The organism is Pseudomonas monteilii NBRC 103158 = DSM 14164, assembly GCF_000730605.1.
GTDB lineage: Bacteria > Pseudomonadota > Gammaproteobacteria > Pseudomonadales > Pseudomonadaceae > Aquipseudomonas > Aquipseudomonas monteilii.
On the sequence record NZ_BBIS01000018.1, the window covers coordinates 1 to 115343 of the forward strand.

Consider the following 115343-nt stretch of genomic DNA (forward strand, 5'->3'; position numbering starts at 1 on the left):
CCCCTTTTTCTTTGCCACCGGTATCTGCCGCTTGAGGGGCATCGCCCTCGGCAGTAAAGGCGTCCCAGAGGTTCGACGCCTTTCCGATCGCCCTCCCGACCACACCAACGGGCACACCAGTCGTCAACGTGATCGCTGCTTCACCACCGATTTGAACAAGGCGTAAAAAGTTGATGCGTTTCAAGAGATCCAGGGCTTTCTTTTGTAGCGATGCATTGCCCTGGGCGAGTTCGAGTACGTGGTCGCCCACGATTTGCAATATAGCACTTCGGGCGCTTTCGAAGTCTTGATACAGCCATGGGTTGAACGTGATCACGACATACCGATGCTCTGCTGGCGGCACGACACCAGCGGCTGGAGGCTGGTGGGTACCGCCAGTCTCAAGCCTGGCCGCAATCATCTTCACAAGGGATGACTTGCCCGCCCCCCAGCCACCAGAAACACCTATCGAAATCGGCTCGCCATGGCTCTGCCGGAGGAGGCTGGCGCAGGCGTCAGCGACCACGCCAAAATTGAGGTAGTCGACGGTTGTTTCGTTGTCATGCCACATGCTTTGAAGTCCGTTTCGCTCTACTTGGAAAACGTTTGGAGCGCCTCAACGCCATGATCTCTGCGTGCAGCAAAGCCTAAGCGGAGCCATGATGCGTCCATGCGTCTGAATGAAGTGTGACCAGCGTGAGCGACTCAATATCTACGTGCTCGCTTTTCGTATGCCGCTGGCGGGAGGTAGCTACTCCAAGATACTAAATCGCCTAGTGCCAATTTGCCATACTGCAAAACATACTAAGCAGTTACTTTTACGCACACTGCCGAGAATTAAATTGACGCCAACAATCCGGCATCCGTGCCTTTAGCGCGCCCTGGAAAGATAAGCCCGAGGCAACTCATGTAGTCCCCGAGCTCAGATCTAGTGCATGGCAGAGGCTTATCGAAATTTGGACTGATCAGCTCGAAGGTTGTTCAAAGTGAATATTCTTCGAGCCCAGCAGCGTCTGCAGATACACCACCTCTGCGGCATCAATCTTCAACAACCGCTCGTCAAAAACGGCCTTGAAGCCCTCACCGCGATCGGTGGCCACTTTTTGAATCTTCGTTCCCATCCAAAGCATCGCTAGGTTTTTGTCGCGCGTGAGCAACGCAGAACGATGTACAGGACTGTACAGTTGGAACTGCCTCAGCAAGAAAAGCAGGAAAATATCCCACATGGCGTTGTAGGCCTGCTGAGCCCCGTAGACGATTGCCGGCTTCAGTACTTTTTTGGCGGGGTTGAAGTTCTGCGAAGCTGTCAGGGCGCTAAGCGCCATTGTGACGCTAATGTGCTGAGGTGAAATGCCTGTGTCCCTCGCAGCCTGAATTAGCTTTTGCCAGGCAGCACGGCGCTTCGATCGCCCAGTGGTCGCCATCAGGGATGGTCCGACCTTTTGTAAGAATTCCATACCCTTAGAAAAGTAGGGGTGGTAGCTATTGAGAGTGGCTTGAGTTTCCTCTCGCTCGTAAGACTTCGGCCATACCTTGACGTGAGGGATGGAATCCGCAAGGTCAGCTAGAGCAACCCGAAGCTGCTCATGCACGAGATCGACATCCGGGAGGCCCTGTATATTGCCTTCAAGCCCGTAAGGCAGGGGGTTGAGCGAGCTGCTACAAGGTTGCTGAACCAGCAAATCGAGAAAGTCCTTTCCAGAAGCCGCACCTGGCTTGATCTTACCCCCTTCGAACCGCGCCTTAATTTCGGCCACAACATTCTTGTCTACGAAAATATTGGTGCCAGCCAAGCAATAGATCAACGGCAGCCAGCCACCATCAACTAAACAAATGCTCTCGTTCTTGATCGATGGGTCAATCTGCAGACTTCTGCTGATCCAAGTGCCTACCGGAGGTACACCAGGCTTAGAAGTTTTGCTTCCCACGTCGACACGCCCAGTGATCTCTACGGATAGAGGCTCATTTTTTTGATACTTGAACCAGTCGTCCAAGGTGAGGGGTTTAGCGGTGACCTCTGTCAATACAACGCCATCGGCATCTGGCGGCAAAACATCGTCGTGAGCTAAAAGCATGACCGAAACGGGCGAACCTGCTTGTTGCAATTCAAAGCCTCCCAAGTAGTTACTATCGCGTGAGTTCCGACCCTATGGAAAACTCATCCATCCGCAGGACTTAGGCACCTGAATCCATGGACATGTGAAAATGTACCTTGCATTCCTTCACGTGCAGGATTTTCTAACGCGCTTTCGAGTATGAGCAAGGCAGTAAGCTCAGCTCTGCGGTGGAAGCATCCACTTCGACTGTTAGCTGCCATAGGTGAAGACCTGATCTGGTGCAAAGCCAGCAGCATGGACGCCACTACGTCGCTTTCGTTAATGATAGGTACACCCGCTCGGAGAGCAGCCAATGAGCGCTGCACGTCCACCACAATCTACAGAAGACCAGAGGCATCCGAACGAAAAATGGGGGACCAGATGGGGGACCAAAAGTACTCAGGCACAAAAAAGCCCCGAAAAATCAGGGCTTTAATGAAAAATAGTGGCGGAAGCGTAGAGATTCGAACTCTAGGATAGTTGCCCATCGACGGTTTTCAAGACCGTTGCCTTAAACCACTCGGCCACGCTTCCAGCTCGTTTTGCGGCCGCCATAATACCGTAATGAAACACGCTGTCAAACTCTCTGTGTCGCGGGTTGCGGGAGCTCTGATAGACTCCTAGCATCTGAACGTTCGAAACCACAGGTTTTACCAAGGAGTGTCGCCATGCGCGAACAGGATTACGCCGTACACCACGGCCAGCAGGTCGAGCAGCAGGAGATCAGCAAGGTCCTGCGCAACACGTACAGCCTGCTGGCACTTACCCTCGCCTTCAGCGGTGTCATGGCCTTCGTCGCCCAGCAGATGCGCGTCGGCTACCCGAACGTGTTCGTGGTGCTGATCGGCTTCTACGGGCTGTTCTTCCTCACCAACAAACTGCGTGATTCGGCCTGGGGCCTGGTGTCTACCTTTGCCCTCACCGGCTTCATGGGCTTCATCCTCGGCCCGATCCTCAACCGCTACCTGGGCATGGCCGGTGGCGCTGAAGTGGTCAGCTCCGCGTTTGCCATGACTGCGCTTGTGTTTGGTGGTCTGTCGGCCTATGTGCTGATCACCCGCAAGGACATGAGCTTCCTCAGTGGCTTCATCACTGCTGGCTTCTTCGTTCTGCTGGGTGCTGTCGTGGCCAGCTTCTTCTTCCAGATCAGCGGCCTGCAACTGGCGATCAGCGCTGGCTTCGTGCTGTTCTCGTCGGTGTGCATCCTGTTCCAGACCAGCGCGATCATTCATGGTGGCGAGCGTAACTACATCATGGCAACCATCAGCCTGTATGTGTCGATCTACAACCTGTTTGTCAGCCTGCTGCAGCTGTTCGGCATCATGGGCCGTGATGACTGATTGATGAATGTGCGAGAAAGCCCGCTTCGGCGGGCTTTTTTGTGGGCGCTACCAAGCCCCGGAAAGCACAACCAATAACTGACCAAAAAGTCAGATAATTAGGCGCATGGTCGCCGATCATGCCGTCATCGTGCTTTTCTCTACCGCAATCCGCCATCACCCCGTAGAATGCGCTCCTTTTTTCTTCCGGGGCAGCTTCCAGCAATGAGCTCACACGAACACAGCCCAGGCGCGGCGGCGCCTGCCAACGAACTGGTGCTTGGCCTAGAAGACAAGCCACGGCTGGTGATCGGCCTGCTGGCGGCCCTGCAGCACCTGCTGGCGATCATTGTGCCAATCGTGACCCCTGGCCTGCTGATCTGCCAGGCGCTGGGTGTTTCGGCGCGTGATACCAACCTGATCGTTTCCATGTCGCTGGTGATCTCGGGGATTGCCACCTTCGTCCAGTGCAAACGCTTCGGGCCGTTCGGCGCCGGGCTGCTGATCGTCCAGGGCACTAGCTTCAACTTCGTCGGTCCGCTGATTGCTGGCGGTGCGCTGATGGTCAAGCAAGGCACGCCGGTAGAAGGCGTGATGGCGGCTATCTTCGGCGTGGTGATCGCAGGCTCGTTCGTGGAGATGGGCGTTTCGCGCATCCTGCCCTTCGTAAAGCGTCTTATCACCCCGCTGGTGACCGGCATCGTGGTGTTGATGATCGGCCTGACGCTGATCAAGGTCGGCCTGATCAGCATGGGTGGCGGCTTTGGCGCCATGGCCAACGGCACCTTCGCCAATGGCGATAATTTGCTGCTGTCGGGCGTGGTACTGGCGATAATCGTGATCCTCAACCGCGTCCCGGTGGTGTGGATGCGCAGCTGCGCCATCGTCATCGCCTTGGCGGTTGGTTATGCGTTGGCCGGTTACATGGGCCGCCTGGACTTCACTGGCATGCATGAAGCCGCGCTGTTCCAGGTGCCTACGCCACTGCACTTTGGTTTGGGCTTCTCGTGGGCGCTGTTCATTCCAATGCTGGTGATTTACCTGGTGACGTCGCTGGAAGCCATCGGTGACGTTACCGCCACCAGCAAGGTGTCGCGCCAGCCGGTCGAAGGGCCGGTGTGGATGCAGCGGATCAAGGGCGGCGTACTGGTCAACGGGGCCAACTCACTGCTGGCTGGCCTGTTCAACACCTTCCCCAGCTCGATCTTTGCGCAGAACAACGGCGTGATTCAGCTGACCGGTATTGCCAGCCGCCATATCGGTATCTGGATTGCCGTGATGCTGGTACTGCTGGGCCTGTTCCCGAGCGTTGCCGGGGTGATTCAGGCGGTGCCGGAGCCGGTGCTGGGTGGTGCGGCCATGGTGATGTTCGGTGCGGTTGCTGCTTCGGGGATCAATATTCTGGCTAGCACTCGGCTGGACCGCCGCGCACTGCTGATTATTGCGGTTTCGCTGGCCTTGGGCCTGGGTGTGGCACAGGTGCCGGAATTCCTGGCGCATATGCCGGCTGCGATTCGCAATGTGCTGGAGTCGGGTGTAGCAACGGGCGGTATCTGTGCCCTGGTATTGAACTGGTTCCTGCCGGAGAGCAAGGAAGACGCCTGAGCCTTTCAGGCCTGACAGAAAGCCCGCCCCGCCATGCACAAGCGGGCGCGGGCTTTTTTGCTTTATCATGGCACCATTCCTTTGCACGAGTTACCCATGAAATTCGCTATCGCGGTGTTCTCTCCGGCCCATGCGCCTTCCTCGCGGCGCGCCTTGCGCTATGCCGAGGCGGTACTGGCCGGCGGGCATGAGATTGCCCGGCTGTTCTTCTATCAGGACGGGGTACACAGTGCCTCGGCCAACGTGGTCGCCCCGCAGGACGAACTCGACGTGGCTGGCCAGTGGCGCGCCTTTATCGAAACCAACCAGCTGGACGCCGTGGTATGCATCGCCGCCGCCCTGCGCCGTGGCGTGCTCGACGAGGCCGAGGCCAGCCGCTACCAGCGCCCGGCCATAAACCTGCCCAAGCCCTGGGAACTTTCGGGCCTAGGCCAGTTGCATGAAGCGGCACAAGTTGCCGACCGCCTTGTCTGCTTCGGAGGCGACTGAAATGGCCAAGTCCTTGTTGATCATCAGCCGCCAGGCACCGTGGAACGGCCCATCTGCCCGTGAAGCACTGGACATCGCCCTGGCCGGCGGCGCGTTCGACCTGCCGCTGGGCATGCTGTTCCTGGACGATGGCGTGTTCCAACTTGCGCCCGACCAGCAACCCACCGCCGTGCAACAGAAGAACCTGGCCGCCAACCTGCAAGCACTACCAATGTTCGGTATTGAAGAGCTGTTTGCCTGTAGCCACAGCCTCACCCGCCGCGGCCTGGCAGCCGACACCCTGGCACTGCCGGTGCAAGTGCTCGATGACGCAGCGCTAACCGCGCTGATCGCCCGTTTCGACCAGGTGGTAACGCTCTGATGACGACCCTGCATGTAATTGCCCACTCCCCGTTCGGCGACGAGCGCCTGGCCAGCTGCCTGCGCCTGCTCGGTGCCGACGACGCGCTGCTGCTGTGCGGCGATGCGGTGTATGCCTTGCGCAGCGGCAGCGAGCCGCACCACCTGCTGCAAGCTGCCGGCCTGGCCCAGCGCCTGTACGCCCTGGAAGAAGACGTGCAGGCCCGCGCAGTCGGCAACGACCTGGCCAAGTCCGTGGACTACACCGGGTTCGTCGAACTGTCGCTGCACTACGACAAGGTCAACAGCTGGCTATGAATAACCTCATCATCGGCGATCAGGCGATCGCCCTGGACAAGGACGGTTTCCTGGTCGACCTGCAAGACTGGTCCCACGCTGCCGCCGAGGCCTTGGCCGAGCGCGAGGGCATCCCGTTGACCGCAGACCATTGGGAAATCCTCGAACTGCTGCGCCAGTTCTACCAGGAGTACCAGCTGTCTCCAGCCACACGCCCGCTGATCAAGTACACAGCCCTGAAGCTGGGCCCGGAAAAGGGCAACAGCCCCCACCTGAATCGCCTGTTCAACGGCACCCCCGCCAAACTTGCCGCCAAGCTGGCGGGCCTGCCCAAGCCGACCAACTGCATATGAACGAACCTCGCCCACTTACCCTGGAAACCCCGGCTGAACACCCGTTCGCCGAATTCGTGCGCATTCTCGGCAAAGGCAAACGCGGCGCGCGTGGCCTGACCCGTGAAGAGGCCCGCGCAGCCATGACCCTGCTGCTGGAAGGCAAGGTCGAAGACACCCAGCTGGGTGCCTTCCTGATGCTGCTGCGCCACAAGGAAGAAAGCGCCGAAGAGCTGGCGGGTTTCACCGAAGCGCTACGCGCCCACCTGCACGCGCCGAGCATTGCGGTAGACCTGGACTGGCCCACCTACGCCGGCAAAAAGCGCCACCTGCCCTGGTACCTGCTGGCGGCCAAATGCCTGGCCGGCAACGGCGTGCGCATCCTGATGCACGGTGGCGGCGCACACACCGCCGGGCGCATGTACTCCGAGCAACTGCTCGACCTGCTGCAAATCCCGCTGTGCCGCAACTGGGCCGCTGTCGGCAGCGCCCTCGACCAGCATCAGCTGGCTTTTTTTCCGCTGCACGACTGGGCGCCACAATTGCAGCGCATGATCGACCTGCGCAACACCCTGGGCCTGCGCTCACCCATCCACTCACTGGCGCGTGTGCTTAACCCGCTGGGCGCACGCTGTGGCCTGCAAAGTATCTTCCACCCCGGTTACCAGGCCGTGCACCGCGAGGCTAGCCGCCTGCTGGGCGACCATGCGGTGGTAATCAAGGGCGATGGCGGCGAGATCGAAGTAAACCCCGATGTCATCAGCCACCTGTACGGCACCACGGCAGGCGAAGCGTGGGACGAAGAGTGGCCAGCGCTGAGTGAGCGCCGTCATGTGAAACCAGCCAGCCTGCAAGCCGAACACTTGCTGGCGTTCTGGCGGGGCGAAGTTGAAGACAGCTATGGCGAGAAGGCCCTGATCGCCACCATGGCCCTGGCCCTGCGTGGCCTGGGGCAGGACCGCGAGCAGGCCTTCACAACCGCCCAAGGCTATTGGGACACACGCAACAAATCGATTTAACCGATCATAACCCCCGGTTATTTGCGCTATTTATTCGAACGATTTGGCCTAGACTGGGCTCCAACGACAAACAACTTTGTTCCGAGGAGCTCACTCATGGGCCTTTTGATCGACGGCCGCTGGCATGATCAGTGGTATGAAAACGGCAAGGACGGCACGTTCAAACGCGAAAACGCCCAACGCCGTAACCAACTGCCCGCCCCTGAGGCCGGCCGCTACCACCTGTACGTCTCGCTGGCCTGCCCATGGGCCCACCGCACCCTGATTGTCCGCGCCCTCAAAGGCCTGGAGCCCTTGATCGATGTGTCGGTAGTCAGTTGGCTGATGCAGGATCACGGCTGGACCTTCGATGTGCAGCAAGGCTCCACGGGCGACCACCTCGACGCCTTACAGTACCTGCACCAGCGCTACACCCAGGATGACCCGCACTACACCGGCCGCGTGACTGTACCCGTGCTGTGGGACAAGAAAGAGAAGCGCATCGTCAACAATGAATCGTCGGAAATCATTCGCATCTTCAACAGCGCCTTCAACGAGCTGACCGGCAATACACTGGACCTGTACCCCGAACCGCTGCGCCCCACCATCGAAGCACTAAACGAGCGCATCTACCCGGCCGTGAACAACGGCGTGTACCGTGCAGGCTTTGCCACCACGCAGGAGGCGTACGAAGCGGCGTTCGACGATGTGTTCAATGAGCTGGATTATCTGGAAGACGTGCTAAGCCGCAATCGCTACCTGGCAGGTGAATACCTGACCGAAGCCGATGTGCGCCTGTTTACCACGCTGGTGCGCTTCGATGCCGTGTACCACGGGCACTTCAAGTGCAACCTGCGCCGCCTGAGCGACTATCACAACCTGTCGAACTGGCTTCGCGAGCTGTATCAGTGGCCTGGGGTGGCGGGCACGGTGGATATGGAGCATATCCAGAAGCACTATTACATGAGCCACAAGACCATCAACCCGACCGGGATCGTGCCCAAAGGGCCGTTGCAAGACTTCAACCTGGCACATGATCGGGAGCGACTGGCAGGTAAAGGGATTTGGCAGGCTTGAGATAGCCGGGGCTGCTTTGCAGCCCCAACGATATCAGCTGTTTTGCGCCCCTTCGAACCAGGCCAGCTTTTCACGCAGTTGCACAACTTCCCCCACAATTACCAGGGTCGGCGCATGCACTTCATGCCGCGCCACCAGCTCCGGCAAATCCGCCAGGGTACCGGTGAACACCCGCTGATTACGCGTAGTGCCCTGCTGAACCAACGCAGCCGGCGTACTGGCCGCCCGCCCATGACGAATCAGCTCGGCACAGATGGTCGGCAACCCCACCAACCCCATGTAGAACACCAAGGTCTGTGCCGGCGCTACCAGATCATTCCACGGCAGGTTGCTGGTGCCATCCTTAAGGTGGCCGGTTACAAAGCGTACCGACTGAGCGTAGTCGCGGTGAGTCAGCGGAATCCCGCCATAGGCGGAGCAGCCACTGGCCGCAGTAATGCCCGGCACCACCTGGAACGGGATGCCATGCTCGGCCAGCTCTTCGATCTCTTCGCCACCCCGGCCGAAGATAAACGGATCGCCACCTTTCAGCCGCAGCACACGCTTGCCCTGCTGAGCCAAATCGACCAGCAGACGGTTGATCTGATCCTGCGGCACGGCATGGTCGGCGCGACGCTTGCCCACGTAGATACGCTCGGCATCACGCCGGCACATCTCGATGATCGCGGGGGCCACCAGGCGGTCGTAAAGCACCACGTCAGCCTGCTGCATCAGGCGCAAGGCACGGAAGGTAAGCAAGTCCGGATCACCCGGGCCCGCACCTACCAAGTACACCTCACCCCCCTGCTGCACCGGCGCGCCGTCGACCATCGCCTGCAACAGGCGTTCGGCCTCAGCGCCCTGCCCAGCCAGCTGGCGCTCGGCAATCGGCCCCTGGAACACGGTTTCCCAGAAGCCCCGGCGCTGGTTGACGTCCGGGTACAAGGATTTCACCTTGTGCCGGAAACGCGCTGCCAGCCCGGCCAGCTCACCATAGGCCGACGGAATCCAGGCCTCCAGCTTGGCGCGAATCAACCGCGCCAGCACCGGGGCGTCACCGCCACTGGAAACCGCAATCACCAAGGGTGAACGGTCGACAATCGCCGGGAAGATCACCGTGCACAGGGCCGGTGCGTCCACCACATTGACTGGTAGGCTAAGGGCCTGCGCATCCGCCGACACCTGGGCGTTCAGCCCAGGATCGTCGGTCGCCGCAATCACCAACCGGCAGCCGACCAGGTCGGCGGCCTGATAGCCACGCACCAGCACCTCACCGCCACCTTCCCGGGCCAACGCGGCCAACTGGCCGTCGACATCCGGCGCCACCACGCGCAGCACGCTACCGGCATCCGCCAGCAAGCGCGCCTTGCGCAAAGCGATCTCACCGCCACCGACGACCAGCACACGGCCGCCTTGCAGCTTGTGGAACAGCGGCAGGTAATCCATTTAGCGGATGACCTCGACGCCGCCCATGTACGGTTTCAGCACTTCCGGCACCCGGATCGAACCATCAGCCTGCTGGTAGTTTTCCAGCACGGCAACCAGGGTACGGCCGACGGCCAGGCCAGAACCGTTAAGGGTGTGCACCAACTCTGGCTTGCCGGTTTCCGGGTTGCGCCAGCGGGCCTGCATGCGGCGCGCCTGGAAGTCGCCGCAGTTGGAGCACGAGCTGATTTCGCGGTACTTGTCCTGGCTCGGTACCCACACTTCCAGGTCATAGGTTTTAACGGCGCCAAAGCCCATGTCGCCGGTGCACAGGGCCAGCACGCGGTATGGCAGCTCCAGCAACTGCAGTACGCGCTCGGCGTTGGCGGTCAGGCCTTCCAGGGCTTCCATCGACTTGGCCGGCTCTACCACCTGCACCATCTCGACCTTGTCGAACTGGTGCTGGCGAATCATGCCGCGGGTGTCACGGCCGGAAGCACCGGCTTCACTGCGGAAACACGGCGTGTGGGCAACCAGTTTCAGCGGCAGCTGCTTGGCGTCGAGGATTTCACCGGCCACCAGGTTAGTCAGCGACACTTCGGCGGTCGGGATCAGATAGAAGTCCGCCTCACCTTCGCGGGTGATCTTGAACAGGTCTTCCTCGAACTTCGGTAGCTGGCCGGTGCCTTGAAGGGCCGGGGCCTGCACCAGGTACGGGGTGTAGTGCTCCTCGTAGCCGTGCTCGCCGGTGTGCAGGTTGATCATGAACTGCGCCAGGGCGCGGTGCAGACGGGCGATAGGGCCACGCAGCACGGCAAAACGGGCGCCAGACAGCTTGGCAGCGGCTTCGAAGTCCAAGCCACCGCTGACTTCGCCCAGGGCGACGTGGTCCTTGATTTCGAAGTCGAAGGCCTTCGGCGTGCCCCAACGGCGCACTTCGACGTTGTCGTCTTCGCTGGCACCGACCGGCACGCTGGCGTCCGGCAGGTTGGGGATGGTCAGCAGGATACCGTCCAGTTCGGCCTGGATGGCGTCCAGTTCGGTCTTACCAGCAGCCAGTTCATTGGCCATGCGCTCGACGTCGGCCATCAATGGCGCGATGTCTTCGCCCTTGGCCTTGGCCTGTCCGATGGACTTGGAACGGGCGTTGCGCTCGGCTTGCAGCTGCTCGGTGCGAGTCTGCACTGCCTTGCGGCGCTCTTCCAGTGATTCGATGCGCGCGACATCCAGGCTGAAGCCACGGGAGGCCAGGCGATCCGCCACTTCCTGAAGTTGGCCGCGTAACAGTTTGGAATCGAGCATATCGTTCTCTCGTTATAAGTAGGTGTTGGTTCAGAATCGGGTCAGGGACAGGCCGGCCCAGGTCGCGAGCAGCCCGCCCACCACGCTGATACTGGTATAGCCCAAGGCAAGGGGCACCTGCCCGCTTTCCATCAGGCGCACGGTATCGAGCGAGAAGGAGGAAAAGGTTGTCAGGCCGCCGAGGAAGCCGACAATCAGGCCGGCGCGCAGCTCGACCGGCGCCAGCGGCTTGTGCAGGAACAGGCCGTAGAGCAGGCCGATCAGCAGGCAGCCAACCAGGTTGACCGCCAGCGTACCGGCATAGAAGTGCCGTGGCCAGTGGGCCGCTACCCAGTTGGCGGTAGCAAAGCGCAACAAGGTACCGGCGATACCGCCCGCGCTGACCGCAGCGATGAGTGCAATCACGGTTTTCTCCGTTGACGGGGGCTGTTGCGGTCGAGCTCGGCCAGGTGGCGTAGCTTCTCGCCAATCTTCAGTTCCAGGCCACGGGGCACTGGCTGGTAGTACTGACGCGGCTCCAGTTCATCAGGGAAGTAATCTTCACCGGCGGCATAAGCGTCGGGTTCATCATGGGCGTAGCGGTACTCGTCACCATAGCCCAGCTGTTTCATCAGCTTGGTCGGGGCGTTGCGCAAGTGCAGTGGCACCTCCAGCGAGCCATGTTCGGCCGCTTCACGCAGGGCGGTCTTGAAGCCCATGTACACCGCGTTGCTCTTCGGCGCACAGGCCAGGTAGGTGATGGCCTGGGCCACGGCCAGCTCGCCTTCGGGGCTGCCCAGGCGTTCCTGCACGTCCCACGCCGCCAGGCACAGGCTGAGCGCTCGCGGGTCGGCGTTACCGATATCCTCGCTGGCCATGCGCACCACGCGGCGGGCGATGTACAGCGGGTCGCAACCGCCGTCGAGCATGCGCGCAAACCAGTACAGGGCGCCATCGGGGTTGGAACCGCGCACCGACTTGTGCAGCGCGGAGATCTGGTCGTAGAACGCCTCACCCCCCTTGTCGAAACGACGGCGGCTATCGCCGAGCAGGCTTTGCAGCATCTCGACGTCAATCTCGCTGCCGTCTTCGGCCAGGTCCGAGGCGTTCTCAAGGAAGTTGAGCATGCGCCGCCCATCGCCATCGGCGGCAGCCATCAGCATCTTGAAGGCGTCGTCGCCCACCCGCAGGTTGCGCTTGCCCAGCCCGCGCTCCTCGGTCAGCGCACGGTTCACCAGCTTGCGCAATGCCGCCTCGTCCAGACTTTTGAGCACGTACACCCGCGCCCGCGACAGCAACGCGTTGTTCAGCTCGAAGGAGGGGTTTTCAGTGGTGGCACCGATGAACAGCAGCGTGCCGTCTTCCACGTAGGGCAAAAAGGCATCCTGCTGCGACTTGTTGAAGCGGTGTACTTCGTCGACGAACAGGATGGTGCGGCGGCCATACTGGCCGGCCTGCTGCTTGGCCACTTCAACGGCCTGGCGGATTTCTTTCACCCCGGCCAGTACCGCCGACACGGTTTCGAAATGCGCGTCACAAAACTGCGCCAGCAGCCGCGCAAGGGTGGTCTTGCCCACCCCCGGCGGCCCCCAGAAGATCATCGAGTGCAGCGCACCCTGCTCCAGCGCCTCGCGCAACGGCTTACCGCGCGCCAGCAGGTGCTCCTGGCCCACGTACTCGTCCAGGTTGGACGGGCGCAGGCGAGCGGCCAGGGGCTGGGCGACGGGTTCGCTTCGAAACAGGTCCATGACGGGCTCTGGTTACTCCTTGATCACGTCCGCGCCTTTGGGGATGTCGAACTTGAACTGGCTGTCCGGCACCGCCTGGTTGGCCTTGACGCCATTGAACAGGATGTTGGTGCGCTGGCCGACACTGTCGATCAGCTGCATGTCATTGATCAGGCCTTTGCGGAACGACACGCGCAGCGAGTCGAACAGGGTGTCCTTGGTCTTCGGCTTGAGGGTGAAGTCCATCACCTCGCCCTGCTCCTTGGAAGCAATGTCGAAACTCTGGCTGATCTTCGACACATCACCGGACAGCAGCAGCGCAGGGGTCTGGTTCAGTCGCACATCGAGCTTCTTGATGGTGGCCTGTTCCAGGTCCGGGTCCCACAGGGTGACGTTCTTTCCGTCCGAAACCACCACCTGCTCCTGCGGCGCATCAGTGTGCCAGTAGAACAGGCCCGGGCGCTTGACCGCCATCTTGCCCGAGGTTTCCTGCAGGCTGGTGCCATCGGCGCCGAGGGTCAGCTGGGAGAAGTTGGCCTCGATGGTCTGCGACTTTTCCAGCAGCTGGGTCAGGCGTTGTACGTCTTGCTCACCGGCATAAGCAGTAACCGAGCCCAGGGTCAGGGCAGAAACCAACAGCATGCGAATCGCGCGCATGGGAATCCTCATTGAGCATTGAAAAGGCCGGGCGCCACCGTTGGCGCCCGGCAAGGTGTTCTTCAGTCGCGCGGGCCGCCCGGGGCAATCACTTCCCGCGAGCCGTTGCTGTTCATGGGGGTGACCACACCGGCCATTTCCATGGCTTCGATCATGCGGGCGGCGCGGTTGTAACCAATTTTCAGCTTGCGCTGCACTGCCGAGATGGACGCGCGGCGGCTTTCCAGCACGAATTGCACGGCCTCATCATACAGGGCGTCGCTCTCCGAATCTTCACCATCACCGCCACCACCGCCGCCGCCATCGAAGCCACTGCCGGCTTCTTCCACACCGTTGAGGATGTCGTCGTTGTAATCCGGCGCGCCACGCAGCTTCCAGGCCTCGACCGTACGGTGCACTTCGTCGTCGGAAACGAACGCACCGTGGACGCGGATTGGCAGGCTGGTGCCCGGTGGCATGTACAGCATGTCACCATGACCCAACAGCTGCTCGGCACCACCCTGGTCGATGATGGTGCGTGAGTCGATCTTGCTCGACACCTGGAACGCCATGCGGGTCGGGATGTTGGCCTTGATCAGGCCGGTAATGACATCCACCGACGGGCGCTGGGTGGCGAGAATCAGGTGGATACCGGCTGCCCGCGCCTTCTGGGCGATACGGGCGATCAGCTCTTCGACCTTCTTGCCGACGATCATCATCATGTCGGCGAACTCGTCCACCACCACCACGATGGTCGGCAAGGTTTTCAGCGCTGGCGGCTCGTCGTCCATGCTCTCACGGCGGTACAGCGGGTCGTGGATGATTTCGCCGGCTTCCTGGGCGTCCTTGATCTTGCGGTTGAAGCCGGCCAGGTTACGCACGCCCATGGCCGCCATCAGCTTGTAGCGCCGCTCCATCTCGGCCACGCTCCAGCGCAGGGCGTTGGCGGCGTCCTTCATGTCGGTGACCACCGGGCACAGCAGGTGCGGGATGCCTTCGTAGATCGACAGTTCAAGCATTTTCGGGTCGATCATGATCAGCCGCGCATCTTCCGGGCTGGACTTGAACAGAATCGACAGAATCATCGCGTTCACACCTACCGACTTACCGGAGCCGGTAGTACCGGCCACCAGCAGGTGGGGCATCTTGGCCAGGTCGGTAATCACCGGCTTGCCGCCGATGTCGTGGCCCAGGGCCAGCGTGACCGGGGACTTCTGCTCGTCGTACTGCGGGGTGGCCAGCACCTCGGAGAAGCGCACCATCTGCCGGTTTTCGTTGGGGATCTCGATACCCACGGTGGTCTTGCCGGGGATCACCTCGACCACGCGCACGCTGGTCACGGCCAGCGAGCGCGCCAGGTCCTTGGCCAGGTTGGCGATGCGGCTGACCTTCACGCCAGCGGCCGGCTGGATTTCGTAACGGGTAATCACCGGGCCGGGGTGGATTGAGTCCACCGCCACTTCTACACCGAATTCCTTGAGTTTGATTTCCAGCAGTTGGCCGACACCGGCCAGGGACTCTGGCGAATACTCGATCTTCTTCTGCTCGGCAGGGTCGAGGATGGAAATCGACGGCAAGGTGCCTTCTACCGCGCTGTCGATGAACAGCGGTGTCTGCTTCTCCTTCATCACCCGCTTGCTCGGCTCCGGGGCCTTGGCGGCGGCGGGTGGCACGATGGTCGGGGCGGCGTGCTGCTCGCGCGGGACCACGGTTTCACGGGGCACTACGGGCTCACGGGCGGCCTCACGTGGTGGCACAACAGGCTCACGGCCAAGCGTCGGCTCACGGGGCTCAACGACTGGGGCCGGCGCTTCTTCACGTTTGAAAATGCGCTCACGCAACGCCGGCTTGGTCGGCTCACGCTTCTCGGCAGCCATCGGCGCGGGCTTGATCACCGGCTCATCCTCGCGCAGTTGCGCCTCCAGGCGTTTGCGCTCGTTGCGGGCTTCCCACCAACGGTTAGCGGCGCCCTGCACCAGCTCGAACAGGTCGAGGGTGATCTTGCCGGTCAGGTCCATCACCTTGAACCACGACAAGTCGGTGAACACCGTCAGGCCGAACAGGAACAGGGCAATGAACATCAGCGTGCTGCCCTGCACGTTCAGCAGGTTGCGCGCCAGGTCACCGAGGCTTTCGCCCAATGCGCCACCTGCAGAGAACGGCAAGCTCGCCGGCGGGTGGAAGTGGATATGCGCCAGCGCCGCCCCGGACAACACCAGAAACACCAGGCCGATCAACCGCCAGGAGAACAGCCAGCCACTCCAGTCCCACGGCTGGTGGCGTTCGCGGAAGATCTGCCAGGTCTTCACCGCCAGCAGCAGCGGGAAGATATAGGCGAAGTAACCCAGCACCATGAACAGGATATCGGCGAAGTAGGCGCCGGCACGCCCGGCGGCGTTCTGCACCTGGTCGACGGTGGCGGTGTGGCTGAAGCCCGGGTCCGAAGTGTCGTAGGTCAGCAGGGCCATCCACAGGTACAGGCACAGAGCGCCGACAGCGATCAACGCACCTTCCTTGAGGCGATAATGCAGCTGCTGCCGCCACAGGGGCACGGGCAAAGGAGCTGGGGTTGCGGTGGATTTCTTCAAAACGCGTCTATTCCTGCGCGTGCTGCGCGTCCAATAGTGATCGGCCGGCGGTGCGGCCAATGAACCACTACTTTTAACATTACTGCCCGACAGCCGCCATGGCGGCACGCCGTATGGGGGTTTGGCCGGGGGCGACTTTCATATACCTGCAATTTGAGCACGCATTTTCTTTTGTGACAAAGGCTTATGCTGTGTTTTTGCACAGGTGTGACAGCAAATGTAGCGGATGGTGCCTGCGGTTTCATGAATGTGTAGGAAATTGCCTGAATTCACCCCCCGCAAAGAAGCCACAACCATTGACCCTGCCATGCGCGCAGGCCATGCTGCCCTCTCCCCTCCCCCACCGCACGATAGACCATGCTCACCTGGCTGACCCGCGACTCGCTGACCTTCCCGCCCTTGGAAAAGGCCCTGCACGACCCCAACGGCCTGCTGGCCGCCGGCGGCGACCTTACCCCCGAGCGCCTGGTCCAGGCCTATCGTCACGGTTGCTTCCCGTGGTATCAGGATGGCCAGCCGATCCTGTGGTGGTCACCCGACCCGCGCACGGTGCTGTTGCCCGACCAACTGCACGTATCACGCTCACTGGCCAAGCTGATGCGCCAGGGCCGCTACCAGGTCAGCTTCGACACCGACTTCCCCGCCGTGATCGCCGCCTGCGCCGCGCCACGCGACTACGCCGACGGCACCTGGATCACCGACACCATGCGCAACGCCTACTGCGAACTGCACCGACGCGGCATTGCCCACTCGGTGGAAGTGCGCCAGGACGGCGAACTGGTCGGCGGCCTGTACGGCCTGGCCATGGGCCAGCTGTTCTTCGGTGAATCGATGTTCAGCCGCGCCGACAACGCCTCCAAGGTCGGCTTCGTGACCTTGGTCAACCACCTGCGCCAGGCCGGGTTCGTGCTGATCGACTGCCAGATGCCCACCAACCACCTGCACAGCCTGGGCGCCCACGCCATCAGCCGCGCCGAATTCGCCGGCTACCTGGCACGCCACCTCGACCAGCCCAACAGCGCCACGTGGGTTGCCTAGGCGAGTTCCCGTAGCTGGCTTACACTTAAAACAAAGTCTCACCGAGGGGGTTGATCATGACAGAGTTGGCGCGGTTGAAGTTTTATGCCACTCAGCCCCACTCCTGCAGCTACCTGCCCGAGGAGCAGGCCACCACGCTGTTCCTCGACCCCAGCCAGCCGATGGACGTGAACGTGTACGCCGACCTGTCGGAAATGGGCTTCCGCCGCAGTGGTGACCATCTGTACCGCCCGCACTGCCAGAACTGCAACGCCTGCGTGCCGGCACGCATCCCGGCGGCGCGCTTTATCCCCAACCGCCAGCAACGGCGCATCCTCAAGCGCAATGCCGACCTGACCGTGACGGCGGCGCGCCCAACGTTCAAGGAAGAGTACTTCGAGCTGTACCGGCGCTATATCGAAACACGCCACGCCGACGGTGACATGTACCCGCCCAGCCGCGACCAGTTTTCCACCTTTCTGGTGCGCGACCTGCCGTTCTGCTGGTTCTACGAGTTCCGCCTGGAAGGCCGCTTGATGGCAGTGGCCGTATGCGACCTGCTGCCCAACGGCCTGTCGGCGGTGTACACCTTCTACGAACCGGACGAAGAGCGACGCAGCCTGGGGCGCTTTGCCATCCTGTGGCAAATCACCGAAGCCCTGCGCCAGGACCTAGAGGCGGTATACCTGGGTTACTGGATCAAGAACTGCAAGAAAATGAACTACAAGACGCAGTATCGGCCCATCGAATTGCTGATAAACCAGCGCTGGGTCACCCTCAACTGAAAGCATTGGCTTGACACGCAGTTTTCGGGCATAATCCACGCCACTTTTTTGCCCGATGCGGATATGCGTCGGGCCAACACTGGATCCGAGGGCTCTACTGCATGTCGAAAGAAGACAGCTTCGAAATGGAAGGTACTGTCGTCGACACCCTGCCCAACACCATGTTCCGCGTGGAGTTGGAAAACGGGCACGTCGTAACCGCGCACATCTCCGGAAAGATGCGCAAGAACTACATCCGTATTCTCACTGGCGACAAGGTCCGCGTCGAACTGACCCCATACGACCTGAGCAAGGGCCGCATCACTTACCGTGCGCGCTAAGCTCAAGCCATGAAAAAGCCCGGCCATGTGCCGGGCTTTTTTGTCCCTGTCAGAACCGCGTCGCGGCCATCGCGAGCTGCGCTCGCTCCTACATGGGGTCGCGATACCCCCGTAGGAGCGAGCATAGCTCGCGATAGGCCGCAAAGCGGCCCCTGTATCACGCCACCTCAGCCGTGGTCTCGAAGTCGAACACCAGCTCGCCATCGCGCAGGTCGACGTGCACCACGCCACCATGCTCGGCCAGTTCGCCAAACAGGATCTCCTCGGCCAGCGGCCGCTTGATCTTGTCCTGGATCAGCCGCGCCATCGGCCGCGCCCCCATCTGCACGTCGTAGCCAGACACCGCCAGCCAGCCGCGTGCGGCATCGCTGACTTCCAGCAGCACACGCTTGTCTTCCAGCTGCGCCTGCAGTTCGATAAGGAACTTGTCGACGATGCTCTTGATCGTCTCGGTGCTCAGGCGGCCGAACTGGATAATGGTATCCAGACGGTTGCGGAACTCTGGCGTGAAGCTCTTACGGATCACTTCCATGGCATCGGACGCGTGGTCCTGATGGGTGAAGCCGATCGAGGCCCGCGCTGCCGTTTCCGCGCCAGCGTTGGTGGTCATGATCAGGATCACGTTACGGAAGTCGGCCTTGCGCCCATTGTTGTCGGTCAGGGTACCGTGGTCCATCACCTGCAGCAGCAGGTTGAAGACTTCCGGGTGGGCCTTCTCGATTTCGTCGAGCAGCAATACGCAGTGCGGTTGCTTGGTAATCGCCTCAGTCAGCAAGCCACCCTGGTCGAACCCTACATAACCAGGAGGCGCACCGATCAGACGCGACACGGTGTGGCGCTCCATGTACTCGGACATGTCGAACCGCACCAACTCAACGCCCAGGGCCTTGGCCAGCTGGCGCGCCGCTTCGGTCTTGCCGACGCCGGTAGGGCCAGCGAACAGGAACGAACCGACAGGCTTGTCTGGAGACTTCAGGCCAGCACGGGACAGCTTGATGGCAGTAGCCAGCGAGTCGATAGCCTGATCTTGGCCGAACACGGTCAGCTTCAGGTCACGTTCAAGGTTACGCAGCAGTTCCTTGTCGGAGCTGGTGACGTGCTTTGGCGGAATCCGCGCGATCTTGGCGACGATATCCTCGACTTGAGGCACATCGATGCGCTTGACGCGCATGGCCTCCGGCTGCAGGCGCTGGTAGGCACCGGCTTCGTCAATCACATCGATGGCCTTGTCCGGCATGTGCCGGTCATTGATGTAGCGCGAGGCCAGTTCCGCGGCGGCGCGCAGGGCTTCGTCGCTGTACTCGATGTTGTGATGGCTCTCGAAGCGCCCTTTCAGGCCGCGCAGAATGCCCACGGTGTCTTCGACCGACGGCTCGCTGACATCCACCTTCTGGAAGCGACGTGCCAGGGCACGGTCCTTCTCGAAGATGCCGCGGAATTCCTGGAAGGTGGTCGAGCCGATGCAACGGATCTCACCCGACGACAGCAGCGGCTTGAGCAGGTTGGAGGCATCCATCACCCCGCCCGATGCCGCACCGGCACCGATGATGGTGTGGATTTCGTCGATGAACAGGATCGCCTGCGGGCGCTTGCGCAGCTCGCCGAGCAGCGCCTTGAAGCGCTTCTCGAAGTCGCCACGGTATTTGGTACCGGCCAGCAGCGCGCCCAGGTCAAGGGAATACACCACGCTTTGTGCCAACAGGTCGGGCACCTGGCCATCGACAATGCGCTTGGCCAGGCCTTCGGCGATAGCCGTCTTGCCGACGCCTGCCTCACCCACCAGCAACGGGTTGTTCTTGCGCCGGCGTGCCAGGATTTGCGCCACGCGCTCCACTTCCTGCTCGCGGCCCACCAGCGGGTCGATACGGCCAGCACGGGCCAGCTCGTTCAGGTTGCTGGCATAGGCGTCCAGCGGGTTGCTCGAAGAGGAGGTTTCGCCACCCTCTTCGTCCTGCATGTCCTGGTCGCTTTCAGATTGCGAACCATGCCCCGGCACCTTGGAGATGCCATGGGCGATGTAGTTGACCACGTCGATGCGGGCCACGCTCTGCTGTTTCAGCAGGAACACAGCCTGGCTTTCCTGTTCGCTGAAGATCGCCACCAGCACGTTGGCGCCGGTAACTTCGCGCTTGCCAGAGCTTTGCACGTGGAACACGGCACGCTGCAGCACCCGCTGGAAGCCCAGAGTCGGCTGGGTTTCACGGTCTTCGTCGTTGACAGGAATCAGCGGCGTAGTGGAATCGATGAACTCTTGCAGGTCGTGCTTGAGCTTGTCGAGATTGGCGCCACAGGCGCGCAGAACGGTCGCGGCAGCCTCATTGTCAAGGAGTGCCAGCAGCAGATGCTCGACGGTCATGAACTCATGACGCTTCGAACGGGCCTCCTTGAAGGCAAGATTGAGGGTGACTTCGAGCTCGCGGTTTAACATAGCTTCACCTCATACCCAAGTGGTCGGCGATTAACCGTCCTTCTCGATTTCACAGAGTAGCGGATGCTGGCTTTCCCTGGCGTATTGGTTGACCTGCATAGCCTTTGTTTCGGCGATGTCACGGGTAAACAATCCGCACACTGCCCGCCCTTCGGTGTGGACGGTCAGCATGATCTTGGTCGCCAGCTCGCGGTTCAGATTGAAGAACGTCTCGAGCACTTCGACGACGAAATCCATCGGCGTGTAGTCATCGTTGAACAAAACCACCTTGTACATCGGTGGCGCCTGCAGGATCGGCTTGGCTTCCTGAACTGCAAGACCTGAGCCGTCGTCCTCATTCGATTGCGGGCGATCCTGATTGAATGTTAGTCGAATCTCACTAGGTGCATGCATGGAAAGAATTTCATCATGAGCGTCAGGTTAAGGTTGTGGGTTGACCGCACAGGCCACGAATGGCGCAGGCGCCGGGCGACCTTGACTATCGGTAAAACGGTGTTACAACCAATAAGAACCCACCGTGGTCGATAAAGATCCGCGCAGTCAACCAGATTTTTCGCAAGGTTCGTATGCGGATGAAGTGGATGATACTCCAGTGATGGAGTCCTTTGCAGAGGGACATAGGGATGGCAAGCGGTAAAGTCAAGTGGTTCAACAATGCCAAGGGCTACGGATTCATCAACGAGGAAGGTAAATCCGATGACCTTTTCGCTCATTACTCGGCCATCCAGATGGACGGATACAAGACACTGAAGGCGGGCCAGGCCGTGGAGTTCGAGATCATCCAGGGCCCCAAAGGCCTGCACGCGGTGAAGATAATGGACGCCGCTGCCGCTGCGGCTGCCAAAGCCCAAGGCCAGGCCGCAAGCGAAACCGTACGCGCCTGATCGCCGCCCCGTGTCGTAGTACGAAAAAACCGGTCGCCCTTTTACCCTGGCGACCGGTTTTCTCTTGCCTTACATGTGCTTGATCATTTCATCACCAAAGCCTGAGCTGCTCACCAGCGTCGCCCCGTCCATCAGCCGCTCGAAGTCGTAGGTCACGGTCTTGGCCGCAATCGCGCCATTGGTGCCCTTGATGATCAGGTCGGCCGCCTCGGTCCAGCCCATGTGCCGCAACATCATCTCTGCAGACAGGATCACCGACCCCGGGTTGACCTTGTCTTGCCCGGCATACTTGGGCGCAGTGCCGTGGGTGGCCTCGAACATGGCCACGGTGTCGGACAGGTTGGCGCCCGGCGCGATACCGATACCGCCTACCTCCGCCGCCAGCGCGTCGGACAGGTAGTCACCGTTGAGGTTGAGGGTGGCGATCACGTCGTACTCGGCCGGGCGCAGCAGAATCTGCTGCAGCATGGCGTCGGCGATGGCGTCCTTGACGATCACCTCGCGGCCGGTCTTGGGGTTCTTGAACTTCATCCACGGGCCGCCATCGAGCAGTTCGGCGCCAAACTCATCCCGGGCCACTTCGTACCCCCAGTCTTTGAAGGCACCTTCGGTGAACTTCATGATGTTGCCTTTGTGCACCAGGGTCAGCGACTCGCGGTCATTGTCCACCACGTATTGCAGGGCCTTGCGCACCAGGCGCTTGGTGCCTTCTTTCGAGACCGGCTTCACGCCAATGCCGCAGTCCTGGTCGAAGCGGATCTTGGTGACGCCCATTTCCTCCTTGAGGAACTTGATCACCTTGTTGGCCTCGGGCGAGCCGGCCTTCCACTCGATGCCGGCATAGATATCCTCGGAGTTCTCACGGAAGATCACCATGTCGACGTCGCCAGGCTTTTTCACCGGGCTCGGTACACCCTGGAACCACAGCACCGGGCGCAGGCACACGTACAGGTCCAGTTGCTGGCGCAGGGCCACGTTGAGCGAGCGGATGCCGCCACCCACAGGGGTTGTCAGCGGGCCCTTGATCGACACCACGTAATCACGCACGGCGTCGAGGGTTTCCTGAGGCAGCCAGGTGTCCTGGTCGTACACCTGGGTGGCCTTCTCGCCGGCGTACACTTCCATCCAGGCAATCTTGCGCTTGCCGCCGTAGGCCTTCTGCACGGCGGCATCGACCACCTTGATCATCACGGGCGAAACATCGACGCCGATCCCGTCACCTTCGATGTAAGGAATGATCGGGTGGTCAGGCACGTTAAGCGAATGGTCTGCATTGACGGTGATCTTGGTGCCGTCGGTCGGAACCTTGATTTTCTGGTATCCCATGCTTGCACTACTCCGCTGTCGGGTGTGGTTTGGACATCATGCGATGCAATGAGCCTAAACCACATCTGCCGACCTGCAAGGCATGCGACAACCCGCCACATTGCCGCTTAGTCTTTGGTCTTATAAATGGGCCGATATCACTTGGCCTTGCTGATTAGCCCGAATGGTTTGGTATACTGCGCCGCGACCGAAGGGTCATCGGGGCGAATCCCAGGAAAATGCGGACCGCCCTAGGCCATGAATGGCCGTAAAGCCTGGGCTGTTACCGCAGTTCAGCACTTGACGCTCGACTGATGCATCCACCATCACCGCTCGCAGCCTCTCGACTTTCCGCTCATGGCGTTGCCAGGGCGATGCGCCTACCCTGCGCACCACGAGACTCGAGCACGCTCAGCACACAGAGAGTTAACCCGCATGCCCACCCGTTCCAAGATCATCTATACCTTCACCGACGAAGCCCCCGCCCTCGCCACTTACTCGCTGCTGCCGATCGTCGAAGCCTTCACCGCTTCGGCTGACATCGCCGTCGAAACCCGCGACATCTCCCTGGCCGGCCGTATCCTCGCCGCCTTCCCGGAGCAACTGGGCGCAGAGAAGCGAGTAGGCGATCACCTGGCGGAACTGGGCCAGCTGGCTACCACCCCTGAAGCCAACATCATCAAGCTGCCGAACATCAGCGCCTCGGTACCGCAGCTCAAAGCCGCGATCAAGGAACTGCAAGGCAAGGGCTTCAACATTCCTGACTACGCCGACGAGCCGGCCACCGCGGACGAGAAAGAGTCCCGCGCCCGCTACGACCGCATCAAGGGTTCCGCCGTGAACCCGGTGCTGCGCGAAGGCAACTCCGACCGCCGCGCGCCGCTGTCGGTGAAGAACTACGCCCGCAAGCACCCACACAAGATGGGCGCCTGGGCCGCCGACTCCAAGTCGCACGTTGCCCACATGACCCAGGGCGACTTCTACGGCAGCGAAAAAGCTGCCCTGATCGAAGCTGACGACAGCCTGCGCATCGAGCTGGTCGGCAAAGACGGCAGCACCACCGTGCTGAAAGAAAAGACCGCCGTCAAAGCTGCTGAAGTGATCGACTGCGCCACCATGAGCCGCAAGGCCCTGAAAGCCTTCATCGCCGAGCAGATCGCCGATGCCAAGGCCTCCGGCGTACTGCTGTCGGTACACCTGAAAGCCACCATGATGAAGGTTTCCGACCCGATCATGTTTGGCGTCATCGTCGAAGAGTTCTACAACGACGTGCTGGCCAAGCACGCCGCCGCCCTGGCTGAAGTAGGCTTCAACGCCAACAACGGCATCGGCGACCTGTACGCCCGCATCAAGGACCTGCCAGCCGACAAGCAGGCCGAGATCGAAGCCGACATCCAGGCCCTGTACGCTCAGCGCCCAGCCCTGGCCATGGTCAACTCCGACAAAGGCATCACCAACCTGCACGTACCGAGCGACGTCATTGTCGACGCTTCGATGCCGGCCATGATCCGTGACTCGGGCAAGATGTGGAACACCGCTGGCGAACTGCAAGACACCAAGGCCGTGATCCCGGACCGTTGCTACGCCGGCATCTACCAGGCCACCATCGAAGACTGCAAGAAAAACGGCGCCTTCGACCCAACCACCATGGGCAGCGTGCCGAACGTTGGCCTGATGGCGCAAAAAGCCGAAGAGTACGGCTCCCACGACAAGACCTTCCAGATCAAGGCCGACGGCGTGGTCCGTGTGGTCGATGGCAAGGGCAACGTCGTACTTGAGCAGAACGTCGAAGCTGGCGACATCTTCCGCATGTGCCAGACCAAAGACGCGCCGATCCAGGACTGGGTCAAGCTGGCCGTCAACCGTGCCCGCCTGAGCAACACCCCTGCGGTGTTCTGGCTGGACCCGGCCCGTGCCCACGACGGCGTGATGATCGAGAAGGTGCAGAAGTACCTGAAAGATCACGACACCACCGGCCTGGACATCCGCGTTCTGGCTCCGGTCGACGCCATCAAGTTCTCCCTGGCCCGCATCCGCGAAGGCAAGGACACCATCTCGGTGACCGGCAACGTGCTGCGTGACTACCTGACCGACCTGTTCCCGATCATGGAACTGGGCACCAGCGCCAAGATGCTGTCGATCGTGCCACTGATGAACGGCGGTGGCCTGTTCGAAACCGGCGCCGGCGGTTCGGCTCCGAAGCACGTGCAGCAGCTGGTTGAAGAGAACTTCCTGCGTTGGGACTCGCTGGGTGAGTTCCTGGCCCTGGCCGCTTCCCTGGAGCACCTGGGCAACACCTACGACAACCCGCGTGCCAAGGTTCTGGCCAACACCCTGGACCAGGCTACCGGCAAGTTCCTCGACACCAACAAGTCGCCTTCGCGCAAAGTTGGCGGTATCGACAACCGCGGCAGCCACTTCTACCTGACCCTGTACTGGGCCCAGGCCCTGGCTGCCCAGACTGACGACGCTGCCCTGCAGGCACGCTTCGCCCCGCTGGCAAAAACCCTGACCGAGAACGAGGAGACTATCGTCGCCGAGCTCAACGCCGTTCAGGGCAAGCCAGCCGACATCGGTGGCTACTATGCCCCGGATGCCGAGCTGACCGCCAAGGTGATGCGCCCAAGCCAGACCCTGAACAGCGCCATTGCCGCCCTGTAAGGTTCGCTTGAAGTAACAGCACAAACCCCGGCCACGCACCGGGGTTTGTGCTTTCTGGGAAATGAGACCGCTTTGCGGCCCAATCATGCAAAAGGACTCACTAATGACCTGGCAACCCCACATCACCGTCGCCACTATCGTCGAACACGAAGGCAAGTTCCTTTTCGTCGAAGAATTCAAAGCCAACCAGCACGTCTTCAACCAACCCGCCGGCCACCTGGAACCCAACGAGACCCTGCCCCAGGCCGCCCTGCGCGAAACCCTGGAAGAAACCGCCTGGGAAGTCGAGCTCACCGGTGTAGTCGGCATCTACCTCTACACCGCCCCAAGCAACGGCGTGACGTACCAGCGCATCTGCTTTGCCGCCCGCCCCGTGCGCCACCATGCCGACCTGGCCCTAGACAGCGACATCGTCCGCGCCGTGTGGCTGAGCCAAGACGAACTGCTGGCCGACCCCACCCGCTGGCGCAGCGAGCTGGTGCCGCGCTGCCTCGACGACTACCTCAAGGGCCCCTTGCACAGCCTCGAACTGCTACGCGACTGACGCAACGTCGCGGGTTTGATAGAATCGGCGTTTTTCCCCTCTGATACACACCGGTACCCATGACCAGCCCAGCACTCAAAGACCCCGCCAAGACCCGCGTCATCGTCGGCATGTCCGGCGGCGTGGACTCTTCCGTCTCCGCCCTTCTGCTCATGGAGCAGGGATACCAGGTGGAAGGGCTGTTCATGAAGAACTGGGAAGAAGACGACGGCACCGAATACTGCACCGCCCGCGAAGACCTGGCCGACGCCCAGGCCGTGTGCGACCGCATCGGCATCAAGCTGCACACCGCCAACTTCGCCGCCGAATACTGGGACAACGTGTTCGAGCACTTCCTTGAAGAATACAAGGCTGGCCGCACGCCCAACCCAGACATCCTCTGCAACCGCGAAATCAAGTTCAAGGCGTTTCTCGACTACGCCCTGTCGCTGGGTGCCGACCTGATCGCCACCGGCCACTACGTACGCCGCCGCGACACCGGTGAGATCACCGAACTGCTCAAGGGCCTGGACCCGAACAAGGACCAGAGCTACTTCCTGCACGCCGTCGGCGGCAAGGAAATCGCCCGCACCCTGTTCCCGGTCGGCGAACTGGAAAAGCCCGAGGTGCGCGCCATCGCCGAAAAGCACGGCCTGGCCACCGCCAAGAAAAAGGACTCCACCGGCATCTGCTTCATTGGCGAGCGCCGTTTCAGCGACTTCCTCAAGCAGTATCTGCCGGCCCAGCCGGGCGATATCGAAACCACCGAAGGTGAAGTGATCGGCCGCCACCATGGCCTGATGTACCACACCATCGGCCAGCGCCAGGGCCTGGGGATTGGCGGCCTGAAAGACGCCGGTGACGAGCCGTGGTACGTGCTGCACAAGGACCTGACCCGCAACGTGCTGGTGGTCGGCCAGGGCAACGAACACCCATGGCTGTTCTCCCGCGCCCTGCTCGCCTCGGAAATTTTCTGGGTCAACCCGATCGACCTCAGCCGCCCACGCCAGCTGACTGCCAAGGTGCGTTACCGCCAGAGCGACCAGCAATGCACCCTTGAGCTGACCGAAACCGGCTACCGCGCCGTGTTCGACGAGCCGCAGCGCGCCGTCACCCCGGGCCAGTCGGTGGTGTTCTACGACGGCGAAGTGTGCCTGGGCGGTGGTGTGATCGAAGCCGCCGAGCCGTGGAGCCCGCGCGCATGAGCAACCTGCAGGAGCAATTGATTGCCCTGGGCGGTGTATTCCAGGCTGCCGTGCTGGTTGACCGTATCGCCCGCACCGGCCAGGCCAGCGAGGCCAACATTGGCTGCATGCTCGGCAGCTTGCTGGTGCGTGACCCCAAGGACACCCTGGAGGTGTTCGGCGGCGACGACCTGAACCTGCGCGACGGCTACCGTGCACTGGCAGGCGCCCTGGAGCGCGACCCCAGCAGCCTGCAGCGCGAGCCGCTGCGCTATGCCCTGTCGATGCTGGGCCTGGAGCGTCAGCTGAACAAGCGTGGCGACCTGCTCGACACCATCGGCAACCGCTTGCCGCAAATCCAGTCCCAGGCCGAGCATTTCGGCCTGGTTCATGAAAACGTCATTGCTTCCAGCGGAGCCTTGTACCAAGACACGCTCAGCACCTTGCGCCAGCGCATCCAGGTGCATGGCGACATGCGTTTCCTGCAGCAGGCCAGCAACGCTTCCAAGATCCGTGCCCTGCTGCTGGCCGGCATCCGCGCCGCGCGCCTGTGGCGCCAGCTGGGCGGGCACCGCTGGCAGCTGGTGTTCAGCCGACGCAAGTTGCTGAACGAACTGTACGACATGATGCGTTCGCCTTCCTGAAGACGCTTTTATAGGCCCGACCTTTGGTCAGCCACCCGACTCGGGCGCGATTTTCATGTATGATATGCGCCCTTCCAAAAGCCTGACTGTCCGAGAACACCCCATGCAGCTTTCTTCGCTCACTGCGGTTTCCCCTGTAGACGGCCGTTATGCCGGCAAAACCCAGGCCTTGCGCCCCATTTTCAGCGAATTCGGCCTGATCCGTTTCCGCGCCCTGGTCGAAGTGCGCTGGCTGCAGCGCCTGGCCGCCCACCCGCAAATCGGCGAAGTGCCGGCGTTCTCCGCCGAAGCCAACGCCCTGCTGGACAGCCTGGCCACCGATTTCAAGCTGGAACACGCCGAGCGCGTCAAGGAAATCGAGCGCACCACCAACCACGACGTCAAGGCGATCGAATACCTCCTCAAGGAGCAGGCCGCCAAGCTGCCTGAGCTGGCCAAGGTCAGCGAATTCATCCACTTCGCCTGCACCAGCGAGGACATCAACAACCTGTCCCACGCCCTGATGCTGCGCGCCGGCCGTGACGACGTGCTGCTGCCGCTGATGCGCCAGATCGCCGACGCCATCCGTGCCCTGGCCCACGCCCACGCCGACGTGCCGATGCTGTCGCGCACCCACGGCCAGCCAGCCTCGCCAACCACCCTGGGCAAAGAACTGGCCAACGTGGTGTACCGCCTGGAGCGTCAGATCGCCCAGGTTGCCGCCGTGCCGCTGCTGGGCAAGATCAACGGCGCCGTGGGCAACTACAACGCCCACCTGTCGGCCTACTCGCAGATCGACTGGGAGCAGAACGCCCGCGCCTTCATCGAAGACGAACTGGGCCTGCAGTTCAACCCGTACACCACCCAGATCGAGCCGCACGACTACATCGCCGAGCTGTTCGACGCCATTGCCCGCTTCAACACCATCCTGATCGACTTCGACCGTGATGTGTGGGGCTACATCTCGCTGGGCTACTTCAAGCAGAAGACCGTCGCTGGCGAAATCGGCTCGTCGACCATGCCGCACAAGGTCAACCCGATCGACTTCGAAAACTCCGAAGGCAACCTGGGTATCGCCAACGCGCTGTTCCAGCACCTGGCCAGCAAGCTGCCGATCTCGCGCTGGCAGCGTGACCTGACCGACTCCACCGTGCTGCGTAACCTGGGCGTGGGCTTTGCCCACAGCGTCATCGCCTACGAAGCCAGCCTGAAAGGCATCGGCAAGCTGGAAGTGAACGAAGCCCGCATCGCCGCCGACCTGGACGCCTGCTGGGAAGTGCTGGCCGAGCCGATCCAGACCGTGATGCGCCGCTTCAACATCGAAAACCCCTACGAGAAGCTCAAAGAGCTGACCCGTGGCAAGGGCATCACCCCGGACGCGCTGCTGACCTTCATCGACGGCCTGGACATGCCAGCCGACGCCAAGGCCGAGCTCAAGCTGCTGACCCCCGCTACCTACATCGGTAACGCGGCAGCGCAGGCCAAACGCATCTAAGCTGACCGTCGCGTACAACGCCCGGCCTGGCCGGGCGTTTTTATTCCCGTACGAAAATTACGTTTTTTCAATAGGTTGAACATGAATCCTGATACTCCACTGCAGCTGCTCGGCGGCATCTCGGCCCGCGAATTCATGCGCGACTACTGGCAGAAGAAGCCGCTGCTGGTGCGCCAGGCCTTCCCGGACTTCATCAGCCCCATCGACCCCGACGAACTGGCCGGCCTGGCCCTGGAAGACGAAGTCGAGTCGCGTATCGTGCTGGAGCACGGCGCCCACCCGTGGGAGCTGCGCCGCGGCCCGTTCAACGAAGACACCTTCGCCGAGCTGCCAGAAAAAGACTGGACCCTGCTGGTACAGGCCGTGGACCAGTTCGTCCCGGAAGTGGCCGAACTGCTGGAAAACTTCCGCTTCCTGCCCAGCTGGCGTATCGATGACGTGATGATCAGCTTCGCCGCCCCGGGTGGCAGCGTTGGCCCGCATTTCGACAACTACGACGTCTTCCTGCTGCAAGGCCACGGCCAGCGCAACTGGAAGATCGGCCAGATGTGCAGCAGCGACAGCCCGCTGCTGGAGCACGCCGACCTGCGTATCCTGGCCGAGTTCGAGCAGAGCGAAGAATGGACCCTGGAGCCAGGCGACATGCTCTACCTGCCACCGCGCCTGGCCCACTACGGCGTGGCCGTGGACGACTGCCTGACCTACTCGGTCGGCTTCCGCGCCCCAAGCGCCGCCGAAGTGCTGACCCACTTCACCGACTTCCTGGGCCAGTTCCTGCCTGACGAAGAGCGCTACAGCGATGCCGACGCCCAGCCGGCCAGCGACCCGCACCAGATCCAGCACGACGCCCTCGACCGCCTCAAGGCGCTGCTCGACAAGCACATGAACGACAAGGACCTGCTGCTGACCTGGTTCGGTCAGTTCATGACCGAGCCGCGTTACCCCGAGCAGATCGTTGGCGAAGAGCTGAGCGAAGAAGAGCTGATCGATGCCCTGGAACAAGGCGCCATCCTGATCCGCAACCCAAGCGCACGCCTGGCCTGGTCGGAATTCGAAGACGACCTGCTGCTGTTCGCCAGCGGCCGCAGCTGCCCGCTGCCAGGCAAACTGCGCGAGCTGCTGAAGCTGGTGTGCGCGGCCGATGCCCTGCATATCGACAACCTGGCAGACTGGCTGCAAGACGAAGATGGCCTTATGCTGGTACAGCAGCTGGTCAAACAAGGAAGCCTGGGATTCGCCAATGAATAAGATCAGCGTTCGCCTCGCCGACTGGCACAAAGACAACGCCGACATTCGCCGTATCCGTGAGGCGGTGTTCATTGCCGAACAGCATGTACCGCCGGAGCTGGAGTGGGACTCGGATGACCCGACCGCTGCACACTTCCTGGCCCTGGAAGGCGACTACCCGATCGGCACTGCCCGCCTGCTGCCAGACGGGACTATCGGCCGGGTATCGGTGCTGAAGGACTGGCGCGGCTTGAAAGTGGGTGACGCGCTCATGAACGCAGTCATCGTCGAAGCGCAGAACCGCGACCTGAAGCAGCAGATGCTCAGCGCTCAGGTGCATGCCACGCCGTTCTACGAGCGCTTGGGCTTTCGCGTAGTCAGCGAGGAATTCCTCGAAGCCGGCATCCCGCACGTGGACATGGTGCGCGACTCGCGCGCCTGACCCACAACGGCACCGGCCTCTGCGCGGGCAAGCCCGCGCAGAGGCCGGCACAGGTCAATGACACGCTCACTGACAAAAACCTGTACATCCATCCAGATAAAACTTGCCTCCGCGCCCCCGCTTGCGCATCCTAGTGCCCATCACCCCCGATGAAGCGTTCCCGGCCATGCGCCTGTTCCTCTGCGAAAAACCCTCCCAGGCAAAAGACATCGCCAAAGTGCTCGGCGCCAACCGTAAGGGCGACGGCTGCTGGCAAGGCACCGACGTCTGCGTCACCTGGTGCATCGGCCACCTGCTGGAAACCGCCCCGCCCGACAGCTACGACGAACGCTACAAGCGCTGGAACCTGGCCGACCTGCCGATCATCCCGGACAAGTGGAAGATGCTGGTCAAGCCCAAGACCGCCAGCCAGTTCAAAGCGGTCAAACGCCTGCTTGGCGAAGCGCGGGAACTGGTGATCGCCACCGACGCCGACCGCGAAGGCGAAATGATCGCCCGCGAACTGGTCGAACATTGCCGCTATCGCGGCCCGGTGCAACGCCTGTGGCTGTCGGCACTGGACGACGCGTCCATCCGCAAGGCCTTGGCCCGCCTGCTGCCCGGCCACGAAACCTTCAACCTGTACCACTCGGCGCTGGGCCGCTCGCGCGCCGACTGGCTGATTGGCATGAACATGAGCCGGCTGTTCACCCTGCTAGGCCGCCAATCCGGCTACCAGGGCGTGTTGCCGGTGGGTCGGGTGCAAACGCCCACCTTGCGCCTGGTGGTCGACCGCGACCGCAGCATCGCCGACTTCGTGCCCGTGCCGTTCTGGGCCATCGATGTGCAACTGGAACACGCCGGCCAACACTTCAATGCCCAATGGCGCGCCCCCGAGGACGCCTGCGACGACCAAGGCCGCTGCCTGAAGCAAGCCTTGGCACAACAAGCGGCCACCGACATCGGTAACGCCGGCACGGCCCGCGCCGTCAAGGTTGCCACCGAGCGCGTGCGTGAAGCCGCACCACTCCCCTTCGACCTCGGCACCCTGCAGGAGCTGTGCTCGAAAAAGTTCGGCCTCGGCGCCCAGGAAACCCTCGACATCGCCCAGGCCCTGTACGAAACCCACAAGCTGATCACCTACCCGCGCAGCGACTGCGGCTACCTGCCGCAAAGCCAGCACGCCGAAGCGCCGGCCATCCTCGCTGCCTTGCAACGGGCCGATGCCAGCCTGGCGCCTTTACAGCCCTACCTGGAGCCGCAGCGCCGCTCGCGGGCATGGAACGACGCCAAGGTCAGCGCCCACCACGGCATCATCCCCACCGCCGCCGCCAGCGACCCGTCGCGCCTGCCGGCCAAGCACAAGGCGGTGTATACCCTGATCCGCGCCCGCTACCTGGCACAGTTCCTGCCCAACCATGAGTATGACCGCACCCAGGCCGACTTCGACTGTGCCGGCCATGCCCTGCGCGCGGTGGGCAAGCAGATTGTCGAGCCGGGTTGGCGCCGCGCCCTGCCCGAGGCGTTGACCCCGGCCAAGGGCCGCGAAGCGCCACCCGCCCAAGTACTGCCAGCACTGCGCGAAGGCCAGGATTGCAATGTACAAGGCCTGCAACTGAAAGACCTGTGGACCCAGCCGCCCAAGCCGTTCACAGAAGGCGACCTGATCAAGGCGATGAAGAACGTGGCCAAGCTGGTGGATGATCCGCGCCTGAAGCAGAAGCTCAAGGAAACCACCGGCATCGGCACCGAGGCCACCCGCGCCAGTATCATCCAGGGCCTGCTTGACCGAGGCTACCTGGTGAAGAATGGCAAGGCACTGGCCGCAACGCCTGCGGCCTTCAGCCTGATCGATGCCGTGCCCCGCGCCATCGCCGACCCTGGTACCACGGCGATCTGGGAGCAGGCGCTGGACATGGTGCAGAGTGGTGAGATGAGCCTGGAAGAGTTCGTCGCCCGGCAGTCGGCGTGGATGGGCAAGCTGGTCGAGCGGTGCAGCGGCATGCGCATGACCATCAGCGGGCCGGCTGCCGGTGCGGCGCCGCCTTGGAAGAAGAAGCGGCGCGGTGGCGGGAAAAGCAAAACGGCTGGCAGCAAGTCGGCCGCCAGCAAGCCGCGTCAGCCTCGGAGAAAAGCGACAACCTGAGGTTTATGCCATTTCAGGACTGGCCGCTTCGCGGGTAAACCACAAACTGGACTGACAGATTGGCACCATGAATTTTACCTGCTAAGTTTTCATGAAAATAATCACAATAATTTTCATGAGGTCTATGCATGTTCAAGCAGTCCGCCCAGCACGTCGCCAGCTACTACGCCCAGACCTACCCCGCCAGTATCCCCCTGCGCCCGACCCTGCAAGGCCCTCACGACACCGATGTGCTGATCATCGGCGCCGGTTTCAGCGGCCTGCATACCGCCCTGCGCCTGACCCAGGCCGGCAAGCGCGTCACGCTGTTGGAAGCCAGCCGCGTGGCCTGGGCCGCCTCCGGGCGCAACGGCGGCCAGGCGCTGCTGGGCTGGTCGTGCGACATGCCGCCGCTGGAGAAGGCCTTGGGCACCGAACGCACCCAACGGCTGTGGGCCAGCATGTGCTGGGCCGCTGACGAAATGCGCGACCTCCCCCAGCGCCACGGCTTCGATATCGATTACCGGCTGGGCAGCCTATGGACCGCCGTGCTACCGCGCCGGGTGAAACTGCTTGAAGAAGCCCTACACGAGGCTCAACACAAATGGGGTTACGACGCCCTGCGCCTGATCGGCCGAGAAGAGCTGCCGCAATGGATCGACAGCCCGCGCTATCAGGCCGCGCTGTACGACGCCAAAGGTGCCCACCTCAACCCGCTGAAGCTGGCTCAGGGCCTGGCCAGCACCATCGAAGCCGCTGGCGGCCATATCTACGAACAAAGCCAGGTACTCAGCTACCAGCAGGCCGGCGATGGCTACATTGCTCGAACCGACAAAGGCGAAGTGCGCTGCAACGTGTTGGTGCTGGCCTGCAACGCCTACATCGACCGCCTCGACCGCGGCCTGTCGCGCCGCCTGTTACCTGTCGGTTCCTACCAGGTGGCCACCCCACCACTGGACCCCGGCTTCGCTCGTTCGCTGCTACCGCGCAACAGCTGCGTGATCGACAACCAGTTCGTACCCGACTACTTCCGCCTTACGCCGGACCACCGCCTGCTGTTTGGTGGCGGCTGCACCTACCTGGGCGGCATTCCCAAGGACGTCGCCAGCGCCACCCGGCCCTACCTGGAGCGCGTCTTCCCGCAACTGGCCGGGGTGGCCATCGACTATGCCTGGGGCGGCCATATCGACTGCAGCATCCAGCGTACCCCAGACGTCGGCCACGAGGGCCAACGCTACTGGCTGCAGGGTTTCTCCGGCCACGGCGTACTGCCAACCCTGGCGGCAGCGCGGGCGGTCAGTGATGCCATTCTCGGCAACGAGGACCTGCTGGCGCTGTACCAAGGCATCGACAACGGTAGCTTTCCAGGCGGCGACCTGCTGGCCGCACCGCTGGAAGCTGCCGCCAAGGCCTGGTACCGGTTGCGCGACCGCGCGTGAAGACGACTGGCGCTTGCTGCGTCTGAATCCCTCCTATTCTCAATAGCTCCCTTCGGTTCCTACACACAGGAGACACGACCATGAGCTATGTAACCGCGAAGGACGGGGTGCAGATTTTCTACAAGGATTGGGGCCCACGCGACGCACCGGTGATCCACTTCCACCACGGCTGGCCGCTCAGCGCCGATGACTGGGACGCGCAGATGCTGTTCTTCCTCGCCCACGGTTTCCGTGTGGTCGCCCACGACCGCCGTGGCCATGGCCGGTCCAGCCAGGTATGGGATGGCCACGACATGGACCATTATGCCGACGACGTGGCAGCCGTGGTCACCCACCTTGGTACTCAAGGCGCCGTGCATGTTGGCCACTCGACCGGGGGTGGCGAGGTGGTGCGTTACATAGCCCGGCACCCTGAAGACAAGGTGGCGAAGGCAGTGCTGATCGCTGCCGTACCGCCACTGATGGTGCAAACCCCCGGCAACCCCGGCGGCCTGCCCAAGTCAGTGTTCGACGGCTTCCAGGCCCAGGTGGCCAGCAACCGGGCGCAGTTTTACCAGGATGTGCCGGCCGGGCCGTTCTATGGCTACAACCGCCCCGGCGTCAAAGCCAGCGAAGGCATCATCGCCAATTGGTGGCGCCAGGGCATGATCGGCAGTGCGAAGGCCCACTACGATGGCATCGTGGCGTTTTCCCAGACGGACTTCACAGAGGACCTGAAAAGCATCCAGCAGCCGGTGCTGGTGATGCATGGCGACGACGACCAGATCGTGCCATATGAAAATTCCGGGGTGTTGTCGGCGAAGCTGCTGCCCAACGGCACGCTGAAGACCTACAAGGGCTACCCGCATGGCATGCCGACTACCCATGCCGATGTGATCAATGCGGATTTGCTGGCGTTTATTCGCAGCTGACGTGATTTTCTGTACCGGCCCTTTCGCGGGCGAGCCTGCGAAAGGGCTGGCGCAGACAAAACTCGGTCAGCGTCCATAAAAACTGGTGCTGGCAACCCTGGCCCGTGAGGATTACCATCCCGGGCTTTCAGAGCGGCCATTCCCGCTCCGGCCTTCTTCCCTGTACCTGCCAAAAACCCATGCCCTTCGAACTCACCGTAGAACCCCTCACCCTGCTGATCCTGGCCCTGGTCGCCTTCGTCGCCGGTTTCATCGATGCCATCGCCGGCGGCGGTGGCCTGCTGACCACCCCGGCCCTGCTCACCGCCGGCATGCCACCCCACCTGGTACTGGGCACCAACAAGCTCAGTTCCACGTTCGGCTCGGCCACCGCCGGTTTCACCTACTACAAGCGCAAACTCTTCCACCCGGCGCAGTGGCGCCCGGCATTGTTCGCCACCCTGACCGGGGCGTTGCTCGGCGCCGTCATCGCCCACTACATGCCCGCCGAATGGCTGAACAAAATGTTGCCGGTGATCGTCTTCGCCTGTGGCATCTACCTGTTGTTCGGTGGCACGCCCAAAGCACCGCTGGATGCCGATGCGCCGATCAAGAAAAAGTGGCAAGTACCACAAGGCTTCACCCTGGGCTTCTACGATGGCGTAGCCGGCCCAGGTACCGGGGCGTTCTGGACGGTCAGTACCCTGCTGCTTTATCCCATCGACCTGGTCCGCGCCAGTGGCGTGGCGCGCAGCATGAACTTCGTCAGCAACATCGCGGCGCTGACGGTGTTCATCATTTCCGGGCAGGTGGACTACATCGTCGGCCTGTGCATGGGCCTGTCGGTGATGGTCGGTGCCTTCTTCGGCGCACGCACGGCGATCAGCGGCGGCAGCAAGTTCATCCGCCCGGTGTTCATCACCGTGGTGCTGGCGTTGACCGTGCGCCTAGCGTGGCAGCACTGGTTCGGGCAGGCCTAAGCGACGCGCAACGTACAAATCGATCAGATAACGGGCGATGGAGCGCCCGGCCGGCAGCGGCGGCAGGTCGTGGACGCTGAACCACTTGGCATCCTCGATCTCGTCCGGCTGCATCACAATGTCGCCCCCGGCATATTCGGCATGGAAGCCGAGCATCATCGAATGCGGGAACGGCCAGCACTGGCTGCCGACGTACTGAATGTTCTGTACCTCCACCGCCACTTCTTCACGCACTTCGCGTACCAGGCAGTCTTCGGCCGACTCACCCGGCTCTGCAAAACCGGCCAAGGTGCTGTACACCCCGGTGACGAAGCGTGGCGAGCGCGCCAGCAGGATTTCATCGCCACGGGTCACCAACACGATCATGCTGGGTGAAATACGCGGGTAGCTGCGCAGGTCGCACGGCTGGCAATACATCGCCCGCTCCCAGCGAATTTGCGTCATGGCCTGACCGCAGCTGCCGCAAAAGCGGTGCTCGCGGGCCCAGGTGCCGATCTGCGCGGCATAACCCAGTACTTTGTAGGTGTCGAAGTCGCCTTCGAGCATGAATGCCCGCAGGCCACGCCAGTGGCAACCGGGCACGTCGGCGGCGCTGCGCAGCTCCAGCAGGAACACCGGCTGGCCGTCGAAATGACCGATGCCGTGCTCGCACAGCACGTCGAGGTCCTGGCGCTTGAGCCAGTCGCGGGGGAACAGCGCGCCGTTGTCGTCCACCAAAAACCCTTCCGGGCTGCGGGCCACGGCCACCCCCCCGGTGATCTGCGGGTCGAGTACTGCGGTAGTCCAGCGTGCTGACATATCGGGGGTTCCTTTACTGCACGTCCCCCGGCCCGATCAGTCGGCGAACGTCGGTTTCTGTTTGCTCATGTGTGCCGTCACGGCCACACGCAGGTCTTCGGACTGCAACATCGCGGCGTTCCAGGTGGCGATGTAGTCCAGGCCATCGTCAATGCGATGGTCACGCATGTAGCTGAGCATTTCCTTGGTGCCGGCCACGGCGATCGGCGATTTTGCGGCAATCTCGCGGGCGATGGCAAAGACCCCGTCAAGCAATGCGGCCTGATCATCATAGACCCGGTTTACCAAGCCGATGCGCAGGGCTTCGTCCGCCGCAACGTTGCGCCCGGTGAAGGCCAGCTCACGCATGATGCCGTCACCGATGATACGTGGCAAACGTTGCAGTGTGCCGACATCGGCGGCCATGCCCATGTCGATTTCCTTGATCGAGAACTGGGCATCGTTGCTGCAGTAGCGCATGTCGCAGGCCGAGATGAGGTCGATGGCACCACCGATGCAGTAGCCGTGCACGGCAGCCAGCACCGGCTTGCGGCACTTGTCCACGGCAGTGAACGAGGCCTGCAGGCGCTGGATGGTCTTGCGCAGGAAGCGCGCATTGCGGCCCACATCCTTGCCCATCTGCCCGGCCAGCGACGCCAGCATCATCAGGTCGATACCGGCGGAGAAATGCTTGCCGGCACCGCTGATCACCACCGCGCGCACCGCATCGGTGTCGTCGATCCACTGGAAGATTTCAATGATCTCCTCCCAGAAGGCGGCGTTCATCGCGTTGACCTTTTCCGGGCGGTTGATCTGAACGTGGGCGATGTTGTCGGTCAGTTCGACCTTGAATGCGCTGTACTCGGTCACGGGCGGCACTCCTGCGGGTGAAGGGTTCATGGCTCGGATGGTAACCCAGCCCGATGACCGCACTTGTGCCAAAAACGGGACTGCACGCCTTGCCTAAGACGCGCCGATCCGGCACCGTGCGCCATCGCCGAATTATAAGGATACAAATACATGTCACGCTCCCCGACCGGCGCCCTCGCCCACAGTTTTCTGGGCCAGTCGCCGCTTTGGTACAAGGCGGTCATCTGCCTGTTCCTGGTGCTCAACCCACTGCTGTTGGTCACCCTTGGTCCGGTTGCCGCCGGCTGGGCGCTGGTGCTCGAGTTCATTTTCACCTTGGGCATGGCGCTGAAGTGCTACCCGCTGATGCCCGGTGGCCTGTTGCTGATCGAAGCCCTGTTGTTGCAGATGACCACGCCACAGGCGCTGTACGAGGAACTGCAGCACAACTTCCCGGTGATTCTGCTGCTGATGTTCATGGTTGCCGGTATCCACTTCATGAAGGAACTGCTGCTGTTCCTGTTCTCACGCATCCTGCTGGGCGTTCGCTCGAAAGCGGTCCTGTCGCTGCTGTTCTGCGTGCTGTCGGCATTCCTCTCGGCGTTTCTCGATGCGCTGACCGTGACGGCGGTGATCATCAGCGCTGCGGTTGGCTTTTACGCCGTTTACCACCGTGTCGCCTCCGGGGCCAACCCGCGTGAAGACAGCGCGCTCGATAGCGATCAGCAAGTGGCACAATTGCACCGCGAAGACCTCGACCAGTTCCGCGCCTTCCTGCGTAGCCTGCTGATGCACGGCGCGGTGGGTACTGCCCTGGGCGGTGTTTGCACGCTGGTGGGCGAGCCGCAGAACCTGCTGATCGGCCATGAAATGGGCTGGCACTTCGCCGATTTCTTCTTCAAGGTGGCGCCCGTGTCGCTGCCGGTACTGGGTGCCGGCCTGCTCACTTGCGTGCTGCTGGAGAAGCTTCGCCTGTTCGGCTACGGCACGCTGATGCCTGAACCCGTGCGTCAGGTGCTGGCCACCTATGCGGCCGAAGACGACGCGGCGCGCACCCAGGCCCAGCGCCTGGCGCTGTGGGTGCAAGGGTTGGCTGCGCTGATCCTGATCGTATGCCTGGGGCTGCACGTGGCCGAAGTTGGTCTGATCGGCCTGATGGTGATTGTGCTGATCACGGCCTTTACCGGCATCACCGATGAGCACCGCCTGGGCCGTGCCTTCCAGGACGCCATGCCGTTCACGTCCTTGCTGGTGGTATTCTTCGCCGTGGTGGCAGTGATTCATCAGCAGCAACTGTTCAGTCCCTTGATTAGCTGGGTGCTGACGCTGCCTGCCGAGCAACAGCCAGGTATGCTGTACCTGGCCAACGGCCTGCTGTCGGCAATCAGCGACAACGTGTTCGTTGCCACCATCTACATCACCGAAGTGAAGCAGGCGTTTCTCAATGGCGGCATGAGCCGCGAGCATTTCGAGACGCTGGCGGTGGCGATCAATACCGGTACCAACCTGCCCAGCGTGGCGACACCGAATGGCCAGGCTGCGTTCCTCTTCCTGCTGACCTCGGCGATTGCGCCGTTGATACGGCTGTCGTATGGGAGGATGGTGTGGATGGCTTTGCCTTACACAGTGGTCATGGGTGGGCTGGGGTGGTGGGCGGTGACCTACTGGTTGTAATCGTTCGACGGGGACTTATGTACACCCTCCGCCACAATCCCGTACAACTTTTGCCCCGCGCCCGCATCGAAGCACAGGTAAGCCCCCATCCGTTCCAAGGAGTTTCGCCATGGCACTACGCACCCCATTGCTGCTGTCCTGCATCACCCTGGCCCTGCTCGGTTGCGCCGGTAACGATCACCCGGCGCCGCCGCGTACCCAGCAGGTCGACCTGCAACGCTACCAGGGCACCTGGTACGAACTGGCGCGGCTCCCGATGTTCTTCCAGCGCAACTGCGTGCAGTCCGAGGCGCACTATGGGCTGCGTGCCGATGGCCGCATCGACGTGACCAACCGTTGCCAGGAAAAGGACGGCCAGTGGAATGAAGCCAAAGGTGTCGCCGAGGCCCAGCAACCGGGCAGCACCGACAAGCTGTGGGTACGCTTCGACAACTGGTTCAGCCGGCTGGCCCCGGGCCTGACCAAGGGCGAATACTGGGTGCTGTACCACGACAAGGACTACCGCGTGGCGTTGGTCGGCCACCCCAACCGTGAGTACCTGTGGCTGCTGTCGCGCACGCCGGCGGTCACCGACCAGCAACGCGAGCAACTGCTGAGCATCGCGCGGGAGCAAGGCTATGACACCAGCAAGCTCATCTGGCGGCAGGCAGACTAGCTCACCATCGACGGCCTGCGGCAATCCGGTTAAGGTGTGCGCCCTTTATCGACTCGAAGGATGCGCGCTTCGATGACGCCAGCCTGTACGAGCAAGGAGCCCTGAGCATGGACCTGCTGTTCCTGGGCACCTCTGCCGGGGTGCCGACCAAGGCGCGCAACGTCACCGCCACTGCCGTGATCGAAGCCAGTGGCAGCCACTGGTACCTGGTCGACTGTGGCGAAGGCACCCAGCATCAACTGCTGCACACGCCACTGTCGATCCGTGACTTGCGTGCCATTTTCATCACCCATGTGCACGGCGACCATTGCTTTGGCCTGCCAGGCTTGCTGGCCAGTGCCGGGATGAGCGGGCGCACCCGGCCGCTGGAGCTGATTTTGCCCGCCGCACTGCATGACTGGGTACGTCAGGGCCTGTTGGCCAGCGACACCTTCCTGCCCTTCGAACTGCGCCTGCTGGCCGTGGAGGACGTAGCCGAATGGCGCAGCGAGACCCTGCAAGTGACCACCGTGCAGTTGTCACACCGGGTACCGAGCGTCGCTTTCGTGTTCACCGAACTCAACCCCGAGCCGCGCCTGGACATCCAACGCCTGGAAGCCGAAGGCATTCCACGCGGTCCACTGTGGGGCGAGCTGGCCAAAGGCCTGAAGACGCAGCATGGCGGGCAGTGGCTCGACGGTAACGACTACTTGCGCCCTTCGCGCCCGCCGCGCCGGGTGATCGTGTGCGGGGACAACGACAACCCCGAATTGCTGGCCGATGCCGCCAAAGGCGCGGATGTGCTGGTGCACGAAGCCACGTTCACCCAGGCAGTGGTCGAGCGCACCGGGGTTACCTTCGGCCACAGCACCGCAGCAGCGGTAGCGCGCTTTGCCGAAGCGGCAGGCGTGCGCAACCTGGTGCTGACGCACTTCAGCGCCCGCTACCAGAGCGCTCCCAGACGCAGCCCGAATATCGATAACGTGCGTGACGAAGCCCTCGCCCACTACCACGGGCAACTGACCCTGGCGCAGGACCTGCAGCGCTATCACATAGGCCGCGATGGCTGTCTTGTAGCTGTTGGGTGATTTATGCCAAGGGATAGGCCTGGTGCTGACTGGTGCCAGCCTTGAATTTTGAGGTGGCGCGTAAACCGAGCGCCGCGCGGCCGGCGCTCGATCTCAAAGACGCCACATAACCCACGCCAGGCTAGGCCGCCAAGCGCCCGCTGGCAATGGCCTCCGATGCCGCCAGCATCGCCCGCAGCAATACCGCACACCCTGCCGCCAGGTCACCCGGCGTGGCGTTCTCGATCTCGTTGTGGCTGATGCCGTTTTCGCACGGCACGAAAATCATCCCCGCCGGCCCTAGCTCGGCCAGGAAGATCGCGTCATGCCCCGCACCGCTGACGATGTCCATATGCGGCAGGCCCAATGCCTTGGCCGACTCGCGCACCGCATCGACACAGCCCTTGTCGAAGTACAGCGCCGGGAAATCAGCCGTGGGGACCAGTTCATGGCTCAGGCCATGCTTGGCACAGGTGGCTTCGATCACCCCGCGCACCTCGGCAATCATCGCATTCAATTGCTCGCCCTCCAGGTGGCGGAAGTCCAGGGTCATGCGCACTTCACCCGGAATCACGTTACGCGACCCGGGGTATGCCTGCAGGCATCCTACGGTGCCGCAGGCATGGGGCTGATGGCCGAGGGCGGTGCGGTTGACCGCTTCCACTACCGCAGCGGCACCGACCAATGCATCCTTGCGCAGGTGCATGGGCGTCGGGCCGGCATGGGCCTCGACACCACGCAGTGTCAGATCGAACCACTTCTGGCCGAGGGCACCCAGCACCACGCCGATGGTCTTGGCCTGATCTTCGAGGATTGGCCCCTGCTCGATATGCGCTTCGAAATACGCCCCCACCGGGTGGCCCAGCACTGCACGAGGGCCCGCATAACCGATGGCATTCAAGGCCTCGCCAACGCTCACACCCTGGGCATCGCGCTTGGCCAGGGTTTCTTCCAGTGTGAATTTGCCGGCAAACACCCCCGAGCCCATCATGCACGGCGCAAAACGTGAGCCTTCTTCGTTGGTCCACACCACGACTTCCAGCGGTGCTTCGGTTTCCAACCCCAGGTCGTTGAGGGTGCGGATCACCTCCAGCCCGGCCATCACCCCGAAGCAGCCATCGAACTTGCCGCCCGTAGGCTGAGTGTCGATATGGCTGCCGGTCATCACCGGGGGCAGCTTGGGGTTACGCCCGGGGCGGCGGGCAAAGATGTTGCCGACGGCGTCGATGCTGACCGTGCAACCGGCGGCCTCGCACCACTGCACGAACAGGTCGCGGGCCTGGCGGTCGAGGTCGGTCAGGGCCAGGCGGCAAACGCCCCCTTTCGCGGTGGCGCCGAGGCGAGCCAGGTCCATCAGCGATTGCCACAGACGGGTGCTGTCGACATGGTGAGCGGTGGTCTTCAGGATGTCTTGAACTGGATTCACAGGTTTCTCCTTCAGGCTTTATTGTTTTCTGCTCTGGCCTCTTCGCGGTCTTACGGCAGGGGCTTGGCCACCCGCGCCGGATTGCGCGCCACCACGCCAGCGAAGACGTAGTACAGCCCCCCGCCCAGCAGCGAGCCGGTAAACCAGCCGTAGTCGTAGAACCAGCTGAAACTGCTGTTGCCAATGGCCATCACCGTAAGCGCCACCGGCAACGCAAAGGCAGCGAACCCGGCCCAGTTCCACGCGGGATACACGTCATCCCGGTACAGCCCGGGCAGGTCCAGCTGCTGCCGACGGATCAGGAAGTAGTCCACCACCATGATCCCGGCAATCGGCCCGAGCAGGCTGGAATAGCCAAGCAACCAGTTGGAATACACGCTCTCCAGGCTCAGGTCGGACACGATCCAGCCCAGCTTTTTCAGCAGCTCATGCCCCATCAGCGCCAAACCGATGAAGCCGGTCAGCCATACCGCACGGCTGCGCCCGATCAGGCGAGGGGCAATGTTCTGGAAGTCGTTGGTCGGTGACACAATGTTGGCGGCGGTGTTGGTCGACAGCGTGGCAATCACGATCAGTGCCATGGCCAGGGCCACCCAGAACGGGCTGTGGATTTTGCCGATCAGGCTGACCGGGTCGGACACCGTTTCGCCCACCAGCGATGCCGAGGCAGCGGTCAGCACCACACCCAGTGAAGCGAACAGGAACATGGTCAGCGGCAGGCCGAAGATCTGCCCCAGAATCTGGTCTTTCTGGCTGCGGGCGTAGCGGCTGAAGTCGGGAATGTTCAGCGACAACGTGGCCCAGAAGCCGACCATGGCGGTAAGCCCGGCGCAGAAGTAACTGACCACGCTCGCCCCTTCCGGACGCTTGGGTGGCTGGGCCAGCAGTTCGGTCATCGACATATGCGGCAACGCCCAGAACAGCAGCCCGACGCCCACCGCCACCAGCAGTGGTGCCGACAGTGTTTCCAGCCACTTGATCGACTCGGCGCCGCGCAGCACCACCCACAGGTTCAGGCACCAGAAGATCATGAAGCCGATCACCTCGCCGGTGCCGCCCAGTGCTTTCCAGTCATCGAACACCGACCCGAGGAACAGGTGAATGGCCAGCCCGCCAAACATCGTCTGGATACCAAACCAGCCGCACGCGACCACCGCGCGGATCAGGCACGGGACGTTGGAGCCGAGGATGCCGAAGGACGAGCGCAACAGCACCGGAAACGGGATGCCGTACTTGGTGCCGGGAAACGCGTTGAGGGTAAGCGGAATCAGCACGATCACGTTGGCCAGCAGGATAGCCAGCAACGCCTCGCCCACGCTGAGGCCGAAGTAAGCCGTGAGCACGCCGCCCAAAGTGTAGGTGGGTACGCAGATGGACATGCCTACCCACAGGGCAGTGATGTGCCATTTGTTCCAGGTGCGCTGGTGCACTTTGGTGGGCGCGATGTCGTGGTTGTAACGCGGGCTGTCGAGGACATCACTGCCCTCGGACAGTTCGAACAGGCCATCTTGCTCGACCACTTCCGATCTGCTCTGTTGCATGGGCCCTTCTCCAGATTTTCTTTTAGTTGTTTGCTCATCGGGCTAACTCGATGGCCGGAGTACGCACGCGTAATCGTGCTTAAAAATCTCGACCAGATTTTCATCTTGTCAAGTAAGTCAAAAACCTCCGAAAGCCCCGAAACCAGCGCTAATTAAATAATTAATCGTTAAATATCAGTCACTTAAAAACCACAAAAATAATAGGAAAATTTCCTTGATGAATCACCAATCAGCATCTAGCCTCGAATCTTGTCAGGACTGACAGGATTAACCGCCCTGCCCGCCCTGCACCCGTGACAATTCCAAGAACCGGCCCAGACCGGTCAGCCTGCGAGGAAAACGGCATGTCCCTGTTGATCCGTGGCGCCACCGTGGTTACCCACGAAGAAAGTTACCCCGCCGATGTCCTGTGTGCCGATGGCCTGATCCGCGCCATCGGGCAAAACCTCGAACCCCCGACCGACTGCGAGATTCTCGACGGCAGTGGCCAGTACCTAATGCCCGGCGGTATCGACCCGCACACCCACATGCAGTTGCCGTTCATGGGCACCGTGGCCAGCGAGGACTTCTTCAGCGGCACCGCTGCGGGCCTTGCTGGTGGCACCACCTCGATCATCGATTTCGTCATCCCCAATCCGCAGCAATCGCTGCTGGAGGCCTTCCACACCTGGCGCGGCTGGGCACAGAAAAGCGCCAGCGACTATGGCTTCCACGTCGCCATCACCTGGTGGAGCGAGCAGGTGGCCGAAGAGATGGGCGAGCTGGTGGCCAAGCACGGGGTGAACAGTTTCAAGCACTTCATGGCCTACAAGAACGCCATCATGGCCGCCGACGACACCCTGGTGGCCAGCTTCGAGCGCTGCCTGCAACTGGGTGCCGTGCCGACCGTGCATGCCGAAAACGGCGAGCTGGTGTACCACCTGCAGAAAAAACTGCTGGCCCAAGGCCTGACCGGGCCGGAAGCCCACCCGCTGTCGCGCCCGTCCCAGGTCGAGGGCGAGGCGGCCAGCCGCGCCATCCGCATTGCCGAAACCCTCGGCACGCCGCTGTACCTGGTGCATGTTTCCAGCCGCGAGGCACTGGATGAAATTGCCTATGCCCGGGGCAAGGGGCAACCGGTGTATGGCGAGGTGCTGCCCGGCCACCTGCTGCTGGATGACAGCGTCTACCGTGACCCGGACTGGGCCACTGCGGCCGGCTACGTGATGAGCCCGCCGTTCCGCCCGCGTGAACACCAGGAAGCCCTGTGGCGCGGCTTGCAGTCGGGCAACCTGCACACCACCGCCACCGACCACTGCTGCTTCTGCGCCGAGCAGAAAGCCATGGGCCGCGACGACTTCAGCCGTATTCCCAACGGCACCGCCGGCATCGAGGATCGCATGGCGGTGCTATGGGATGCCGGGGTGAACAGCGGGCGCTTGTCGATGCATGAGTTCGTTGCCCTCACCTCCACCAACACGGCGAAGATCTTCAACCTGTTCCCGCGCAAGGGTGCCATCCGCGTTGGCGCCGACGCCGACCTGGTGCTGTGGGACCCGCAGGGCACCCGCACCATCTCCGCCCAGACCCACCACCAGCGGGTGGACTTCAACATCTTCGAAGGCCGCACCGTGCGTGGCATCCCCAGCCACACCATCAGCCAGGGCAAGGTGCTGTGGGCCGATGGCGACCTGCGTGCCGAAGCGGGCGCGGGGCGGTATGTGGAACGGCCGGCGTATCCGTCGGTGTATGAGGTGCTGGAACGCAGGGCCGAGCATCAGCGCCCGACGCCCGTGCAGCGTTAAGGCCCTTGGGGCTGCGAAGCGGCCCCTGTCGCCTGCCCCATAAAAATAGAGAGGCTACAACCGTGATCGACGCCCTGAAACACTTGCCGCGCCCAAGGGCCGGTGCCGACCAGTTGGCCGAGCGCTTCAGCGACCTGGCCCCACCCCTCACCGCTCGCCAGGCCGCCGTCGAAAGCGCACGCTGCCTGTACTGTTACGACGCGCCCTGCGTCAACGCGTGCCCAAGCGACATCGACATCCCCTCGTTCATCCACCGCATCAGTGACGAAAACCTGCAAGGCGCCGCCGAGCGCATCCTCTCCGCCAACATCCTCGGCGGCAGCTGCGCCCGTGTATGCCCCACCGAAATCCTCTGCCAGCAAGCCTGCGTGCGCAACAACGCGCAGGAGTGTGCGCCGGTACTGATCGGCCAGCTTCAGCGCTACGCCCTGGACAACGCCCACTTCACCAAACACCCGTTCAAGCGTTCCCCGGCTACCGGCAAGCGCATCGCCGTGGTCGGTGCCGGGCCTGCCGGGCTGTCCTGTGCCCATCGCCTGGCCATGCACGGGCATGACGTGGTGGTGTTCGAGGCCTGTGACAAGGCTGGCGGCCTCAACGAGTACGGCATCGCCCGCTACAAACTGGTCGACGACTATGCGCAACGTGAAGTGGAATTCCTGCTGGGCATCGGTGGCATCGAAATTCGCCATGGCCAGCGCCTGGGCGGCAACCTCAGCCTGGGCGAGCTGCGCGACCAATACGATGCGGTGTTCCTCGGCCTCGGCCTGAATGCGGTGCGCCAGCTGGGCCTGCCCGATGAAGAGGCCCCCGGCTCACTCGCCGCCACTGCGTACATCCGCGAGCTGCGCCAGGCCGATGACCTGAGCCAACTGCCCTTGGCCGACCGCTGCCTGGTGATCGGTGCCGGCAACACCGCCATCGACATGGCTGTGCAGATGAGCCGCCTGGGCGCCCGCGACGTCAACCTCGTGTACCGCCGTGGCAATGCCGACATGGGCGCCACCGGCCACGAGCAAGACATTGCCAAGGCCAACCAGGTGCGCCTGCACACCTGGGCCCGCCCCGATGCCGTACTGCTGGATGACGCTGGCAAGGTGCGCGGCATGCGCTTCGCCCGTACCGAGCTGGCCGACGGCCGCCTGCGCGACACTGGCGAAACCTTCGAGCTGGCCGCCGATGCCATCTTCAAGGCCATCGGCCAACGCTTCGACGATGCCAGCCTCGGCGACCCGGTGGCTGCACAGCTGGTCCGCGAGGGTGAGCGCATCCGTGTCGACGAAACCCTGCAAACCAGCCTGCCGGGCGTGTATGCCGGCGGTGACTGCACCGCCCTGGGCCAGGACCTTACCGTCCAGGCCGTACAGCACGGCAAGCTGGCCGCCGAAGCCATCCATGCCCGACTCATGCTCAACGTGGAGGCAGCGTAAATGGCCGACTTGTCTATTGTGTTTGCCGGCATCAAGGCACCGAACCCGTTCTGGCTGGCTTCCGCGCCGCCCACCGACAAAGCCTACAACGTGGTCCGCGCCTTCGAGGCCGGCTGGGGCGGCGTGGTGTGGAAAACCCTGGGCGAGGACCCGGCGGCGGTCAACGTGTCGTCGCGTTACTCAGCACACTACGGCGCCAACCGCCAGGTGCAGGGCATCAACAACATCGAGTTGATCACCGACCGTTCGCTGGACATCAACCTGCGCGAAATCACCCAGGTGAAGAAGGACTGGCCCGATCGCGCATTGATCGTGTCACTGATGGTGCCGTGCGTGGAGGAATCGTGGAAGTTCATCCTGCCACTGGTGGAGGCCACCGGGGCCGACGGCATCGAGCTGAACTTCGGTTGCCCGCACGGCATGCCTGAACGGGGTATGGGCGCGGCGGTCGGCCAGGTGCCGGAGTACGTGGAAATGGTCACCCGCTGGTGCAAGACGCACTGCTCGCTGCCGGTGATCGTGAAGCTTACGCCGAACATCACCGACATCCGCCAATCGGCCCGTGCCGCGCACCGGGGCGGGGCCGATGCGGTGTCGCTGATCAACACCATCAACTCCATCACCAGTGTCGACCTGGACCGCATGGTCGCCCACCCCATTGTGGGGGACCAGAGCACCCACGGCGGTTACTGCGGCTCGGCGGTCAAGCCGATTGCGCTGAACATGGTGGCGGAAATCGCCCGCGACCCGGAAACACGCGGTTTGCCAATTTGCGGCATTGGCGGCATTGGCAACTGGCGTGATGCGGCGGAGTTCATGGCCCTGGGCAGCGGCGCCGTGCAGGTGTGCACGGCGGCGATGCTGCATGGGTTCCGCATTGTCGAGGACATGAAGGACGGCCTGGCCCGCTGGATGGACCAGCATGGGCACGCCAACATCGAAGCATTTCGCGGGCAAGCGGTGGGGCATACCACCGACTGGAAGTACCTGGACATCAACTATAAATCGGTTGCCCATATCGACCAGGAAGCGTGCATTGGCTGTGGGCGTTGCCACATAGCCTGTGAGGATACGTCTCACCAGGCCATTGCCAGCACGCTGAAGGCTGACGGCACGCATGCCTACAGTGTGATCGAGGAGGAATGCGTGGGCTGCAACCTGTGCCAGATCACTTGCCCGGTGGAAAGCTGCATCGAGATGCAGGCGCAGGATACGGGCAAGCCGTACATGAACTGGACGCAGGATCCGCGTAATCCCTATCGCGAGGCCAGCTGAGCAATTGGGGCCGCACAGCGGCCCCATTTTCCGGTTCAGGGCTCTAGCCCAATCCCCCGCAAGATCACGCTGGTCACCGTCTGCACCGCACTCTCGAACGCCATGTCCGAGAGCATCTCCCCGCCATTGAGCAATTCAACCTGGTAACCAAAGTCGGCGTAATGCTGAGTCGAAGCCCAGATCATGTACAGCAATGCCGACGGCTCCACCGGCAGAATGCGCCCCTCCTCTACCCAGCGGCGGATCTTGTTCTCTTTCAACTTGGCCCAGGGCACCAGGCTTTCATCCAGGTTCACCCCCAGCACCGGCGCCCCGTGCAGCATTTCTTCGGCCCAGATCTTCGAACCCAGCGGCCGCGAACGCGAATGCCCCATCTTCGCGCGGATGTAACTGGTCAACACCACGCGTGGGTCGTCGAAGTTCTCGAAGCACAGCGCGTCCTGCTTCCACACGTCCAGCAAGTCTTGCAGTACGGCGCGGAACAGGTCGTCCTTGGTGCTGAAGTAATAGTGCAGGTTGGAGCGCGGCAACTCGGCCTGTTCGGCAATATCGCCCATGGACGTGGCGCCATAGCCTTTTTCGGCGAACACCTTTTCCGCCGCCTGCAGAATCTTCTCGATATTGCGCCGGCGGATTTCGATCTTGTGGTTGGCCATCAGCCCTGAGCCGTCCACACCGCCAGTTCATAACCGTCCGGGTCGATGAAGTGAAAGCGTCGCCCGCCGGGGAAGGCAAAAGTTGCCCGGCTGATTTTCGCCCCCGCCGCCTCGACCCGCTGCTGCGTGGCCTCCAGGTCGTCAGCGTACAAAATGACCAGCGGACCACCCGGGCGTACCGGCTCGCCGGTGGTAAAGCCCCCGGTAAGGCGACCATCGCTGAACTCGGTGTAGGTGGGCCCGTAATCGGTGAACGCCCAGCCGAACACGCTGCCGTAGAAGGCCTTGCTCCGTGCGATGTCGCTGACATTGAACTCGATGTTGTCGATCTGTCGATCAGTACCGCGAATGCCCATGGGTGCTCCGTGCCTAAGGGGTTTGGCCTAGTCTACTCCGCTTGCTCCAACGTGGTGCAATCCCTTGGTGCACGTCGCACCTATCTGCAACTCGCCCGATCACGCACCGGGCACTGTGCCCGATGCAGGTTCAGTGCGGTGTTGATGATGCCGATATGGCTGAACGCCTGGGGAAAATTGCCGAGCATGCGCTGACCTGCCGGGTCGTACTGTTCGGCCAGCAGGCCAAGGTCGTTGCACAGGCCGGTCAGGCGTTCATACAGCGCCTGCGCCTCTGCCTGGCGCCCGAGTAATACATACACGTCAGCCAGCCAGAACGAGCACACCAGGAAAGTACCCTCCCCGGGCGTCAGGCCATCACTGCAACTGTCGCTGTCGTAACGCAACAGCAGGCCGTTCTTCAGCAAGCGCTGTTCGATCTGTTCAAGCGTGCGTAAAAAGCGTGGATCATCTGCCGGCAGAAATCCGGTCAGGGCGACCTGCAACAGGCTGGCGTCCATTTCTGAAGAACCGTAGGCCTGGACGAAATAAAGACCGCTGGCATCAAGGCCGCGCTCACAGACTTCACGGTGAATCTCATCGGCCACCTGGCGATAATGCCGCCCACGCTCGCGGCCTTCCTCCGTGGTGTCGGCCAGCCCCGCAGCACGGTCGAAGGCGACCCACGCCATCACTTTGGAGTGCACGAACTGCTGCCGGCCACCGCGTACTTCCCAGATGCCTTCGTCCGGCTCGCGCCAGATGCGCTCGACGTAAGGCAGGATCAGGCGGGAAATGGCAGCGCTGCGCGGGTGGCGCGGCAAACCGCCCTTGATCGCCTGGGTCATGGCATCGGCCAGTTCGCCGTAGATGTCCAGCTGCATCTGCTGCGAAGCGGCGTTGCCCACCCGCACGGGTTGCGAATGCTCGTAACCGGCCAGCCACGGCAACGTGTATTCCTGCAAGTCGCGCTCGCCAGCCAGGCCGTACATGATCTGCATCTGTTCAGGGTTGCCAGCCACCGAACGCAGCAGCCATTCCCGCCAGGCCTGGGCTTCATCGAAATAGCCCAGGTTCATGAACGCCAGCAGGGTCATGGTGGCGTCGCGCAGCCAGCAGAAGCGGTAGTCCCAGTTACGCTCCCCACCCAGGCGCTCGGGCAGCGAGGTGGTAACGGCGGCGACGATGCCGCCGGTAGGCGCGTAGGTCATTGCCTTGAGGGTAAGCAACGAACGGCGCACCAAGGCCGTGTAGGGGCCTACCTGCGGGCAACGGGCGGCGAAGGCCTGCCATTGATCGATGGTGTGGGCCAGGGCCTGGTCACTGTCGCGGTCGGATTGCACTGGCAGGTGCGAGGGCTGATGGCGCAGGCTGAAGATATGCCGCTTACCTGTAACAACGCGAAAACGGGCGACGGTATGGTGGTCGCGGGCATGCGGCGGCACGGTGCTGCACAGGATCAGCCGGTCAGGGCCGGCGACGGCGCTGAGGGTGAGTGGGTCGAGCCGTTCCACCCAGGGCACGCTGCGCCCGTAGTCGAAGCGCATGACCAGGTCCATTTCGAAGTTGGTTTCACCAGAGATGCCCTCGACGATTCGCACCACCGAATTGACCTCGCCCAAAGGCATGAAGTCGAGCACGCGGGCACTGCCATTGGCGGTGACCCAGGTGGTTTCCAGCACCAGGGTATCGTCCAGATAACGCCGGCTACTGTGCTCGACCGGGTCGCTGGGGGCCAGGCGCCAGCGGCCGTTTTCTTCGTTGCCCAGCAGTGCGGCGAATACGGCTGGGGCGTCGAAGCGTGGCAAGCACAGCCAGTCGAGCGAGCCATCACGGCTGACCAGGGCAGCGCTGCGGCAGTTGCCCAGCAGCGCGTAGTCTTCGATGTGGGTGGGCATTCAACCTCCTTGATGTGGTTGCCTGTGCTGGCCCTTTCGCGGGCTCGCCCGCGAAAGGGCCAGCACAGGCATAACAAGAACCTCACCCCAGCCGATGCCACTCTCGCTTGTCCCGCGCCAGCAGTTCATTGCCAGCCTCGGGCCCATCTTCACCCGCCGGGTACTCATGCACCTCGCCATCCTGCGCCCAGGCATCGAGAAACGGCTGCACCGCGCGCCAACCGTTCTCGATGTTGTCGGCGCGCTGAAACAGGGTCTGATCACCGGTCAGGCAGTCGTAGATCAAGGTCTCGTAGCCGGTCGCCGGGGTCATCTTGAAGAAGTCCTTGTAGGCAAAGCCCAGCTCGACGTTCTCCATCACCAGCTCCGGCCCCGGCCGCTTGGCCTGCAGGTCGAACCACATGCCTTCGTTGGGCTGAATCTGGATTTTCAGGTAGTTGGGCTTGGGGCGCTCCAGCTCCGACTCGCGAAACTGCGCATAGGGCGCGGGCTTGAAGCAGATGGCGATTTCCGTATCGCGCACGCTCATGCGCTTGCCGGTACGCAGGTAGAATGGCACGCCAGCCCAGCGCCAGTTGTCGATCATGACCTTCAGTGCCACGAAGGTTTCGGTCTGGCTGTCGGCAGCGACGTTGGCCTCCTGGCGGTAGCCGGGCAGCGGCTTGCGCCCCTGCTTGCCGGCGATGTACTGGCCGCGCACGGAGTTTTTCAGGGCCATTTTCGCCGACCACGGGCGGATGGCGCCGACCACCTTGGCCTTTTCACTGCGCACGGCATCGGCGCCGAACGCTGCGGGTGGCTCCATGGCTACCATCGCCAGCAACTGGAACAAGTGGTTGGGGACCATGTCGCGCAAGGCCCCGGTGCTGTCGTAGAACGCGCCCCGGGTTTCGACGCCGACGGTTTCCGCAGCGGTGATCTGCACATGGTCGATGTAGTGGTTGTTCCAGAACGATTCGAACAGGCCGTTGGAAAAACGGCTGACCAGAATGTTCTGCACCGTTTCTTTGCCCAGGTAATGGTCGATGCGGTAAATCTGCCGCTCACCCATCACCTTCAGCAGGCAGGCATTGAGCGCCTCGGCACTGGCCAGGTCGGTGCCGAACGGCTTTTCGACCACCACACGGCGAAAGCCCCCTGCAGACTCGTCGAGCAACCCGGCCTGCCCCAGGCGCTGGGCTACTTCGGGGAAGAAGCGCGGCGAGGTTGCCAGGTAGAAGATCGCATTGCCGTGGCTGGTCTTTTCGATACGCTTGGCGATGGCCTGATAGGTCGCCGGATCGAGGAAATCGCCGGTCTGGTAATCCAGGCGCTTGGCCAGGCGTGCCCACAGTTTTTCGTCCAGGCATTTGGCCGTGCCCTTGTCCCGCTCGACCATGAACGCATGCAGGCGCCCGGCAAAATCCTCGGCGCTGGCCGGATTGTGGTCAACGCCGACAATGCGCAGGTTGCGGTCCAGCAAACCGTCGCGGCTAAGGTTGTAAAGTGCCGGCATCAGCAGGCGCTTGACCAGGTCGCCATTGGCGCCGAACAGGAACAGGGTGCAAGGCGGTGCAGCAGGAATGGTCTGTTTGGTCATTCGGCTTTCTTCTCGACATGGCCACCAAAGCCCAGGCGCATGGCCGAGAGGATCTTGTCACCGTAAGTGCCCTGTTGCTGGCGCGAGCGGAAGCGGGCGAACAGCGCGCTGGACAGCACCGGCACCGGCACTGCCTGTTCCACGGCGGCATCGATGGTCCAACGGCCCTCGCCACTGTCGGACACCGAGCCGCTGAACTGCGACAGCTGCGGGTCGGCCACCAAGGCATCGGCGGTGAGATCGAGTAGCCACGAAGTGACCACGCTGCCGCGCCGCCACACTTCAGCGATCTCGGCCACGTTCAGGTCGAAGCGCTGGTCTTCGGGCAGCTCGTTGCCGCCTTTGCTGCGCAGCAGGTCGAAGCCTTCGGCATAGGCCTGCATCAGGCCGTATTCGATGCCGTTGTGCACCATTTTCACGTAGTGCCCGGCGCCAGGCGGGCCGGCGTGAATATAGCCGTGTTCGGCACGCTGATGCTCACCGCTACGGCCATGAGTACGCGGGATTTCGCCCACGCCCGGCGCCAATGCCTTGAACAAAGGCTCCAGGCGCTCGAATACGTCCTTTTCACCACCGATCATCATGCAGTAGCCACGGTCCAGGCCCCACACACCGCCGGAGGTGCCCACGTCCAGGTAATGCAGGCCGCGCTTGGCCAGTTCAGCAGCGCGGCGCATGTCGTCCTTGTAGAAGGTGTTGCCGCCGTCGATGATCGCATCGCCCGGCTCCAGCAGTTCGGCCAGTTGGGCGATGGTCTGCTCGGTCGGCTCGCCGGCCGGCAGCATGACCCACACTGCGCGCGGCGCTTTCAGTTTTTTTACCAGCGCACCGAGGTCGTGTGCGCCTTGAGCACCCTCGGCTTCCAGCCCGGTGATGGCCTCTCGGTTGCGGTCGTGTACCACGGTGCGGTGGCCGGCGCGCATCAGGCGCCTTGCGATATTGCCGCCCATGCGGCCCAGCCCGACGATTCCCAGTTGCATGAGCCGATGCTCCCCTTACGAAATGGTTGACGACACAGTCCAGCTTTCCAGATTAGTCCAGCGTACCGCATGAGGGTTCAGCGACGAACGGCGAGACCACGATAAACAAAAAAGTTCCCAAGCCCTGCAAAAGAATTCAGAATGCGCCCCGCGTGAAGCGTCTACGCTTTGACTTGTCACCAGCCAAAACCGCGAGGTGTGCTCATGGGTACCTTGATGCCTGCAACCCCAACCCAGACACTCTATGTCTCCGTGCGCCGTGATGAGCTGCGTAAACTGAAAGACGAACGTGACCAACTGCGCCAGCAGGTCGCCCAACTGAACCTGCTGCTGGCGCAAGCGCTTACCGACGGCAAGGCCGTCAGCCTCTGATCTTTCCTTCCTCTCAGTGGGGGCTGTAGGGCTCCCACCTGCTGACTCTACCTTTCCAGGTCAGGCCCCTTCGCGGGTCACTGGCAAAGACACAAACACCTTTCCAACGCCCCACTATGGTGCAAGCTCCCATTCCAGCCACAATTTGGCGCACCCGCAAAACGCCTCCGGCAAACCTTTTCACATCCAGTCGAATACGCCAACGTTTGCGTCTATTTCGCACCTCACATTAATGACCAGTGGGTCACCTTTTTATCGCGTTCTCTCCTACACTCGGTTTTCGGCCCGCCATTTGCTCAAGGGAAGAGTGACGAAAAAAAGTCGAACTTTAAGGAAAGCCGGTAGGTCAGGAATTAAGTAGGCCAAACGGATGGGGCACTCCCAGCCACGGCCCACCCACCCCAACCAGTCCACTCGCCTGCGGCCGGAATGCCGACAGCGCTGTGCCTGCGCGCACGACTCAGGGGCATGGAACGCACTACGCAGATCCGAATTAGAGAGAACTCACACGATATATCGCCACGGGTGCCAGCACCCGGCCAAAGCATAGGGACGGAGAGAAGTATGATCAGTGCCGCTGTCGAGCCTCACGTAGATTCATTCAACCCGGACAACCGCGAGCCGCTCACCCCGGACTTCGCCAAGACAGGCACGGCACCCGGCGCCCAGCGCCAGCACAACCCCAACAAGCGCAAGATCCTGTTCGTGACGTCGGAAATCGCCGACCTGGTGAAAACCGGTGGCTTGGGTGACGTATCTGCCGCCCTGCCCCGCGCCCTGGCGCACCTGCACGATGTGCGGGTGCTGATCCCCGGCTACCGCCAGGTGATGGATAGCGACAACCCCATCCACATCGTCGGTGAACTGGGCGGCCACGCGGCACTGCCGCCGTGCAAGATCGGGCGCATGGACATGGCCGACGGCCTGGTGATCTATGTGCTGATCTGCCCCGAACTGTACCAACGCGACGGCACGCCCTATGGTGCCAACAATGGCCGCGACTGGCCCGACAACCACATCCGCTTCGCCCGCCTGGGCCTGGCTGCGGCCGAAATCGCCGCAGGCGAAGGCAAGATCCACTGGACACCCGAAGTGGTGCACGCCCATGACTGGCCCGCCGGCCTGGCCCCGGCCTACATGCATTGGCGCGGGCTAAGCACGCCTACCCTGTTCACCATTCACAACCTGGCCTACCAGGGTGTGTACAGCCGGGGTTGCAGCCCTGAGCTGGCGATTCCCGACCACGCCATGCAGCAAGAAGGCATGGAGTTCTACGGCAAGCTGTCGTTCCTCAAGGCGGGCCTGGCCTACTCTAGCCACATCACCACGGTCAGCGCCACCTATGCCCGGGAAATCACCACACCCGAATTTGGCTGCGGCCTGGACGGCTTCCTGTCCAGCAAGGCCCAGCAAGGCCTGCTCGGGGGTATTCCCAACGGTATCGATGAAAGCTGGGACTCGGCCACCGACAAGCACCTGCAGCACAACTTCAGCATCAACGACTGGGAAGGCAAGGCACGCAACACCCAGGAAGTGCGTGATCTGTTCGGCCTGGAAGCCTCGGAAGGCCCGCTGTTCGCCGTAGTTTCGCGGCTCGTCTATCAAAAGGGGCTGGACCTGACTCTGGGTGTGGCCGACTACATCGTCGAGCAAGGCGGGCAGATTGCGATCATCGGCCGTGGCGAGCCGGAAGAAGAACAGGCCATGCGTGAACTGGCGCTGCGCCACCCGGGCCGCATTGGCGTGCGCATCGGCTTCAACGAAACCGACGCACGGCGCATGTTCGCCGGCAGCGACTTCTTGCTGATGCCGTCGCGCTACGAGCCGTGCGGCCTCAGCCAGATGTATGCACAACGCTTCGGCTCGCTGCCGGTGGCGCGCAATACTGGCGGCCTGGCCGACACCATCGAGTGCGGCGTTACCGGCTTCCTGTTCAACGAGTCCACCGTCGAGAGCTACCGCCAGGCACTCAGCCGCGCCTTCTATGTGTACGGCAAGAAGGACCTGCTGAACGCCATGCGCTGCCTGTCGATGACTCAACCGTTCAACTGGTGCCAGGCGGTGGAACCCTACGCCCGCCTCTACGAGGACCTGGTCAAGCAGGCACAGTTGAGCCATTACTGAGCGGGGGCCAGAAGATGCACAGGCATGGCGCACACTTGCTGGACGCCACGTCGGCGCGCTTCGCCCTCTGGGCACCCGATGCGCGCAGCGTGAGCGTGGAACTGGAGCAGCAGCCGGCCATCGCGCTGCTGCCGGATGAAGATGGCTGGTACACCGGCGTTGCACCGTGTCAGGCCGGTGACCGTTACCACTACCGCATCGACGGCGAGTTGCAGGTGGCCGACCCGGCCTCGCGCTACCAGCCTGAAGGCGTACAGGGGCCGAGCCAGGTGGTGGATGTGGCCGGTTACGCCTGGCAACACCCGTGGCAAGGTCGCCCCTGGCACGAGGCAGTGATCCAGGAGCTGCATGTGGGCCTGCTCGAGGGTTACACCGGGGTTGCCCGACAGTTGCCACGCTTGGCCGAGCTGGGCATCACTGCCATTGAGCTGATGCCGCTGGGGCAGTTCCCCGGCGAGCGCAACTGGGGGTACGACGGCGTGCTGCCGTTCGCGCCACAAAACACCTACGGCCCCCCCGAGCAGCTGTGTGCACTGGTCGACCAGGCCCACGGCCTGGGGCTGATGGTGCTGGTGGACGTGGTGTACAACCACTTCGGCCCCGACGGCAATTACCTGCACCAGTACGCCAGCCCGTTCTTCCGCGAAGACCGGCAGACGCCCTGGGGCGCCGCCATCGACTTCCGCCGCCCGCAGGTGCGCGAGTACTACATCCAGAACGCCCTGATGTGGCTGTGCGATTACCGTTGCGATGGCCTGCGCCTGGATGCCGTGCATGCCATCGACCAGCCCGATTTCCTGATCGAGCTGGCGCAACGCGTGCGCGCCGCCGTGGAACCTGGCCGCCAGGTGTGGCTGGTGCTGGAGAACGAGCACAACCAGGCCGGCCTGCTTGAGCAGGGCTTCGACGCCCAGTGGAACGACGACGGCCACAATGCCCTGCATGTGCTGCTGACCGGCGAAACCGAAGGCTACTACGCCGATTACCAGCAACGCCCCATCGACCAGCTGGCGCGCTGCCTGGCCGAAGGCTTCGTGTTCCAGGGCCAGGCCAACCGCCATGGCACGCCACGCGGTGAACCCAGCGGGCACCTGGCGCCCAGTGCCTTTGTGTTGTTCCTGCAGAACCACGACCAGGTCGGCAACCGCGCCTTGGGCGAACGCCTGACCCGCCTGTGCCCGCCGCCGGCCTTGCGGGCGGCCACTGGCCTGCTGCTGTTGGCACCGATGATCCCGCTGCTGTTCATGGGCGATGACGATGGCAGCTGCCGGCCGTTCCTGTTTTTCACCGACTTTCATGACCAGCTGGCCGACGCCGTGCGCGAAGGCCGGCGCGGCGAATTCGCTCACTTCAACGCGTTCGCCGACCCCGAGCAACGCGCACGCATTCCCGACCCCAACGCCGAACAGACCTTCGAAGCGTCACGCCCGCAAAACAAGGAAGTGATCGCCGGCTGGCACGGCCTGTACCAGCAACTGCTCGACCTGCGCCACCGCCATGTCATCCCGCACCTGCCCGGTAGCCGTTCACTGGGCACCGAGGTGCACGGCGAAAAGGCGCTGACCGCACGCTGGCGCCTGGGCGATGGCAACACCCTGCGTATCGACCTGAACCTGGGCGACACACCGCAGTCCATCGAATTACCCGCAGCGTCCACTCGGCTGTTCGACAGCAGCGACACCCGACACCCCGATAGCCAACTGGCGGCCTACAGCTGTGTGGTCAGCCTGCTTCCCCCTGATCTGGAGCGTCCATGAGCGAAACCGCCCTGCACCGCTTGGCAAACCGCGTCGGGCTGAGCCGCGACTGGGTCGACGCCAACGCCCGGCCCCAGCGCGTCAGTGATGAAGTGCTGCGCAATATTCTGGAAGGCCTGGGCCACCCCGCCGCCGATGACACCGCGATTGCCGCCAGCCTGCGCGCTGTGGAGGCAGCAGAAGACAGCGAGCACCTGCCACCACTGCTGACCGCCGACCTTGGCCAGCCACTGGCGCTGGCACGCTACTTCAGTGCTGCCAGCGTCGCGCACTGCACGCTTGAAGACCACGCCTCGCTTACCCTCAGCCTCGACGATCAGGCACGCCTGCCCGGTGAGCTACCCATCGGCTACCACCACGTGGAAATCGACAGCCGCCGCTTCACCGTGGCCGTGGCACCGCCGCGCTGTCACAGCCTGGAAGACAAGGTGCCGCAACCCCCGCCGCGCTGCTGGGGCCTGGCCGTGCAGCTGTACAGCCTGCGCCGCCCCGGCGACGGCGGCTACGGCGATTGCCTGGCCCTGGAGCAGCTGGCCCGTTCCGCTGCCGAACGCGGCGCCGATGCCTTGGCCATCAGCCCGATCCACGCCCTGTCAGCCATCGACCAGGAACACTACAGCCCCTATTCGCCTTCCAGCCGGCTGTTGCTCAACACCCTGTATGCCAGCCCCGCTGCACTGCTGGGGGAGCGGGAGGTGCGCATGGCCATCGAAGCCTGCGGCCTGGCGCAGCAATTGGAAGACCTCGAGCAAGGCTCACTGGTCGATTGGCCACGTGCCGCCAGCGCCCGCCTGCGCCTGCTCGAAGCGCTGTACCAGGGCTTTAGTCAAGGCGACCACCCACTGCGCATGGACTTCGACAGTTTCCGCGAGGCCGGTGGCCAAGCCCTGGAGCACCACTGCCGCTTCGAGGTACTGCAAGCGCAAGCCGTGGAGCATGGCCTGGGCGCCGACTGGCGCAACTGGCCCAAGGCCTGGCACGACCCTTACCACCCTGAAGTGGAAGCCTTTGCCAACGCCTACCCGGCCAAGGTCGAGTTCCATGCCTTTTGCCAATGGCTAACCGAACGGGGCCTGCAGCGAGCGCAGGAAGCCGCCCGCAGCAACGGCATGAGCGTTGGCCTGATCGCCGACCTGGCCGTGGGTGCCGACGGCGCCGGCAGCCAGGCCTGGAGCCGCCAGGATGAATTGCTGGCAGGCCTGAAGGTGGGCGCGCCGCCGGACATCCTCAACCGTGCCGGGCAGGACTGGGGCATCTGCGCGTTCTCGCCTGAAGGGCTCAAGCGCAATGGCTACCGCGCCTTCATAGAAATGCTGCGCGCCAACCTCGCCCACGCGGGCGGCCTGCGCATTGACCATGTGATGGGCCTTCGCCGGCTGTGGTTGATCCCGCAAGGGGCAAAACCCAGCGAAGGCGCCTACCTCAACTACCCGCTGGACGACCTGCTGCGTCTGCTAGCGCTGGAGTCGGTGCGCCATCAGGCGATCATTCTCGGCGAAGACCTGGGTACAGTGCCCGATGGCCTGCGCGAAACCCTGGCAGAGAAAGCCGTGCTGGGCATGCGCGTGCTGCCCTTCGAGCAAACCCAGCCCGGCCAGTTCAAGCCGATTCTTGACTGGCCGGAAAACGCGCTGGCCACCACCGGCACACACGACCTGGCGCCCCTGGCCGGCTGGCTGGAAAACCGCGACATCGACTGGAGCCACCGCTTGCAGCTGATCGATGCCGCCACCGAATTGCACTGGCGCCATGACCGCCAGAAAGAGCACGACGGCCTGCGCCGCACCCTGGAAGCCAACTACGGTGCGCTGAAGGACAACGAAGCGTTGATCGATGCCGCCATCCGCTACGTCGGCCATACCCGCGCACCACTGGTGCTGGTGCCTTTGGAAGACCTCCTCGGTTGTGACGAGCAGCCCAACCTGCCGGGCACCACCGCCGGGCACCCCAACTGGCGCCGGCGCTTCGCCTTGCCAGTGCGCGATCTGCTCGATGACGAAGATGCCGCACGACGCCTGGAACTGCTGGCCCAGGCCCGCGAACAGGCCTGGGAGCGTGACCGATGAAGCCGCTGACCGCGACCCTGCGCCTGCAATTTCACAGCGACTTCACCCTTGACCATGCCGTGCCGCTGGTGCCGTACTTCGCCCAGTTGGGCATCAGCCACCTGTATGCATCGCCCATCCTCAAAGCCCGTGCTGGCTCGCGCCATGGCTACGACGTGGTCGACCCGACCTGCGTCAACCCCGAGCTGGGTGGCGAGGCGGCACTGGAGCGGCTGGTCGCCGCGCTGCGCCAGCATGGCATGGGGCTGATCCTCGACACGGTGTCCAACCACATGGCTGTGGGCGGCGCCGACAACCCCTGGTGGCAGAGCGTGCTGGCCTGGGGCCGGCGCAGCCCGTATGCAGAATTCTTCGACATCCAGTGGCATTCCAGCGACCCGCTGCTGGCCGGGCAACTGCTGCTGCCGTTCCTGGGCAGCGACTATGGCGTGGCCTTGAAGCATGGCGAGATACCGCTGGAATTCGACAAGCATCACGGCCTGCTGCAAGTGGCGCATTACGAGCACCGCTTCCCGATCTGCCCGGTCGACTATGGCTGGATCCTGGCGCTCAGCCCGGAGCCGGCCCTGAAAGCCCTGGCCGAGCACTTCACCGCCTTGAGCGACTCGGTCACGCCGCTTGCCGATGCCCTCCCGCTGCAAACTGAGCTGGCCCGCCTGGCCCGCGAGGGCGCCGACCTCGATTCGGCCCTGCTGGCGTTCGACAGCCGCAGCGAGGCCGGTTTCAAGCGCCTGCACCTGCTGCTGGAGCGCCAGACCTACCGCCTGGCCAGCTGGCGCACCGCCGCCGACGACATCAACTGGCGGCGCTTTTTCGACATCAACGAGCTGGGCGGGCTGCGGGTGGAGCGCGCGGCGGTGTTCGAGGCCACCCACGCCAAGCTGTTCGAACTGATCGAACGCGGCCTGGTGGACGGCCTGCGCATCGACCATATCGACGGCCTTGCCGACCCACGTGGCTACTGCCGCAAGCTGCGCCGGCGCGTCGATGGCCTGTTGGCACGCCGGCCTTTGCAGGCTGCCCTGGAGCACTTCCCGATCTACGTGGAGAAAATCCTCGGCGCCAACGAACACCTGCACCGCGACTGGCTCACCGACGGCACCACCGGCTACGAGTTCATGAACCAGGTCTCGCTGCTGCAACACGACCCGACCGGCGAAATGCCGCTGACGGAACTGTGGGCCAACGTCACCGAGCGCCCGGACTTCCCTGAAGAAGTGCGTCAGGCGCGCCACCTGGTGCTCAACGCCAGCCTGGCCGGGGACTGCGAATCGGTGGCCCAAGCGCTATTGCAGGTTGCCCGCAACGACCTGATGACCCGCGACCTGACCCTGGGTGCGATTCGCCGGGCCTTGCAGGCACTGGTGGCGCATTACCCGGTGTACCGCACCTACTTCAACGCCTGTGGGCGCCCGGCTGAAGACGAAGGGTTTTTCCAGCAAGCGTTGGCCAATGCCCGGCAGGACCTGGGCGAAGCCGACTGGCCGCTGCTGGAGCAGCTTGAGCAATGGCTGGGCGGGCAAGGCTGGCGGCACCTGCCACCGGGCCGCGTCCGCAAGCAGTTGCGTCACGCCTGCGTGCGTTTCCAGCAGTTGACCGCTCCCAGTGCCGCCAAGGCCGTGGAGGACACTGCCTTCTACCGCAGTGCCCGGCTGCTGTCGCGCAACGACGTAGGCTTCGAGGCCGAACGTTTCAGCGCCCCGCCCATGCACTTCCACTACGAAGCCCAGCGGCGCCTGCGCGACTTCCCCGATAACCTGCTGACCACCGCCACGCACGACCACAAGCGCGGCGAAGACACCCGCGCACGCCTGGCCGTGCTCAGCGAGCGTGGCCCGTGGCTGGCCAGCCGGGTAGAACATTGGCGCGAGCTGGCCGAACCGCTACGTACGCAGCTGGAAGATGGTCAGGCCCCCAGCCCCGGCGACGAACTGATGTTGCTGCAAACCCTGCTCGGCAGCTGGCCGCTGGACCTCGACCTCCACGATGGCAATGCCCTGCGCCAGTATGCGGAGCGCATTCGCCAGTGGCAGCAGAAAGCCCTGCGCGAAGCCAAGTTGCGCAGCAGCTGGAGCGCCCCGAACGAAGGCTACGAAAGTGCCTGTGCCCGCTACATCGACAGCCTGTTGCTGGACAACGAGAACCAGCAACTGCGCAAATCCGTGGCCGATGCCGCGCAACTGCTGGCCTGCCCCGGCGCCCTCAATGGCCTGGTGCAGGCCTTGCTACGCATGACCACGCCCGGCGTACCCGACCTGTACCAGGGCAACGAATACTGGGACTTCAGCCTGGTCGATCCGGACAACCGCCGCGCCGTGGACTACGCTTGCAGGCGGGCCACTCTGGACGATGCAACGCCCACCACCGAGCTGCTGGCACACTGGCGCGACGGCCGCATCAAGCAGGCCTTGATCGCCCGGCTGCTGGACTTCCGCCAGGCCCATGCCGACCTGTTCCGTCGCGGCGCCTACCTTCCGCTGACGGTGCAAGGCCGGCATGCAGACCATGTGATCGCCTTTGCCCGCCTGGGTGAAGGCGAACGCGCCATCGTCGTCGCCCCACGCCTGGCCAGTGGCCTGCTGGGCGGCGCTGCAACCCCGTTGATCCCGGCGCAGAACTGGGACGACACCCGGCTGGTACTACCGTTTGCCTTGTCGCCTGCCAACTCGACGGGACTTTTCCCCTGTGCGGCGGTCAGCCCTTCTAGGGAGCTGATGTTGAGCGCTGTGCTGGCAGAGTTTCCGGTCAACCTGTTGATACAACAATCTTGAGCATCAGGAGCGTCATGATGAGTGTCGATGAAAAACGTATTCGCGAATTCGCCTACCAGATCTGGGAGTCCGAGGGTAAGCCTGTAGGCGAGGAAGAGCGCCACTGGGACATGGCCCGCAAGCTAGCCGAGGCTGAGGCACTGGCACCGAAGGCGGAGCCGCGCAAGCGGGCGCCGGCCAAGCCCAAGGTAGCAGCTGAGCCCAAAGCGCCTGCCGACCCCAAGGTAGCTGCCCTTCCGGGCGTCAAACCCGCTGCGGCGAAAAAGCCCCGGGCGGCGAAAAAACCGGCTGCCGGTTAAGCCTGCACCGGCCTCTTCGCGGGCTCGCCCGCTCCCACACGTACAGCATCAACCTCCAGCGCTGTGGAGGTACTGTGGGAGCGGGCAAGCCCGCGAAGAGGCCGGTGCAGGACTAAACAATTCCCCTTCCACCAAGGCCCCTGAGGATTGCCATGAGCCCTCGCACCCCAAAGAAAACCCGCTCAGTTGCCCCATCGCGCATCCGCGAAGGCCTGCCCTTCCCCCTTGGCGCCACCTGGGATGGCCTTGGGGTGAATTTCGCCCTGTTCTCGGCCAACGCCACCAAGGTCGAGCTGTGCCTGTTCGACTCCACCGGCGAACAGGAAATCGAGCGCATCGAACTGCCCGAGTACACTGACGAGATCTACCACGGCTACTTGCCCGACGCTCACCCCGGGCTTGTGTATGGCTACCGGGTATACGGCCCCTACGAGCCAGAGAACGGCCACCGCTTCAACCCCAACAAACTGCTGATCGACCCCTACGCCAAGCAGCTGGTCGGCAGCCTGAAATGGTCCGAGGCGCTGTTCGGCTACACCATCGGCCACCCCGACGGCGACCTGTCGTTCGACGAACGCGACAGCGCGCCCTTCGTGCCCAAATGCAAGGTGATCGACCCCGCGTTCACCTGGGGCCGCGACCAGCGCGTGCTCATCCCCTGGGAACGCACCATCATCTACGAAGCGCACACCCGCGGCATCAGCATGCGCCACCCGGCCGTACCGGAAGAACTACGTGGCACCTTTGCTGGCCTGGCCAATGACGAGTTGCTCAAGCACATCAAGGAACTGGGCGTTTCCAGCATCGAGTTGCTGCCAATCCACGCCTTCGTCAACGACCAGCACCTGCTGGACAAAGGCCTGAACAACTACTGGGGCTACAACAGCATCGCCTTCTTCGCCCCCCACCCGCGCTACCTGGCCAGCGGCAAGATCGCCGAGTTCAAGGAAATGGTCGCGCACCTGCACGACGCCGGGCTGGAGGTGATTCTGGACGTGGTCTACAACCACACCGCCGAAGGTAACGAGCGTGGCCCCACCCTGTCGATGCGCGGCATCGACAACGCCTCGTACTACCGCCTGATGCCGGACGACAAGCGCTACTACATCAACGATTCCGGCACCGGCAACACCCTGGACCTGAGCCACCCCTGCGTGCTGCAACTGGTCACCGACTCGCTGCGCTACTGGGCCGGCGAAATGCATGTGGATGGCTTTCGCTTCGACTTGGCAACCATCCTGGGCCGTTACCGCGAAGGGTACAGCGAGCGCCACGGTTTCCTCGTTGCCTGCCGACAAGACCCGATGCTGAGCCAGGTCAAGCTGATTGCCGAACCCTGGGACTGCGGCCCCGGCGGCTATCAGGTCGGCAATTTCGCTCCGGGCTGGGCCGAATGGAACGACCGCTTCCGCGACACCGTGCGGGCGTTCTGGAAAGGCGACGAAGGCCAGCTGGCCGACTTTGCCTCGCGCATGACCGCCTCGGGCGATATGTTCAACAACCGTGGCCGGCGCCCGTATGCCTCGGTCAACTTCGTCACCGCCCACGATGGCTTCACCCTGCGCGACCTGGTGTCTTACAACCACAAGCACAACGAAGACAACGACGAGAACAATCAGGACGGCACCGACAACAACCTGTCGTGGAACTGCGGCGTGGAAGGGCCGACCGACGACCCGGGCATCAATGCCTTGCGCATGCGCCAGATGCGCAACTACTTCGCCACCTTGCTGCTGGCCCAAGGCACGCCGATGATCGTTGCCGGCGACGAGTTCAGCCGTACCCAGCACGGCAACAACAATGCCTACTGCCAGGACAGCGAGATCGGCTGGGTGAACTGGGACCTGGACCAGGACGGCGAGGAGCTGCTGGCCTTCGTCAAACGCCTCACCCGTCTGCGCCTGGCCTACCCGGTGCTGCGCCGCTCGCGCTTTCTGGTGGGGGACTACAATGAGGCCATCGGTGTCAAGGACGTGACTTGGCTGGCACCCGATGGCAGCGAAATGAGCGTGGAGCAATGGGAAGATCCGCACGGGCGTTGCCTGGGCATGCTCATCGACGGTCGTGCGCAGGTCAGTGGTATTGCCCGGCCGGGTGCCGAGGCCACCGTATTGCTGATCTTCAATGCTCACCATGACATCGTGCCGTTCAAGTTACCGGCTGTGCCAGAAGGCGAGTACTGGAGCTGCCTGGTCGATACCGACCGGCCGGAGCTGCGCAAGGGGCAGCACTTGCAGTTCGACAGCACGTTCGAGGTCAAAGGGCGGTCGATGCTGCTGATGGTGTTGCAGCACGAGGAAGACTGAATCACCTGGCAGTGCAGGTGAGCGCTAGCAATCATTCTTCATAGCCGGGGCGCGGCAAATAGCTAACCCGGCTATGCCCTACTTCTTTGCTCAAAAAATCAAGGGCTTGAGCCCAACCACGAAGCGTGAACAGTTCTTTCACGCTTTCTTGACGCAAGCGGCGTCGTCTCCTTAGCTGAAGATTATCTAGCAGTAAAGATCTCGCGCCGGGCCTCTAGCTCGCGCCTTTGTGCGCGCTTGCGAAGGCTGGCGTGCTGGTTTGGGTCGCCCCCTGTTTTTGCCGTACAGCTCGTGACAACAGACCAGGTCCTCGGGCTGTAACTCACAAAAACAAAGGAGATCCGCCATGAAATGCACCTCGAACCCCTTGCGCTTCGACAGCATTTTCTACGCGGTTTCCACGTCGCTGCTTCTGGCAACCCCGGTGGAAACGTTCGCGTACGAATTGCAGGGTGACCCCACCTCGCCCGGCTTTTTGCAGCAGGCTGCGGTGCCGCAGCTGTCGCTTGACCCGGTCAGCGCCAGTGGCCTGAGCATCGGCACGCTGAATGCCTTTTCACAGAAGATGAGCGAACGCCACGGGCAGGCGGCACCGGACCTGGTTGCCAGCCAGTGGGCGCAGTTTTTCCCGACCACCTCGCGCAACGGCGCACAACCCCCGGAGCAGCTTGAGGCACCCAGCCAGCAACTGATGATAGGCCCGGACCTGTTCGTGCGTGAAACGGCTGCGGGTAATGTGCATCGCGCAGGGATTTTCGTGGGGCACAACAACCTGCAAAGCAGCTTCAACGGCATGCGCCCACTGTTGGGCGACAAGCAGCGCAATGCGGTGAACCTAAGCGGGGAAAGCCTGGGCGTTTACTGGAGCATGACCCATGAACAGGGCTGGCACCTGGACGCCGTGGCCATGGGCTCGCGCATCGATGTGCTGGGACGTGGCGAGAACGGCCAGCGCGTGGACGACAACGGCCATGCGATGACCTTTTCGGTGGAAGGTGGTTACCCGATTCGCCTGGGTGGCAACTGGGTGATCGAACCCCAGGCACAGTTGATCAACCAACAGTTCTTCCCCGGGAACCAGGTGCAGGAAGAAACCCTGCAGGCCTTTGACAGCCAGCCGAGCTGGAGTGGCCGGGTGGGTGCGAAATTGTCCGGGCGCTACGAAGTGCGCGGCATGCCGATTGAACCCTATGTGCGGACCAACGTGTGGTATGACTTCAGCAATGCCGACGAGGTGAAGCTGGACCAGGTCGACAAGATCTCCAGCTCGCGCTACTCGACCACGGTGGAATTGGGGTTGGGGTTGGTGGCGCGGGTGACGCCTTCGGTGGCCTTGTTTGTGAGCGCAGATTACAGCAGTGACGTGGATGACAATGATTTGAATGGGCTGATTGGTAGCCTTGGGGTGAGGATGCGGTGGTAGAGGCAGGCCCGGCCTCATCGCGATTAAGCTCGCGCCTACAGGGGTGTGCGATACCTGTAGGAGCGAGCTTGCTCGCGATGAGACCGGGACAGCCAGCCAACTAGATGGGCTTGAGCACCAATACCCCAAGCGGAGGCAAGTTCAACGCCAGCGACAGCGGCTGCCCATGGCTGGCCACTGCCTCACTGGCCACCGCGCCCAGGTTACCCACATTGGAACCTGCGTAAAGCTCGGCATCACTGTTCAACAACTCCTGCCAACGCTCACCAAACGGCACGCCAATCCGATACCCCTCACGCGGCACCGGGGTGAAGTTGGCCACCACCAGCACCGGCTCGCCACTGCTGCTCCAGCGCAGCCAGGCGTACACGCTGTTCTGCGCATCATCACCGATCAACCACTGGAAGCCCTGCGGCTGACAGTCCTGCTCATGCAGTGCGGGCACCTCGCGGTACAGCCGGTTGAGATCGCTTACCAGCCGCTGCACACCTTGGTGCTCGGGGTACTGCAACAGGTACCAGTCCAGTTCGCTGTCATGGTTCCACTCACGCCACTGGCCGAACTCGCAGCCCATGAACAGCAGCTTCTTGCCCGGGTGCGCCCACATGAAGGTGAGGTAGGCACGCAGGTTGGCGAACTTCTGCCAGCGGTCGCCGGGCATCTTGTCGATCAGCGAATGCTTGCCATGCACCACTTCGTCGTGGGAGATGGGCAGGATGAAGTGCTCGGAGTAGGCATAGATCAGCCCGAAGCTCATCTCGTTGTGGTGGTAGGTGCGGTGCACCGGGTCGTTCTGGATGTAATGCAGGGTGTCGTGCATCCAGCCCATGTTCCACTTGTAGGCAAAGCCCAGCCCGCCTTGCTGGGTCGGCTGGCTGACACCAGGCCAGGCGGTGGATTCCTCGGCGATGATGAGCGCGCCCGGGGCCTCGTGGGCGGCCACGCCGTTGAGGTGACGGATGAAGTCGATGGCTTCCAGGTTCTCGCGCCCGCCGTAGCGGTTGGGCACCCACTCGCCGGCCTTGCGCGAGTAGTCGCGGTACAGCATGGAAGCCACCGCATCGACCCGCAAGCCGTCGATGTGGAAGTGCTTCAACCAGTGCAGGGCCGAGGCCATCATGAAGCCGCGCACTTCGTTGCGGCCCAGGTTGTAGATCAGGGTGTTCCAGTCCTGGTGGTAGCCTTCCAGGGGGTTGTCGTATTCGTACAGGGCGGTGCCGTCGAAGCGCGCCAGGCCGTGTTCATCGGTGGGGAAATGCGCGGGCACCCAGTCCAGCAGCACGCCAATGCCGCCTTGGTGGCAGGCATCGACGAAGGCGGCGAAGTCCTCGGCACTGCCGTAGCGAGAAGTAGGCGCGAACATCGACAGCGGCTGGTAGCCCCAGGAGCCGCCGAACGGATGCTCCATGATCGGCAGCAGTTCGATGTGGGTGAAGCCCAGTTGCTGTACGTAAGGCACCAGGCGCTCGGCCAGTTCGCGCCAGTTGTAATAGCGCCCGACTTCGCCCGCTTCATCCAGCTCGCAGCGCCACGACCCAGGGTGCAGCTCGTAGATCGACAGCGGCGCGTTGTAGGTATGGCGCTGCGCGCGCTGTGCCATCCAGTCGTGGTCCTGCCAGTCGTGGCTCAGCGCATGGGCGACCTTGGACGCGGTGCTCGGCGGCAATTCGGTGGCGCGGGCCAGCGGGTCGGCCTTCAGCGGCAGAATCCCCTCCTTGCCCAGCACCTCGAACTTGTAGGTTTCGCCCACGCCCAGGCGCGGCACGAACAGCTCCCACACCCCGGCGCTGTGGCGCAGGCGCATGGGGTGGCGGCGGCCGTCCCAATTGTTGAAATCACCGACGACCGACACCCTGCGGGCATTGGGCGCCCACACCGAGAAGCACACGCCGTCGATGCCTTCGACCTGGATCGGCTGGGCGCCGAAACGCCCGGACAAATCGCGATGGTTGCCCTCGGCGAACAGGTACAGGTCCATGTCGCCAAGCTGTGGGCCAAAGCTGTAAGGGTCTTCAGTCACCTGCTCGCCGCCGGCCCAGCCGATGTGCAACAGGTAGGGCTGTGCCTCATCAAGGTGCGCGCTGAACAACCCGGGCAGGCTACCCTGCTCCATTTCGGCGAGGATGCGCCCGTCATGCCGCGCCAGGATGCGCACATTCAGGGCATTGGGCAGAAAGGCGCGAACCACCTGCCCGCCCGCACCGTCACCATGGGGGCCGAGTACCGCAAATGGATCGGCGTGTTCGGCGCGGGCCAGGGCGTCGAGGTCCCGTTGCCGAAGGCCACCGTTTTCACGCGTTGTAACGTTCATTCTGACTCTCCCCAGGTACCGAATCGTCCATGCAGGCCATGCAAAGGCACGGCCAGCCAGCTTGGACGGTTCTCGGCTTCGTATGTAATTTCGTAGGCAGCTTTTTCCAGGCAGAACAGTTCCAGTGCGGCGCGCTCGCCCTGGGCCTGTTGCCAGGCATGGGGCATGGCGGCGGTGGCCAGGCCGTAGGCTTCGACGAAGGCGTGGCGCGACTGATGCAGGTACTGCCGGGCAACCCGCTGACGCGCCTGGCGCGCCGGGCCGGAAAGGTCGACCGCAGACGCGCTGCGCAAGATCATGGCAGCAGCATAGTCGAAGGATCGCAGCACGCCGCTCACATCCTTGTACGGGCTGTGTTTTGCCCGCCTCGCCTCCAGCGGTCGGGACGGTTCGCCTTCGAAATCGATCAGGTAGGCATCGCCCTGCACCACCAGCACCTGGCCCAAGTGCAGGTCGCCATGCACGCGCATCAGCAGGCCACCTTGGGCCTGCCCGGCCAGCTGGCTGATGTGTTGGGCCAGGCCGTCACGTTGTTGCTGCAGGTCGTCGACCAAGGCCTGGCTGTCGCTGTCAAGGTTGTCGCGGTGCTGGGCCAGCAAGTCGAGGGCACGGGTCAGTTCGGCGCTGATCTGCGTGGCCCAGTGCTGGCTGTCGCTGGCATCGCTGGGGCGCGGGCGGAACGCCTCATCGTCAGTGGGTGCCGCCAACAGCAGGTGCATTTCACCCAAGCGCTGGCCAAGCAAGGCCGCGAAACCGCTGAGTTCGGCCAGCGCGTCGGTGTGCGGCTCGGCATCATTGGCGGTGGGCTCCATCTGGTCGCGGATCGCCCGCTCCAGGGTGTTCTGGGTCCAGGCCCAGGCATCGCCCTGGTTGTTCAGGTAGCCCTGGGCAATCATCAGCAAATGGGGCGCATGTTGTTCGTCCACCCGGCTGACCCAGGCCAGCAACGGCGAGATATTGGCAAAGCCGGCAGCGGTGAGGTAGGCACTCATTTCCAGTTCGGGGTGGATACCCGGGTTGACCCGGCGGATCAGCTTGAGCACCACCCGGTCGCCGATCACCACCGAGCTGTTGGACTGTTCGGCGCTGAGGTAGCGCACTGCACTTTCGTCGTTCAACGCCAGGCCTGCCAACGGCTCCGTGCTTTCGAAACGCAGCTCACCCTCGCCGTTGCCACACGGCAGGCGCATGCCCTCCTGGCAGGCGCGCAGCACGGCGCGGATGAAGGGTTCGAGGACGAAGGCATCGGTGATCAGGCCGACCTGATGGGCGCGGCGCACCCGCGACAGGGCCAGTTGCTGCGGCAGCGCGGTGTTGATGTCCTCTTCGCGCAACAGGCCGAACGGCAGCTGATACCGATTGGCCGTGCCGTCGCCGAGCACTTCGATTTCGCTGAGCAGAACTGGCGTGGTGGCGGTGCCGAAGCGTACGCCATAGCACAGCCTGACTGCGTCGATTGGCCCTTCCTTGCCGGCGAACCAGCGCCGTTTTGGCAAGTATTGCGGCAGGATGCTGTTCTGAAGGGTGTCGCTTGACGGAGCTTCCAGCAATTCTTCCATGCGTTTGCGCAGCACTAGCGTAGTCAATTCGGGTAACCCCTCAGTGGCCTGGACGTGCCAGCTGGGCATGCGGTCGTGCGAAGCCAGCAGGAACCAGTAGAAGGCATAGGGTGGCAAGGTGAGCAGGAACGGCAACTGGCCAATCGGCGGGAAGGCGCTACCGCCGAGCATCTCCACCGGCACTTTGTCGGCGTAGTGTGACAATTCCAGTTCGGCGGCCTGGGCGGCACGGGAAACGTTGGCCACGCACAGGATCACCTCGGTATTGCCATCGGCATCGGTGTGCTCGCGGATATAGGCGAGGATACGCCGGTTGCTGGGCGTGAGCGTGCGCAAGCTGCCACGACCAAAGGCCTTCTGCTGCTTGCGCACCGCCAGCATGCGCCGCGTCCAGTTCAACAGCGAATGCGGGTCGTGGCTCTGGGCTTCGACGTTGACGGTCTGGTAGCCGTACAGCGGGTCCATGATCGGCGGCAACACCAGGCGCTGCGGGTCGGCGCGCGAAAAGCCGCCGTTGCGGTCTGGCGACCACTGCATGGGCGTGCGCACGCCATCGCGATCACCCAGGTAGATGTTGTCACCCATGCCCAGTTCGTCGCCGTAGTACAAGGTCGGCGTCCCGGGCATCGACAGCAGCAAGCTGGTGAGTAGCTCGATACGCCGGCGGTCACGCTGCAGCAGTGGCGCCAGGCGCCGGCGGATGCCTAAGTTGATGCGGGCGCGGCGGTCTTCGGCGTAGTAGTTCCACAGGTAGTCGCGCTCGCGGTCGGTGACCATTTCCAGGGTCAGCTCATCGTGGTTGCGCAGGAAGATCGCCCATTGGCAGTTGGCGGGGATTTCCGGCGTCTGGCGCAGGATGTCGGTGATCGGAAAACGATCTTCCATGGCCAGGGCCATGTACATGCGCGGCATCAGCGGGAAATGGAAGGCCATATGGCACTCGTCGCCTTCGCCTTCGCCGAAGTACGGGCGGGTGTCCTCGGGCCACTGGTTGGCCTCGGCCAGCAGCATGCGGTCGGGGTAGTTGGCGTCGATTTCGGCGCGGATGGCCTTCAGGACATCGTGGGTTTCGGCGAGGTTTTCGTTGTTGGTGCCATCACGTTCGATCAAGTAGGGGATGGCATCCAGGCGCAGGCCGTCGACGCCCAGATCGAGCCAGAAACGCATAACGCCGATCACCGCCTTGAGCACTTGGGGATTGTCGAAATTGAGGTCGGGCTGGTGCGAATAGAAGCGGTGCCAGAAGTACTGGCCGGCGACCGGGTCCCAGGTCCAGTTGGACTTTTCAGTGTCGAGAAAGATGATGCGCGTGCCGTCGTACTTCTGGTCATCGTCCGACCACACGTAGAAGTCCCTTGCCTTGCTGCCGCGCTTGGCATGGCGGGCACGCTGGAACCACGGGTGCTGGTCGCTGGTGTGGTTGATGACCAGTTCGGTGATCACCCGCAGGCCGCGCTTGTGGGCCTCGGCGATGAAACGGCGGGCGTCTGCCAGGCTGCCGTAATCAGGGTGCACGGCCTTGTATTCGGCGATGTCGTAGCCGTCATCGCGCCGTGGCGAGGGGTAGAACGGCAGCAGCCACAGGGTGTTGACGCCCAGCTCGGCGATGTAGTCGAGCTTGCTGATCAGGCCGGCGAAGTCGCCGATGCCGTCGTTGTTCGAATCGAAGAACGACTTGATGTGCAGCTGGTAGATGACGGCGTCCTTGTACCACAGCGGGTCGTCGATGAAGGCTGCCGGGCGGGAACGCTTGGCCATGGGTGACTCCTTTCTATCCTTTGTTGCTCTAGCCCTGATGCAAAAGCAACTGACTGGACACGATCCCTATGAGAGCGGGCGTGTGTACCTTGCTAGCGGGCGTTTTCGATACGCCAGATACCGAATGGCTGGTGCCAGGGCTCGATGCGCATGAACTGGGTCTTGCCATACCACGACCAGCGGTGGCCGTTCATCAGGTCTTCGCCATGGGTTTCGGCGTTGTCGTCCAGGCCCAGCTCCCACAGCGGCAGCTCGAAATGCGCCTCCTGGGCGTTGTGCGGATCGAGGCTGATTGCCACCAGGATGTAGTTGTCGCGCTCGGGCGTGCGTTTGGCGAAGTACAGGATGTTGTCGTTCCAGCAGTTGAAGAACGCCACGCCCAGGTGGGTCTGCAAGGCGCGGTTCTGGCGGCGGATGCGGTTGAGCTGGGCGATCTCGGCAATGATGTTGCCAGGCTGGGTGAAATCCCGTGGGCGGATTTCGTATTTCTCCGAATCCAGGTACTCCTCCTTGCCCGGCAGCGGCGTGCCTTCGCACAGTTCGAAGCCCGAATACATGCCCCACAGCCCCGAGCCCATGGTGGCCAGTGCGGCGCGGATGAGGAAGCCGGCGCGGCCGGAGGTGTGCAGGAAGTACGGGTTGATATCCGGCGTGTTGACGAAAAAGTTGGGCCGGTAGCACTGGCTCCACGGCGGCTGGTTGAGCTGCTCGTAGAATTCGCGCAGCTCCTGTTTGGTGTTACGCCAAGTGAAGTAGGTATAGCTTTGCGCATAGCCGACCTTGCCCAGCCGCGCCATCATGGCAGGCCGGGTGAAGGCCTCGGCAAGGAAGATCACGTCCGGGTGCCGGGCGCGCACGTCGGCAATCAGCCATTGCCAGAACGGCAGCGGTTTGGTGTGCGGGTTGTCGACGCGGAAGGTTTTTACGCCCTCCTCTACCCAGCCGATGATCACATCGCGCAGGGCCAGCCACAGGCTCGGCACTGCGTCGGGGGCGTAGAAGTCGACGTTGACGATGTCCTGGTATTTTTTTGGCGGGTTCTCGGCATAGCGGATGGTGCCGTCCGGACGCCAGCTGAACCAGCCTGGGTGCTCCTTGAGCCAGGGGTGGTCCTGAGAGCACTGGATGGCGAAGTCGAGGGCGATTTCCAGGCCATGCTCGGCAGCCGCAGCCACCAAGCGGCGGAAGTCGTCGCGGCTGCCCAGCTGCGGGTGGATCGCATCGTGGCCACCTTCGGCGCTGCCGATGGCGTAAGGGCTGCCCGGGTCGCCCGGCTGGGCCGTGAGTGCGTTGTTGCGGCCTTTGCGATGTTGCATGCCAATGGGGTGGATGGGCGGGAAGTACAGCACGTCGAAGCCCATGTCGCGGATCATCGGCAGGCGTTCGTGCACATCGTTGAACGTGCCGTGGCGCTTGGGGTCGTCAGTGATCGAGCGTGGGAACAACTCGTACCAGCTGGCAAACTGGGCTGCCGGGCGGTCAACATCAACGGGGAATTCACGGCTGCGAGCCAAGTAGCTGCGGTGTTCGGCCTCACTCATCAGGCGTGCGGTGGTCGGGTCGAGAAACAGCGCTACCTGGTCGTCGGTACCGAGTGTGGCCAGGCGCTGCTGCGTGTCCTGTAGCGCTTCACGCAGGGCGCCTTTGCACAGATCGATGCCTTTGCCCAGCATCAACCGGCCCTCTTCCAGCTCCAGCGTTACCTCGACACCGGCGTGGTACTTTTTCTCCAGGTCGTAGCAATAGGTGGCGAACGGGTCGACCCAGGCTTCGATGCTGAACAGGTGTGGGCCCAGCTCGGTGGGGGTGAACTCGGCCAGCCAAAGGTCGTTGCCCGGTGAGTGCATGGGCACGCAATGCCAGCGGCGGCTATTGGCCTTGCGCCAGCTGAGCATCACCGCCAGGCGGTCGTGGCCATCGCAATAGACGTTGCTGCTGACCGCCACCGGCTGGCCGCTGATGGCCTTGGCGGCGAAGGTGCCTGCTTCGAGAACGGGTTGGGTGTCTTCGATCACGATACGCGGCGCCAGCAGCGCCTGGGACAAGCTGATGGCCTGATCCGCGTGATCATTCGCCGTGGGCACGCTTTCAAAGGGCTCGTTACGTGACATCGACCTTGCTCCCTCAGGCTGGTGGCGGTAAGGGTTCAGAGCCGGGCACAGGCGTGGGGTTCAAAAAAATTGAGCGAACGGCAGCTGCGCGAAGTCGAAGCCTGCAGCACCTCTTCATTCACCCACGCGAGGTCAGGCCATGAACATTCCCATTCCACCGGAAACCCCCGATCCCAACATCGACGACCCCAGCTTGCCGCCGCCCGTGCCGGAAGAAGAACCGGACGAACTGCCGATCAAGCCGACGGTGCCACCGACGGTGGGCGATCCGCCGAATCAGGAGCCACCGGTGAAAGCCTAAGGGTAGACCACTGCACCTGATATTTTTGCCAGTAGCGGTGCCGACGGGTTGTGCTGAAGATTGAGGCATTCGATTGCACAACTCGAGCCGCCTTTATCGTGGCCCCCGCAACCCGTCGGAAACGATCTTACATTCAGAGAAGCAATTCTATCAGAGGCGCTTACCAATGACTGAACACTACTTCTATCGTGGGACTAACCTTGTCACAACACTGCAGCCTTTTAATAATACTACTGTATTTTCCCATGACCGTAAGACCATGGCCTTTCTGAAGGCTTCTCCCGTCCAACCGTCCATTGCCTTAGTCGCAGTAGATAGCCAGAGGTCGCCAGCTCAATGCAATTCCATGGCGGCAAATCAACAAATCATATTCAGCGTGTACGGGCATGCACCGGGGAACAATTTAATGCCGGTCGCATTCAAGGGGGAGCGGCTTGATCCTTTAAGTTGCAGCTATTTACTCGGGATGGGATATCGTAGTTACAGCCCGGTTTTGATGAGATTCGCCAGCCCCGATGTTGACAGTCCGTTCGACCGCGGAGGTCTTAACCCCTATGCTTTTGTATTGGGCGACCCAGTAAATTACAGCGACCCTGATGGGCACGGAATCGGTGTATTTATCCAGCCACAATTGAAAATTGTCCGCCCCTACACTACATTCGGAAAGCCTAGACGAGACAACAAACATCTCAAGGACATTGTCGTGACCAGCGGCAGAGAATTTGGCCAAAGTGAGTATACGATGGACGTCATTTTTGGCCACGGCGACGGAACAAAAGTGGGAGGCTTGACACCCACCGCTTTAAAAGAGCAACTAAAAGCAAATAATGCCCCGCTTTCTAAAGGCCCGATTCATCTTATCGCCTGTATGGCAGGCGCAACGGCGGCGACACATGGCGACGGTTTTCCAAAGGTCGCATACGGCCAACAGTTTGCCAACATTATGAAAAGGCCGGTAACCACATATACCGAACCTGTAATTTTTGACTTAGGTCTTAATCCCTCACTCACAATGATTGACTTGGAGCTTCAGGAGTCAAGCTATCTGTTTTCAAACCCGGTTACTTTCTACCCCGACAAGCGAGGCAAGGAATCTGGTAGCGGACTGCTACGAAGGCTCGTATCGAACCTTCGCGCCTAGTCGCGAGTAAGCGCACGCTTACACGTATTCACAGTCATCTGGCCAAGTGAGCCCTGCATGGACTTACCCGCGCCGGTACCCTTTATGCCGAATTTCAGCCCGATGGCACAGCCGAAATCTCCGCCACACTGATCTCCCGCATGCGGAACTTCTGCACCTTGCCCGTCACCGTCATCGGGTATTCGTCAACGAAACGGATATGCCGTGGCACCTTGAAGTGTGCGATGCGTGCCTTGCACCAGCCCTGCAGCTCTTCCACGGTGGCGCTGTGCCCGGGGTGCAGCTTGATCCAGGCCACAATCTCTTCGCCGTATCGGCTGCACGGAATGCCGATCACCTGCGCATCGGCCACCGCCGGGTGGGTGTAGAAGAACTCTTCCAGTTCACGCGGGTAAATGTTCTCACCGCCGCGAATGATCATGTCCTTGTTGCGCCCGACGATGCGCACGTAACCGTGCGCGTCCATCACCGCCAGGTCGCCCGAGTGCATCCACCCCGCCGGGTCGATGGCGCCCGCCGTGGCTTGGGGGTTGTTCCAGTAACCCAGCATCACGCTGTAACCACGGGTGCACAGCTCGCCGATCTCACCGCGCGGGACGATGCAGCCGTCGGCGTCCACCAGTTTGTTCTCCAGCTGCGGCTGGGTGCGGCCGACGGTGGTCACGCGTAGCTCCAACTCATCGTCGGGGCCGGTTTGCAGCGATACCGGGCTGGTTTCGGTCATGCCATAGGCAATTTGCACTTCGGCCATGTGCATCTGGTCGATGACCCGGCGCATGACTTCGATCGGGCAAGTGGCACCGGCCATGATGCCGCTGCGCAGGGTCGACAGGTCCATGCCTTGGCGAGCCGGGTGGTCGAGCATGGCGATGAACATGGTCGGCACGCCGTACAGGATGCTGGCACGCTCCTCGGCCACAGCGCGCAGGGTGAGTTCGGCGTCGAAGGCATCGTTGGGGTAGATCATGGTGCTGCCGTGGGTGATGCAACCGAGGTTGGCCATGACCATGCCGAAGCAGTGATACAGCGGCACCGGGATCACCATGCGGTCGCGCTCGGTCAGGCCCAGGCTTTCGCCGACCATGAAGCCGTTGTTGAGGATGTTGTAGTGGCTGAGCGTGGCGCCCTTGGGCGCGCCGGTGGTGCCGGAGGTGTACTGGATGTTCACCGGCTGGTCGAACTGCAGGCTTTGCTGACGAGCGGTGTAGGCCTCTGTCGAGGTCTGCCCTGCCCTCTCAGCCAGCGCCTGCCAGGGCAGGAAGCCGGCAGGCGGGTTGGCCGCCAGGCTGATGACCCCGCGCAACTCGGGCAGGCGTTCGCACGCCAGTTCGCCTGGCGTGGCACTGGCCAGCTCCGGCGCCAGTTCCTGGACCATGGCGTGATAATCGGAGGTCTTGAAGGCATCGGCGCACACCAGCCAGCAGCAGCCGGACTGGCGCAACACGTATTCCAGTTCGCCCACGCGGTAGGCGGGGTTGATGTTGACGAGAATGGCGCCGACCTTGGCGCTGGCCAGTTGCAGGATGCACCACTGCGCGCAGTTGGGTGACCAGATGCCGACCCGGTCCCCGGTGTTGACGCCCAGGGCCATCAGGGCGCGGGCATGGGTATCGACCTGCTCGGCCAGCTGTCGCCAGCTGTAGCGAAAGCCCTGATGACGCGACACCAGTGCCTCGCCGTCAGTACAACGGGCCACCGTGGCATCGAAGGCCTGGCCGATGGTCTGGGTCAGCAAGGCTTGGTCCTGGCGACCGCGGGTATAGCTCGGTTGACTCATGGGTGTCCCTTCTTGTGGTTGTTCTGGGCACGGCTGAAGCAGCGGGAATACTCTGGCGCAGATTTACGTTTACGTAAAGGTGACGAGCAGATTGACAGTCATCGCACACAGGTTTACGTTAACGTAAAGGTGATCAACAGCACAGGGCCGGTGTAAAGGCCTTGAGCTACGGTGTAACCCAATTTCAAGAACAAGAAGGTGCCCCAGCATGCATTACCCCTCCCTGAACTTCGCCCTGGGCGAAACCATCGACATGCTCCGCGACCAGGTCCGCGCCTTCGTCGCGACCGAACTGGCCCCGCGCGCCGCACAAATCGACCACGACAACCTGTTCCCTGCCGACATGTGGCGCAAGTTCGGCGACATGGGCCTGCTGGGCATCACCGTGTCGGAAGAGTACGGCGGCGCAGGCCTGGGCTACCTGGCCCACGTGGTGTCGATGGAAGAAATCAGCCGTGGCTCAGCCTCGGTGGCACTGTCCTACGGGGCCCATTCCAACCTGTGCGTCAACCAGATCAACCGCAACGGCACCCATGAGCAGAAGCTCAAGTACCTGCCCAAGCTGATCAGCGGCGAGCACATCGGCGCACTGGCCATGAGCGAGCCCAACGCCGGCTCCGACGTCGTGTCGATGAAGCTGCGTGCCGAGAAGCGCGGCGACCACTATGTGCTCAACGGCAGCAAGACCTGGATCACCAACGGCCCCGACGCCAACACCTACGTGATCTATGCCAAGACCGACCTGGACAAAGGCCCGCACGGCATCACCGCCTTCATCGTCGAACGTGACTGGAAAGGTTTCAGCCGCAGCAACAAGTTCGACAAACTGGGCATGCGCGGTTCCAACACCTGCGAGCTGTTCTTCGACGGTGTGGAAGTGCCGCAAGAGAACATTCTCGGCCAGCTCAACGGTGGCGTGCGCGTGCTGATGAGCGGCCTGGACTACGAGCGCGTGGTGCTGTCCGGCGGCCCGACCGGCATCATGCAAAGCTGCATGGACCTGGTGGTCCCCTACATTCATGACCGCAAGCAGTTCGGCCAGAGCATCGGCGAGTTCCAGCTGATCCAGGGCAAGATCGCCGACATGTACACCCAGCTCAACGCCAGCCGTGCCTACCTGTACGCCGTGGCCCAGGCTTGCGACCGTGGCGAGACCACCCGCAAGGACGCCGCCGGGGTCATCCTGTACACCGCCGAACGCGCCACGCAAATGGCCCTGGAGGCGATCCAGATTCTCGGTGGCAACGGCTACATCAACGAATTCCCGGCCGGCCGCCTGCTGCGCGACGCCAAGCTGTACGAAATCGGTGCCGGCACCAGCGAAATCCGCCGGATGCTGATCGGCCGCGAACTGTTCAACGAAACCCGCTGAACATAAAGGACGGGCGCACATGGCTACCTTGCACACCCAGATCAACCCGCGTTCGGCGGAGTTCGCCGGCAACAGCGCGGCCATGCTTGAACAGGTCCAGGCCCTGCGCGGCCTGCTTGCCCAGGTGGCCCAGGGCGGCGGGCCCAAAGCCCAGGAGCGGCACACTTCACGCGGCAAATTGCTGCCGCGCGAGCGCATCGACCGCCTGCTGGACCCAGGCTCGCCGTTCCTCGAAATCGGCCAGCTGGCCGCCCATGAGGTGTACGGCGAAGACGTGCCGGCTGCGGGCGTGATTGCGGGTATCGGCCGCGTCGAAGGCGTGGAATGCATGATCGTGGCCAACGACGCCACGGTGAAGGGCGGTTCGTACTACCCGCTGACGGTGAAAAAGCACCTGCGCGCGCAGGCCATCGCCCTGCAAAACCGTCTGCCATGCATTTACCTGGTGGACTCGGGCGGCGCCAACCTGCCGCGCCAGGACGAAGTATTCCCGGACCGCGAGCACTTCGGCCGGATCTTCTTCAACCAGGCCAACATGAGCGCGCAGGGCATCCCGCAGATCGCCGTGGTGATGGGTTCGTGTACCGCTGGCGGTGCGTATGTGCCGGCCATGGCCGACGAAGCGATCATGGTACGCCAACAGGCAACGATCTTCCTCGCCGGCCCACCGCTGGTAAAAGCCGCCACCGGTGAGGTGGTCAGCGCCGAAGACCTCGGCGGCGCCGATGTGCACTGCCGCACCAGCGGCGTGGCCGACCACTATGCCGACAACGACGAACACGCCCTGGCGATCGCCCGGCGCAGCGTGGCCAACCTCAACTGGCACAAGCTGGGCAAGCTGCAGCGCCTGGCCCCGGTGGCGCCGCTGTATGCGGCCGACGAGCTGTATGGCGTAGTGCCGGCCGATGCCAAGCAACCGTTCGATGTACGTGAGGTGATCGCTCGGCTGGTCGATGGCTCGGTGTTCGATGAGTTCAAGGCGCTGTTCGGCACCACCCTGGTGTGCGGTTTCGCCCACCTGCATGGCTACCCGGTGGCGATTTTGGCCAACAATGGCATCCTGTTCGCCGAAGCCGCGCAAAAAGGCGCGCACTTCATCGAACTGGCCTGCCAGCGCGGCATCCCGCTGCTGTTCCTGCAGAACATCACCGGCTTCATGGTCGGCAAGAAGTACGAAGAAGGCGGCATCGCCAAGCACGGTGCCAAGTTGGTGACCGCCGTGGCCTGCGCCCAGGTGCCCAAGTTCACGGTCATCATCGGCGGCAGCTTCGGCGCTGGCAACTATGGCATGTGTGGCCGCGCCTACGACCCGCGTTTCCTGTGGATGTGGCCCAACGCACGCATTGGCGTGATGGGCGCCGAACAGGCCGCAGGCGTGCTGGCCCAGGTCAAGCGCGAGCAAAGTGAGCGTAGCGGCCAGCCGTTCAGTGCCGAGGACGAGGCCAGGCTCAAGCAGCCGATCCTCGACCAGTACGAGCACCAGGGCCACCCCTACTACTCCAGCGCTCGCCTGTGGGACGACGGCGTCATCGACCCGGCACAAACCCGCGACGTGCTTGGCCTGGCGTTGTCTGCCGCGCTGAACGCGCCGATCGAACAGAGCCGCTTCGGCATTTTCCGGATGTGACCCATGAGCGATTTCAGCACCCTCGAAGTGATCCGCGACCCACGCGGTTTCGCCACCCTGTGGCTGAGCCGCGAGGACAAGAACAACGCCTTCAATGCGCAGATGATCCGCGAGCTGATCGTGGCCATCGACCAGTTGGCCGAAGACGCCAGCCTGCGTTTCGTGCTGCTGCGCGGCCGTGGCCGGCACTTCAGCGCCGGCGCCGACCTGGCCTGGATGCAGCAATCGGCGCAGCTGGATTTCAACACCAACCTGGATGATGCCCACGAACTGGGCGAACTGATGTACGCACTGCACCGCCTCAAGGCCCCTACCCTGGCCGTGGTGCAAGGTGCAGCCTTTGGCGGCGCGCTGGGCCTGATCAGTTGCTGCGACATGGCCATTGGCGCCGAAGACGCCCAGCTGTGCCTGTCGGAAGTACGTATCGGCCTGGCCCCGGCGGTCATCAGCCCGTTCGTGGTCAAAGCGATGGGGGAACGCGCCACACGCCGCTATGCCCTCACTGCCGAGCGTTTCAGTGGCGTGCGGGCCCGCGAGCTGGGCTTGTTGGCGGAGGTGTATCCGGCCAGCGAACTGGACGCTCAGATCGAGTCCTGGGTAACCAACCTGCTGCAGAACAGCCCGCAGGCGTTGCGCGCCACCAAGGACCTGCTGCGCGAAGTGGACGACGGCGAACTCAGCCCGGCCCTGCGTCGCTACTGCGAGAACACCATCGCCCGTATCCGCGTCAGCGCCGAAGGCCAGGAAGGCCTGCGCGCCTTCCTGGAAAAACGCCGCCCCGCCTGGCAAACCGATGACAAGAAGGAGCCGCGCCCATGAGCCGCCCCGTTTTGACCACCCTGCTGGTCGCCAACCGCGGCGAAATCGCCTGCCGGGTAATGCGTACCGCCAAGGCCATGGGCCTGACCACCGTCGCCGTGCACAGCGCCACCGACCGTGACTCACGGCACAGCCGCGAAGCGGATATCCGCGTTGACCTGGGAGGCACCAAGGCCGCCGAAAGCTACCTGCTGGTCGACAAACTGTTGGCCGCCGCCAAGGCCAGTGGCGCCCAGGCCATCCACCCGGGCTATGGCTTCCTGTCCGAGAACGCAGGCTTCGCACGCGCCATCGAACAGGCCGGGCTGATCTTCCTCGGCCCACCGGCCAGCGCCATCGATGCCATGGGCAGCAAGTCGGCAGCCAAGGCGCTGATGGAGGCTGCCGGGGTGCCGCTGGTGCCGGGCTACCACGGTGAAGCGCAGGACGTGGACACCTTCCGCGCCGCTGCCGAACGCATTGGCTACCCGGTGCTGCTCAAGGCCAGTGCCGGCGGCGGCGGCAAGGGCATGAAAGTGGTCGAGGAAGAAAGCCAGCTGGCCGACGCCCTGGCTTCCGCCCAGCGTGAAGCACAGTCGTCGTTCGGCGATGCGCGCATGCTGGTTGAAAAGTACGTGCTCAAGCCTCGCCACGTAGAGATCCAGGTGTTCGCCGACCAGCACGGCAACTGCCTTTACCTCAACGAACGCGACTGCTCCATTCAGCGCCGCCACCAGAAAGTGGTCGAAGAAGCCCCTGCTCCCGGCCTGTCACCTGAACTGCGCCGGGCCATGGGTGAGGCGGCAGTACGCGCAGCCCAGGCCATCGGCTATGTAGGAGCCGGTACCGTAGAGTTTCTGCTCGACGCTCGCGGTGAGTTCTTCTTCATGGAGATGAACACCCGTCTGCAGGTAGAACACCCGGTCACCGAGGCCATCACCGGCTTGGACCTGGTGGCCTGGCAGATTCGCGTGGCCTGCGGTGAGGCGTTGCCGATTACCCAGGAACAGGTGCCGCTGATCGGCCATGCCATCGAAGTGCGCTTGTATGCCGAGGACCCGGCCAACGAATTCCTGCCGGCGACCGGCAAGCTGGCGCTGTACCGTGAGTCGGCGCCGGGTGAAGGCCGGCGGGTGGACAGTGGGGTCAGTGAAGGTGACGTGGTGTCGCCGTTCTACGACCCGATGCTGGGCAAGCTGATCGCCTGGGGCGAGGACCGCGAACAGGCCCGCCTGCGCTTGCTGGCCATGCTCGACGAGTTCGCCATTGGCGGGCTGAAAACCAACATCGCCTTCCTGCGCCGCATTCTGGCCCACCCGGCATTTGCTGACGCTGAGTTGGATACCGGCTTCATTCCGCGTCACCAGGAGGTGTTGCTACCAGCGCCAAACGCACTGCCGGCCAGCTTCTGGGAGGCAGCAGCCGAAGCCTGGCTGCAATGCCAGGCCGGGCATCAGCGTGAGGACGACCGCCGTTCGCCGTGGGGTGAGCGCAACGGCTTGCGCTTGGGCCTGCCGGCACGCACCAGCCTGCACTTGGTAAGCAGCGGGCAGGACCAGGCGGTTGCCCTGGAGCGCAGCGCTACGTCCACCTACCAGCTGGTGGGCGAACAGCTGGTGCATGACCAGGCCGGTGTGCGCCGCCAGCACCTGGCGATCCGCCGGGGTGGCACGCTTTACCTGCACTGGGATGGCGAGATGCACGCCATTGAGGCCTTCGACCCGATTGCCGAAGCCGAGGCCAGCCACAGCCATCAGGGCGGCTTGGGCGCGCCCATGAACGGCAGCATCGTGCGGGTACTGGTCGAGCCGGGGCAAGTGGTGGAAGCAGGTGCCGCGCTGGTGGTGCTGGAGGCCATGAAGATGGAGCACAGCATTCGTGCGCCGCATGGCGGGACAGTGAAAGCGTTGTTCTGCCAGGAAGGGGATATGGTCAGCGAAGGGACGGTGTTGGTCGAGCTGACAGAGTGAGGTCAGCGGGGGCTGCTTTGCAGCCCCTTCATTCTAGAAGGCACCGTGCACTCGCACGACCACTCCGAGAAACTCGCAACCTTCTTCACAGAGCAGCGTCGGGTAGTTGTTATTGAGGGCCTTCAGGTACCGCTGCCCGCCGTCCTCAACCAACTCGCGAAAAATCGCGGGTTTGCCCGGCTGACGAGCGATAACCAAACGCCCCGCCTCAACCTCCACCCCAGGATCAACCAGCATCCGCATGCCCTGTGGCACACTGCGACCACTGACGGCGCTCATCGCGTCGTTCTCAACTGTCAGCCAGAATGCTTTGCCTTGGGCTAGGTAATCCGTCTGTTCGAACACGCTGGGCTCCTCAGCATCTGTAGCACCCAACTCACTCCAGTCCTTGACCGGGTAGCGGAAACACACGATGTACTGCATGAGGTCCAGGTCGTCCTCGGCATCATCCACCCCGTAGGCGCCACGCTCCTCGCCAACCTGGCCCTGAATGCGCAGCTGCAGACTGACGTTGTAATGGGGCATGCCAATCTCGACAAACGTGCGGTTCATCGACTCGATCTTCGGCTGACGCCGCTTGTTCACCCAATGCCCCACACTGCCTTGAGACACACCAACGCGCTCGGCAAGCTGCTCCTGGGTGAGCCCTAGCTCCTCCATCCGGTCGCGGACGAGGGCAATCCATTTATCCATATTCATCGCTGGCACGATACGGACTGCCTTCAAGCGCTCAATAAACATTCAGTATTATTTATCTCAACGCATAAAAATACTCTAGGTATTAGTATCGGGTTCACCCCTTTCCTTACTGGCTCTAGCAGGTATCAGGATGAAACCATCGAAAAACGACGAAACAGATCTCGACAGCGAAGCAGCCCGTCGCGCGCTCGACTACTACCTCAACCCCAACCCGCCACGCCCCACGCTGGACAACAAGATCTGGACCTTGCACGAGGGCGTAACCGGCGACCAGGCCCAGGAGCACGCCATCGCTCTGCTGCGCTGCGCTGCCGCCACCGCCCAGGAAACAGCCACCCACCAGCACGGCAGCCAGCGCGAGCTGACCTTCGCCCTGATGCACATGATGGACATGGCTCGCGCCCTGCTGGAGCACAAACGCGCCGCAGAACCGGGTTTATAGGCAAGAAAGAAGGGAGAAAACGTGATAGCCGCGTATCGGCAAAGGCCCCGATTGCCGGGCAAGGAAGCGCATCGGTAAAACTTTTTTACCGAAAGGACGAAAATTCATTTGACTGGCAAATGATAACGATTATTATTGCACTCAGCTGATCGCAAGATCCGCTGGATAACCTGGAGCTTAGGTCGCTCTCAGATTATCTCCTCATCAGGCTAATCACGGTTTTTGACCCGGCTTTTTGCCGGGTCTTTTTTTTGGCTCTTCAGGCTAATGAAGATCGTGATGGCGCGCATGATAGCAAAGGTGTTTCAGGGCGTGAACGCTCATTACAAAACTTTGCGGAATCAGCAGTTGAGAATCAATCTCGTTTCGTCTACGCTGATCACGCATCAAGGAAGATGCCCCCATCCCCTCCCCCTTTGTAGAGCAAGGAGCTGTCCATGACCCGTCTGCTACTGCCCCTTGAGCACCCAGGCCCGGTTGCCGCACATGATGCCGACCACGCCCTGCTGCATGCCCTGAAACGGCTGCCCCGGCGCGTACAGCAAGTGTTCCTGCTCAACCGCCTCGACCAGCTGGGCTTCGCCGCTATCGCTGCCCGCCTGAACCTGCCATTGGCCAGTGTCGAGCGGAACATGGAACAGGCGCTGCAGGCCGGCCGCTCGCGCCGGGATGTGCTGGCGAGTGTTGCCGGGCAATGGTATGTGCGCTTGCAAAGCCCACAGGTGACGGCTTGCGAGCGGATCGACTTTCGTCGCTGGCTGGATGCAGACCCGGCAAACTTGCAGGCGTTTCACGAGACGGAGCTGCGCTGGCGCAGCCTGCTGGCACCGGCTCGGCAGCTTGGCCACGACGGCTGGTACCGGCAAGGCCGGGCGGCGTTGTCGCTGGGCGGTTGTTCGGTTGCGGTCGGGCTGGGTGTGGCGGCGTTGGTGCTGTTTGGTTTCTGGGCTTGATCACCTCCTTAGGCTCTGTAAGAAGAGAAATGCTGGAAACACCGCATGAAACAAGCCAGCGAGACCATGGGGTGTTTGAAGGCGGGCCTGCAATCGCGGCTGAAAAAGCACCGCTATGAGCTTTTTATGAAAGCGGGTCGTTCGACTTCGATGCATCTTAGGTCCTGTGTGAAAAGTCTGAAACGAAGGTAAGGCATGGCGAAAACAGCCGAGGCGCGGCCGGATTTCGCCCGACTTTACGGGTTGCAAATGAACATTCCGAGGCTGCTCTAAACGCAGCATCACCGAGTTCAAGGCTTTTCACACAGAGTCTACTGCCCCCTATTCCGAACAGACCTAGTGTGGTGTTTCAGAAATACCACTGAAAATCATTTGCCCAGCGCTCGCGCCGCGCGAGCGACTGAGGCAAGGATGTCCTCGGCCTATTTGTGCCACCGAAATGGCTTCGGGTTCTGGTTGTAGGTTTCCAGATAGTGCTCGATCGACGCCTCCAGATCCTTAACGCTGACATGTGCCTGCCGCTTGATCCACCTCTCGCTCAGCGTTGAGAAAAACCGCTCAACCAGATTCAACCAAGACGCCGAGGTAGGCGTGAAGTGGATGTTGTAGCGCGGTCGCGCCGCAAGCCACGCCCTGACTTTGTCGGTCTTGTGAGTCGCGTAATTGTCCATGATCAGATGGATCGGCATATCGGCAGGCACTGACACATCGATCTCCCTTAGAAAGGCGAGGAACTCAATACTGCGATGTTGTCGTTTGAGTCGGCCAATCACCTCACCGGTTGCCACATCCAGGGCCGCGAACAGCGAGGTCGTTCCGTGTCGTTTGTAGTCATGTGTGCGGGTTGCAGGGTTACCTGGAGAGAGCGGTAGGCCAGGCTGTGTGCGGTTCAGCACTTGGATCTGGCTCTTCTCATCAACGCAAAGCACCAAGGCTCGTTCGGGTGGGTTCAAGTAGAACCCAACGATGTCGTGAACCTTGTCGACAAACAACGGATCAGTGGAAAGCTTGAAGGTCTTTTCCAAGTGCGGCTTGATCCCGAACGCGTGCCAGATGCGCATCACGCTTGCAGGAGAGAGGCCCGTCTCACGACTCATCCGTCGCGTGCTCCAATGACTGGAATCGTCGGGCTTACCTTGCAGCACTTGGTTTACCACTTGCTGAACTTGCTCATCGGAAATGGTGCGAGGCCGGCCAGAGCGCGGTTCATCGTTCAGCCCCAGCAGCCCCAACTTAGAGAAGCGCTGACGCCACCGTGACACAACATCCTTGCTCGTCCCCAAGCGCTGAGCGATGTCATTGCCTGACTCGCCTGCGGCACAGGCGAGGATTATCTCCGCACGCAGCCGAGCGTCTTGAGCGCCTTTACGGAGCTTGATGCGGCGTAGCAGCTCTGACTTTTCGGTTTCGGAAAGGGTAATGACGGTTGCTGGTCGACCCATGTCGATGGCCTTGGAGAGTTGGCTTCTACAGAGCCTAGCTCAGATTTTCAGCGGTATTTCTGAAACATCACACTAGATCTGCACAGTCAATAGTCACATACAAGGCTCCACTACTATAAGTGACACCTCATGTGCCCAGCAATAGGCTTAATCACTCCCGGAGAGGATCGCGCCCTTTCAGTTTGAAATGGCCATTATCATCTTTAAAATATCCTCCAACATATTCAAATTTTACCGAATTCTCTCCTCCTAATTCTGCGACCATATCTATAGGCTTTTGCTGCTCCAAACCTTTCACCGATTGTGCACGTTCGTAAACCAAATCAAATATGTCATCATGTGATTCCAAATGCTTAATTACATCATCTAAACGAAAGCTTTTCGTTGCTTCCCTTGGGGCCATTTCTTGATTTAGGCGAGAATGCAAGTGCAGGGTAGTGGTAACTCTAGCATATGGCATATGAAAGTATTGATTGAGTTTATCTTTCGTCGCATCGAAGCCAAATTTTTCTTCGAAGAACCGCTGGCTATCAGCTTTTAATTGTTTTAGCTTGGGCAAATCCTCCTTAGTCAAGTCAAGAGGAGTCGCCAAATACTTCTGCCCAATAAGCTGACCTGATTCAATCTGTAAACGCTCTGCTTTATTTTTTGCGAACCGAGCATCCTTGATTTGAGCAGCGCCAGCTGTTGGGGTTGAACTTGGCTCAACATGTTCCCCAGACAGCTTAAGCTGTTGATGTTTTGCAGCAACCTGTCTAAAGGTAGCGTAGGAATAATCATTGATTGTTCTTTTCTTTGTTTCTGCATCCACAAACGACCTTGGATGAACAAACCAACTCAAAAATGACACGCCACCCTCTTTGTGCTTCTGCTCCATAGGATTCGAAATAATATCATCGAGATTATTGACCTTATTGGTTGGATCGACCTGAGTGAAAAAATTTTTGCTACGATGAGCAACTTGCGTTGGAGCCTTAACATATGCATCCATCCAGCGAGTATCATAACCTGACGACAACGCGCTCTCTTTTTTGAGAAAATCTGGTACCGATTGGTTCGCACGATACGCATCTCTCAATCCTTTCAATTGAGTTCTTGCCGTCTCTCTATCGTCACTCAGCTTCATCAGATAGATACTCGGTGTATAGGCATACTTCTCCTCATCTCCCGGCTTGAACATAAAGCTACCATTTTGACTAATGTTTCCACGAGCTTGGTACTGATTTTTCTCTTCTTTCGCTGGAGAAGCAAAGTACTGAGCTAATGTACCAGGAGGAAATGACAAATGTTTTTGACTTGTGTTAGACACTTTTTTTACTGGCAAGCTCAAAGGCGACAACGAATCTGAACCACTACTTCCTTGCAAAGCAGCGCTAGCACTATTTGCTGCCAGATAGGAACTCACAAACATTGAGTATTGCATAAAAGCCCTCTTTATACATGTTAATTACAACATCAAAAGCAGAAGACGAAAAATTAAAACTTGCTTATGCGCCCGCAAGTTCTGAAAACCAAGGGTTCGCCTTGACTTTCAGTAGCCGGCACCCGCATTAAACATATAACCTCATCGGCAGCCATCTATAATTTTGAGCGCACCATGAAAACCATGTAAAATCTCATTGAACTTATTCTCAATCAATGCACGCGGATTAATTAATGCCTTTAACTCAAAACCATCACCACACTTACCCAATGTTAAATGACCCGTTTCAACGCACTCCACTACGGTTGTAATAACAGGCATAATGCTCCTGGCATTGTCTATCAATAGATCCTCGCCCATCGGGACAAACGACCAAACAAAGAGACGATCGTCGACCAGAGAAATATTAATAGATGGACCTTCATCTAAATCAATGGTTATGGTTGAATGCGAGTCGAGACCGTGCAGCAATTGATCTGAGACTCCCAACTCAATTAACGCATCGCAAACCAACGAGCTAAGCTCGCGATGAATATTCTGCGAGAATGATAATGGGCTATAGGTTATGGATTTCAACGATCTACGCCAAGCGCCGGCCTGATGATCGCTTTTTTCGCTCATGGTATCCCCTTCAAAAACAACAGCTCAGGCTTTTATATATAACAAAAGAATCGCCAAACATCTTACAAAAAAAGCTTATTTAGATTACCAACTGACATTCTCGCGACTGTCTTCGTCCTCAGATGGCTTGAACACCTCCTGCATAAATTCCTTGACGAACATATTGGCCGATGAAACCGATACCAACGCAGCTCTTATCTCTTTATAAGCCCCACTGTCTTCCAAACCCTGCTCTTTCATCCGCACCATCACCTGCGTTAACGCATCCATTTGCTTCTGCGTCGTTTTATAGGGCAACTCGCCACCGGCATTCGCGTATTGTTTCAAGTAACGCTGAATACTGCCCGGTGAGGGTGCCGTGGACGCTATCCACTCCATGAACGCGCCGTAGAACTGGGCAAACTCAGGATCCGGATCAGCGCTGGTTTCCGCGCCCTGAAGCCCCATGCGCTGGTCCAGAGGCACAATCGTCTCGGCGCCTCGATGCGGGGCCTGGCCGGGACCTGCAAGCGAGTAGTTATCAATGTTCATCGCTGTTATCCGACTTCGAAATATTCATCGCGCTATAGCCTTCCTTGTTCAGGTCGGCAGCCCAATTGACAAACACGTTCTTCGACGCTTCATCGAGCTGCCGCACACTCTCCGGTAACTGCTTGAGCTGGGCGATCAGACGCGGCGACAGGCGCTCCTGAGAGGCGCCGATATCAAGCTCGACCACCTGATCCGCGAGGCGAAACAGGTAACGTTCCTGGGCATGGAAACGGATATCCACCCGCTCGACACCCAAGCCCTTCAACCTGGTGTTCAGCGCCATCTGCCCGGCCTTGCACCGCAGCGGCAGCATGATCTGCAGCGGCTCCCGGCCTTGGTCTACCCACCCCGAATGCCAACGCTGCAGCAGCGCATCAAGCAGACGGTCGTCCATCAGCAAATCCCCCAGCAATGACCGGGCGGCCTGTACAAGCTCTGCCTGCAACGCGCTTGCCATCACTCGCGACTGCAGTAAAAGCCCGCTCACGTCAGCAGCGGCTTGCAGCACGCCTTGGGAATAACCGTCCTGAAAGGCGTTCGCACGAACACTGTCTGCCTCTTGTTGCGCTTCTGCCATACAGGCCTTGGCGCGCTCGCGGGCTTGCTGCATCAACAACCGACGATTACGCGCAGCCGTGCGTTCTTCATGCCTCAGCAGCAGGGCATCCGTCGAAGGAATGTCAGCAAGCGTTCTGATGGATTCGAGCATGTTGTACCGCCAGGATGAAAAGTGACGAATTCGGCGCCAGGATCGGCAAGGTTTGCTGCAACTCGACCACTCGCGGCGAGAACTGCAAGAACAGACGCTGCATGAGCGCATCCGGGATGTATTGATGCCAAGCTGCCAAGGCAGCGAGCCCCAGGGCGTCGAGCGATGGCTCAAGTCCTTGCGCTTCGCTGATCACGACCGCTGGCCGATTGCCCAGGTTGATGCGGGCGAAGGCTCTTGTCGGAACATCGAGCTCACGCATGCGCGCCCCGCGAGCCAGTTGCGGCCACATCAGGTGCGCCCCCATAAGGCGGGCGACTGCGGGCAAATGCTGCCAATGTGCGACCCAGCAATCAGTCCATGGATTGCGCTTGAGCTGTTGCGGATCGGGGCAACTGAGTGCCAACCCTCTTAGCAACGATTGGTTGAGCAGCGCGCGGGCTGCCGGCTCGCCAAACAGCGCTGGCACAACACCCCGGTGAGGATGCAGATAGTCCAGCGGCTGCTGGAGGATGGCGCGCAGCGCTTCAGTCCCGCGAAGCATGCCCGATCTCTTTCGACTGTCGATACCGCATGACCCAGTACGCTAGCGCAGCCAGAATGCCTAAGACGAACACGCCATAGAGCCAGGTAAAGGCGTAAGTGCGAGGCTCCGGGAAGGGGGCGGCATGCTGAATTAAAGCCCGCTTGGACAAGACCACCGAAATGTGTTCGTAGTCCACGGCCGAGAAACTGTTCTTGAGAAAACGCTTGATATCGCTGATCAGTAGCTGTGGCTCGCTGTCACGCTCATACACCACCAACGCCGAGACATGGATGGGCGCTACCTTGCGACCGCTTTCTCCGGTCTCCAGGTCGTAACTCACGTGTACCCGTGCTGAGACCACACCCTCCAGGGTATTCAACGACTGCTCCAGGCGCTGCTCCAGCGCACTGTACAGACGCGCCTTCTCGGCTCGCGGCGAAGCGACCAGAGCGTCCGCAGGAAACATCTGGGCGATTTCGACCCGCGGCTTGGAGGGTAGCGAGTACAGGGCCAACAGGTCGACCGCCGCTGCGAAATCCGCTTGCGCGATTTGCACCGAGTATCCGGTCTTACCGTTATCCACTTTGGTCGCAGTGATGTTATTGCGCTGCAGCACCGCTATCACTTCATTGACCTGCTGTTGGTCAAGGCCCTCAAGCAAACTCGGTTGTCGACAGCCAACCAGCATCAAACAGAACAGCGCAAGCCAGGCAAAAACCTTCATGACGAACGCAACAAGGTTTCGGCCGTTGTCACTGTTTTACGGACCAGGACGTTGAGTAAGGAGACATCGATGTTGTACTGCGCAGTGAGCAGCTGCAATTCGCTCAACACTTCCGGGTTGGTGATATCCGGGCGTTTGAGCATGGCAGTGATCCTTGCATGATCACGCTCGGTGCCCACAGCGGAGCTGGCGAAACTTTCGATCAAACGACCCTCCAGGGAAACCACTGAGCCAGGCTCGGGACGCGCCAATTCGGCCATCCGAAGCGGACTCAGGTTCACTGACGTCAGGGAAGAAACAGACATAGGAACCCCACAAGAACAGTGCCCGGCTGGCATACGAAATTCCTGCTAGCCGAGCGGAAACGCAAGACTTAACGCGCGGCGGAAACTATCGCCGTGTCAATTTCTTTGAAGCCCTTGATCGTATTGGTCGCAACGTTACGGAACACGTTGTAGGAAGAGAATGCAGCCTGATAGGCCGCCAATAGCGTGGGGTCCGACGCATCTTCATGCAATGCGGCCAGTGCCTCATCGAGTTTGGTTTTGAGACCGGTAGCGCCGTCCTCGAAGCCCTGAGCCTGTCGACCCAGGAAGTCATCATGAAACTCAATAGGATTTGAAACCGTACTCATATATCAACCGTTATTATCAAAGGGATTTAGGAAAGTACCAGGATGACGGCGTCATCTTGATGTAGCCCTGGGGGCCGTACTGGAACGACTTGCTCTTCAGCCAGTCATCTTTGAGCTCGATTGCGAAATGAACGTATCGCGCACCCCATTGGCGACCGAACGCTGCGACAAAGTCACCCAGTGCCTGTAACTGCGCGTCCTCAAGGCTGCCCTCGACCGTAAAGGTCACATCGTCAGCACGCTGGTGCCGAGTAAAGGGCAATGCCAAGCGTTGCAAGCCTTGCTCGGCCAGATGCAGGAGTTCGTCATCGTCACGTTGTACGATCTTTATTTCGTGAGCGTAGGGCGCGACGGCGACCAAAGCGCTCTCCAGGCGACGCTGCAATCCGGGGGACAGCACGCTGCGCTGGCGACTGATCCATAACTGCGGAACCACCGGATCACTGAGGTCCATACGGTGAAAGGCGAGTTGTGGCGCCAGGCTGGACACTAAACTCTCCAAGCGGTAGCGCTCGTCCTCTGTGGTCATCACCTGAGTCGCCGAGTACCCATTGCGCACCAATACCTGCCTTCCCCATGCGGCATCGCGCTCGGAGTGGGCGAAGACGTAAATCGCCTGGTCGCGGCCGTACAGGGCGACCATGTTGTTATTCCCCCCGGCAATCAGCGCCTCAACATTCGACACAGGGGTGGAACTCGAAGCGTACCAACCGAACATGGCCAAGCCAGCCATTATTACCAGCACCGCTGCAACAGCCACTCGCCGCGAAACAATAACGGGCATCCGAGCCGGCTCAGGCCCAGCAAGCACAGCTGCCCCTTGTACCAACAACTCGCTCCGCCACGCTTCATCGAATGGGCGTACGGCGATTAGCAACTCCGATATATGCTCCAGAGACTGGAATGGTATGGGCCGCTCGACCACACCTTCGTCGCCCAGGATTCGCACGACACACTCCGCGCGGTCATCATCCCCAAGCAAGACCTCAAAGTTGCATCCCCCATACGCCAGCGGAATGTAGATGGCATTTTCCGGAACACTGAGCGGATGTTCAATCGAGCAAAACTTTGCCTCAGAACCAACGACAAAAAGAGTACGCTGCTGCGCCAGATCAAATTCGCAACCCTGCAGCGGGCCGTTGAACACCCTCAGGACGCATTGCGTTGCAGGAGAGTCCTGCATGCTGTTCACCACTTGGTCTAACTCTATGAAAAGCGCCTACCGCTTCGGCGTGCGATCAATGATAGGGCGTGGAAGGTAGAGAATCCTGATCAGATTATGAGGAACATCTGTTGCAAGCGATCAGAATCCGGCTAGAAGAATGCCGGTCACCGGCTTCGAACCAGCAACGAACACTGAGATAATGTTCACGTGTTATTCGCTCGACTTTCGACAGGTAATCATCGGAAGCTTGCGCATTAGCTGTAGGCCCCGCCGGCATCACACAAACACGCCCACCAAATGCGGCGGCCAATCGGCGAACCTCTTCGCACTGCATTTCCAGGGCACACTCATCATCCTGCGCCAGCAACGGCAAGACTAATAACGAGGGCACCGATGAAGGCGGCTCCCCTCGTTCGACGACCTCCCCAACAAAGCGATAACCCTTGCCATAGACCGTCTTGATATAGTCATTTTCACGCCCCAGCAACTTGCGCAACGCATAAATGCAGCGGGTAAGGGACTCCTCGGCCACGTCGCAGTTGGGCCACACCTGGTCCAGCAGCCAGCCCTTGGGAACTAGCGAGCCCGCCGCTGCCAACAATAACTGTAGTACATGCAATTCCTTGGGTGGGAGATGTAGTCCGGTACCGTCACGTAGAAGTAACCCATCCTCCTGCAATATCCATTGGCCAAACACAAACGACCGCCCTGGCAATTGATCAGTAACCCCTTCCATAATGCAAATTGCCCCATCCCAATGCGATGAATATGCCGTGACATTGGCGGAGTTCATCCGCACCCGGCGTGAGTGACCAACTATAGGGGAAGTGATACCTACGATATTTGAGACTTCTCTACAAGAAGCTAGAGACTAATCCGCATTATCCAAGGAAAGGCTCTAATTCACCATTGAGTCGCCGACGCATACCGTGTGCGGCATATTAGAGATATCTTGCCGAAAAATGGCTACGCACCCTTACCAGTGCGCACGTTCGGGAGAGTGCTCAGACAGACGCCTGAGCGATTGCCTCATGAACCACGCGATAAAGATCCTCCACGTTACGAATACTGGCCAAACCCTCTGGAAGCAGTTCAATACCCAGGACATAGTTAATTTCCAAAGCAATATCCAGAAAATTCAACGAATCCGCACCGAGGTCCTCCACCAAGCGGGCGCTTGAGGTAACGGCCTCGACATCGACCACGAGTTTATCAGCGAGAATTGCGACAATAACGGTCTCGATTTCAAGCTTCATCATTTGCTTCATAACGACGACGTCAGCCAATCCCGCTCGCGAGCGCCTTGAGCATCTCTGCATACTGGCTCAATTGCGAGGAGAGAATCTTGTTGAAGTTCTCGTGATACGAGTTGGCGTTACCGTACTTGGTAGTGAATAACTGTAGCTGGTTCTTCAAATCGCCTTCCTGGCTGTTAAACCCGGTTTGCCAAGCCTGGAATTTCGCGGTATCCCACTTCACGGTACCGTTGGGAGCCGCTGCGATCATTGCATCCAGCGGTGACAAGTCCATCATCACTCGATAACCACCCTGGCCATCAGGCTGCACACATGAATCGGGCAACCCCAAGGCCTTGGCCCACTTCTGTGCCTCCTCCTGTGTCGCAGACCCCGAAACGGGATAGAGGACGCCATCCGGGGCTTGCTGGTACTTATTACGCAACGCTTCTAACGCAGCGCGCAGTCCCCCGCTGATTTCGACTTCCTTACCGTCCGACTTACCCGTAATCCAGTCCCCCATCTTCGCCATGATGGTTTCGTTGAATTCCTTGTAGAAGTCCGAGTATTTGGTCAGCAGCGCTTCGTAGATCGCCAGGTATTCGCCCTTGATAAAACCGATCATCGCCAGCAATTGCTCAAAAAAATCGGCGCTGCCACTGAACGGGTTCAACGCATTGCGAGCAGCTTCTGGCGCCAACGGCAAATCGCCTATTTTCTTGAGTGTCTCATCCTTCCACTCCTGGATGTCAGGGCTAGCAGGGTGGGCAAGGGCTGCCCATTTGCGCAACTCGGCTTCCAGCAAATGCCCCTGAACCTTATTGGGCTTTACGGTTCCGAGCACTGCAGTGCCTAACCGGGACACTACCGACTGCGTCAGCCGTTCAGCCGCCGACAGGCGCGGACGATGCTCGACCTCAAGACTGCCAACCTTTTCATCCGCCGGCTGATCGATACGCAGCGCAATGGCAGGGTAGGCCCTTGTGACAATTTCCATGATTTGCCTCCTGATCAAGCGCGCACAGAGGCGATTGCGTTCATGGTGGAGCCGCGGCTGTCGACCAACTGCTGGATGGCGTCGAGCGTTTTGCTGAGCAGCGTCGTATATTCATTGATACTCTGGCTGGCGACATCACTGACCGCCTTGTTCAAACCCTGCTCGGACTGGTGCAGCACTTCACGCTGGCGCTCTGAATACTCTTGCAAACGCAGGATGGCGGACAACCCGGAGCTGATGATCATCGCCATAGAACTGATGGCACCGCCAACAGTCAGGTTGCCTTCGTAGGTTTTCGCCTGCAGCGCACTTTTCATGCGCGCTTGCGTGGCCTGATCAACCGCCTCACGAATCTTCGACTCAAGGACTGCCCGCTTGCTCGGGTCAATTTCCAAGTCAACGCGCATCTGGTGTGCCTGCGCATCGAACTTCGCCGCAGCCGACTGGTTGATCTTGATATCAGTATGCTTCTGGCTCTGCCCACGCAAGGACAACCCGGCACCCGCGACGGCCATTGTAGTGGCAACGACCGCACCACTGACCGCAGCCCACATCGCGGCCTCACCACCGGCCATGATTGCAACGCCTTGCGCAATGGCGGCCTCATAGGCCATCTGCGTGAACTTGCCGCTCATTTCAGCGCTCGATTTGCGTGCGATATTGAGCGCGACAATCGATGCCACCAACACACCGATATGTTTTTCCCACACGGCGGGGTCGAACGACAACAGGTCCGCCACCGGATCTTTCACCGCACCTTCGGTACCTTCTTTCTCCTGCTGGACCACAGTGGCCAGAAACAAGCCCATCATCGCCTGGCTTTCGCTCTCACTGAACCCTGAGGTTTCCAGGTGCTGATTCAACTGCTGAGACGTCATTGCTTCGCCAGCCTGCGCGTGCCGAGACATCAACACCTGCGCTTCGAACCGTCCACTGATACTGCTGATCGACAGCGGCTGCTTTTGATCGACGACCTTACCTGCCACCTCTGCAATCTGAAGGCTGCTTACCGATGTGGAACGACTACTGATTGAAAAATCCATGAGTGCTAATCCTGTTGAATCAAATGTTGCGTGCCATGCTCAAGCTGCTGCTATTGATACTGTCCTGGATGCCGAAGGCTTGCTTGATGGCGTTATCCTTGGCCTTCATCGACTGATCGAAGAGTTGAACCATGTCGCTCAGATAGTTCTTCATCTGCTCGGAGATAACCTTGGCGAGCTCGAATTCAGCCAGATGTTGCGCCGCGTTGCGCTGGTGAATACCCGACTTGGTTTCCAACGCGGACTGGGCAGCGACACCGCCCGCCTCTACGACCGCCACTGAAGCAGCCAGGCGCGATGCATACATCTCCAGGGAGATTGCATCCGACTTGAGGCCTATGCTGGTACGGGCCTTGGTCATGACACTGGAAAAACCATTGCTGACCGCCCGAGCGGCCTGCTTGAGCATTTGTGGCGCCATCTTGTTGGCCAATTTGCCGAACATGTTGCCCATCGCACTGGCGACCCGGCCCGCAGCGGACTTGCCAACGACTGCTACAACCACCAGCACCGCGACCATGACCACGGCACCAATGATTGCGCCCATGATCATCCCCGCCATATCGGCCGACGCCGCATCGACGCCGGCCTTCTTCAGAAGATCGGCAATCCCCTTACCGATGCCCTGAATCATCGGGCCGAGGATATTGTCCATCAGAGGCTTCATGGCCTTCTCCATGAACGACACCCCGGTCAACTCCTTGACTACCATGTCCGCTGCCATCAATCCCACACCGACAGCTGCCAGCGCCAGACTGGCTCCGCCCGTGAAGGCAGCCCCGACAACACTGACCACGGTCAGCACGGCGCCCAGAATCTTACCGATACAGCCTGCCGTCTTGCTGGCAGCTTCGGCTTTACGCACTTGTTCCAGGTACTCTTCAGATTTTTTCTCCATGTACTCCTGACGCGCCGCCTGCATGCTGCGGAACAACTCCTGTTCCGCTTCAATCTTGTTTTCAGCGCTTTCGCCCATCAACGCTGCAAAACGTGTCATCAGCAGCACCATGGTCGCAGCCGCGTTCAGCTGACGCTTGATGCCATCGAGCACCGGCTTGTCGCCCAGCCCCGCATTTTCCACCGACCTGGCCAGAGCCTCAGCCTTTTTGCCCGCCTCCCCAGCCACCTTGACTGCGGCCAGATACTTCAGCTCGGCCTTGCTCAGTAATTGTTGGGCGGCGGTCAAGTTGCCTTGCGCCAGATCACGGGCGGCCAAGGCTTTGGCATGCTCGGGCGTACCCGGCTCGGTTTTCCCCAGCGCCGCTTCAGCATCGGCCAGCGCCCTTTGCGCACTGTCGACTTTAGCCTTGGCTGCGGCGAGCTCTTGCTCGGATACGCTCGCAGAGGCGACAGCCGCTTCCAGTTCCGCCAGCGCACTCAGATAATCGTCTGACAATGCCTTGTTGCCCTCAGCGCTGGCCTTGGCCGCCGACCTGAGGATTTCCATGCGCGACTTGAGTGACTCCAGGCTGACGTCACCCAACAAGTTGATGAGCGAGGCCATCAACAAGGTGAACCTGTCTTCAGACCCCTTTCTCGCACGCTCAGCACTTGGCGGTGGCGAAGCCAGAAGCGGCCTACCCAGCGCAGCAGTATTTTCACCTTGCGACTGAGCGGCGTAGCTCACACCTTGCAGGTTGGCCAGTGCCGTATCGGCAGCGCGCTGCCAGGCCTTGGTGTTGGCCGCTTTACTCGCCGCTTCGGCATAACGTTCCCTGCCGGCCTGACTGGCCTGCGTTTCCGGGGATAGGCGTGAGTACAAAGCCCTGATATCCATTACAACTCTTTCTCCGAATGATCGGCGTCGATAGTGGTCAACGCATTCAGGTAAGCCTGGGCCTGCTCGCGCATACCCGGCTCCTGAACACGCTCGATGACATACTCAAAACACAACTTGGCCTTGCCGGCTTTACCCAGCGCCAGCTGGCATTGGCCGGTATAGAGCATCGGGCGGTAATCATTTTTACCTTGGGCAAAAGCGACGGCATACAGATCAACCGCTTTCTGATAGTTCTGTTTGAGCTGATGCACCGCCGCCAGCCCCATCCAGTACTGCGCGTTGTAGAAGTCGTAGATACACAGGAAATGGAAAAACTTTTCCGCATCGTCCAGACGCCCCTGCTCGTAGAACTCATAGGCAAAGGCGTAGAGGTCATCCATCTGCTCGGTACTGACGCCGCGCAACTCTTTGAGCGACGCACCATCAAGTACGGCCTGCATCACATGCTCGGCAATCCGGTCCTCTTCCTGCTCTGTATGTTTTCGACTACTCATGACTACTTACTCCTGAATGTTTCTTCAGCGGTGCTGACAAGGCTATTGAGCCAGCTGAAGGCAAGGGGCGCCGTCACAAAACGCTCATCGTGGTGTTCGTGAATCACTCTGCCTGCATTCGGTTTCGCAGGAAGCCCGTCAGGCCTGCTCGACCTGTTCAAGCCAGACCAGCAGTCGCAGGACATTTTCGATTTCCTGCAGCTGTATGAAGGTGTAGCGCTGATGCGTCTTGAAGATGCGTCTGGCCAGGGCAATGTCACTGATCACCGGCACACCTACCTCAGCCGCGTACTTGCGCACGGCCAATGCCCGCTGGTTGGTTTCCATCAGTGAGATGAACGGCATCACTGTGACTTCCGGGCGGAAGTAAATACCCACAGCGATGTGTGTGGGGTTGGCGACAATCACTCGCGAACCACGAATGTCGGATTTGACTTGTTCGGATAGCAGCTCCCGATGCAACTCGTGCCGCCGCCCCTTGATTTCCGGATTGCCTTCCTGCTCCTTGTGCTCGCGCTTGACCGACTGCTTGTCCATCTTCAGATCCTTGATGTACAGCCAGTACTCACACAGCGCATCGAGCATGACGATCAGCAATATGCAGCCCAGAAATGCCAGCGCCAGCACCACAAGCAAATGAGCCCAGATCGGGAACAGACCCACCGGTTGCGCATGGAGTTGCGCAAACAGTAAATGCCGCTGAGTCAGCCAGACCATCCAGAATGCGATTACAAAACTGCCCAGATACAACAGGGATTTAACGGAATCCTTAACGGTTCTGAGACTGAACAGCTTTTTGAAGCCGTTAACCGGGTTCAGTGCGCCGAAGTTAAGCTTCAAGGCTTCGCTGGCAATGGCCAGGCCGGTCTGCAACAACGTGGGCAAGGCGCTGGCGAGAAAACACACAACGATCAGCGGGGCCACGACCTTGAGCATCAGCACCCCGAGCTCGGCGGCATATCGCTGCTGATCGGCGGCGAAACCCGAAGCGATGATGCGCCGGTAAACCTCCATCACCTCCAGCAAGCTGCCGCTGCTCGTCAGATAGATGATCGCGCACAGCATCAGGCAGGAACTGGAGAGATCCTTGGCCTTGAAGGTCTGGCCCTTTTTCGCCGCGTCGCGGCGTTTCTTGGCCGTGGGTTTTTCAGTTTTCGAGGCGCTGGACATATCAGCGGGCCTCCGGTTGTGCGACCCAGTCCGCCAGCTGATCCGGCTTGGAGGCCATGCGCAGTATTTCGTCAGGCAGGTGTGCGCTGAAATACAGAAGCAACACCACTAACGCGATGGCTCCCTTGACAGTGAGCGACACCGAAAACGCGTTCATTTGCGGCGCAAAACGCGCCAGCAGGCCAAGCAGCGCCTCGGTGAGCAGCAAGGTCGCCACCACCGGCGCACTGATAATCAGCGTTTTACTGATCAACGGATCGAGCAGGCCGAGCAACGGCTGAATCCGCAGTTCGCATCCGAATACCGGCGAGCAGAGTTGGTAGCTGCGGCTCAGGGTTTCCACCAGCAACGCCATTCCCCCGCCCTCCAGATAGATCACTGCCGCGAACAGCTGGAGAAAATTGGCCAACTCCGAGGTGTCGTCGCCGTTGGCCGGATCGATCGTGTTCCCTAACATCGCTCCACGCTGGTTATCGATCAGGTTGCCCATGCCGTGCAACACCCAGAGCGGCCAGGACAACAGGCAGCCGAGAATCACGCCCACGCCGGCCTCTCGCAACAACAACCCGTAGAAGCCAAGCGAGTCCAGGCGAGGCAACGTGCCAGCGGTATAAGGCCAGAGCGCCATGCCAACCAGCACGATCACAGCATTTCGCGGTGCTCCGGTGAGCGCGCGACTGTTGAGAAACGGCAACATGAAAAAAACCGGTGCCAGGCGAGCGAAGCAAATCATTGCACCGGCCAGCCAGCCATGCAGGTCAAAAAAAAGGCTAACGTTCATCGCGATTCACTTCAGGGCCAGGCGCATGACTTCCCGACTGAAACCCAGCAACGTCTCACCGTACCAGCCAGAAAGCAGAAACAGACAGATCGACACCGCTAGCAGTTTGAAGCCAAAGGGCAAGGTTTGCTCCTGAAGCTGGGTCACGGTCTGAAACAGACCGATGAGCAATCCCACCAGCGTGGCGACGATGATCGGCCAGGCCACCAGGATCAATATCAGGTACAGCGTCTTGTTTCCGGCAAACACCAGGTCATTCATCACTGATTCTCATTGAGCCAGGGACAGGTATTGCCCAACCAGTCCGGTAGAAAGCAGGGCCCAGCCATCCAGCGCAACGAACAGCACCAGCTTGATAGGTACGGAGATGATCACCGGGCTCATCATCATCATGCCCAAGGCAAGCAAGATACTGGAGACCACCAGGTCGACGATGACGAAAGGCAGATACAGATAAAAACCAATCTTGAAAGCGGCTTTGATTTCGCTCAGTGCATAGGCTGGCAGCAACGCGAACAACGAAGGCTCCAGCGTCTCATCAGGTTCGACATCGACGGCATTCGGATTCTCGCGCGCGATCTGCGCCCGCTCGAAGAACTGTGCCAGGTCTGGGTCGGTGTACTTGGTCAGGTATTCGCGGTAACTGCCCAGACCGTTATCGAGGAACGCCACCACCGCATCGATGTTGGTGAACTCAACCCGGTTTTCCTTGTAATAGTCATAGCCTTCTTGCACCACCGGGCTCATGACGAACATCGCCAGCAACAGCGCAACGGCGTTGAGGGTCATGTTCGAGGGCACCTGCTGCAAGCCCAATGCGTTGCGCACGATGACGAAGACAATAGAGAACTTGATGTAGCAGGTGCCTGCGGCAATCAGGAATGGCAGCAACGAAGCCACTGCCAACAGCCCGATCATTGAAATGTCATTCATTACCCGTGCCCCGCCCCACCTCACGCAACTCGACGCCGAGGCGACCGCCTAGCTGGACCAGCTCACCCACGGCGATACACATGCCAGCGACACGCACTTCAACGTTGCTCACGGCCGTGGGCTCCAGGGGCAACACCTGGCCTTCGATGAACGCGTTGAGCGTAGCCATGCTCAGGGTCAGCTCGCCCAACACGAATTCAAGTTTGACCGGCAGCTCCGTTAGCGCGCCGAGAGCGCCCGGCGAAAGATTGTCCGGGGGAGTGAGTTCCATATGCAGACCTTCCTTGACAAAGGTGAACTGGCCGATGCACCGATCAGCCATGAAGAGTTTTCGGGTTTGCTCGGCGATGACGAGCACATCGCCCTTCGCCAGTGGCCGGTAGGGCAATCGAGCCATCGCGCTGTTGCCGAGCACGATTCGCAGGGCCTGCGGCACTGCCTGCAACCAGGCTTGCAACGGGCGCGAAGCCTCCTTGCGCTGGCTCGGCCCTTGAAGGATCCACACGTCACTCTGGGGCGTTCCAATGCAGGGCAGGCAAGCGCCTTGCAGCGCCTCTCCCTGAATGAGCTCGAGCGCGAACAGGCGCTGGTAATCCAACAGATCGGACGCAATTTCGATGGGCCGGCTGACCGTCGAGAACAGCTCCAGAATCTCCTGGCCCTCGCTCTCCTGAAGCAGCCATTGCGACCATTGCGGAGCCACGGCGTGCAACCAATCGCGCGCCCCGATCATGCCTTGCCAGAGGCCGTGACAACCTTGCGCCCAGAAGGCTAGATAACGTGTCTGTGGCGAAGGTTGGCTCAGCAGCACAGGGTGCCCCTCACGCTGCCAGCGGGCCACCGCCTGGCGCTGCTCATAATCAAGTTGCTCAACACAGCGCAACAACAGAGTGGAGGTCACGCCTGCTGCCCTTCCTGCTCACCTGTGTCTCGAAGCGTTTGACGGCTTTGCTCTTCGAACGCCTCCTCCGCTCGCGCCTGCTGATGACGGTCACGGTGTTTGTGCTCCTGCTGATCAGCCAAACGCCAACGCGGATCCGGCACCTGCGCCAGATTGTCGCTCAAATAGCTGGAAACCAAGGAGCTGTCTGGATTGAGCAACAACTGCTCGGGACGTTCGCCCCCCGCCTTGCTGACTGTGATCAGCCCCACAGCATTACCTTTGCTGAAGGGCACCTGAAGATAGCGCCTACCCTCCTGGGCAGTGCTGGCTTCTGGCGCCGGCTTCGGTTCAGATGTCGGCTTAGCAGCCACTGCCGAGTGCGTTACGCGGTGCACATGCAGTGACTTTTCCAGCAATGGCAGTGGTTGCGCCGGTAAGGCTTGAGGCGTTTCCTGCTTGACCGGTCTGTCGGCGACAGCTCGATCGCAGGCCGAAAGCGCACTGGCAACAGCGGTCCGGTCAGGCTCCTGTGTCCGCATGACGACCGGCAAGCGGGTAGACGACGATGGCGCTTTCTGCTGGACCGACGCATCGATGGCAGCCTGACCGGGTGTGGCGAGCGCAGTGGCAACGGACGCCTGAACAAGCACCTGCGCAGCGACCGGTAAACGCGTAGCCTGCAACGCAGGTCGAGCATCACCCCGTGCCGGCGATGAAGGCACGGACGGCTGCTTCATTGGCCAATGTATCGTCTGACCCACCGATACTTTGGTCGACCTGGACTCAGTCTCCGCCTCGGGGCGCAGCGCTGCCAGCGTGGGCTTTAGCGGGAGCTCGCGCAGTGGCTGCAACTGCGCCAACATCACAAGCGCGCCCTGCGGCAAGTCATCCAGTGTATTACGGTCTTCATAGACCTGCGGCTGAACTTCATGGCCGAGCTCATCGGAGGCTAAAAAATCTTTGACCGGACGGACTGTCACTACCAGAGGGCGCACTACGCTCATTTCCAATTCACCAATAGTTCATCAATGTCATTTTCTTCCTGGCGCCACAGACGTGAACGACGTTCGCCCAGCAAACGTTGCTCCAGACACTGGTACTTCATATGCTTTCTCTGCAGCGTCTTGATATGCCGTTGCAAACGCTCAACCCCTTGAGCCGCCTCCTGGAGCTGGTCCGTCACGCGGATGCGCTCTAGTGCCAGGTTACCGATCTGCCGCCGAATGACCGCCTGACGCCGCAACAGCGTTAGCAACTGGGCATGGCTCAACCGCTGATCCTCGGGACGTTGGCTGATCAGGAGCTCATCGAGCCCTTGAGCCTGTTGCTCGATCGCCTGCAACTCACACTGAAGCGGAACCATTGCGCGCAAGGCTTTATCGAGCATTCGCTCACACTCAAGCTGCCGGTAGTCGCTGAACTCCAGCAGGCGCCGGACATTAGCCAAGCAGACCATGCAGGCTCTCCAATGCAGCCTGAGGTGCACATCGTTCACTCAAATCCTGGCGAAGCCAGCCCATCAACGCTTCACGACAGGCCATGGCCTGATCGTTAGCCGCATTTTCCCCGGGTCGGTATTCCCCCAGATCGAGCAATACCTGCAGCTGCTCGATGTGGGCCAACACCTTGCGGGTGTTGGCCGCCAGTTGCTGAACATCGTGCCCGGTGACCTGATGTGCCACCCGACTGGCGCTACGGAGCACGTCGATTGCCGGGAAATGACCACTGGCGGCCAACGTTCGGCTCAAGTAGATGTGCCCATCGAGGATGGAGCGAATCTCCTCGGCAACAGGGTCGGGTTCATCGTCGCTTTCCAGCAATACGGTGTAGAACGCGGTGATGCTCCCGTTGACGGTCACGCCCGGACGCTCCAGCAAACGCGGCAGGGAGTCGAACACCGAAGCGGGATAACCACGCCGCGCCGGTGCCTCCCCTGCCGCCAGCGCGAGGTCGCGGCGAGCACGGGCATACCGGCTCATCGAGTCGAGCATCAACACCACCTGCCGGCCTTGATCACGGAAATACTCGGCGATTGCCGTTGCCTGTAAGGCTGCATTGCAGCGGTCGATCGAGGAGAAGTCCGAGGTCGCGTAGACCACCACACACCGCGTGCATTTATCCGAATGACGCAACGTCTCGACAAACTCGGTGACCTCCCGCCCCCGCTCACCGATCAGCCCGATCACGAACACATCTGCTTCGCTGTGGGCGATCAACATGTTCATCAATGACGTCTTGCCTGATCCCGCCGCGGCAAAGATGCCAATGCGTTGGCCTATTCCGCACGTCAGCAAACCATCGATCGCCCGTACGCCGGTGGCCATCGGCTGGTTTACCGGGCGACGCAGGTGGTAGGCCGGAGGATCAGCATCCACCGGACAGTCGCGACCATCGAATGCATCGCCGGGGGCCAAACGTTCGACTATCCGCCCCTGGGGGTCGATCACGCTACCGAGCATGGCAGCGCTGCAATACAGGTTGAGCAATGAACCGGTAGGCACGATCAGCGATTCACGGGACAACCCTCGCGCATCACCCAGCAAACTGAGCAATACCGCATCGGGACTGAAGCCGATCACTTGCGCGCGAGCGCTCACCGCAGTGTCCCGCCAGTTTCCGCGCACCTCGCAGACTTCGCCGATCACCACATCGTGCAGTGCCGCTTCGAGAAGGGGACCATTCAAACGCAACGGGTGGGCAGCACGGCGCTCCAGCGATGGCCGACTCATTGGCAGTTGCATAGCGCATTCTCCTAAAGGGTCTTGAGCACAGTCACTGAAATGGCGTCGGAAATCTCGCCAAACGACACCACATCCAGCTCCCTGAAACGGCCCTCGATCAGTTTCTTGATGTAGCGCCGAACATCCACCGAGGCCAGGATGACCATGTCTTTCTGAGGGATGTGCAGGCTATCGAGCCCGACTGCCAGCCGGTCCATGAGCTCTTCGCTGACGGAGGGCTCCAGGTTGAGGAAGCTTCCGCCAGAAGTCTGACGTATGCCCTTGCGCACCACGTCCTCGAACTCCGGCGAAAGCAGCAACACGCGCAGGTCGTTACCGTTGGCAAATTTGTTACTGATGTAGCGCGCCATACCGCCACGCACGTGCTCAACCAGAACAATCACGTCTTTCTCGCGTGAGCCCCAGTGAGCAAGCGTTTCAAGAATCAGTTTCATGTTGCGCACCGAGATGCGCTCGGCGACCAGGCGTTGCAGGAGCTCCGCGACTTTCTGTACCGGGGCATGGCGATAGACCTCTTTGACCAGGTCCGGGTAGCGCGCTTCCATCTCGTCGAGCAGGACCTTGCTCTCCTGCACCCCGAAAAACTCCGAAATATTGCGAGCCAGCAGGGTTACCAGGCAGCGATAGAATTCGTCATAAGCCGTACGCAACTGATGCCCCAGGTTCTGCAGTTTTTCGCGCTCGCTGCTGCGCACCCATACGCTGGTTTGCTTGTTGCTGTCGACGCCCGTGGTCAGGTCCAGGCCGAGATGTTCAAGTTCTGGCTTGTAATCGACAACTCGTAGCAGATCGAAGTGGATATCGAACTGGTCTGCACGCACTTCGTTGATCAACACCGCGACTTGCCCCAACGGCAGTGAATCGGCACCGCGCAATCGGGGCTCGGGAATCCGGATACCGTAATCGATGAAGAACTGGCTACGAAAACGCTCACATAATCGAGCCTCGCGCAGCGCTTCGACGCGAGCGCTTGGCACCAGCAGCATCAAGGCGACGGTTTCGGTGGCCATGTCATCGACGTTCTCGATCAGGCCCAAATCGCTTTCGGGTTCCCCCTCTTCATCCGCCAAAGACACGACGGGGGCAGTACCCGAGTTCTTCTTCTCCAGCCGGTAGCGAAAGAACAGCAATGCCACCAGCGCACCGGCGATGATCAGAAACACCGCAACCGGGAACCCTGGCAGCATCGCCACACCGACCGCCAGCAAGGCAGTGATACCCAGCACAAAAGGATGCCCCAGCAGTTGGGTCATCATGTTTCGCCCCAGGTTGGCCTCGTCTCCGTTGACACGGGTCACGATGAAACCTGCACCAATGGCGATCAACAGCGCGGGAATCTGCGCTACCAGGCCGTCACCGATAGTCAGCAACGTGTAGGTCGACAGCGCCTCGGACATGTCCATTCCCAGTTGCCCGACACCGATTGCGATCCCCCCCAGAAAGTTGACGAAGATGATGATGATGCCGGCGATCGCATCGCCCTTGATGAACTTCATGGCGCCATCGAAGGCCCCGTACAACTGGCTTTCGCGCTCTAGCGTGCTGCGCCGCTCACGCGCCTCCTTGGCATCGATGACACCGGCTTTGAGGTCGCCATCGATGCTCATTTGCTTACCCGGCATGCCGTCGAGGGAGAACCGCGCCGCCACTTCCGCCACGCGTTCGGAACCCTTGGTAATGACGATGAACTGCACGATGGTGACAATCGCAAAGATCACGAAGCCCACCACCAGGCTGTCGCCAATCACAAACTCACCGAAAGACGCGATGATCTCACCAGCATCGGCCTGCACCAGGATCAACCGACTGGTACTGATCGATAACGCCAGACGGAACAACGTAGTGATCAGCAACAGCGCGGGAAAGGTGGAAAAACTCAGGATCCGCTCGATGTAGAACGACCCCATGAGGACAAGGATCGCAATGACGATGTTCAGACCGATCAGAAAATCCACCAGCGGCGTCGGCAATGGAATGATCAGCATGGCGATGATCATCACCATCAGGGCCAGAATCAGCAGCTCGGGGCGAGCAGTGACATTACGCAGGAATTTATCGAGCATGATAAGTACCGACCTTCAAGATCAGGAGGCGAAACGAGTCGTCAACGCAGCGTGTCGCTCGATGGTTTCATGGGCAAACACCAGGTCGGCCAAATGCGTGAACTGCGCTGCGATGCGCGCCAGTGCCTCGTCATCGCCAAACAACTCCAGCGGCAGCGCCAGGCAGGCCAGTCGCAACAGTTGCAACAGTTGCGCGCGCTCGTGGTGTTCAACCAACAACAAGTGCTCCCCAAAGAGACCTGACAGCAACGGGTCGAGCTCGTCGGGAAACTGCAACAGCCCCAACAGGAACACCAACCAGTCCGGCTCGCTGGCGTTATGCTGGCAAACCAGCTCGTGTACGAGCAGCCTGCGGATGAACACGACATCAACCGAACGCAGACGCTTAAGGTCACCCAGTTTTTTCAGCAACTGGCCAAACTCGTCGCGTGAACAACTGGGATCCTGGGCATTGATGTCGGTCAGCAAGGCAGCCTCGATGAAATCCAGGACCGGGCCACGGTGCTGATAGCCGTAGAGGGCTATCCAGTCCTCATAAGACTCGACCGGGCCGACTTCGGACTCCAGGAACGAGCGATAGGTGTCACGCAACAAGGCCGCCCGCAACGCCAGCGCCTTGCCAAACATCTTGGCTTTGAGTGCCGAATTGATACCGGCCTTCAAACGCTTGGGCGGCGACTGGACCAATACCTGATTCAGTAGCGCTTCCAGACGCCGGCGAGTCGCCTCGGCCATCACTTTTTCCTGCAACAGTTGGCGCAGCACCAGCACCAGATCGCTGTCATCGGGAAACAGCCCCCGGGCTTGTGCCAGCAGCCATTCGATGCTGCGCTCGGCAAGCTTGGCCAGCGACTGTATTTGCCGAGCCTTGGGGACAACATCTTCATCCAGAACCCGCTCGAAGCTGTCTGCCAAGCCTTCGAACTTGTCACCGAAATCGCCCCTACGGCGAAACTGCGAACGCAGGGACGCCGCCATCTCATCGCTGTTTTCAACAAATCGCTGGACGCTAGCTGCTGGAGAAGTATCGTCGTCTGGCGCTTCAACGACCTTTGCCTGGGGCTCGCGGCCCTGATGCGTGCGCGCCATCTGCATGCGCGACAGCACTGCGCCAATAGCAGCCATATCAGCGCTCCAGCGCGCGCAGCACCGCACGGTCGGCCGGGTCACGGGCCACCTTGCCGATCACCTGCGAACCAATCTGCATAGCGCCTGGTTCCAACGGACTGTCGAGCTCTTTAGGTTGAATCAGAAATACCCGAACCGTGTTGGATTCACGGGTCTGCCGATAGCTGAACATCCTCCCCAGATAAGGAATATGCCCCAGCACCGGAGTACGCTTGATCACCTCCCCACTCTCGTCACGGGTGAAGCCGCCTACCAGCAGGCTTTTGCCACGCGGCACTCGAGCAACAGTGCTGATACGCGTTCGGCCAACCGTCGGCAACGCGTCGATCGCGGACGACTCCGTGGTCGAGTCGACCACACTGCCGTCCTCGATATTGAGCGCCATCTCAACTTCTCCGGAGGCTGATATCCGTGGCAAGACGCTGACCAGGGTGCCGTAAGTGACATGTTCGAGCTCAACACTGCGCTCACCGATCAGTCGTGCATAGAACGTACGGTTATTGTCGAAAATCGCCGGAACGTTTTCTTGGGTCAGCACGACAGGCCGCGAAACCACCCGGGCGCGGTTGTCGGTTTCCAGCGCCGAAATGGCAGCCATGAACGAAGTGCTATCCAGCGTGCTCAGCGAGCCGCCGTTGAGCGATGCTGCCACCTTCGAGCCGACCTTGAACGACCCCTTCCAGTCGACGCCCAACTCATTGAGGTCGTCCTTCTGCAGGTCGATGATCCACAGGGAGAGCTCGACATGGCGCTTTGGCTCATCGAGCGCAGCAACCAGATTCTCGATAAAAAGCACCTGTTCCGGGAGCCCCTTCACCAGAAGGCTATTGGTATCGGGGTAGGCCACTACACGGATATTGCCGGCAGCCAGATCACGAGCAATAACCCGCGGCGTAGCCGTGTCGGAAGATGCGACGTCGGGAACACCCAACCCCTCCAATGGAAAGCCCGGCATGCCACCCGCACGTCCTTCTCCGTCCTTGTTGATCACCGCGTCGACACCACGGCTTTCCCCCTTGAGCAGCGTCTCGATAGCCGTCGCAATGCCGGGTACCGTGATGCTTTGGTCGCGCAACTCGTAATTGCGATCTGCAACGAAGGTATTGCGCAAATTGATAACGCCAATGCGCTGCTGTCCGAGTTGCAAGCCGGCACTTTGGTTGTCCATGAACTGCGCGGCCTGCGCCACCAGGTCGACATAGATCGGCGGGCCGGAAATGTAAAAGGTTCGCAACCCGTCGTGACGCAAAGGGTATCGGGCATCGCGCAAACCAGAGTTGCGCAGGAAGGCCTCCAGCTTCTGAACCGTGATGGTATTCAACGAGATGACCGTGCTTTTCGCTTCGGCCGCCTCATAGACATACAACGTCTGACCATCGCTGTACCAGATTAGCGCCATTTGCCGAACAATACGCTCAAGCGTCTGCTGCGGTGCGGTAAGCGAAAAGTCGCCACTGATGGTGCGACGAGCAGCCGCTTTGCTGAGGATGACCGGCTGCCCCAAAGACGCTGATAGTGCATCGAAGAACGTGCGCAGGCCCTCCTGACGAGCCACATAACCCTCTGCAGCACGAACAGAGGCAACCGATGAAGCCATAGGCAACACGCAACAAACCACGAGCATGACAGCTCGCGGACACATACTTTTAAACGTCATGAATTCATTCGCCAGACAGGCCGGTTATATCGATCAAACTACTCGGCGCAATGCCGACCAGCTCTCGAATCTCTTTGGAAAAATGCGAGGAAGAGGCGTAACCAAACTCCAAGGCAACATCTGTCAGGGAGGCAGGGCCTTCAGCCATGCTCAAAAGCGCTCGTGCCGTACGCCACACACGCAACTCGGACTTGGCAGCACCACCCAGGGCTTGACGGCAAAGCCTTCTGAAGTGTGAAACCGATACGCCATAACGGCCTGCAAGGTTCTGGAGCTTTTCACCGCCCGAACCTTGCTCCAGCAAAAAGCCGAGCAACTGATAACGCTCGCTACTGCGCAAATGACGGGCGAAAGCTCGATAGGCCGCACCACCTTGCAGCGCAAGGGTGAGATACCAGGACTCCAGCGCCGGCGCAGTTCGCCCTGGGTCACAACCTTCGCTCAACACGGCCCAGGGCTCGCTTCGAGCAGGCCGTACCTCAGGCACGCCCCCCTGATCGATGAACAACTGCAACTTGAAAAGATTCGTTTGCGACAACGGCAGCACCCAGGCACTGCCACTGAGCACTTGCAACCCCGGGCGTAAAACCAGCAAGCCCTGCCAACCTGGCGCCAGCCACAAGAAAGCCGAACGCTCGCGATGCGCCAGACACAGAACGTCACAGCCATTACGGATACGAATGACTTGCTCACCAGACTTCGTAAGGGCACACCAATCCCTCAGGGTTGAAATCGAGTCTGGTTTATCGCCCGCCCCCACTTCAGTTGCCACCATCACAATCACCCGGCATAGATTCCCAGCCACTATGCTGGAGACCCGCCGAACGATCTTGATGAGAAACTGATGACAACTGCCTGTACCGACCTCTTCGCGGGCAGGCCGGGCCCACAGTTACCGCACCACCTTCAGCCCTGTGAAATCCCTGTGGGAGCGGGTTTACCCGTGAAGAGGCCGGCCCTGCCGAGATAGGTTTCAGCCACTGTGCAGCGGGCTCATCCGCAAGTGCGGTGACGCAGCATGAAAGGAGGGATTGAAAAATGCAGGCATAAAAAAAGAGGCCCTTAGGCCTCTTCTTTTTGTGACCCCAGCGCTGCACTGAGGATCGAATTTGGAGCGGGAAACGAGACTCGAACTCGCGACCCCGACCTTGGCAAGGTCGTGCTCTACCAACTGAGCTATTCCCGCGTCGTGATGGGTGCCATTCTAGCGATTTCTAAAACAGCGTCAACCCCTTGATTCAAAAAAACTTTTATTTCTGCTCCGAACCTTCGCGCAGGTGCGGCCAGGCAGCCAGCAGGTAATGCACCATCGACCACAGCGTCAGCCCCGCAGCCACCAGCAGCAGCCCGTAACCCAGGATGACCCAGAAAGTCACCGCCGGTGGGTTGGCCAGCAGAATCACCAGTGCCAGCATCTGCGCGGCAGTCTTCCATTTGCCAAGGTTGGACACCGCCACATGCGCCCGTGCGCCCAGCTCCGCCATCCACTCGCGCAGTGCCGACACCACGATTTCGCGGCCGATGATGACCGCAGCCGGCAGGGTCAGCCAGAAGTTGGCGTGGGTCTGCACCAGTAGCACCAGGGCCACGGCCACCATCAGTTTGTCGGCCACCGGGTCCAGAAAGGCACCGAACGGGGTGCTCTGCTGCAGCCGACGCGCCAGATAACCGTCCAGCCAGTCGGTGGCCGCAGCGACGGCAAACACGCTGCTGGCGGCCATATAGCTCCAATGGTAGGGCATATAGAACAGCAGGATGAAAATCGGGATGAGCAGGACGCGTAGAACGGTGAGCAGGTTTGGAATATTCATCGGTACGACTGGCTGCAAGTTGAGCCCGGCATTCTACTCGCTATGCAGGCTGGCATAAATTGATTCGGCAAGCTTTTTACTGATGCCGGGGGCTTTGGCGATTTCATCGATACTGGCGCGGTTGAGCTCTTGCAGGCCGCCGAAATGTTTCAGCAGGTCGCGGCGGCGCTTCGGCCCTACCCCGGCCACATCTTCAAGGCTGGAAACGCGGCGGGCCTTGCCACGACGGGCGCGGTGACCAGTGATGGCAAAACGGTGGGCTTCATCGCGGATCTGCTGGATCAGGTGCAGAGCGGCAGAATCGCCCTTGAGGGTAAATTCGTGGTGCACGTCGTTCAGATAAAGGGTCTCGAAGCCTGCCTTGCGGGTAACGCCTTTGGCCACGCCAAGCAGGGTCAGGTCGTTGAAGCCCAGTTCCTGCATCACATCGCGGGCCATGTTCAGCTGGCCCTTACCGCCGTCCACCAGCAATACATCGGGCAGCTTGCCCTCGCCGTCCTTGATACGCCCGTAGCGGCGAGTCAGCGCCTGATGCATGGCGGCATAGTCATCACCACCGGTGATGCCTTCGATGTTGAACCGACGGTAATCGGACTTCAGCGGGCCTTCAGGGCCGAACACCACGCAGCTGGCCACGGTGGCTTCGCCGCTGGAATGGCTGATGTCGTAGCACTCCAGGCGCTGCGGCACTTCATCCAGGCCCAGCACTTCGGCCAGGGCCTCGAAGCGGGCAGCCATGTGCTGGCGGTTGGCCAGGCGGGCGTTGAGCGCCTGCTCGGCGTTGGTGACTGCCAGCTGCTGCCAGCGGGCGCGTGTGCCGCGTACCCGGTGGCTGATGGTCAGCTCGCGGCCACGCAGCGTGTGCAGCGCCTCGGTGATGGCTTCGAAGTCTTCGTGAACCACGTTGACGATCAACTCGCCAGGCAGTTCGCGCTCTGCGTTGCCCAGGTAGTACTGGGAAAGGAATGCAGCCATGACCTCGGCCACCTCTTCCTCGATACCCACCTGCGGGAAAAAGTTCTTGCTGCCCAGTACTCGCCCACCGCGCACGCTGATCAGGTGCACGCAGGCGCCGCCCGGGTTGACGAAAGCGGCGATGACGTCGACATCGCCACTGCCACCTTCTATGTACTGCTGGTCCTGCACGCGCCGCAACAGGGCGATCTGGTCACGCAGCTCGGCAGCTTTCTCGAAATTGAGGGCCATGGCGGCCGTTTCCATCTCGGCATTCAGTTCGTTGCCCAACTGCTGGCTACGCCCTTCCAGGAACATGACCGAGTGGCGCACATCCTCAGCATATTCCTCGGCAGTCACCAACCCGGTGCAGGGCCCTTTGCAGCGTTTGATCTGGTACTGCAGGCAAGGCCGGGTGCGGTTTGCGTAATAGCTGTCCTCGCACTGGCGCACGGAAAAGGCCTTTTGCAGCAGGCTGAGGCTTTCGCGGATGGCCCCCGCGCTGGGGTACGGGCCGAAGTAGCGGCCCTTGGCCTTTTTCGCCCCACGGTGAATGCCCAACCGTGGGAACTCGCCATCGGACAGGAACACATAGGGGTAGGATTTATCGTCGCGCAGGAGGATGTTGTAGGGCGGGCGCCATTCCTTGATCAGGTTCTGCTCCAGCAACAACGCCTCGGTTTCGTTGGCGGTGATGGTGGTTTCGACCTGCGCAATACGCGCTACCAGCGCGGCGGTCTTGGGCGCCAGGCCAGTCTTGCGGAAATAGCTGGCCAGGCGCTTTTTCAGGTTCTTGGCCTTGCCCACATAAAGCAGCCGGGCTTCACCGTCGAACATCCGGTAAACGCCCGGGCGACCGCTGCAGGTCGCCAGGAATGCGCTGGCATCAAACACTTGGGACATGAGATTTACAGGCTTGCGTCAACCATGCCGTGGCGAACGGCCAGCAAGGTCAGTTCGACGTCGCTGGTGACCGAGAGTTTTTCAAAGATCCGATAACGGTAAGTATTGACGGTCTTGGGCGAGAGGCACAACTTGTCCGAGATGATCTGCACTTTCTGGCAGCCGACGATCATCAGGGCAATCTGGATTTCCCGTTCGGACAACGCGTCAAACGGCGAACCTTGCGGCTGAAACGGTTTCAGTGCCAGCTGCTGGGCGATCTGCGGGCTGATATAACGCTGGCCGGCAAAGGCTAGCCGAATAGCCTGGACCATTTCATCAAGGCCTGCCCCCTTGGTCAGATAGCCGGCAGCGCCGGCCTGCAGCAAGCGCGTGGGGAACGGGTCTTCCTCGCACACCGTCACGGCGACTACCTTGATGTCCGGATGGCTGCGCAGCAATTTGCGGGTAGCCTCCAGGCCACCGATGCCGGGCATTTTCACGTCCATCAGCACCACATCCGGCTTGAGCTCACGGGCCAGTTTGAGCGCCGACTCGCCCGAGTCCCCCTCACCCACTACCTGCAGGCCGTCGATGTCGGCGAGCATGCGCGTAATACCGGTTCGTACCAGATCGTGATCATCGACCACTAAGACCCTAATCAAGCACACACCTCGTCAGCAGGGCGATTGGATCCCGC

The 115343-nt window shown here is 61.3% G+C and carries 102 protein-coding genes and 2 tRNA genes; 45 read left to right on the top strand and 59 right to left on the bottom strand.

Annotation, left to right across the window (positions count from 1 at the left end):
• From PM2_RS10860 to PM2_RS10870, 3 genes are all read right to left on the bottom strand, one after another.
• Positions 1 to 550 (bottom strand): KAP family P-loop NTPase fold protein (locus tag PM2_RS10860; RefSeq protein WP_042131819.1); only part of this gene is annotated, 550 nt, incomplete at its 3' end.
• Positions 551 to 944: 394 nt separating this feature from the next.
• Positions 945 to 2084 (bottom strand): hypothetical protein, encoded by a 1140-nt coding sequence (locus tag PM2_RS10865; RefSeq protein WP_141745077.1) that lies wholly within the window; start codon positions 2082 to 2084, stop codon positions 945 to 947.
• A 437-nt stretch (positions 2085 to 2521) separates the two neighbouring features.
• A tRNA-Ser gene (locus tag PM2_RS10870) sits at positions 2522 to 2609 on the bottom strand.
• A gap of 134 nt (positions 2610 to 2743) precedes the next feature.
• On the opposite strand from PM2_RS10870, the gene PM2_RS10875 reads away from it, so the two are divergent.
• The 8 genes from PM2_RS10875 (at position 2744) to PM2_RS10910 (ending at position 8531) form a co-directional block, all read left to right on the top strand.
• The gene (locus tag PM2_RS10875) at positions 2744 to 3415 is read left to right on the top strand and encodes a Bax inhibitor-1/YccA family protein (protein WP_003251184.1); all 672 of its coding nucleotides are present in this window, start codon (positions 2744 to 2746) and stop codon (positions 3413 to 3415) included.
• A gap of 204 nt (positions 3416 to 3619) precedes the next feature.
• Positions 3620 to 4999, top strand: a complete 1380-nt coding sequence (locus tag PM2_RS10880; protein ID WP_016711485.1) for a nucleobase:cation symporter-2 family protein — start codon at positions 3620 to 3622, stop codon at positions 4997 to 4999.
• A gap of 96 nt (positions 5000 to 5095) precedes the next feature.
• Entirely contained in the window at positions 5096 to 5488 is a 393-nt protein-coding gene (gene tusD / locus PM2_RS10885) for a sulfurtransferase complex subunit TusD (protein ID WP_016711486.1), read from the top strand.
• 1 nt (position 5489) lies between these two features.
• On the top strand, positions 5490 to 5849 hold the full coding sequence (tusC, locus tag PM2_RS10890) for a sulfurtransferase complex subunit TusC (RefSeq protein WP_028699047.1): 360 nt from the start codon (positions 5490 to 5492) through the stop codon (positions 5847 to 5849).
• Complete coding sequence (gene tusB / locus PM2_RS10895) at positions 5849 to 6145, top strand: sulfurtransferase complex subunit TusB (protein WP_016711488.1); 297 nt, start codon at positions 5849 to 5851, stop codon at positions 6143 to 6145. Before tusC ends, tusB begins: the two co-directional genes overlap by 1 nt.
• A complete protein-coding gene (locus PM2_RS10900) occupies positions 6142 to 6477 on the top strand; it encodes a TusE/DsrC/DsvC family sulfur relay protein (protein WP_016711489.1) in 336 nt (111 codons plus the stop codon). The genes tusB and PM2_RS10900 overlap by 4 nt, the downstream gene beginning before the upstream one ends.
• On the top strand, positions 6474 to 7475 hold the full coding sequence (locus PM2_RS10905) for a glycosyl transferase family protein (protein WP_028699046.1): 1002 nt from the start codon (positions 6474 to 6476) through the stop codon (positions 7473 to 7475). Before PM2_RS10900 ends, PM2_RS10905 begins: the two co-directional genes overlap by 4 nt.
• 96 nt (positions 7476 to 7571) lie before the next feature.
• Entirely contained in the window at positions 7572 to 8531 is a 960-nt protein-coding gene (locus tag PM2_RS10910) for a glutathione S-transferase family protein (protein WP_028699045.1), read from the top strand.
• A 33-nt stretch (positions 8532 to 8564) separates the two neighbouring features.
• Here PM2_RS10910 and cysG read toward each other — a convergent pair whose 3' ends face one another.
• The 6 genes from cysG to PM2_RS10940 form a co-directional block, all read right to left on the bottom strand.
• Positions 8565 to 9956 (bottom strand): siroheme synthase CysG, encoded by a 1392-nt coding sequence (gene cysG, locus PM2_RS10915; protein WP_016711492.1) that lies wholly within the window; start codon positions 9954 to 9956, stop codon positions 8565 to 8567.
• Complete coding sequence (gene serS / locus PM2_RS10920; RefSeq protein ID WP_016711493.1) at positions 9957 to 11237, bottom strand: serine--tRNA ligase; 1281 nt, start codon at positions 11235 to 11237, stop codon at positions 9957 to 9959. It abuts the gene before it with no gap.
• 30 nt (positions 11238 to 11267) lie between these two features.
• Positions 11268 to 11642, bottom strand: coding sequence for a fluoride efflux transporter CrcB (gene crcB / locus PM2_RS10925; protein ID WP_016711494.1), 375 nt, complete (start codon positions 11640 to 11642; stop codon positions 11268 to 11270).
• Positions 11639 to 12964 (bottom strand): replication-associated recombination protein A, encoded by a 1326-nt coding sequence (locus tag PM2_RS10930; protein ID WP_025753662.1) that lies wholly within the window; start codon positions 12962 to 12964, stop codon positions 11639 to 11641. Before PM2_RS10930 ends, crcB begins: the two co-directional genes overlap by 4 nt.
• A 12-nt stretch (positions 12965 to 12976) precedes the next feature.
• Positions 12977 to 13600, bottom strand: a complete 624-nt coding sequence (lolA, locus tag PM2_RS10935) for an outer membrane lipoprotein periplasmic chaperone LolA (RefSeq protein WP_019096729.1) — start codon at positions 13598 to 13600, stop codon at positions 12977 to 12979.
• Between the two features lie 62 nt (positions 13601 to 13662).
• Complete coding sequence (locus PM2_RS10940) at positions 13663 to 16227, bottom strand: DNA translocase FtsK (protein ID WP_373446707.1); 2565 nt, start codon at positions 16225 to 16227, stop codon at positions 13663 to 13665.
• Between the two features lie 297 nt (positions 16228 to 16524).
• On the opposite strand from PM2_RS10940, the gene aat reads away from it, so the two are divergent.
• The 3 genes from aat (at position 16525) to infA (ending at position 18289) form a co-directional block, all read left to right on the top strand.
• On the top strand, positions 16525 to 17205 hold the full coding sequence (aat, locus tag PM2_RS10945) for a leucyl/phenylalanyl-tRNA--protein transferase (protein ID WP_019096728.1): 681 nt from the start codon (positions 16525 to 16527) through the stop codon (positions 17203 to 17205).
• A gap of 56 nt (positions 17206 to 17261) precedes the next feature.
• Positions 17262 to 17969: an arginyltransferase gene (locus tag PM2_RS10950; RefSeq protein ID WP_016711499.1), complete on the top strand. Its 708-nt coding sequence runs from the start codon at positions 17262 to 17264 to the stop codon at positions 17967 to 17969.
• A gap of 101 nt (positions 17970 to 18070) precedes the next feature.
• Positions 18071 to 18289, top strand: a complete 219-nt coding sequence (gene infA, locus PM2_RS10955) for a translation initiation factor IF-1 (RefSeq protein ID WP_002553999.1) — start codon at positions 18071 to 18073, stop codon at positions 18287 to 18289.
• A gap of 157 nt (positions 18290 to 18446) precedes the next feature.
• Here the strand turns inward: infA and clpA are convergent, their stop codons facing one another.
• Both clpA and clpS read right to left on the bottom strand, forming a co-directional pair.
• On the bottom strand, positions 18447 to 20717 hold the full coding sequence (gene clpA, locus PM2_RS10960; RefSeq protein WP_016711500.1) for an ATP-dependent Clp protease ATP-binding subunit ClpA: 2271 nt from the start codon (positions 20715 to 20717) through the stop codon (positions 18447 to 18449).
• A 30-nt stretch (positions 20718 to 20747) separates the two neighbouring features.
• Positions 20748 to 21110 (bottom strand): ATP-dependent Clp protease adapter ClpS, encoded by a 363-nt coding sequence (gene clpS, locus PM2_RS10965; protein ID WP_013973290.1) that lies wholly within the window; start codon positions 21108 to 21110, stop codon positions 20748 to 20750.
• Between the two features lie 230 nt (positions 21111 to 21340).
• Between clpS and cspD the strand changes: the two genes are divergently transcribed.
• Positions 21341 to 21601 (top strand): cold shock domain-containing protein CspD, encoded by a 261-nt coding sequence (cspD, locus tag PM2_RS10970; RefSeq protein ID WP_019096726.1) that lies wholly within the window; start codon positions 21341 to 21343, stop codon positions 21599 to 21601.
• Between the two features lie 69 nt (positions 21602 to 21670).
• Here the strand turns inward: cspD and icd are convergent, their stop codons facing one another.
• Complete coding sequence (icd, locus tag PM2_RS10975; RefSeq protein WP_027608788.1) at positions 21671 to 22927, bottom strand: NADP-dependent isocitrate dehydrogenase; 1257 nt, start codon at positions 22925 to 22927, stop codon at positions 21671 to 21673.
• A 414-nt stretch (positions 22928 to 23341) separates the two neighbouring features.
• On the opposite strand from icd, the gene PM2_RS10980 reads away from it, so the two are divergent.
• From PM2_RS10980 to PM2_RS11030, 11 genes are all read left to right on the top strand, one after another.
• On the top strand, positions 23342 to 25567 hold the full coding sequence (locus tag PM2_RS10980) for an NADP-dependent isocitrate dehydrogenase (protein WP_028699043.1): 2226 nt from the start codon (positions 23342 to 23344) through the stop codon (positions 25565 to 25567).
• A 103-nt stretch (positions 25568 to 25670) separates the two neighbouring features.
• The gene (locus PM2_RS10985; RefSeq protein WP_016711504.1) at positions 25671 to 26111 is read left to right on the top strand and encodes an NUDIX hydrolase; all 441 of its coding nucleotides are present in this window, start codon (positions 25671 to 25673) and stop codon (positions 26109 to 26111) included.
• A gap of 59 nt (positions 26112 to 26170) precedes the next feature.
• The gene (gene mnmA, locus PM2_RS10990; protein WP_016711505.1) at positions 26171 to 27295 is read left to right on the top strand and encodes a tRNA 2-thiouridine(34) synthase MnmA; all 1125 of its coding nucleotides are present in this window, start codon (positions 26171 to 26173) and stop codon (positions 27293 to 27295) included.
• Positions 27292 to 27918, top strand: coding sequence for a high frequency lysogenization protein HflD (gene hflD, locus PM2_RS10995; protein ID WP_016711506.1), 627 nt, complete (start codon positions 27292 to 27294; stop codon positions 27916 to 27918). Before mnmA ends, hflD begins: the two co-directional genes overlap by 4 nt.
• Positions 27919 to 28021: 103 nt before the next feature.
• Entirely contained in the window at positions 28022 to 29392 is a 1371-nt protein-coding gene (gene purB / locus PM2_RS11000; RefSeq protein WP_033693092.1) for an adenylosuccinate lyase, read from the top strand.
• A gap of 81 nt (positions 29393 to 29473) precedes the next feature.
• Complete coding sequence (locus tag PM2_RS11005) at positions 29474 to 30640, top strand: ribosomal protein uL16 3-hydroxylase (RefSeq protein ID WP_016711508.1); 1167 nt, start codon at positions 29474 to 29476, stop codon at positions 30638 to 30640.
• Positions 30633 to 31061: a GNAT family N-acetyltransferase gene (locus tag PM2_RS11010; RefSeq protein WP_019096721.1), complete on the top strand. Its 429-nt coding sequence runs from the start codon at positions 30633 to 30635 to the stop codon at positions 31059 to 31061. The genes PM2_RS11005 and PM2_RS11010 overlap by 8 nt, the downstream gene beginning before the upstream one ends.
• A 166-nt stretch (positions 31062 to 31227) precedes the next feature.
• Positions 31228 to 33186 (top strand): DNA topoisomerase III, encoded by a 1959-nt coding sequence (locus tag PM2_RS11015; protein ID WP_028699042.1) that lies wholly within the window; start codon positions 31228 to 31230, stop codon positions 33184 to 33186.
• Between the two features lie 128 nt (positions 33187 to 33314).
• Positions 33315 to 34604, top strand: a complete 1290-nt coding sequence (locus PM2_RS11020) for an NAD(P)/FAD-dependent oxidoreductase (RefSeq protein ID WP_028699041.1) — start codon at positions 33315 to 33317, stop codon at positions 34602 to 34604.
• 80 nt (positions 34605 to 34684) lie between these two features.
• Positions 34685 to 35515 (top strand): alpha/beta fold hydrolase, encoded by an 831-nt coding sequence (locus PM2_RS11025; RefSeq protein ID WP_016711512.1) that lies wholly within the window; start codon positions 34685 to 34687, stop codon positions 35513 to 35515.
• 179 nt (positions 35516 to 35694) lie between these two features.
• Positions 35695 to 36474 carry a TSUP family transporter gene (locus PM2_RS11030; RefSeq protein ID WP_003251244.1) on the top strand — a complete coding sequence of 260 codons (780 nt, stop codon included), beginning with the start codon at positions 35695 to 35697 and terminating at the stop codon, positions 36472 to 36474.
• Here PM2_RS11030 and nudC read toward each other — a convergent pair.
• Positions 36442 to 37272, bottom strand: coding sequence for an NAD(+) diphosphatase (gene nudC, locus PM2_RS11035; protein ID WP_016711515.1), 831 nt, complete (start codon positions 37270 to 37272; stop codon positions 36442 to 36444). The genes PM2_RS11030 and nudC overlap by 33 nt on opposite strands.
• Before the next feature lie 36 nt (positions 37273 to 37308).
• Positions 37309 to 38121 (bottom strand): crotonase/enoyl-CoA hydratase family protein, encoded by an 813-nt coding sequence (locus PM2_RS11040; protein ID WP_016711517.1) that lies wholly within the window; start codon positions 38119 to 38121, stop codon positions 37309 to 37311.
• 150 nt (positions 38122 to 38271) lie between these two features.
• Between PM2_RS11040 and nhaB the strand changes: the two genes are divergently transcribed.
• From nhaB to PM2_RS11055, 3 genes are all read left to right on the top strand, one after another.
• Entirely contained in the window at positions 38272 to 39774 is a 1503-nt protein-coding gene (nhaB, locus tag PM2_RS11045) for a sodium/proton antiporter NhaB (protein WP_016711518.1), read from the top strand.
• A 109-nt stretch (positions 39775 to 39883) separates the two neighbouring features.
• Positions 39884 to 40429, top strand: a complete 546-nt coding sequence (locus PM2_RS11050; RefSeq protein ID WP_016711519.1) for a lipocalin family protein — start codon at positions 39884 to 39886, stop codon at positions 40427 to 40429.
• Between the two features lie 107 nt (positions 40430 to 40536).
• Positions 40537 to 41496, top strand: coding sequence for a ribonuclease Z (locus tag PM2_RS11055; RefSeq protein WP_028699040.1), 960 nt, complete (start codon positions 40537 to 40539; stop codon positions 41494 to 41496).
• 121 nt (positions 41497 to 41617) lie between these two features.
• Here PM2_RS11055 and PM2_RS11060 read toward each other — a convergent pair whose 3' ends face one another.
• Entirely contained in the window at positions 41618 to 42901 is a 1284-nt protein-coding gene (locus PM2_RS11060; protein ID WP_028699039.1) for a Zn-dependent hydrolase, read from the bottom strand.
• A 50-nt stretch (positions 42902 to 42951) separates the two neighbouring features.
• Positions 42952 to 44442: an NCS1 family nucleobase:cation symporter-1 gene (locus PM2_RS11065; protein ID WP_016711522.1), complete on the bottom strand. Its 1491-nt coding sequence runs from the start codon at positions 44440 to 44442 to the stop codon at positions 42952 to 42954.
• 344 nt (positions 44443 to 44786) lie between these two features.
• On the opposite strand from PM2_RS11065, the gene hydA reads away from it, so the two are divergent.
• The 3 genes from hydA (at position 44787) to preA (ending at position 48931) form a co-directional block, all read left to right on the top strand.
• Positions 44787 to 46226: a dihydropyrimidinase gene (hydA, locus tag PM2_RS11070; protein WP_025753444.1), complete on the top strand. Its 1440-nt coding sequence runs from the start codon at positions 44787 to 44789 to the stop codon at positions 46224 to 46226.
• Positions 46227 to 46288: 62 nt separating this feature from the next.
• The gene (locus PM2_RS11075; protein ID WP_028699038.1) at positions 46289 to 47656 is read left to right on the top strand and encodes an NAD(P)-dependent oxidoreductase; all 1368 of its coding nucleotides are present in this window, start codon (positions 46289 to 46291) and stop codon (positions 47654 to 47656) included.
• On the top strand, positions 47657 to 48931 hold the full coding sequence (preA, locus tag PM2_RS11080) for an NAD-dependent dihydropyrimidine dehydrogenase subunit PreA (protein ID WP_016711525.1): 1275 nt from the start codon (positions 47657 to 47659) through the stop codon (positions 48929 to 48931).
• Positions 48932 to 48966: 35 nt separating this feature from the next.
• Here the strand turns inward: preA and PM2_RS11085 are convergent, their stop codons facing one another.
• From PM2_RS11085 to gnd, 5 genes are all read right to left on the bottom strand, one after another.
• Positions 48967 to 49587, bottom strand: coding sequence for a TetR/AcrR family transcriptional regulator (locus tag PM2_RS11085; protein ID WP_016711526.1), 621 nt, complete (start codon positions 49585 to 49587; stop codon positions 48967 to 48969).
• Positions 49587 to 49943: a VOC family protein gene (locus PM2_RS11090; RefSeq protein ID WP_016711527.1), complete on the bottom strand. Its 357-nt coding sequence runs from the start codon at positions 49941 to 49943 to the stop codon at positions 49587 to 49589. Before PM2_RS11090 ends, PM2_RS11085 begins: the two co-directional genes overlap by 1 nt.
• Positions 49944 to 50023: 80 nt before the next feature.
• Positions 50024 to 51820, bottom strand: a complete 1797-nt coding sequence (locus tag PM2_RS11095; protein ID WP_028699037.1) for a glycoside hydrolase family 15 protein — start codon at positions 51818 to 51820, stop codon at positions 50024 to 50026.
• An 82-nt stretch (positions 51821 to 51902) separates the two neighbouring features.
• Positions 51903 to 53399 carry a glucose-6-phosphate dehydrogenase gene (zwf, locus tag PM2_RS11100; RefSeq protein ID WP_016711529.1) on the bottom strand — a complete coding sequence of 499 codons (1497 nt, stop codon included), beginning with the start codon at positions 53397 to 53399 and terminating at the stop codon, positions 51903 to 51905.
• Positions 53396 to 54379, bottom strand: coding sequence for a phosphogluconate dehydrogenase (NAD(+)-dependent, decarboxylating) (gnd, locus tag PM2_RS11105; protein ID WP_028699036.1), 984 nt, complete (start codon positions 54377 to 54379; stop codon positions 53396 to 53398). The genes zwf and gnd overlap by 4 nt, the downstream gene beginning before the upstream one ends.
• Before the next feature lie 204 nt (positions 54380 to 54583).
• Between gnd and PM2_RS31170 the strand changes: the two genes are divergently transcribed.
• From PM2_RS31170 to glgX, 7 genes are all read left to right on the top strand, one after another.
• Positions 54584 to 54751 (top strand): DUF6026 family protein, encoded by a 168-nt coding sequence (locus PM2_RS31170; RefSeq protein WP_169739396.1) that lies wholly within the window; start codon positions 54584 to 54586, stop codon positions 54749 to 54751.
• A 564-nt stretch (positions 54752 to 55315) separates the two neighbouring features.
• Positions 55316 to 56875: a glycogen synthase GlgA gene (glgA, locus tag PM2_RS11110; protein WP_016711531.1), complete on the top strand. Its 1560-nt coding sequence runs from the start codon at positions 55316 to 55318 to the stop codon at positions 56873 to 56875.
• A gap of 14 nt (positions 56876 to 56889) precedes the next feature.
• Complete coding sequence (treZ, locus tag PM2_RS11115) at positions 56890 to 58632, top strand: malto-oligosyltrehalose trehalohydrolase (protein ID WP_028699035.1); 1743 nt, start codon at positions 56890 to 56892, stop codon at positions 58630 to 58632.
• A complete protein-coding gene (malQ, locus tag PM2_RS11120; RefSeq protein ID WP_028699034.1) occupies positions 58629 to 60698 on the top strand; it encodes a 4-alpha-glucanotransferase in 2070 nt (689 codons plus the stop codon). The genes treZ and malQ overlap by 4 nt, the downstream gene beginning before the upstream one ends.
• Positions 60695 to 63469 carry a malto-oligosyltrehalose synthase gene (locus PM2_RS11125; protein WP_028699033.1) on the top strand — a complete coding sequence of 925 codons (2775 nt, stop codon included), beginning with the start codon at positions 60695 to 60697 and terminating at the stop codon, positions 63467 to 63469. The genes malQ and PM2_RS11125 overlap by 4 nt, the downstream gene beginning before the upstream one ends.
• 17 nt (positions 63470 to 63486) lie before the next feature.
• A complete protein-coding gene (locus PM2_RS11130; RefSeq protein WP_371059035.1) occupies positions 63487 to 63768 on the top strand; it encodes a DUF2934 domain-containing protein in 282 nt (93 codons plus the stop codon).
• A gap of 152 nt (positions 63769 to 63920) precedes the next feature.
• On the top strand, positions 63921 to 66074 hold the full coding sequence (glgX, locus tag PM2_RS11135) for a glycogen debranching protein GlgX (RefSeq protein WP_016711536.1): 2154 nt from the start codon (positions 63921 to 63923) through the stop codon (positions 66072 to 66074).
• A 31-nt stretch (positions 66075 to 66105) separates the two neighbouring features.
• Here the strand turns inward: glgX and PM2_RS31790 are convergent, their stop codons facing one another.
• Positions 66106 to 66231 (bottom strand): hypothetical protein, encoded by a 126-nt coding sequence (locus PM2_RS31790; RefSeq protein ID WP_256127519.1) that lies wholly within the window; start codon positions 66229 to 66231, stop codon positions 66106 to 66108.
• A gap of 189 nt (positions 66232 to 66420) precedes the next feature.
• Here PM2_RS31790 and PM2_RS11140 point away from each other — a divergent pair, with 189 nt between their 5' ends.
• Positions 66421 to 67497, top strand: a complete 1077-nt coding sequence (locus PM2_RS11140) for an autotransporter domain-containing protein (protein WP_016711537.1) — start codon at positions 66421 to 66423, stop codon at positions 67495 to 67497.
• A gap of 100 nt (positions 67498 to 67597) precedes the next feature.
• On the opposite strand, the gene glgB is transcribed toward PM2_RS11140, so the two are convergent.
• From glgB to PM2_RS11155, 3 genes are all read right to left on the bottom strand, one after another.
• On the bottom strand, positions 67598 to 69808 hold the full coding sequence (gene glgB / locus PM2_RS11145; protein ID WP_028699032.1) for a 1,4-alpha-glucan branching protein GlgB: 2211 nt from the start codon (positions 69806 to 69808) through the stop codon (positions 67598 to 67600).
• Positions 69805 to 73125, bottom strand: a complete 3321-nt coding sequence (gene treS / locus PM2_RS11150; protein ID WP_028699031.1) for a maltose alpha-D-glucosyltransferase — start codon at positions 73123 to 73125, stop codon at positions 69805 to 69807. The genes glgB and treS overlap by 4 nt, the downstream gene beginning before the upstream one ends.
• Positions 73126 to 73217: 92 nt before the next feature.
• A complete protein-coding gene (locus PM2_RS11155) occupies positions 73218 to 75236 on the bottom strand; it encodes an alpha-1,4-glucan--maltose-1-phosphate maltosyltransferase (protein WP_028699030.1) in 2019 nt (672 codons plus the stop codon).
• 139 nt (positions 75237 to 75375) lie between these two features.
• On the opposite strand from PM2_RS11155, the gene PM2_RS31175 reads away from it, so the two are divergent.
• Together PM2_RS31175 and PM2_RS29515 are read left to right on the top strand one after the other, a co-directional pair.
• Positions 75376 to 75537 carry a hypothetical protein gene (locus tag PM2_RS31175; RefSeq protein ID WP_016711541.1) on the top strand — a complete coding sequence of 54 codons (162 nt, stop codon included), beginning with the start codon at positions 75376 to 75378 and terminating at the stop codon, positions 75535 to 75537.
• Positions 75538 to 75703: 166 nt separating this feature from the next.
• Positions 75704 to 76678 (top strand): RHS repeat-associated core domain-containing protein, encoded by a 975-nt coding sequence (locus PM2_RS29515; protein ID WP_080578072.1) that lies wholly within the window; start codon positions 75704 to 75706, stop codon positions 76676 to 76678.
• A gap of 94 nt (positions 76679 to 76772) precedes the next feature.
• Here PM2_RS29515 and PM2_RS11165 read toward each other — a convergent pair whose 3' ends face one another.
• Positions 76773 to 78455 (bottom strand): AMP-binding protein, encoded by a 1683-nt coding sequence (locus PM2_RS11165; RefSeq protein WP_016711543.1) that lies wholly within the window; start codon positions 78453 to 78455, stop codon positions 76773 to 76775.
• A gap of 208 nt (positions 78456 to 78663) precedes the next feature.
• On the opposite strand from PM2_RS11165, the gene PM2_RS11170 reads away from it, so the two are divergent.
• The 4 genes from PM2_RS11170 to PM2_RS11185 are packed head-to-tail and all read left to right on the top strand — an operon-like array spanning position 78664 to position 84222.
• Positions 78664 to 79827, top strand: coding sequence for an isovaleryl-CoA dehydrogenase (locus PM2_RS11170; protein ID WP_016711544.1), 1164 nt, complete (start codon positions 78664 to 78666; stop codon positions 79825 to 79827).
• Positions 79828 to 79846: 19 nt separating this feature from the next.
• Positions 79847 to 81454 (top strand): carboxyl transferase domain-containing protein, encoded by a 1608-nt coding sequence (locus tag PM2_RS11175; RefSeq protein ID WP_016711545.1) that lies wholly within the window; start codon positions 79847 to 79849, stop codon positions 81452 to 81454.
• A 3-nt stretch (positions 81455 to 81457) separates the two neighbouring features.
• Entirely contained in the window at positions 81458 to 82273 is an 816-nt protein-coding gene (locus PM2_RS11180) for a gamma-carboxygeranoyl-CoA hydratase (protein ID WP_016711546.1), read from the top strand.
• Positions 82270 to 84222, top strand: a complete 1953-nt coding sequence (locus PM2_RS11185; RefSeq protein ID WP_016711547.1) for an acetyl/propionyl/methylcrotonyl-CoA carboxylase subunit alpha — start codon at positions 82270 to 82272, stop codon at positions 84220 to 84222. Before PM2_RS11180 ends, PM2_RS11185 begins: the two co-directional genes overlap by 4 nt.
• Positions 84223 to 84255: 33 nt before the next feature.
• Here the strand turns inward: PM2_RS11185 and PM2_RS11190 are convergent, their stop codons facing one another.
• Positions 84256 to 84963, bottom strand: a complete 708-nt coding sequence (locus PM2_RS11190) for a S24 family peptidase (RefSeq protein ID WP_016711548.1) — start codon at positions 84961 to 84963, stop codon at positions 84256 to 84258.
• A gap of 88 nt (positions 84964 to 85051) precedes the next feature.
• On the opposite strand from PM2_RS11190, the gene PM2_RS11195 reads away from it, so the two are divergent.
• The gene (locus PM2_RS11195; RefSeq protein WP_016711549.1) at positions 85052 to 85363 is read left to right on the top strand and encodes a DUF6124 family protein; all 312 of its coding nucleotides are present in this window, start codon (positions 85052 to 85054) and stop codon (positions 85361 to 85363) included.
• A 437-nt stretch (positions 85364 to 85800) separates the two neighbouring features.
• Positions 85801 to 86316, top strand: a complete 516-nt coding sequence (locus PM2_RS11200) for a DUF4880 domain-containing protein (RefSeq protein WP_016711550.1) — start codon at positions 85801 to 85803, stop codon at positions 86314 to 86316.
• 422 nt (positions 86317 to 86738) lie between these two features.
• Here PM2_RS11200 and PM2_RS11205 read toward each other — a convergent pair whose 3' ends face one another.
• The 32 genes from PM2_RS11205 to gacA all read right to left on the bottom strand — a co-directional run bounded on the left by PM2_RS11205 (position 86739) and on the right by gacA (position 115308).
• A complete protein-coding gene (locus PM2_RS11205; RefSeq protein ID WP_016711551.1) occupies positions 86739 to 87758 on the bottom strand; it encodes an IS630 family transposase in 1020 nt (339 codons plus the stop codon).
• Positions 87759 to 87909: 151 nt separating this feature from the next.
• Positions 87910 to 89181, bottom strand: coding sequence for a hypothetical protein (locus PM2_RS30730; protein ID WP_141745078.1), 1272 nt, complete (start codon positions 89179 to 89181; stop codon positions 87910 to 87912).
• A 141-nt stretch (positions 89182 to 89322) separates the two neighbouring features.
• Positions 89323 to 89802: an InvB/SpaK family type III secretion system chaperone gene (locus PM2_RS29965; protein ID WP_080578073.1), complete on the bottom strand. Its 480-nt coding sequence runs from the start codon at positions 89800 to 89802 to the stop codon at positions 89323 to 89325.
• Between the two features lie 84 nt (positions 89803 to 89886).
• Positions 89887 to 90333, bottom strand: coding sequence for a hypothetical protein (locus tag PM2_RS11215; protein WP_028699027.1), 447 nt, complete (start codon positions 90331 to 90333; stop codon positions 89887 to 89889).
• Positions 90323 to 91042, bottom strand: a complete 720-nt coding sequence (locus tag PM2_RS11220) for an oxygen-regulated invasion protein OrgB (protein WP_167470813.1) — start codon at positions 91040 to 91042, stop codon at positions 90323 to 90325. Before PM2_RS11220 ends, PM2_RS11215 begins: the two co-directional genes overlap by 11 nt.
• Entirely contained in the window at positions 91014 to 91586 is a 573-nt protein-coding gene (locus tag PM2_RS11225; RefSeq protein ID WP_016711555.1) for an OrgA/MxiK family T3SS sorting platform protein, read from the bottom strand. Before PM2_RS11225 ends, PM2_RS11220 begins: the two co-directional genes overlap by 29 nt.
• Complete coding sequence (locus PM2_RS11230; protein ID WP_028699026.1) at positions 91570 to 92292, bottom strand: EscJ/YscJ/HrcJ family type III secretion inner membrane ring protein; 723 nt, start codon at positions 92290 to 92292, stop codon at positions 91570 to 91572. The genes PM2_RS11225 and PM2_RS11230 overlap by 17 nt, the downstream gene beginning before the upstream one ends.
• On the bottom strand, positions 92289 to 92597 hold the full coding sequence (sctI, locus tag PM2_RS11235) for a type III secretion system inner rod subunit SctI (protein ID WP_028699025.1): 309 nt from the start codon (positions 92595 to 92597) through the stop codon (positions 92289 to 92291). Before sctI ends, PM2_RS11230 begins: the two co-directional genes overlap by 4 nt.
• 68 nt (positions 92598 to 92665) lie before the next feature.
• Positions 92666 to 92926: an EscF/YscF/HrpA family type III secretion system needle major subunit gene (locus PM2_RS11240; protein WP_016711558.1), complete on the bottom strand. Its 261-nt coding sequence runs from the start codon at positions 92924 to 92926 to the stop codon at positions 92666 to 92668.
• 16 nt (positions 92927 to 92942) lie between these two features.
• A complete protein-coding gene (locus tag PM2_RS11245; RefSeq protein WP_169739395.1) occupies positions 92943 to 94109 on the bottom strand; it encodes a PrgH/EprH family type III secretion apparatus protein in 1167 nt (388 codons plus the stop codon).
• A 94-nt stretch (positions 94110 to 94203) separates the two neighbouring features.
• Positions 94204 to 94884, bottom strand: coding sequence for a winged helix-turn-helix domain-containing protein (locus PM2_RS29970; protein ID WP_080694001.1), 681 nt, complete (start codon positions 94882 to 94884; stop codon positions 94204 to 94206).
• A gap of 211 nt (positions 94885 to 95095) precedes the next feature.
• On the bottom strand, positions 95096 to 95347 hold the full coding sequence (locus tag PM2_RS11250) for an acyl carrier protein (protein ID WP_232888872.1): 252 nt from the start codon (positions 95345 to 95347) through the stop codon (positions 95096 to 95098).
• 22 nt (positions 95348 to 95369) lie between these two features.
• Positions 95370 to 96323, bottom strand: a complete 954-nt coding sequence (locus tag PM2_RS11255) for an IpaD/SipD/SspD family type III secretion system needle tip protein (RefSeq protein WP_028699022.1) — start codon at positions 96321 to 96323, stop codon at positions 95370 to 95372.
• A gap of 14 nt (positions 96324 to 96337) precedes the next feature.
• Positions 96338 to 97366 (bottom strand): IpaC/SipC family type III secretion system effector, encoded by a 1029-nt coding sequence (locus PM2_RS11260; protein ID WP_016711563.1) that lies wholly within the window; start codon positions 97364 to 97366, stop codon positions 96338 to 96340.
• 19 nt (positions 97367 to 97385) lie between these two features.
• Positions 97386 to 99143: a type III secretion system translocon subunit SseC family protein gene (sctE, locus tag PM2_RS11265; protein ID WP_016711564.1), complete on the bottom strand. Its 1758-nt coding sequence runs from the start codon at positions 99141 to 99143 to the stop codon at positions 97386 to 97388.
• On the bottom strand, positions 99143 to 99640 hold the full coding sequence (gene sicA / locus PM2_RS11270; protein ID WP_016711565.1) for a type III secretion system translocator chaperone SicA: 498 nt from the start codon (positions 99638 to 99640) through the stop codon (positions 99143 to 99145). Before sicA ends, sctE begins: the two co-directional genes overlap by 1 nt.
• A gap of 138 nt (positions 99641 to 99778) precedes the next feature.
• Positions 99779 to 100810: an EscU/YscU/HrcU family type III secretion system export apparatus switch protein gene (locus tag PM2_RS11275; RefSeq protein ID WP_016711566.1), complete on the bottom strand. Its 1032-nt coding sequence runs from the start codon at positions 100808 to 100810 to the stop codon at positions 99779 to 99781.
• 1 nt (position 100811) lies between these two features.
• Entirely contained in the window at positions 100812 to 101591 is a 780-nt protein-coding gene (sctT, locus tag PM2_RS11280) for a type III secretion system export apparatus subunit SctT (RefSeq protein WP_016711567.1), read from the bottom strand.
• A 6-nt stretch (positions 101592 to 101597) separates the two neighbouring features.
• A complete protein-coding gene (locus PM2_RS11285; protein ID WP_016711568.1) occupies positions 101598 to 101852 on the bottom strand; it encodes an EscS/YscS/HrcS family type III secretion system export apparatus protein in 255 nt (84 codons plus the stop codon).
• Between the two features lie 9 nt (positions 101853 to 101861).
• Complete coding sequence (locus PM2_RS11290; protein ID WP_028699021.1) at positions 101862 to 102524, bottom strand: EscR/YscR/HrcR family type III secretion system export apparatus protein; 663 nt, start codon at positions 102522 to 102524, stop codon at positions 101862 to 101864.
• Complete coding sequence (locus tag PM2_RS11295) at positions 102517 to 103425, bottom strand: FliM/FliN family flagellar motor switch protein (RefSeq protein ID WP_028699020.1); 909 nt, start codon at positions 103423 to 103425, stop codon at positions 102517 to 102519. Before PM2_RS11295 ends, PM2_RS11290 begins: the two co-directional genes overlap by 8 nt.
• Entirely contained in the window at positions 103422 to 104411 is a 990-nt protein-coding gene (locus PM2_RS11300; protein ID WP_016711571.1) for a SpaN/EivJ family type III secretion system needle length determinant, read from the bottom strand. The genes PM2_RS11295 and PM2_RS11300 overlap by 4 nt, the downstream gene beginning before the upstream one ends.
• Complete coding sequence (locus PM2_RS11305) at positions 104408 to 104863, bottom strand: SpaM family type III secretion system protein (RefSeq protein ID WP_016711572.1); 456 nt, start codon at positions 104861 to 104863, stop codon at positions 104408 to 104410. Before PM2_RS11305 ends, PM2_RS11300 begins: the two co-directional genes overlap by 4 nt.
• Complete coding sequence (sctN, locus tag PM2_RS11310; protein ID WP_174442275.1) at positions 104847 to 106148, bottom strand: type III secretion system ATPase SctN; 1302 nt, start codon at positions 106146 to 106148, stop codon at positions 104847 to 104849. The genes PM2_RS11305 and sctN overlap by 17 nt, the downstream gene beginning before the upstream one ends.
• An 11-nt stretch (positions 106149 to 106159) precedes the next feature.
• The gene (locus PM2_RS11315) at positions 106160 to 108211 is read right to left on the bottom strand and encodes an EscV/YscV/HrcV family type III secretion system export apparatus protein (protein ID WP_028699018.1); all 2052 of its coding nucleotides are present in this window, start codon (positions 108209 to 108211) and stop codon (positions 106160 to 106162) included.
• 21 nt (positions 108212 to 108232) lie between these two features.
• Complete coding sequence (sctW, locus tag PM2_RS11320) at positions 108233 to 109336, bottom strand: type III secretion system gatekeeper subunit SctW (protein ID WP_016711575.1); 1104 nt, start codon at positions 109334 to 109336, stop codon at positions 108233 to 108235.
• A gap of 1 nt (position 109337) precedes the next feature.
• On the bottom strand, positions 109338 to 110996 hold the full coding sequence (gene sctC / locus PM2_RS11325) for a type III secretion system outer membrane ring subunit SctC (RefSeq protein WP_080694000.1): 1659 nt from the start codon (positions 110994 to 110996) through the stop codon (positions 109338 to 109340).
• A 4-nt stretch (positions 110997 to 111000) separates the two neighbouring features.
• Positions 111001 to 111771, bottom strand: coding sequence for a helix-turn-helix domain-containing protein (locus tag PM2_RS11330; protein WP_028699016.1), 771 nt, complete (start codon positions 111769 to 111771; stop codon positions 111001 to 111003).
• A 335-nt stretch (positions 111772 to 112106) separates the two neighbouring features.
• Positions 112107 to 112182, bottom strand: a tRNA-Gly gene (locus PM2_RS11335).
• Between the two features lie 64 nt (positions 112183 to 112246).
• Positions 112247 to 112807 carry a CDP-diacylglycerol--glycerol-3-phosphate 3-phosphatidyltransferase gene (pgsA, locus tag PM2_RS11340; RefSeq protein WP_016711578.1) on the bottom strand — a complete coding sequence of 187 codons (561 nt, stop codon included), beginning with the start codon at positions 112805 to 112807 and terminating at the stop codon, positions 112247 to 112249.
• Between the two features lie 33 nt (positions 112808 to 112840).
• A complete protein-coding gene (gene uvrC, locus PM2_RS11345; RefSeq protein ID WP_016711579.1) occupies positions 112841 to 114664 on the bottom strand; it encodes an excinuclease ABC subunit UvrC in 1824 nt (607 codons plus the stop codon).
• A 5-nt stretch (positions 114665 to 114669) separates the two neighbouring features.
• Positions 114670 to 115308 carry a response regulator transcription factor GacA gene (gacA, locus tag PM2_RS11350; protein ID WP_003251380.1) on the bottom strand — a complete coding sequence of 213 codons (639 nt, stop codon included), beginning with the start codon at positions 115306 to 115308 and terminating at the stop codon, positions 114670 to 114672.
• Positions 115309 to 115343 lie beyond the last annotated feature (35 nt).

Bases quoted from the DNA above. Each gene is read 5' to 3' on its own strand.
- pgsA (WP_016711578.1), bottom strand. From the start codon at position 112,807: ATGAATATTCCAAACCTGCTCACCGTTCTACGCGTCCTGCTCATCCCG.
- PM2_RS11030 (WP_003251244.1), top strand. From the start codon at position 35,695: ATGCCCTTCGAACTCACCGTAGAACCCCTCACCCTGCTGATCCTGGCC.
- treS (WP_028699031.1), bottom strand. From the start codon at position 73,125: ATGGCCAAGCGTTCCCGCCCGGCAGCCTTCATCGACGACCCGCTGTGG.
- PM2_RS29970 (WP_080694001.1), bottom strand. From the start codon at position 94,884: ATGAACTCCGCCAATGTCACGGCATATTCATCGCATTGGGATGGGGCA.
- sicA (WP_016711565.1), bottom strand. From the start codon at position 99,640: ATGAGTAGTCGAAAACATACAGAGCAGGAAGAGGACCGGATTGCCGAG.
- PM2_RS10985 (WP_016711504.1), top strand. From the start codon at position 25,671: ATGACCTGGCAACCCCACATCACCGTCGCCACTATCGTCGAACACGAA.
- PM2_RS11260 (WP_016711563.1), bottom strand. From the start codon at position 97,366: ATGGATTTTTCAATCAGTAGTCGTTCCACATCGGTAAGCAGCCTTCAG.
- nudC (WP_016711515.1), bottom strand. From the start codon at position 37,272: ATGTCAGCACGCTGGACTACCGCAGTACTCGACCCGCAGATCACCGGG.
- PM2_RS11055 (WP_028699040.1), top strand. From the start codon at position 40,537: ATGGACCTGCTGTTCCTGGGCACCTCTGCCGGGGTGCCGACCAAGGCG.
- PM2_RS11305 (WP_016711572.1), bottom strand. From the start codon at position 104,863: ATGGTCTGCTTGGCTAATGTCCGGCGCCTGCTGGAGTTCAGCGACTAC.
- nhaB (WP_016711518.1), top strand. From the start codon at position 38,272: ATGTCACGCTCCCCGACCGGCGCCCTCGCCCACAGTTTTCTGGGCCAG.
- PM2_RS10910 (WP_028699045.1), top strand. From the start codon at position 7,572: ATGGGCCTTTTGATCGACGGCCGCTGGCATGATCAGTGGTATGAAAAC.
- PM2_RS11130 (WP_371059035.1), top strand. From the start codon at position 63,487: ATGAGTGTCGATGAAAAACGTATTCGCGAATTCGCCTACCAGATCTGG.
- purB (WP_033693092.1), top strand. From the start codon at position 28,022: ATGCAGCTTTCTTCGCTCACTGCGGTTTCCCCTGTAGACGGCCGTTAT.
- glgB (WP_028699032.1), bottom strand. From the start codon at position 69,808: ATGAACGTTACAACGCGTGAAAACGGTGGCCTTCGGCAACGGGACCTC.
- PM2_RS11125 (WP_028699033.1), top strand. From the start codon at position 60,695: ATGAAGCCGCTGACCGCGACCCTGCGCCTGCAATTTCACAGCGACTTC.
- PM2_RS11245 (WP_169739395.1), bottom strand. From the start codon at position 94,109: ATGCAGGACTCTCCTGCAACGCAATGCGTCCTGAGGGTGTTCAACGGC.
- tusB (WP_016711488.1), top strand. From the start codon at position 5,849: ATGACGACCCTGCATGTAATTGCCCACTCCCCGTTCGGCGACGAGCGC.
- sctC (WP_080694000.1), bottom strand. From the start codon at position 110,996: ATGACGTTTAAAAGTATGTGTCCGCGAGCTGTCATGCTCGTGGTTTGT.
- PM2_RS11285 (WP_016711568.1), bottom strand. From the start codon at position 101,852: ATGAATGACCTGGTGTTTGCCGGAAACAAGACGCTGTACCTGATATTG.
- tusC (WP_028699047.1), top strand. From the start codon at position 5,490: ATGGCCAAGTCCTTGTTGATCATCAGCCGCCAGGCACCGTGGAACGGC.
- PM2_RS11275 (WP_016711566.1), bottom strand. From the start codon at position 100,810: ATGTCCAGCGCCTCGAAAACTGAAAAACCCACGGCCAAGAAACGCCGC.
- clpS (WP_013973290.1), bottom strand. From the start codon at position 21,110: ATGCATGCACCTAGTGAGATTCGACTAACATTCAATCAGGATCGCCCG.
- cysG (WP_016711492.1), bottom strand. From the start codon at position 9,956: ATGGATTACCTGCCGCTGTTCCACAAGCTGCAAGGCGGCCGTGTGCTG.
- PM2_RS10980 (WP_028699043.1), top strand. From the start codon at position 23,342: ATGCCCACCCGTTCCAAGATCATCTATACCTTCACCGACGAAGCCCCC.
- gnd (WP_028699036.1), bottom strand. From the start codon at position 54,379: ATGCAACTGGGAATCGTCGGGCTGGGCCGCATGGGCGGCAATATCGCA.
- lolA (WP_019096729.1), bottom strand. From the start codon at position 13,600: ATGCGCGCGATTCGCATGCTGTTGGTTTCTGCCCTGACCCTGGGCTCG.
- uvrC (WP_016711579.1), bottom strand. From the start codon at position 114,664: ATGTCCCAAGTGTTTGATGCCAGCGCATTCCTGGCGACCTGCAGCGGT.
- PM2_RS11050 (WP_016711519.1), top strand. From the start codon at position 39,884: ATGGCACTACGCACCCCATTGCTGCTGTCCTGCATCACCCTGGCCCTG.
- preA (WP_016711525.1), top strand. From the start codon at position 47,657: ATGGCCGACTTGTCTATTGTGTTTGCCGGCATCAAGGCACCGAACCCG.
- PM2_RS11015 (WP_028699042.1), top strand. From the start codon at position 31,228: ATGCGCCTGTTCCTCTGCGAAAAACCCTCCCAGGCAAAAGACATCGCC.
- PM2_RS11090 (WP_016711527.1), bottom strand. From the start codon at position 49,943: ATGGGCATTCGCGGTACTGATCGACAGATCGACAACATCGAGTTCAAT.
- glgX (WP_016711536.1), top strand. From the start codon at position 63,921: ATGAGCCCTCGCACCCCAAAGAAAACCCGCTCAGTTGCCCCATCGCGC.
- mnmA (WP_016711505.1), top strand. From the start codon at position 26,171: ATGACCAGCCCAGCACTCAAAGACCCCGCCAAGACCCGCGTCATCGTC.
- PM2_RS11205 (WP_016711551.1), bottom strand. From the start codon at position 87,758: ATGGGTCGACCAGCAACCGTCATTACCCTTTCCGAAACCGAAAAGTCA.
- PM2_RS11255 (WP_028699022.1), bottom strand. From the start codon at position 96,323: ATGGAAATTGTCACAAGGGCCTACCCTGCCATTGCGCTGCGTATCGAT.
- PM2_RS11085 (WP_016711526.1), bottom strand. From the start codon at position 49,587: ATGGCCAACCACAAGATCGAAATCCGCCGGCGCAATATCGAGAAGATT.
- sctI (WP_028699025.1), bottom strand. From the start codon at position 92,597: ATGTCTGTTTCTTCCCTGACGTCAGTGAACCTGAGTCCGCTTCGGATG.
- hydA (WP_025753444.1), top strand. From the start codon at position 44,787: ATGTCCCTGTTGATCCGTGGCGCCACCGTGGTTACCCACGAAGAAAGT.
- PM2_RS11065 (WP_016711522.1), bottom strand. From the start codon at position 44,442: ATGCAACAGAGCAGATCGGAAGTGGTCGAGCAAGATGGCCTGTTCGAA.
- PM2_RS11190 (WP_016711548.1), bottom strand. From the start codon at position 84,963: ATGTTTATTGAGCGCTTGAAGGCAGTCCGTATCGTGCCAGCGATGAAT.
- PM2_RS10880 (WP_016711485.1), top strand. From the start codon at position 3,620: ATGAGCTCACACGAACACAGCCCAGGCGCGGCGGCGCCTGCCAACGAA.
- cspD (WP_019096726.1), top strand. From the start codon at position 21,341: ATGGCAAGCGGTAAAGTCAAGTGGTTCAACAATGCCAAGGGCTACGGA.
- PM2_RS11215 (WP_028699027.1), bottom strand. From the start codon at position 90,333: ATGAACATTGATAACTACTCGCTTGCAGGTCCCGGCCAGGCCCCGCAT.
- PM2_RS11140 (WP_016711537.1), top strand. From the start codon at position 66,421: ATGAAATGCACCTCGAACCCCTTGCGCTTCGACAGCATTTTCTACGCG.
- infA (WP_002553999.1), top strand. From the start codon at position 18,071: ATGTCGAAAGAAGACAGCTTCGAAATGGAAGGTACTGTCGTCGACACC.
- PM2_RS11175 (WP_016711545.1), top strand. From the start codon at position 79,847: ATGGCTACCTTGCACACCCAGATCAACCCGCGTTCGGCGGAGTTCGCC.
- PM2_RS11220 (WP_167470813.1), bottom strand. From the start codon at position 91,042: ATGCTCGAATCCATCAGAACGCTTGCTGACATTCCTTCGACGGATGCC.
- PM2_RS11330 (WP_028699016.1), bottom strand. From the start codon at position 111,771: ATGGTGGCAACTGAAGTGGGGGCGGGCGATAAACCAGACTCGATTTCA.
- PM2_RS11315 (WP_028699018.1), bottom strand. From the start codon at position 108,211: ATGCTCGATAAATTCCTGCGTAATGTCACTGCTCGCCCCGAGCTGCTG.
- clpA (WP_016711500.1), bottom strand. From the start codon at position 20,717: ATGTTAAACCGCGAGCTCGAAGTCACCCTCAATCTTGCCTTCAAGGAG.
- PM2_RS11300 (WP_016711571.1), bottom strand. From the start codon at position 104,411: ATGAGCGTAGTGCGCCCTCTGGTAGTGACAGTCCGTCCGGTCAAAGAT.
- PM2_RS29515 (WP_080578072.1), top strand. From the start codon at position 75,704: ATGACTGAACACTACTTCTATCGTGGGACTAACCTTGTCACAACACTG.
- sctT (WP_016711567.1), bottom strand. From the start codon at position 101,591: ATGAACGTTAGCCTTTTTTTTGACCTGCATGGCTGGCTGGCCGGTGCA.
- icd (WP_027608788.1), bottom strand. From the start codon at position 22,927: ATGGGATACCAGAAAATCAAGGTTCCGACCGACGGCACCAAGATCACC.
- PM2_RS10900 (WP_016711489.1), top strand. From the start codon at position 6,142: ATGAATAACCTCATCATCGGCGATCAGGCGATCGCCCTGGACAAGGAC.
- sctN (WP_174442275.1), bottom strand. From the start codon at position 106,148: ATGCAACTGCCAATGAGTCGGCCATCGCTGGAGCGCCGTGCTGCCCAC.
- PM2_RS11170 (WP_016711544.1), top strand. From the start codon at position 78,664: ATGCATTACCCCTCCCTGAACTTCGCCCTGGGCGAAACCATCGACATG.
- malQ (WP_028699034.1), top strand. From the start codon at position 58,629: ATGAGCGAAACCGCCCTGCACCGCTTGGCAAACCGCGTCGGGCTGAGC.
- PM2_RS10875 (WP_003251184.1), top strand. From the start codon at position 2,744: ATGCGCGAACAGGATTACGCCGTACACCACGGCCAGCAGGTCGAGCAG.
- PM2_RS29965 (WP_080578073.1), bottom strand. From the start codon at position 89,802: ATGAGCGAAAAAAGCGATCATCAGGCCGGCGCTTGGCGTAGATCGTTG.
- PM2_RS10950 (WP_016711499.1), top strand. From the start codon at position 17,262: ATGACAGAGTTGGCGCGGTTGAAGTTTTATGCCACTCAGCCCCACTCC.
- aat (WP_019096728.1), top strand. From the start codon at position 16,525: ATGCTCACCTGGCTGACCCGCGACTCGCTGACCTTCCCGCCCTTGGAA.
- hflD (WP_016711506.1), top strand. From the start codon at position 27,292: ATGAGCAACCTGCAGGAGCAATTGATTGCCCTGGGCGGTGTATTCCAG.
- PM2_RS11155 (WP_028699030.1), bottom strand. From the start codon at position 75,236: ATGTCACGTAACGAGCCCTTTGAAAGCGTGCCCACGGCGAATGATCAC.
- PM2_RS11200 (WP_016711550.1), top strand. From the start codon at position 85,801: ATGACCCGTCTGCTACTGCCCCTTGAGCACCCAGGCCCGGTTGCCGCA.
- PM2_RS11250 (WP_232888872.1), bottom strand. From the start codon at position 95,347: ATGAAGCTTGAAATCGAGACCGTTATTGTCGCAATTCTCGCTGATAAA.
- PM2_RS11005 (WP_016711508.1), top strand. From the start codon at position 29,474: ATGAATCCTGATACTCCACTGCAGCTGCTCGGCGGCATCTCGGCCCGC.
- PM2_RS11095 (WP_028699037.1), bottom strand. From the start codon at position 51,820: ATGCCCACCCACATCGAAGACTACGCGCTGCTGGGCAACTGCCGCAGC.
- sctW (WP_016711575.1), bottom strand. From the start codon at position 109,336: ATGGCTGCTATTGGCGCAGTGCTGTCGCGCATGCAGATGGCGCGCACG.
- PM2_RS10930 (WP_025753662.1), bottom strand. From the start codon at position 12,964: ATGGACCTGTTTCGAAGCGAACCCGTCGCCCAGCCCCTGGCCGCTCGC.
- PM2_RS11290 (WP_028699021.1), bottom strand. From the start codon at position 102,524: ATGAATGACATTTCAATGATCGGGCTGTTGGCAGTGGCTTCGTTGCTG.
- PM2_RS11230 (WP_028699026.1), bottom strand. From the start codon at position 92,292: ATGAAGGTTTTTGCCTGGCTTGCGCTGTTCTGTTTGATGCTGGTTGGC.
- serS (WP_016711493.1), bottom strand. From the start codon at position 11,237: ATGCTCGATTCCAAACTGTTACGCGGCCAACTTCAGGAAGTGGCGGAT.
- PM2_RS31175 (WP_016711541.1), top strand. From the start codon at position 75,376: ATGAACATTCCCATTCCACCGGAAACCCCCGATCCCAACATCGACGAC.
- PM2_RS11165 (WP_016711543.1), bottom strand. From the start codon at position 78,455: ATGAGTCAACCGAGCTATACCCGCGGTCGCCAGGACCAAGCCTTGCTG.
- treZ (WP_028699035.1), top strand. From the start codon at position 56,890: ATGCACAGGCATGGCGCACACTTGCTGGACGCCACGTCGGCGCGCTTC.
- sctE (WP_016711564.1), bottom strand. From the start codon at position 99,143: ATGGATATCAGGGCTTTGTACTCACGCCTATCCCCGGAAACGCAGGCC.
- glgA (WP_016711531.1), top strand. From the start codon at position 55,316: ATGATCAGTGCCGCTGTCGAGCCTCACGTAGATTCATTCAACCCGGAC.
- PM2_RS11025 (WP_016711512.1), top strand. From the start codon at position 34,685: ATGAGCTATGTAACCGCGAAGGACGGGGTGCAGATTTTCTACAAGGAT.
- PM2_RS11010 (WP_019096721.1), top strand. From the start codon at position 30,633: ATGAATAAGATCAGCGTTCGCCTCGCCGACTGGCACAAAGACAACGCC.
- PM2_RS11240 (WP_016711558.1), bottom strand. From the start codon at position 92,926: ATGAGTACGGTTTCAAATCCTATTGAGTTTCATGATGACTTCCTGGGT.
- zwf (WP_016711529.1), bottom strand. From the start codon at position 53,399: ATGACCAAACAGACCATTCCTGCTGCACCGCCTTGCACCCTGTTCCTG.
- PM2_RS10905 (WP_028699046.1), top strand. From the start codon at position 6,474: ATGAACGAACCTCGCCCACTTACCCTGGAAACCCCGGCTGAACACCCG.
- PM2_RS11180 (WP_016711546.1), top strand. From the start codon at position 81,458: ATGAGCGATTTCAGCACCCTCGAAGTGATCCGCGACCCACGCGGTTTC.
- PM2_RS31170 (WP_169739396.1), top strand. From the start codon at position 54,584: ATGGGTACCTTGATGCCTGCAACCCCAACCCAGACACTCTATGTCTCC.
- PM2_RS30730 (WP_141745078.1), bottom strand. From the start codon at position 89,181: ATGCAATACTCAATGTTTGTGAGTTCCTATCTGGCAGCAAATAGTGCT.
- PM2_RS11225 (WP_016711555.1), bottom strand. From the start codon at position 91,586: ATGCTTCGCGGGACTGAAGCGCTGCGCGCCATCCTCCAGCAGCCGCTG.
- tusD (WP_016711486.1), top strand. From the start codon at position 5,096: ATGAAATTCGCTATCGCGGTGTTCTCTCCGGCCCATGCGCCTTCCTCG.
- PM2_RS11195 (WP_016711549.1), top strand. From the start codon at position 85,052: ATGAAACCATCGAAAAACGACGAAACAGATCTCGACAGCGAAGCAGCC.
- PM2_RS11185 (WP_016711547.1), top strand. From the start codon at position 82,270: ATGAGCCGCCCCGTTTTGACCACCCTGCTGGTCGCCAACCGCGGCGAA.
- PM2_RS11020 (WP_028699041.1), top strand. From the start codon at position 33,315: ATGTTCAAGCAGTCCGCCCAGCACGTCGCCAGCTACTACGCCCAGACC.